Consider the following 110,437-nt stretch of genomic DNA (forward strand, 5'->3'; position numbering starts at 1 on the left):
CACTGGCAGGCCCAGCAGCAGGAACGACAACGCCGCCGCGCTGTAGGCCAGGGTGTCGGTGCCGTGCAGCACCAGCACCCCGTCATGGCCATCGCGCTCCACCGCCTCGACGATGGCGTCGCGCATGGCCAGCCAGTTGGCCTGCTGCATGTTGGCGCTGTCGATCAGCGGGTCGAGCTCACGCAGCGACCAGGCCAGGCCTGGCGCGTCGGCCTGCGAGGCCAGGTATTCGCGCATCCGCGCCTCGAAGCCGCTGGCCGGGGCCAGGCCTTCAGGGGTTTGCAGCATGCCGATGGTGCCACCGGTGTAGAGGACGAGAAGATTCTTGACTGCACGCATGGAAAGCTTCCGTAGCGATGAGCGGAGAAGAGAGCCGCCCCGGACGGGGCGGCTGGGCAGGAGAGGATATCAGCGCTGCGGCTGGGCCTGGGCGGCGGCTTTGTCAGCGGCTGTGTCAGCTTGTGGGTTGGCTGGCCAGGCGTTGCGGTCCAGGTCCAGGTCGGCGAACTTGCTGGAATCGAACACCGGTTGCTCGATGCCTGCACGGCGTTGGTCGTCGTAGTCGCGCATCACCCGCAGGCCGGTCTTGAACAGCAGGGCCAGGGCGATCAGGTTGACGAACGCCAGGCAGGTCATGGTGATGTCGGCGAAGGCGAACACGGTGGACAGGTTCTGTACCGAACCCCAGATCACCAGTGCCAGCACCAGGCCACGGAACACCATCAGCACGACGCGGTTGCGGCTGAGGAACTGCAGGCTGTTCTCGCCCAGGTAGTAGTTGTAGAGGATGCAAGTGAAGACGAACAGCGACAGCGCGACGCTGACGAACAGGCGGCCCCAGTCACCGACCACGGCGGCCAGCGAGTTCTGGGTCAGGACGATGCCGTCACCTTCGAAGCCAGGCGTGTAGAAGCCCGACAGCAGGATCAGCAGCGCGGTGCAGGTGCAGATCACGAAGGTGTCGAGGAATACGCTGAAGGCCTGGACCACGCCCTGGGCACCCGGGTGCTTCACGGCGGCCACGGCGGCGACGTTCGGCGCGCTGCCCAAGCCTGCTTCGTTGGCGAACACGCCACGCTTCACGCCCATGACGATGGCGCTGCCGAGCAGGCCGCCGAACGCCGGGTCGAGGCCGAAGGCGCTCTTGAAGATGGTTTCCAGCATGGCTGGCACGTGTTCGATCTGGGTGCCGATCACGTACAGAGTCACACCGATGTAGGCCAGGGTCTTGACCGGGACCAGCAGGTCGGACACCGCCGCGATGCGCTTGATGCCGCCGATGAAGGTGATGGCCAGCAGTACGGCGAGGACGATACCGGTGGTGCCTGGATCGAAGCCGAAGGCGTTCTGCAGCGAGTGGGTCATGGTGTACGACTGCACGCCGATGAAGGCGAAGCCGTAGGTGACCAGCAGCAGGATCGAGAACACGATCGCCATGCTCTTGAGCTTCAGGCCGTGCAGGATGTAGTAGGCCGGGCCGCCGCGGTACAGGCCGTCGCCATCGGCGCGCTTGTAGACCTGGGCCAGGGTACATTCGAAGAAGCTGCTGGCCATGCCCACCAGCGCGGTGACCCACATCCAGAACACGGCGCCTGGGCCACCGAGGGTCACGGCAATGCCGACACCGGCGATGTTACCCGCGCCGACACGGCCTGCCAGGCTCAGCATCAGGGCCTGGAACGAGCTCAGTTGGCCTGCCTGGCCGCGAAGGGACTCCTTGAAAACACCGAACATGTGGCCGAAATGACGGAACTGGACGAACCGAGAGCGGATGGTGAAATAACCGCCGAGTCCGACGATCAGCACGATGAGAAGTTTCCCCGAAAGGAAATCGTTGAGTGCTTCGAGCATTGGAAAATGACCTCGATTCTTATTGTTCGCGTGGAAAGAGCAGCGGGCGACAGGGACGCACCGCTTTCATTGGCGCGCATGGTTGGCCATGACAACTGCGGTTACAATTTCGCGGGTTGCTCTGATTTGATGCGACCTGATGCTAGAATGGCGTCACTCGCATCATCTGGACCCTTCTCATGGGCGATCATTTCTCTATCAACCTGAAATTGGCCTGCAGCCATTACCGCTCTATTTCCGAGGTTTGCCGGCAGCTGTCGATCAACCGCGCGCAGTTCAACAAGTACCTGAGCGGCCAGAGCCGTCCGACGGCTTACAACCTCAAGCGCATCGGCGACTTCTTTGGCGTGGAGGACTACGAACTGGGCCTGCCGCCGGAACAGTTCGCCCGCCTGATCGGTGCACGCACGCTGTCGGCCCAGGCCGAGCCGCAGAACGACCCGATCAGCGAGCTGTTCAAGCCGTTGCATGCCCAGGCGGGCAACCTGTCGCGTTATTGCGGCTACTACTTCGAATACTCCAACTGCATGTCGGTGCCAGGTTCGATCCTCGTGTCGCTGGTGCACCTGTGGGAGGAGCGTGGCAGTTTCCTGTTCGAGCGCCTGGAGCGCCAGGAGCGCTCCACGGCCACCGACCCGCATGCCGAAGTCCGGTGTCGCTACCTCGGTGCAGCCTTCCAGCTACAGGACCGCATGTTCCTCATCGACTACGAGTCGCTGACCTTCAACGAAATGAGCCAGACCATCCTCATCCCGAGCTTCAAGAGCCGCATTACCCGCCTCAACGGCCTGAAGAACGGCGTCTCCAGCGGCGACCGGCGCAACCCGGCCTGTACCCGCGTGGTCTGGGAGTACCTGGGGGAAGAGGTCAACCGCATCAATGCCTATCGCCAGGTCAAGCTGTATCGCCCGGACGACCCGCGTATCGATGACGACGTACGAGAGCGACTGAGTGTCGGGCCGCTCAAGAACGGACTGTTCGAAATCGAGTGACCCGCTATTGCGACGATCGAGCGATAACAGCTATTCAGTAAGGCTGTGGTTGGACTTCCCCGAGAGGAACCCGCAAAATGTCCGCTTCTTTCCCTCAACCTGTTCGGATCTGCTGACTCTATGCGTATGCGCCTGATGCTGTTGGGTGGTGGCAATGCCCTCGGGCAAGCGCTGATTCGTCTCGGAGCCGAAGAGGACATCGGGTTCCTGGCGCCACGCCCGCCGGAGAATGGCTGGACGCCGGCCAGCCTCACGCAGTTGCTCGATGACCATCGCCCCGACGTGGTGGTCAACCTGGCTTATTACTTCGACTGGTTCCAGGCCGAGTCGGTCAGCGAGCAGCGCCTGGCGTTGCAAGAGCGGGCCGTGGAGCGCTTGGCCGAGTTGTGCCAGCACCACCAGATCATCCTCGTGCAGCCTTCCAGCTATCGCGTGTTCGACGGTTCGCGGGCCACGGCCTACAGCGAGAAGGACGAGCCGGTACCGCTGGGGCTGCGTGGCCAGGCTCTGTGGCGTATCGAGCAAAGTGTGCGGGCAGCATGCCCACAGCACGTGCTGTTGCGCTTCGGCTGGGTGCTGGACGAAAGCATCGACGGTGCGCTCGGGCGCTTCCTCACCCGCGCCGAACAACCCCAGGAGCTGCTGCTGGCGGACGATCGGCGTGGCAACCCCACGCCAGTGGACGACGCCGCCCGGGTGATCCTCTCGGTGCTCAAGCAGCTCGATTGCGACGCGCCGCTGTGGGGCACCTACCACTACGCCGGCAACGAAGCGACCACGCCGCTGGCCTTGGGCCAGGCAATCCTCACCGAGGCGGCGCAATGGCAGAAGCTGGCCGTGCAGGCGCCCACGCCCCAGGCCCATGCTGCGCGTCCGGATGCCGCCGAGGAGCCGCAGAACGCCGTGTTGGCCTGCAAGAAGATCCTTCATACCTTCGGTATCAAGCCCCGTGCCTGGCGCGCCGGCTTGCCGCCTCTACTGGACCGATTCTACCGAAATGGCTGATGCTCCCATCCTGATCACCGGCGGTGCCGGCTTCATTGGCTCCCACCTGTGCGATGCGTTGTTGGCCAAAGGCTATGCCGTGCGGGTACTGGACGACCTGTCTACCGGCAAGCGCACCAACCTGCAGCTCGAGCATCCCGCCCTGGAGTTGATCGAAGGCGATGTCGCTGATGCCGCCTTGGTCAACCGTGCCGTCGAGGGTTGCCGGGCCGTGGTGCACCTGGCTGCGGTCGCGTCGGTGCAAGCGTCGGTCGAAGACCCGGTGCGTACCCACCAGAGCAACTTCATCGGCACACTCAATGTCTGCGAGGCCATGCGCCTCAATGGTGTGCGCCGCGTGCTGTTCGCCTCCAGCGCGGCGGTGTACGGCAATAATGGCGAGGGCCAGTCGATCGTCGAGGACACCCCCAAGGCACCGCTGACGCCCTACGCCGTGGACAAGCTGGCCAGCGAGCAATACCTGGACTTCTACCGTCGCCAGCATGGGCTGGAGCCGGTGGTGTTCCGCTTCTTCAATATCTTTGGGCCACGACAGGATCCGTCCTCGCCCTATTCGGGTGTGATCAGCATCTTCTGCGAGCGTGCCACCCAAGGCCAGCCGATCACGGTGTTTGGTGATGGCGAGCAGACCCGCGATTTCCTCTATGTGGGCGATTTGGTCCAGGTGATGGTCCAGGCGCTGGAGCTGGTGCAGGTGGAGGAGGGGGCGGTGAATATCGGCTTGAACCAGGCCACGTCGTTGAACCAACTGCTGACGGCCCTGGCGAAGGTCATTGGTGGCTTGCCGCCGATCAGCCATGGCCCGGCGCGTTCGGGCGATATCCGCCATTCACGGGCGGACAACACGCGTTTGCTGGCGCGGTTCGAATTCCCCCGGCCCACTTCGATGGTCGAAGGCCTGGCGAAGTTGTTGGGCAAAGCCTGACTTCCCAGGTAGCGCGCTGACCCTGTAGGAGCGGGCTTGTCCCGCGATTGGGTCGGACCCGATATCACCGGCGTCTGGCAAGGGCTTCGCCCTTGATCGCGGGGCAAGTCGGACCGCCGCACCGCCGCTCCTACAAGGCCTGCGAGCCGTGCGTAAAGCTGCGGTAGGGCTGGATGGCGACCGCGGCCGCCATCGCGCAAGGCATCAGAACTTGTAGCCCAGGCCCACCATGTAGACCCACGGGTCCACGTCCACATCGACCTTGGTCTTGCTGTAGCCCAGTGCGGTCGGGCCATCGACGGTAGCCTTGGTGTCGATGTCGATGTACCAGACCGAGGCGTTGACCAGCAGGTTGTCGGTCAGCATGTAGTCCATGCCCAGTTGCGCGGCCAGGCCGACCGAGTCTTGCAGCTTCAGGTTGCTGAAGCCCTGCTGCTTGCGTGCGCCGCTGAGGTCTTCGTCGAAGAAGGTGGTGTAGTTGATGCCGACACCCGCGTAGGGCTGGAACTTCGACGAGGGTGCCATCGGGTAGTACTGCAGCGACAGGGTCGGCGGCAGTTGCTTGATGTCGGCCAGCTTGCCGTCCAGGCCGCCGCCCAGGCCCTTGACGGCCACGGTATGGTTGAACGGCGTGGCGGCCAGCAGTTCGACGCCGATGTGGTCGGTGAGCATGTAGGCGAAGGTCAGGCCCAGCTGGGTGTCGCTGTCCAGGGTCGCCTTGGTGCCCGACACCTTGGTGCCGTCGAACTTCAGGTCGCTGCTGTCTTCGTTCGGCGCAACGGTGATGGCGCCGGCGCGCATGATGATGTCACCGGCCTGGTGGGCGTGGGCAACAGGGGCTGCGAGCGCCAAGGCAATAAGCGAGGCGCCGAGCAAGGACTTGTTCATGGAAGCTCCCAAAGGACGTAAGTAATCGAGTAGTCCAATGGTAAGGAGCCAGTCGAACGCAACTTTTGATTCAGCTCAACGAAGCCGTGTCACAAAGCGGAAACAGTTCTCACTGCAGCTCATAAGCGTAGATTTTCTCCGCTTCCATCTGGTAACCGGCCTCGGCCAGTTCGCTGCGGGTGGCTTTGACCTGCATGCGGCCTTCGATCCAGTAGGGCTGGTAGAGGTCTTCGAGGCGCACGCCCATCTCGCTGACGATATGCACGATCTGGTTCGACGGCGGTGGTGGTACGTGGATGCAGGCGCCGTAGTAGGGTACCAGCAGGAATTCGGTGGTGCGGCCTTCCTCGCTGACCTCCAACGGCACGATGTAGCCGGGCAGCTTGACCTGTTGGCCATCCAGCGCCTTGACCACCGGTGCGTCGGGCGCCTGCTGACGCGCGGCGGGGGCGGCTTCGGCCAGTGCACTGCCCAGTTGCGAAAGGTCGTGCAGCGGTGCCTGTTGCACCGGCACCACCGGTGCGCCTTCGGGAATCAGGGCGGGCCAGTCCAGGGTGCGGGGTTCGGCGGCCAGCAGGGGCAAGGCCAGTGACAGCAGCGACAAAAGCAGCAGGGCCTGCAGAACCCCCATTCTGCTCGGCCGCCATCGCCGGCAAGCCGGCGCCCTTCGGGTCTGCCCGGCATCGGTGGGAGCCGGCTTGCCGGCGATGGCGGTAACGGGGGACATGAATAGGAACATGCAGGTTGCTCAAAGGTGAATGGACAAACCATCGGCCAGCGACTGCCGATAGGCACGCCAGGCCGGCACGCTGCCCATGAGCAGCGCGGCGCCGAGAATGATGGCCAGCAGCGTCCACTCATGGGCGCTGGGCCAGGCCAGTGGCAGGTAGAGGCCATAGTTGGCCTGGACGTAACCTTGGGCTAGGGCGATGCCGCCGTACAGCAAGCCGAGCCCGGCTGCGATGCCGGCCACGGCCAAGGCCAACGCCTCCAGCACCAGGAGCCCGGCGATATGCCAAGGCCGTGCGCCCACCGAGCGCAGGATGGCCATCTCCCGGCGACGCTCGTTGAGGCTGGTGAGGATCGCCGTGAGCATGCCGATCAGCCCGGTCAGGACCACGAACAGCGACACCACGAACAACGCCTGTTCGGCGGTCCCCATCAGGCTCCAGAGCTCCTGCAGGGCGACGCCGGGGAGGATCGCCAGCAACGGTTCGCTGCGGAACTCGTTGATTTCCCGTTGCAGGCTGAAGGTGGCGATCTTGCTGTTCAGCCCGAGCATGAAGGCGGTGATGGCGGCCGGCTGCAGGTCCATCGCCCGCGCCTGTTCAGCACTGATACGCCCGGCGCCACGGGCTGGCACGCCGTTGTGCCAGTCGACATGGATCGCCTCCATGCCCGCTAGGCTGATGTGCAGGGTGCGGTCCACCGGCGTGCCGGTGCGCGCGAGGATCCCGACCACGGTGAACGGCTTGTCATCGTGCTTGACCAGGCTGATGGCCGCCACGCCATGGGCCAGCACCAGCCGGTCGCCCAGCTTGTAGTGCAGCGCGTCGGCCACCTCGGCGCCGAGCACCACCTCGAACGGGTCGTCGGCGAATGCACGGCCCTGGTTGAGGGTCAGGTGTTGCCGGCGGCCGAACTGGTAATGGCTGAAATATTCGCCGGTGGTGCCCATCACCCGGTAGCCACGATGGGAGTCGCCCAGCGAAATCGGGATGGCCCATTTCACCCGCGGGTCCTTGGCGTAGTGCTCGAAGCTGTCCCAGCGGATGTTGTTGGTGGCATTGCCGATACGGAACACCGAATACAACAGCAGGTTCACCGAGCCCGAGCGGGCGCCGACGATCAGGTCGGTGCCGCTGATGGTGCTGGCGAAGCTGGCACGGGCCTCGGTGCGCACGCGTTCCACGGCCAGCAACAGGCACACGGACAGGGCGATGGCGAAGGCGGTCAGGAACGCAGTGAAGCGACGGTTGGCCAGGCTGGCCAAGGCAAGTCGGAGCAGGTACATCAGGCCTCCCGGGGCTTGACCGCGCGATTGAGCTCGGCCAGGGACAGGTGACGGTCGAACAGCGGCGCCAGGCTCTGGTCGTGGCTGACGAACAATAGGCTGGCGCCGGCTGCCCGGCATTCGTCGAACAGCAGGCCGATGAACGCTTCGCGGGTATCGGCGTCGAGCGCGGAGGTTGGCTCGTCGGCGATCACCAGCTCTGGTTGGCCGATCAAGGCCCGGGCCGCCGCAACACGCTGCTGCTGGCCGATCGACAGGCTGTCGGCGCGGCGGGCGAGCAGGGCTGGGTCATCCAGGCCCAGGTGGGCGAGTAGTCGGGCGGCCGCCTGATCGACGCTGCCATGACGCTGCTGGGCGCGTTCGGCGCGGCTACGTGAAAAGCGGCAGGGCAGCTCGACGTTCTCCCGCACCGAGAGAAACGGCAGCAGGTTGAACTGTTGGAAGATATAGCCGGTGTGATCGACCCGGAAGCGGTCCCGGGCGCCTTGTCCGAGAGCGGCAAGGTCCTGGCCGAGCAGGCGGATGCTGCCTTGCCCCGGCTTGTTCACCCCGCCCAGCAGGCCCAGCAGAGTGGTCTTGCCACTGCCGCTGGGGCCCTTGAGAAACAGCGCTTCGCCAGCCTCCAGGCGAAACGCGGGGATATCCAGCAATGGCGGCTGGCCGGGCCAGGCGAATACCAGCCCCTGCAGATCGATCAACGGCTGGCTCATTCAGAAGGCGACCAACGGCTTGCCGGGCGTGGCTTGCAGGCCTTTCTGGCCGTTCGGGCCGATAACCTGCACAGTGATTTTCTGAGTAGCCGGGAAAGCCTTGAACAGCGGCGTCAGGTCGACCTGGGTGAGCTTGGCCGGTGTGGCACAGGTCAGCTGGTAGTGGGCATTGATGTCGGCGTGACCGTGCTCGTGGTCGTGTTCATCGCTATGCGCATCGTCGTGCCCGGCCTCGCCGAACAGCGGGCTGTCGAGCTCCTGGGCGTCCTCCTTGCAGCCGGCGGCCTGGGCTAGGGCGAACAGCTGCAGGGGTTGCTCCAGCTGCTGGCGTGTGGCGGCGACCTTGGCCTTGTCGGCATCGCTGCCGGGGGCGTGTTCGAAACCGACCAGGTTCATCGCAGGGCTGTCCAGCGCCAGTTCCAGGGTGTTGCCGTCGAGCACGACATCGAGCTTGGCCGCACCGTGTTCATGGGCGGCGAGGGTGCCGTGGGCGTGGTCATGGTCGTGATCGTCATGGGGCTGGGCCTGGGCCATGGCCAAAGGCAGCAGGGCGAAGGGCAGGGCGAGGAACAGGCGGCGCATGGAACACTCCTGGGCGGATGGATACGAAGTTCGTAATGTTATAACAACTTTTCTTGCGCTCGCCAGCGGCCTGGTGCAGGTTTCATGTAGCGGTGTCGGCAGGGGTGGCCCATCGCGGGACGAGCCCGCTCCTACAGGGGGATTATGAGAGCATAGCGGCCAATGATTTCGGACTTGAGGGTGACAAGGTGAGAATTCGCGGACAGATCGGTGATTGGCCGGTGGACCTGACCATCGAGTTGGAGCCTGCGGAGTGGGCACAGCTAGGGCGTCAGTTGGATGTGCCAGCAGTGGCCGAAGCGGCTGCAGCGACGGCCGACGCCACGCCGCGCCAGGACGATGGGCAATGGCTGGCGGCGCGCGAACTGTTGCGCCAGGCCGGGCAGGTCAGTGGGCCGGAACTGCTGGAGCGGCTGGAAGGTTTGGCCGGTAGTACGGCGGCGGGCAAGCGGTTGCTGGTGCGCTTGCGGCACAGCAGTGAGGTGAAGGTGGAAAGCGGGGCGCATGCACCGGTGTATCACTGGGTCGGGTGACGTCTACCTGGCCAGCGCTGACATCGTGCTGTAGGAGCGGCCTTGTGCCGCGAAAGGGGCGCGTAGCGGCCCCAGGAATCGGTGCGCTTCTTATACTCAAGACAGTTGCTCCCACCCGTCCTGCGCTGTTTTAGAGACACCGCGGTACCAGTGGGAGCTGGCTTGCCAGCGATTGGGCCGGCAGGGTTCAGAACATCGCCGCCGACAACTTGCGCCGATACACGCTCACTAGCGGATGCTCGTTGCCCAGCAATTCGAACACCTGCAGCAAGGCCTTCTGCGGCAAGCCGTTCTCGTAGCCACGGTTACGCTGGAACAGCTTGAGCAACCCGTCCAGCGCTGCCTCGTACTGTTGGCGCGCCAGTTGCTGGATGCACAACTGGTAGGTGGCTTCGTCGTCCTGCGGGTTCTGCGCCAGGCGGCTCTTGAGCTCGGCGGCCTCCGGCAGGCTGGCGGCCTGGCGCAGGAAGGTCAGCTGGGCCTTGGCGCCTGCCAGGGCAGCCTTGTGTTCGTCGGTCTTGACTGCGTCGAGCACCACTTCGGCTTCACCCAGCTCACCCCGTTCTGCCAGGCAGCGTGCGTAGTAGATCAGCGCCTCGGCGTTGCTGTTGTCTTCGCCGAGCAGCGCCTGGAGCATGGCCTCGGCTTCTGCGAAGCGGCTCTCGGCGAACAGTGCCTTGGCCTGCTCCAGCGGTGCGGCTGCAGGTGGCGCGGGCATTTGCACATGGGGCTCGAGCATGGCGCGGATAGCCGACTCGGGCTGGGCACCGGCGAAACCGTCGACCGGTTGGCCGTCCTTGAACAGCACCACCGTCGGCAGGCTGCGGATGCCGAACTGGGCGACGATCTGTTGTTCAACGTCGCAGTTGATCTTGGCCAGCAGCAATTCGCCCTGGTAGCCCTCGGCGATCTTGGCCAGCAGCGGCATCAGCGCCTTGCACGGCGCGCACCATTCGGCCCAGAAGTCGACCAGCACCGGCTTGTGGAAGGAATTTTCGATGACCAGTTGCTGGAAGTTGGCATCGGTGGCATCGAAGATGTACGGCAGATCTTTACTAGGAGCTTGGCTCATCGCGACTCTCGCAAACCCGTGAATGGCACCACTATAAAGGCTCGCGGCTGGCGTGGTACAGGCTGACCCGGCGGAATTCGTGCGGCTCGGCCAGGTCCGGCAGGGTCAGGGCCTCGAGCACGCCGAGCTGGCGATAGCGTGGGTGATTGAAGTCGCGCACCCGCGAGTCGGCCACCAAGGCCTGGCGGCCGCGGCCCAGGAACGCGTCGAGCAACGGCAGGTTGGCGCGGTCATAGAGCACATCGGCAACCAGGATCAGGTCGAAACGGTCCTCTTCGGCGAAGAAGTCATTGCTGTAGCCAAGCGTCACGCCGTTGAGCGCGGCGTTGGCCCGGCAGGCATCCAGGGCCAGCGGGTCCAGGTCGCAGGCTACCACTTCCAGAGCGCCTGCACGCGCCGCGGCTATCCCGGCGATGCCGGAGCCTGCGCCGAAGTCCAGCACGCGCTTGCCCCGAACCCATTCAGGGTGTTCGGCCAGGTAGCGGGCCATCGCCAGGCCGCTGGCCCAGCAGAAGCTCCAGTAGGGCGGTTCGTCGAGGATGCGGCGGGTCTCCTCGGGGCTGAATGCGCGGTCCATGTTCTGCGCATCGATCAGCCAGAGCCTGAGTTCGCATTCGGGTAGGTCACTGACGACCAGGCGCGCTTCGCCGATCAGGCCGCTGAGGGCCTGTTGCAGGGGCAGCGGGGGCATCTATGGCGCCTTCTCGAAGCGCAGCGGGCCGGTGGCCTGGTTGATGGCCTGGGCGATACGCAGCGGCGGCAGGTGCAGGATCAGCTGGCCGGAACGGCTGGCGCGGCCGCGCAGCTCGACGCGGGCACCGGCCGGGAAGGCCTCGGGGTTGAAGCGTAGGCGATAGGGCAGGGCCTGGCCGGTACCGGTGAGATTGTCGCTGGCCAGCAGACGTTGCGGGCGGCCGCGCTCATCGATGACCAGCAGGGCCAGCTCCACTTCGGCGCCGGCCGGTACTTCCAGCAAGGTGCCGCTCACTTCGCGCTGGTAGGCAGGTAGTGGGCCAAGCTCCTTTGGCTTCTTGACGGCCTTGGCAGGCGGTACTGCAGAAGTTTGCTCGGGCTTCGGTCGGTCGCTGCCGCAGGCGGCGAGCAGGCTGGCGAGGCACAGCACGACGAGCGCTCGGTAGTGCATGGGGTAGTCCTTCACAGGCAGAATTGCATGGATGGTAAACCCTTTGGCTTGTCTTGCCAGTGGGATGCGCTACCATGGCCCTCCCTTTTTTTGTTGCCTGCCACCATGCACTGTCCCTTTTGCGGTGCCAACGACACCAAGGTCATCGACTCGCGCCTGGTCGCCGAGGGTGAACAGGTGCGTCGCCGCCGTGAATGCGTCGCCTGCGGCGAGCGCTTCACCACCTTCGAGACCGCCGAGCTGGTCCTGCCACGGCTGATCAAGCAGGACGGCACGCGCCAGCCTTTCGACGAAGAAAAACTCCGTGCCGGCATGCAGCGCGCGTTGGAAAAGCGTCCGGTCAGCGTCGAGCGCCTGGAAGCGGCGCTGGCGCATATCAAGCACAAGCTGCGCGCCACCGGCGAGCGCGAGGTCAAGTCGCTGGTGGTCGGCGAGCTGGTGATGGCCGAGCTGCGCAAGCTCGACGAAGTCGCCTATATCCGCTTTGCATCGGTCTACCGGCGTTTCCAGGACCTCGACGAGTTCCGCGAAGAAATCGACCGCCTGGCCCGTGAACCTGCCAAGGAATGACCATGCCGAGCCACGCAGCCATCCTCGACGCCCACTACATGGCGCGCGCCCTGGAGCTCGCCCGCAAGGGCCTGTTCAGCACCCACCCCAACCCGCGCGTGGGCTGCGTGATCGTGCGCGACGGCGAGGTGGTGGGCGAAGGCTGGCATGTGCGTGCCGGTGAGCCCCATGCCGAAGTCCACGCCCTGCGCCAGGCTGGCGAGCGCGCACGCGGCGCCTGCGCCTACGTGACGCTCGAGCCGTGCAGCCACCATGGCCGCACGCCGCCCTGTGCCGAGGCGTTGGTCGAGGCCGGCGTGGCCCGGGTGGTGGCGGCTATGCAGGACCCTAACCCGCAGGTAGCCGGCCAGGGCCTGCGACGCCTGGCCGAGGCCGGTGTCGAGGTCAGCAGCGGCGTGCTCGAGGCCGAGGCCCGCGCCCTCAACCCGGGCTTTCTCAAGCGCATGGAGCATGGCCTGCCGTTCGTGCGCGCCAAGCTCGCCATGAGCCTGGATGGCCGCACCGCCATGGCCAGTGGCGAGAGCCAGTGGATCACCGGCCCTGCCGCCCGCGCTGCGGTGCAGCGCCTGCGTGCTCGTTCCAGTGTGGTGCTGACCAGCGCCGAAAGCGTGCTGGCCGACAACGCCCGCATGACCGTGCGGGGTGCCGAACTGGGGCTGGACGCCGAAACCACGGCCCTGGCCTTGGCCCGGCCGCCCCTGCGCGTGCTGGTCGACGGCCGCCTGCGCCTGCCGCTGGACGCGCCTTTCTTCCAGGCCGGCCCCGCACTGGTGGTGACCGCCCGCGCAGACGACCCGCGTTACGCCCAGGCCGGCCATGAGCTGCTGTGCTTGCCCGGTGAGGCCGGCCGTGTCGACCTGCCTGGCCTGCTGCAGGCCCTGGCCACCCGCGGTGTCAACGAGGTCCTGCTGGAAGCCGGCGCGGGCTTGGTCGGCGCTTTCGCACGCCTGGGCCTGGTCGATGAGTTCCAGCTCTTCGTCGCCGGCACATTCCTCGGCAGCACCGCCCGCCCGCTGCTGGACTGGCCGCTGGCGCAGATGAACGAGGCGCCGCGCCTGAAGATCACCGAGGTGCGCGCAGTCGGCGATGACTGGCGGATCACGGCCATCCCCTTGCCGGCCTCCGGCGTATAATGCCCGGCTTGCCACGCGCAGCCCTGTTCCCGAGGAGGACACCATGTTCACCGGCATCATCGAATCCATCGGCACCATCCGCAGCCTGACCCCCAAGGGCGGTGACGTGCGCGTCTACGTAGAAACCGGCAAGCTCGACCTGGGCGACGTCAAGCTGGGCGACAGCATCGCCGTCAACGGCGTCTGCCTGACTGCCGTGGAGCTGCCCGGCGACGGCTTCTGGGCCGACGTCAGCGTCGAGACCCTCAAGCGCACCGCCATGGTCGACCTCAAGAGCGGCAGCCGGGTCAATCTGGAAAAGGCCCTGACCCCTACCACCCGTCTGGGCGGCCACCTGGTCAGTGGCCATGTCGACGGCGTCGGCGAGATCATTTCGCGCAGCGATAACGCGCGCGCCATCCAGTTCCGTGTGCGTGCGCCCAAGGAGCTGGCCAAGTACATCGCCCACAAAGGGTCGATCACCGTCGATGGCACCAGCCTCACGGTCAATGAGGTCGATGGCGCCGAGTTCGAGCTGACCATCGTCCCGCACACCCTGTCCGAAACCATCATGGCCGACTACCGCGCAGGTCGTCGGGTCAACCTCGAGGTCGACTTGCTGGCCCGTTACCTGGAGCGTCTGCTGCTGGGCGACAAGGCCGCCGAGTCGAGCAAGGGCAGTGGCATCACCGAAAGCTTCCTGGCCGCCAACGGCTACCTGAAATCCTGATTGAGAAGGGGGTGCCGAGTGGCGCTCAACAGCATCGAAGAGCTGGTGGAAGACATCCGCCAGGGCAAAATGGTCATTCTCATGGACGACGAAGACCGTGAGAACGAAGGCGACATCATCATGGCTGCCGAGTGCTGCCAGGCCGAGCACATCAACTTCATGGCCAAGCACGCCCGCGGCCTGATCTGCATGCCGATGACCCGCGAGCGCTGCGAAACGCTCAAGCTGCCGCTGATGGCGCCACGCAACGGGTCGGGCTTCGGCACCAAGTTCACCGTGTCGATCGAGGCCGCCGAGGGTGTCACCACCGGCATTTCCGCCGCCGACCGCGCGCGCACCGTGCAGGTGGCGGCCGCCCGTGATGCCAAGGCCGACGACATCGTCAGCCCCGGCCACATCTTCCCGCTGATGGCCCAGGCCGGCGGTACCCTGGCGCGTGCCGGGCACACCGAAGCGGCTTGCGACCTGGCGCGCATGGCCGGTTTCGAGCCCAGCGGCGTGATCTGCGAAGTGATGAACGACGACGGCACCATGGCCCGTCGTCCGGAGCTGGAGGCCTTCGCCGCCGAGCACGGCCTGAAGATCGGCACCATCGCCGACCTGATCCACTACCGGATGATCCACGAGCGCACTGTGCAGCGTATCGCCGAACAGCCGCTGGACAGCGAGCTGGGCCAGTTCAACCTGGTCACCTACCGTGACGCGGTGGAAGGCGATGTGCACATGGCCCTGACTCTCGGTGACATCCGCGCCGAAGAGCCGACCCTGGTGCGCGTGCACAACATGGACCCGCTGCGCGACCTGCTACTGGTCAAACAGCCGGGCCGCTGGAGCCTGCGCGCGGCGATGAGCGCCGTGGCCGAGGCCGGCAGCGGCGTGGTGCTGCTGCTGGGGCACCCGCTCGATGGCGACGTGCTGCTGGCACACATCCGCGAAAGTGCCGGCGATGCGCAGCCCAAGGCGCCGACCACCTACAGCACTGTCGGTGCCGGTTCGCAGATCCTGCGTGACCTGGGCGTGCGCAAGATGCGCCTGATGAGCTCGCCGATGAAGTTCAACGCGATATCCGGATTCGATCTGGAAGTTGTAGAATACGTGCCCTCCGAGTGACACAGGCGTAACTGTCGTCCTGCCGCTCGTGTCCAAACCCTCCCGCAGGCCGCGTGTGCGCGGCCTCGCTCTTTAAGATGAGAACACCGGAATGACCCTGAAGACCATCGAAGGTACCTTCATCGCCCCCAAAGGTCGCTATGCTTTGGTGGTTGGCCGCTTCAACAGCTTCGTCGTCGAAAGCCTGGTGAGCGGTGCCGTTGATGCCCTGGTACGCCATGGCGTCAGCGAAAGCGACATCACCATCATCCGTGCCCCGGGTGCCTTCGAAATCCCGCTGGTTGCACAGAAAGTCGCCCAGCAAGGTGAATATGACGCGATCGTCGCCCTGGGTGCGGTGATCCGTGGCGGTACCCCGCACTTCGAATACGTGGCGGGCGAGTGCACCAAGGGCCTGGCCCAGGTGTCCATGGAGTTCGGTGTTCCGGTGGCCTTCGGCGTCCTGACCGTCGACTCCATCGAGCAGGCCATCGAGCGTTCTGGCACCAAGGCCGGCAACAAAGGTGCCGAAGCTGCCCTGTCCGCCCTGGAAATGGTCAGCCTGCTGGCGCAGTTGGAGGCCAAGTGATTAGCGACGAAAGCGATCGTTTCAACCCGCGCGAGCCACGCGCGGCGGATGCAGGCAAGCCCTCCAAGAGCGCCAAGCGCCGTGAAGCCCGCAAGCTCGCGACCCAGGCTCTCTACCAGTGGCACATGGCCCAGCATTCGCTGAACGAGATCGAGGCTCAGTTCCGGGTCGACAACGATTTCTCCGATATCGATGGCGCCTATTTCCGCGAGATCCTGCATGGGGTCCCGGCGATCAAGGGCGAAATCGACAAGGCCCTGGCCCCATGCCTGGACCTGCCGCTGGAGGAGCTCGACCCGGTCGAGCTCGCGGTGCTGCGCCTGTCCACCTGGGAGTTCATCAAGCGCGTCGACGTACCATACCGCGTGGTGATCAACGAAGGTGTCGAGCTGGCCAAGGTCTTCGGTGCCACCGATGGCCACAAGTTCGTCAACGGTGTGCTGGACAAGCTCGCGCCGACTCTGCGCGACGCGGAAGTCAAGGCGGCCAAGCGCTGATCGTGGCGCCGACCGATCATGGGTGAGTTCGAGCTGATCCGTCATTACTTCGCCGCCGCGGCCTGCGCGCAGGGCGGTGAAGGTGTGGTCCTCGGCATCGGTGACGACTGCGCCCTGCTGCAGCTGCCTGCTGGCGAGCAGTTGGCGGTATCCACCGACACCCTGGTCGAAGGCGTGCATTTCCCCGCCGCCTGCGACCCCCTGTTGCTCGGCCAGCGCTCGTTGGCCGTGGCGGTCAGCGACCTTGCGGCCATGGGCGCCGACCCCATCGGCTTCACCCTCGCCCTGACCCTGCCCCAGGTCGGTGCCGACTGGCTCCGGCTGTATGCCGATGGCCTGAACCGCATGGCCTTGCGCTGCGGTGTCAGCCTGATCGGTGGCGACACCACCCGCGGCCCCCTGGCCATCACCGTGACCGTGTTCGGCAAGGCGCCTGCAGGGCAGGCCCTGCGCCGCAGCGGTGCTCGGCCGGGCGACTTGCTGTGTGTGGGCGGTTGCCTGGGTAGCGCGGCCGGGGCCTTGCCACTGGTACTGGGTGAGCGCACGGCGCCGGCCGAAGTTGCCGAACCGCTCTTGGCCCAGTATTGGTCGCCCATGCCCCAGCTCGCCCTGGGCCAGCTGTTGCGTGGCCGAGCCACGGCGGCACTGGATATTTCCGACGGGCTGCTGGCTGACTGCGGGCATATCGCCAAGGCTTCCGGGGTCGCGCTTGAAGTGGATGCCGAGCGGGTTCCGGTCTCATCTGCCCTGCAGGCCTTCCTCGGCCATGAGGCGGCCTTGCATGCCGCGCTCACCGGTGGCGACGACTACGTGTTGGCGTTCACCCTGCCAGAAGCGCAACTTTCATCCCTGCCTGAACCTGGCGTCATCCATGTCATCGGCCGCGTGCTCGAAGGGCAGGGTGTCACGCTGCGCGACGGGCAGGGCCAGGACATCACCCCGGCGCAACGGGGTTATCAACATTTTAGGGAGACACCGTGACCGACCACCCCAACCAGGTGCCTGCGGAGTTCGTTCCGCCTTCGGTCTGGCGCAACCCCTGGCACTTCATCGCCTTCGGCTTCGGCTCCGGTACCTTGCCCAAGGCGCCTGGCACCTGGGGCTCGCTGGTGGCGCTGCCGTTCGTTCCGCTCTGGCAGATGCTGCCGGACTGGGGCTACTGGCTGCTGCTGGGCATCACCATGCTGTTCGGCTTCTGGCTGTGCGGCAAGGTCGCCAATGACCTACGTGTGCATGACCACGAAGGCATCGTCTGGGACGAGATGGTCGGCATGTGGATCACCCTGTGGCTGGTGCCGGAGGGTTGGCAGTGGTTGCTGGCAGGGTTCCTGATGTTCCGCTTCTTCGACATCCTCAAGCCCTGGCCGATCCGTTGGATCGACCGCCATGTGCATGGCGGCGTCGGGATCATGCTCGACGATATCCTGGCCGGTGTGTTCGCCTGGCTGGGCATGCAGGTATTGGTGTGGGTGGTTGCCTGACGTAGGTGGCGGGCCAATCGCGGGACAAGCCCGCTCCCACAAGATCAGTGTGGGCGCGTACGTCTGAGGACTGGCGCGGTCCCTGTGGGAGCGGGCTTGCCCCGCGATGAGGCGGGCGCGCTCGAAGCCCAACCATCAAACTTTTCGATCTTAAGCGGCGATATTCAGCCTGCGCATGGGTAGCAACCTGCTGATACAATCGGGCAATTGGAATTGCTTACTTTTTTAGGAGCACAACGTGCCCGTCGTCTTTGTCGCCGCCTCGAAACTCCCGACTCCTTTCGCGATCTTCACCATGCATGGCTTTCTCGATGAAGCCACAGGCCGTGAGCATGTGGTGCTCAGCCTGGGTGATATCGCCGATGGCGAGCCGGTGTTGGGGCGCCTGCATTCCGAGTGCCTGACTGGCGACGCGCTGTTCAGCCAGCGCTGCGACTGCGGCTCGCAACTGGAGGCCGCATTGCAGGCCATTGCCCGGGAAGGCCGGGGTGTGCTGCTGTACCTGCGCCAGGAAGGCCGTGGCATCGGTCTGTTGAACAAAATCCGCGCCTATGAGCTTCAGGACGGCGGTGCCGACACCGTCGAGGCCAACGAGCGCCTGGGCTTTGCCGCCGACCAACGCGACTACGCCATGTGCCAGCCCATGCTCGAGCACCTGGGCGTCGGCTCGCTGCGCCTGATGACCAATAACCCGCGCAAGGTCAAGGCATTGACCGACATGGGCATCAAGGTCGCTGAGCGCGTGCCTCTGCACACCGGCCACAACCCGCATAACCGTCACTACCTGGCCACCAAAGCCGGCAAGCTTGGCCACATGATGGGCAACGAGCACCAGGGCGAGCCGCAGGCGTGACCCGCAGCCAGGTGAAGCGGCGCCTGGCGCTGGCGTGGTGGCAATACCTGGCGGTAGGCCTGGTGCCACTGCCGGTGATGGCCTGGGCCTTTGGTGGCGGCGATGCCCTTGTCCCAGTCCTGGCCATGCCGCTGTTCATTGCCGGCGCTGCCTCGATGTTCCTCAGCCTGCCGCGTTTCGGCGCCTACAAGCACGCCCTGATCGCCACTTCGAAGGCCCTTGGCTCGCCCGAGGAGCCCCAGGCGTGGATCGAGCTGGCCGAAGTGCGACGCATGGCCATGTTGTTCGCCTGCTTTCCTGCGTGGGTCGCGGCACTTTCGGTACTGGTCGGCCTGGAGGCGGTGCCACAGATCCTCCTGGCACTGTCCACCGCAGTGCTGCTCTACCTGTACCGCATTCCCCGCCAGCTGGGCTGATGCGCATTCTTTTCTGCCTGCTGGCCCTGTTGGCCTTCGGCGCCAAGGCCGAGGGTGTTCCGCGGGTGGTCAGCCTGGCCCCTTCGATGACCGAGATCATGCTCGAGCTGCACGCCGACGACCTGCTGGTAGGTGTGCTCGACGGTGGTCAGCGGCCGGCGTCGCTGCAAGGCCTGCCTTCGGTAGGGCGGTACAGCCAGCTCGACATGGAGCGCCTGCTCAGCCTTGCACCCGACCTGCTGCTGTTGTGGCCCGACAGCGTGGCGCCGGCGCAGCGCGACCAGCTCAGGCGCCTGGGCATCCCGACCTTCGTTGGCGAGCCCAAGGATATCGACCAGTTGATCGGGCAGATCGAAGCCATCGGCCAGCGGGTAGGGCGTGCCGAACGAGGCCGGCAATACGCGGCCGCCTTGCGTGAACGGCTGCAGGGGTTGCGCCAGCAGTACCGGCGGCAACAGCCGTTGCGCGTGTTCTACCAAGTGTGGGACCGGCCGTTGTACACCCTTGGCGGGCAGCAGATCGTCAGCGATGCGCTGAGTGTTTGTGGTGCGCGCAATGTTTTCGCCGACCTCACCCAGCCTGCACCTCAGGTGAGCGTGGAATCCGTGCTGTTGCGCGACCCGCAGGTGATCCTCGCCGGCGACAAGGCCCAGCTGGCCAGTTGGAAGGCCTGGCGCACCCTCGACGCGGTGGCCAATGATCGCTTGCTGGTGGTGCCGGACAAGGGGCTGGAGCGCCCCAGTGGCCAGATGATCGAGGCCACGGCGCGCCTGTGCGCGCTGCTGGCGGCTAGAGCGCCGGCGTCCAGGTGACGCTCAGCAGCCAGGTGCGGCCTTCTTCGCGGTAGCCGTAGTTGGTGCCCTGATAGTTGTAGTGGGTGCGGCTGTAGTGTTTGTCCAGCAGGTTATCCAGCTTCAGATCGAGCTTCAGCTCACGGCTTGCCGCCCAGCTTCCACGCAGGCCCAAGGTGCCATAGCCGGCAATTGGGTCGGTATTGGCTTCATCGTTGTAACTGCTGCTGGCCGCTTGCCAGGTGGCGCCAACGGCGAAACGGTCGAACTGACGGTCGAGATCCAGGCTCAAGGTACGCCGCGCCCGGCGAGACAGGGTATGACCGTTCTCGCGGTTGCGCGGGTCGGTCACGGAGAGGCCTAATTGAGAGGTCCAGCCTGCCCATTCTCGCGTCAATGCCAACTCTAGACCGTTGATGCGGGCGGAACTGATGTTATCGGGCCGCTGGCGGACAGGGTCGTAGCTGATCGCATCGCGTAGGTCAGTACGATACAGGGACGCTTCCATCCTCGTGTTGCTCGTCAGTTGGCTGCGCCATTGCAGTTCGTAACTTTTCGAATGCTCGGGGCGAAGGTCAGGGTTTCCGTGTTTCACGTCATAGAGATCATTGAACGTAGGGGCATGGAACCCTTCGCTGTAGGAAACCAGCACATCGTTAGATGGATTCAGCGGGATAGTGAGGCTGGCATTCCAAGTGGTTTGGTCGCCATATTGCTGGTTGCGGTCCTGGCGGATACCCAGTTCACTTGAGAAGGCATCGCCTGTGAAGCGGTATTGGGCGAAGGCGGCACGGTTCCAGCGGCTATCCTCACTGAAGTTTGCTGTGCCGTGGAATCGGTCTTGATACCAGTCGCCGCCCAGTATCAGCTGATTATGCTCATTCAACACGAAGTCGTTTTGCCAGGTGACCTGGTCTCGATAGGTGTTATAGATAAAACGCTCGTCGCTGAGTTTGTCGCGGGTATCATCACGGTTTTCGCTGTGCCCCAGCTCCAACCTGGAATGCCAGGCGTCGCTGAGCTGGGCATCGAAATAGGTGCCAAAGCTACTGACGCTGAAATCCGTATATGGCTGCTGCGGGTAGCTCAGCCTGGTCGTTTCATCAAAACGACCATAGGGGTTGTCGTATTCGTGCCTGCCATGGCTATCAAGCACATTCACCCCCGCCTCGAACCGCTCGTCGAACGTATGGCTCAGGCTCAGGTTGAACGACTTGTTGCGGTAGGCATCGTGATCGCCGTCACTGGCGAACGAGGGCCCGGTCGAGTCGATGCCGGCGGTTTCGTCCAGGCTGGCGCCCAGGTTGAAGCGGGTCGCCTCGCTGCCGCCGGAAAGCCCCAGGCCGCGCTGGAACGTCTGGTTGCTGCCCGCCGCCAGGCGCAGGCGTGGCTGCAGGCCTGGGCCACTGCCACGGCGGGTGAAGATCTGGATGACACCGCCAATGGCATCGCTGCCATAAATGGCCGAACGCGAGCCACGCAGCACCTCGACCCGCTCGATCTGGTCGATGTCGAGAAACTGCAGCCCGCTGTCGCCGGAGGTGGCGTTGGCGATGCGCACGCCGTCGACCAGTACCAGGGTCTGGGCGGCTTTGGTACCGCGGATGAAAATCCCCGGCAGGCTGCCTCGGCCACCGGTAGGCGCCACTTGCACGCCCGGTACTCGGCTCAGCAGATCGGTGACGTTGGAAGGCTGCAGGCGATCGATGTCCGTACGGGTGAACACCGTGTTTGCGGCACTGGTGGCGCTGCGTGATTCGACCTGGCGGCTGGCGCTGACCAGTACGTCGGGGAGCTTGAGGGCGTCGTCGCGGTCCGGTTCGGCCGCCAGCAGCGGGAGAGGGAGGCAGAGCAGAGCAAGGGCAGGGGGTTTCATTGACGGTTCCATGTAGCGAGAGCCCTCGATCGCGGCACAAGGCCGCTCCTACAGGGACCGCACGATCCTGTAGGAGCGGCCTCGTGCCGCGATGGGCCGCAAAGCGGCCCCAGGGATTACAGGCCGAGCTTGGCCATGCGGGCTTTCACCGAAGCCTCGATCCCAGCTGCATCCAGGCCACATTCAGCCAGCATCTGCGCCGGCTTGGCATGCTCGACATAAATATCCGGCAGCCCAAGGTGCAGCATTGGCTTGAGCACCGCCTCGCGAGCCAGGAACTCACTGACCGCAGCGCCGGCGCCACCCATGATGGCGTTCTCTTCGACGGTCACCAGCAGCTCATGGTTGGCCGCCAGTTCCAGCACCAGGGACTCGTCCAGTGGCTTGACGAAACGCATGTCGACCACGGTGGCGTTGATCTGCTCTGCCACCTTCATCGCCTCGGCCAGTTGTACGCCGAACACCAGCAGGGCGACCTTCTCGCCCTTGCGGCGCACCACACCCTTGCCAATCACCAGCGGTTCCAGGTCGCCGCTGATCGGCGCGTTGGGGCCGGTACCGCGGGGGTAGCGCACCGCCGCCGGGCCGTTGTACAGGTGGCCGGTGGTGAGCATCTTGCGCAGCTCGTTCTCGTCGCTGGGGGTCATCACCAGCATGCCCGGGATGCAGCGCAGGTACGACAGGTCGAAGCTGCCCGCGTGGGTCGGGCCGTCCTCGCCCACCAGGCCTGCACGGTCGATGGCGAACAGCACATCGAGGTTCTGCACCGCCACGTCGTGGATCAGCTGGTCGTAGGCACGCTGAAGGAAGGTCGAGTAGATGGCGACCACCGGCTTGGCGCCTTCGCAAGCCATGCCTGCGGCCAGGGTGACCGCGTGCTGCTCGGCGATGGCCACGTCGAAGTAGCGCTCGGGATAGCGTTCGCTGAAGGCCACCAGGTCCGAGCCTTCCTTCATCGCCGGGGTGATGCCCACCAGGCGGTTGTCGGCGGCGGCCATGTCGCACAGCCACTGGCCGAACACCGCCGAATACTTCGGCCCACTGACCTTCTTCGGCGCGGCGGGCTTGTCGACGGGCTCGAGCTTGGTGATGGCGTGGTAGCCGATCGGGTCCAGCTCGGCCGGGGCGAAGCCCTTGCCCTTCTTGGTGATCACGTGCAGGAACTGCGGGCCCTTGAGGTCGCGCATGTTGCGCAGCGTGGCGATCAGGGTCGGCAGGTCGTGGCCGTCGATAGGGCCGATGTAGTTCCAGCCCAGTTCCTCGAACAGGGTGCCCGGTACCAGCATGCCCTTGGCGTATTCCTCGGTGCGGCGGGCGATTTCCCAGGCGCCCGGCAGGCGCGACAGAACCTTCTTGCTGCCTTCGCGCATGCTTGCGTAGGTGCGGCTGGAAAGGATCTTGGCCAGGTAGTTGGACAAGCCACCGACATTGCGCGAGATCGACATGTCGTTGTCGTTGAGGATCACCAGCATGTCGGCATCGACTTCCTGGGCGTGGTTCAGCGCCTCGAAGGCCATGCCGGCGGTCAGGGCACCGTCGCCGATCACCGCGATGGACTTGCGCGGGTCGTTCTGCAGGCGGGCGGCGATGGCCATGCCCAGGGCAGCGCTGATCGAGGTGCTGGAGTGGCCGACGCCGAAGGTGTCGTACTCGCTTTCCACGCGGCGTGGGAAGGCGGCGATGCCGTCCTTCTGGCGCAGGCTGAGCATGCGGTTGCGCCGGCCGGTGAGGATCTTGTGCGGGTAGGCCTGGTGACCGACGTCCCACACCAGGCGGTCGTCCGGTGTGTCGAAGACGTAGTGCAGGGCGATCGTCAGCTCGATGACGCCCAGGCCGGCGCCGAAATGCCCACCGGTCTGACCAACGGTATAGAGCAACTCCTGGCGCAGCTCGTCGGCCAGGGTCTCCAGGTCGGCTTCAGCCAGCCGGCGCAGGCCGGCAGGCGTGTCAGCGCGGTCCAGCAATGGCGTGACCGGGCGTTCGCGGGGGATCTCTTGAAACGTCGTGGGCATCAGGCGAGTCGTTATAGATATGAAGACGCGGCAGTTTACCCCATTGTGGGAAAAGCTGCCCATTCAGACACAGGTTGCAGGCCCTGTGTGGGAGCGGGTGAACCCGCTCCCACAGGGGTCGGCGTCAGGGTTTAATGGCGACGCTCGACGATATAGCGAGCCAGTGCGCGCAAGGGTTCTGCGCTGTCGCCAAAGCCTTCGAGTGCACCCAGGGCCTGGTCGCGCAATTCCAGTGCATAGGCCTTGGCAGCCTCCAGACCCAGCAGGGCCGGGTAGGTGGGCTTGTCGCGGGCGATATCGGCGCCCTGGCGCTTGCCCAGGGTGGCGGTGTCGCTCTCTACATCGAGGATGTCGTCCTGCACCTGGAACGCCAGGCCAATGGCCTGGGCGTAGGTCTGCAGGGCGTCCAGCTGCGCCTGGTTGGCGCGGGCGCTGGCCAGGGCGCCAAGGCGCACGCTGGCTTCGATCAGAGCGCCGGTCTTGTGCCGGTGCATGTATTCCAGGGCCTGCTGGCCGAGCTTAAGGCCCACCGACCCCAGGTCGATGGCCTGGCCGCCGACCATACCGGCCGGGCCGGCAGCCTGGGCCAGGGCCTGGACCATCTGCAGGCGAACGGTATCGGCCTGGGGGCTGAGCAGGGGGTCGAGCAGGGCACTGAAGGCCAGGCTTTGCAGGCCGTCGCCTGCGAGGATGGCGCAGGCTTCGTCGAAGGCCTTATGGGTAGTCGGCTGGCCACGGCGCAGGTCGTCGTCGTCCATGGCAGGCAGGTCGTCATGCACCAGCGAGTAGGCATGGATCAGCTCGACGGCACAGGCTGCCCCGTTGGCCTGTTCGGCTGGGACGCCGAAGGCTTCGCAGGCGGCATAGGCCAGCAATGGCCGTACACGCTTGCCACCGTTCATCACGCTGTAGCGCATGGCCGCATAGAGCCGCTCGAGCTCCTTGGACGGAGCTACGAATAGCGGCTCCAGGGCCGCATCGACGCGTGCCTGGCAGCTTGCCTGGTACTGGCCGATCATGCTTCGGGCTCCGCGTCGAACGGCTGGGCCGCCAGCTCGCCGTCGCGCTCGAGCAGGATCTGCACCTTCTGCTCGGCCTGGGCCAGGGCGCCTTGGCAATCGCGGGTCAGGGCAATGCCTTGTTCGAAGGCGGCCAGCGACTCTTCCAGCGACAATTCGCCGTTCTCCAGGCGCTCGACCAAGGCTTGCAGGTCGGCGAGGGATTGCTCGAAATCGATGGAGGCTTTTTTGCGGGCCATGGCGACTGTCTCGGTGGCTTTCAGAACGGCGCGACACTAGCAGAGCGGGGCAAGGGGAGCAAACTTCCCGGGCCAACTGGCGCCAATCGTGGGCCGCTGCGCGGCCCTTTCGCGGCACAAGGCCGCTCAGGGCAGCGCAAACGATGTGGCCGGCGCGGTCCTGTAGCGGCCTTGTGCCGCGAAAGGGCTGCGAAGCAGCCCCGACGAGCCTTCAGGCGTTCGCTGTTTCCAGCATCATTGCCTGGCGGTACTGCGCCAGTTCCTCGATGGTCAGCACCGGCAAGTTGTATTGCCGCGCATACACCGCCACCTCCTCGCCACGGGCCATGCTGCCGTCCGGGTTCATCAACTCGCACAGCACCGCCGCCGGCCGCAGACCCGCCAGGCGCGCCAGGTCGACCGACCCTTCGGTATGGCCTCGGCGGGCCAGCACGCCGCCGTCACGCGCACGCAGCGGGAACACGTGCCCAGGGCTGACGATATGGCGTTGCTCGGCGGTCGAGCGCAGGGCCGCCTCGATGGTGGTGATCCGGTCCCGGGCGGACACGCCGGTGGTGACGCCCTCGGCGGCCTCGATGCTGACGGTAAAGCCGGTGCCATGGCGGGCCTCGTTGTTCCGCACCATGGGAGCCAACTGCAGGTCATCGACGGTGGCCTCGTCCAGGCACAGGCAGACAATGCCGCTGCAGTCGCGGATCATCATGGCCATGGTCTGCAACGAAATGTTCTCGGCAGCGGCGATGATGTCCGCTTCGTCCTCGCGGTCGTCATCGTCGAGCAGCAGCACGGGGCGCCCGGCCTGGAAGGCGGCGATGGCAGCGGTGACGTTGGGGAATTTGGGGTGGTGCATGGTGGACATGAAACGCTCCTCGTAATTGATCGATGAACGTCTCGGGGCGAACAAAACGCGCGCGCAGGAGCACCGGATGGCCCCCGCCTGACGCCTTCTTTCATCCGGACTATGACCGTCGGCCCTGGAATCTCACCAGGTCTGCTGACCCCCGGCATGGCCGGGGCGCTCGCGGGCTCATCTTTCGATTTACCGCCGGTGGGGACTTTCACCCCGCCCTGAAGACCACGCAAGCATACAGCACTGTGCCACCCCACTGGCAAGCGACCGGCCTACGACCTTCGGCGGTATGATGGTCGCCAAGGCTTTTTCGGAACGACACCATGGACATTCTCGAAGTCGCCGGTGGCAAGCCGGTCAAGTTGTGGACCGACGGTGTACCCGTGGAAGACGATGCCCGCCGGCAGCTGTTGAACACCGCGCGCATGCCATTCATCTTCAAGCACCTGGCGGTGATGCCAGACGTCCACCTGGGCAAGGGGTCGACCATCGGCAGTGTGATCCCCACGGTCGGCGCGATCATCCCGGCGGCCGTGGGCGTGGACATTGGTTGCGGCATGATCGCCGCGCGTACTTCGCTGCATGCCCGCGACCTGCCGGACAACCTGCATGGCCTGCGCAGCGCCATCGAGCAGGCCGTGCCCCACGGCAAGACCTTCGGCCGCCACGATCAGGGCGCCTGGGGCCAGGTACCGGCCCAGGCAGACCAGGTGTGGAGAGGGCTGGCCGTGCGCTTCAAGACGATCACCGACAAGTACCCGCGCCTGGAGAAGACCAACAACCGCCATCACCTGGGCACCCTGGGCGGCGGCAACCACTTCATCGAGGTGTGCCTGGATGAAGCCGAGCGGGTGTGGTTCATGTTGCACAGCGGCTCGCGCGGGGTGGGCAATGCCATCGGCAACCTGTTCATCGAGCTGGCCCAGGCGGACTTGCGCCAGCACCTGGCCAACCTGCCGGACAAGGACCTGGCCTACTTCGAGGAAGGCAGCCGGCACTTCGCCGACTACGTCGAAGCGGTGGAATGGGCCCAGGATTTCGCCCGGCATAACCGCGAGCTGATGATGCAGGCGGTGGTCGGTGCCGTGCGCAGGGTGCTGGGCCGGCCTTTCGACGCCAGCCTCGAAGCGGTCAACTGCCACCACAACTATGTACAGCGCGAGCGGCACTTCGGTCGCGAGGTGCTGGTGACCCGCAAGGGCGCGGTATCGGCGCAGAAGGGGCAACTGGGCATCATTCCGGGCTCAATGGGTGCCAGGAGCTTCATCGTGCGTGGGCTGGGGAACGAAGAATCGTTCTGTTCGTGCAGCCATGGCGCCGGCAGGGTGATGAGCCGGACCAAGGCCAAGAGCCGCTTCACTCTCGAGGACCAGCGGCGCGCCACCGCCCATGTGGAGTGCCGCAAGGACAAGGATGTGATCGACGAGATCCCCATGGCCTACAAGGACATCGATGCGGTGATGCAGGCCCAGCGTGAGCTGGTGGAAGTGGTGCACACCTTGCGTCAGGTGGTGTGCGTCAAGGGGTGAAGAAGCAGGGGCCTTTAGGAGATAGCCCACTGAACAATTGGCTAGTGCTGTGTCTGTGGAAGCGGGCTTGTCCCGCGATCAAGGGCGAAGCCCTTGCCATACAGCCCGGGGCAAGTCTGACCGCCGCACCGCCGCTCCCACAGAGAGAAGGGCGTGTGGTCAGAGGCCGGGCATCGGCACGAACCCAGGCAACTGCTGGATCCTGTCCATCCAGCGGGTGATATGGGTATAGGGCGACAGGTCGACACCCCCTTCAGGTGCCAATGCGACATAGGGGAATACCGCGCAATCGGCGATGGTCGGCCGCGACAGGGCCAGCCAGTCGTGCGTGGCCAGGTGTGCGTCCAGCAAGGGCAGGATGCGCGCCGCTCTCTTCAGGGTGTCGGCCTTGTCGATGGCATAGCCGAACTTGTCCACAAGGCGTGCGGCAGCGGGGCCGTTCTGGATCTCGTTGGCCGCGGTGGACAGCCACTGCATGATTTCGGCCTGCAGGTGCGGCTCCACCGGCCACCAGGCTGCTCCGCCATAAGTGCCGGCCAGGTATACCAGGATCGCCTGGGAGTCGCGCAGCACCCGCTGCCCATCCACCAGGATCGGCACTTCGCCCCAGGGGTTGAGATCGATCAGCGGGGCGCGCTTGTGTTCGCCACCGAGAAAGTCCACGGGAATGATCTCCAGGTCCAGGTTCGCCAGATGGGCGAACAGGCGGACCTTGTAGCAGTTGCCGGACAGTTCCAGATCGTAGAGCTTCATGACGTTTCCTTGTTATTGGGCCAGTAGCTGGTTGAATTCCAGGACGTTGCCGTCGGGGTCGCGAATGAACAATGCAACGCGTCGCGGCCCGATGCGGTGCGGCCCTTCGGTGATGGTGATGCCTTGTTGCTGCAACCAGCCCTGCAGGGCCTCCAGGTCTTCCACGATGAAGGCCGGGTGGGTCATGCCGGGCAGTTTGATCGGCGCATCCAGCAATACGTTATGGGCGCGGGGCTGGCGGGCGCCATTGAAGATCAGGTTGATGCGCACGCCACTGGGCGTGAGCATCTCGTTGGCTTCGAAATCGCTGAACCGCGCGCTTTCGACGAACCCCAGCGCCTCGTAGAACGCCAGGGCACGGCTGCGATCGCTGACGCGGATGCCGATGTGATCATAGGCGAGGATCGGCGAGGGGCTTGTTGCGGCGTTGGCGCTCATGATGGAAACCACACACGTTTTCAAAGAGGCCCAGTGTGGCCATTGGCGGGCGTTTCACCAATGCCTGTAAGCTGACAACACTATTGCACTTGTTGCACAGACGAGAGCCGACGATGGACCGATTGAAAGCCATGGCCACCCTGGTGCGTATTGTCGACAGCGGCAGCCTCAGTGCCGCGGCAAATGCCTCGGGCCAATCCACCGCCTCGGTGGTGCGCACCCTGGCAGCGCTGGAAAAACACCTGGGCACGCGCCTGCTCAATCGCAATACCCGGCACCTGGCATTGACCGACGAGGGCGCCGAATTCCTGGCCTGGAGCCGTCGCATACTCGCCGAGTTCGACGAGGTCGAGCACGGCTTCGATGCACGGCGCAAAAGCCCTGGCGGGCTGTTGCGCATCACTGCGCCGGTGGAGTTCGGGCGCCGCTACGTCGCGCCTTTGGTCAACGAATTCCTGGCCCTGCATCCGGCCATCCAGGTGGAGCTGACGTTGCTCGACCGCCTGGTGGACCTGCTCGACGAAGGTGTCGAGCTGGCCATCCGTATCGGCCAACTACCGGACTCTTCATTGGTCGCAACGCCCCTGGGCCACACGCGCCTGGTGCGCTGCGCGAGCCCCGAGTATCTGCAGCGCAACGGCATGCCGCAGCAGCCGTCGGACCTGCTGGCACACGCCTGCATCGGCTTCGCGCCCCAGGGCAGGCAATGGCAATTCCAGGAACAGGGCACTGTCGTCACTCGGCCCGTTACTGCACGCATGACGACCAATCAGATCCAGGTGGCCAGCCTCGCCTGCCAGCAAGGCGTCGGCATTGGCCAGTTGCTGCATTACCAGGTCGCCAGTGAACTGGCCGATGGCCGGCTGGTGCGGGTGCTGCAGGCGTTCGAGCTGGCTGATCTGCCGATCCAGATGGTCTACCCGCACTCACGCCTGCTTTCGGCGCGGGTACGGCAATTCATCGACTGGGCCTCGCCGCGGCTGAGTGCGGTGATTCCCGATCCGGCCGTGTAGGAAACAAGCAGGCATTAAAAAGCCGGCTTGTGGCCGGCTTCTCGGGGACGGTCTTGGCTAATTTTTGGTAAGCCGCAACCGCCTTAAACGGTATGGCCACTAGGGGCCTGATAAAGATGGCGGACGGCTGTGTGAGGCGTCGCCAGGCCCTCTGGAGCGCGGCCTGAGCCGGTCGGGGCAAAATGTGCCGCGTAGCATACTAGGGCCGGCGCGGGTTGCCCAGCAAAAAATGGCACAGGGTATGTCAGCCTGGCCGGTGCAGGCTGACGCATGACCAATGGAATACCCAACCGAGGATCTGCAGGCCCTGGGTTCGGCGTTGCTTGGGGGTATAGCGCTCGATAGGCCCTTGGCCGTGCAGGTAGAGGTTGCCCTGGCGGTCCTGGGTCAGGCGATCGACGCGCAAGCGGCCGTTATGAAGCAGCACGTAGGTTTCATCCTCGACGACCCAGGTCAGGCTGCGGTCGATGACCAGGACTGCATCCGTGGGAATGGTCGAAGGCGCAGCCGATGGCGGCATGGAAACACAGGCGGCATGTTCCAGGTTGACGCCCAGGGCTTGCAGTGCCTGTTCGGAAAACGGCAAGTACTGGTTCGCGTCGGGCTGGAGTTGCCCGTCCTGCAGCACATGGAAGGGAATGCGCAGCAGGCGCCCTTCGCGGATGGACGGGCGGGTCACGTCGTCATGTGAAGCGCACTGGCGCGGAAGTGGGTTTGCATGTTTCGGCCCTTCGCCGCTAAGCAGCCAGCGCCGCTGTACACAGAACAGGGCGGCGATTTCGTCCAGGCGGGCCAGGGGAACGCCGCGGCTGAACCAGTTGTTCACATGCTGGGGCGTTACACCACGCTGGGCAGCGAAGTCCGAAGGGGTCAGGTGGCACTCCAGGAGGAGGGCTCTTAGGCGGTCACCGGAGGTAGTCATGTGGCCGAGTCTAGCGGGGTGGTTCATGCCTTGGAATGAACGCGTTGTTTATGGGTTTTGTAGGAAAGTGGGTGTAAAGAAGGATCTTCCTTAGGGGGCTGTAAGAGTGGGTAAGTTTGAGCGTGCTATCGCCGCCAATGCCCATCGATCAAATTCCAGCCAAAAAAAAAGCCCTGCCGAAGCAGGGCTTTCTTCAGTCCGGTATCAGCCTTTGTAGGCAGCAACCGACTTGGTGATCGCGGCGCGGGCGGCGTCGGCGCCTTCCCAGCCTTCGATCTTGACCCACTTGCCCTTCTCCAGATCCTTGTAGTTCTCGAAGAAGTGCTCGATCTGCTGGATCAGCAGGGCCGGCAGGTCGGTGTATTCCTTCACGTCGACATACAGCTGCGACAGCTTGTCGTGAGGCACCGCGACAACCTTGGCGTCGCCGCCGCCGTCGTCGGTCATGTTCAGGATACCGACCGGACGGGCACGGATGACCGAGCCCGGGGCCACTGGGTAAGGGGTCACGACCAGCACGTCCAGTGGGTCACCGTCGTCGGCCAGGGTGTTCGGGATGTAGCCGTAGTTGGCTGGGTAGAACATCGGGGTGGCCATGAAACGGTCGACGAACAGGGCGTCGCTGTCCTTGTCGATCTCGTACTTGATCGGCGCGTGGTTGGCCGGGATCTCGATGGCGACGTAGATGTCGTTCGGCAGGTCCTTGCCCGCCGGAATCTTGCTGTAGCTCATTGGGCAGTGCCCCCGTGTTTGACCAAAAAGTGGCGGCGATTATAGGCACATTCCTACCGGGCATGCCACGCCCGGCCGGATGTGCGGGCCCGTCAGGCGTGGGTTTCGCGGTACAGCGGGTGCTCGGCCTGCAACTGTTCCAGGCGCGCCAGCGGGTCTTGACGGTAGAACAGGGACAGTTGTCGATAGACCTTGGGATAAGCCTGTTGTAGCAGGTCGGGGGCGCTGAAGAAGTACTCGCTGGTGACAGCGAAGAATTCCGCGGGGTTTTCCGCGGCGTAGGGGTCGATGGCGGTCTCGGCGTCGGGGTCGGCGTCCAGCTGCCGGTTCATGTCATCGAAGGCTTGCTGCATGGCATCGGCCCACTCTTGCACAGGCATGCCCTTGTGCAGCGGCGGCAGGCCGTTGGCGTCGCCGTTGAGCATGTCGAGCTTGTGGGCCAGCTCATGGATCACCAGGTTGTAGGCTTCCCAGCCACCGCTGGCCAGCACGCCGGGCCAGGCCAGGATCACCGGGCCCTGTTGCCAGGCCTCGCCGCTGTGCTCGGCGTCCCAGGTGTGCTCCACACCGCTGGCGTCGCGATGGCGCTGGGGGCTGAGGAAGTCGTCGGGGTAGAGGATGATCTCGTGAAAGCCCTGGTACCAGTCCAGATCACCCAGGTGCAGCAGCGGCAGCTGGGCCTGGGCGGCGAGGAACAGGCGCTGTTCGTCGTCCAGCTCGACGCCGTGCAGGGCCGTCAGGTGCTTGTCGTGCAGGAACAACACGCAGGCTTCGCGCAGCCTGCGGTCTTCCTCGTCACTGATGCCGTCGAGCAGCGGCAGGCGCTCGCGCACGGCCTGCCACAGCTGTGGGGCAACCGGGTAGCGGGCCAGGGTGCGCCGGCGTCGCCAGGCGCGCAGCGACCACATGCTGTTTAGTGGGCCTTGGCTGCGCGGCCCAGGCGGCCACGCAGCAGGCCGAGGATCATCGGCACCAGCGACAGGATGATGATCCCGACCACCATCAACGACAGGTGCTGCTTGATGAACGGCACATTGCCGAAGAAGTAGCCCAGGGTCACCAGGCCGCCCACCCACAAGAGCGAGCCGGCCACGCTGAAGGCCAGGAAGCGCGGGTAGTGCATGTGCGCGATGCCGGCGACGAACGGTGCGAAGGTACGCAGGATCGGCAGGAAGCGCGCCATGGTCACGGTCTTGCCGCCATGGCGTTCGTAGAAGTCGTGGGTACGCTGCAGGTAGTCGCGGCGGAAGATCTTCGAGTTCGGGTTGCGGAACAGGCGCTCGCCGGTGGTGCGGCCAATGACGTAATTGGTGCTGTCACCCATGATCGCCGCGGCCATCAACAGGCCAGCGAGCAGAACCGGGTCCATGCCGCCACCAGCGGCCACCGCGCCGGCAATGAACAACAGCGAATCGCCGGGCAGGAAGGGCATGACCACCAGGCCGGTCTCGCAGAAGATCACCGCGAAGAGGATCGCGTAGATCCAGGGGCCGTAATTGGTGACCAGCAGATCGAGGTAGGCATCGAGATGCAGGATAAGGTCCAGCGGGTTGAATTCCATGTACAACACCTGTGTTCTGACCCGCGACTACGGGCGCACGATGACGGACTGTGCCAAGGGCGTAGGTTTGGTTACCTGCGGGTGGGTAAATTTTCACACATGACAGGAGGGGGCATTATACGGCGATGTCAGGAATGTGCCCGGAGAGTTTGTAGCGGCGGGTTTCGGCATGGCATGCCCTGCTCGTGTAGGAGCGGCCTTGCGCCGCGATCGGGCGCGAAGCGGCCGTAGATTCTGCCACCCCGTTGTGCCAGGTAGCCCGCGATTACCAATTTTACGGCCGCTTCGCGCCCGATACGCGGCCCAAGGCCGCTCCTACACGGGTGTCAGTCCTGGGGGATGGGCAATATGTAGTTCTCGAACTCGGTGTCCTTGCGAAAACCGATCGACTCGTAGGTCTTGCGTGCCACGTCGTTGTTGCTGCTGGTGGAGACACGCATGCGCACGGCGTTGGTGTCCTTGGCCATCTTCTTGGCTTCGCGCATCAGGTGGTCGGCCACCAGCATGCGCCGGGAGTCTTCGGCCACATAGATATCGTTGAGAATCCACACGCGCTTGAGCGACAGCGAGGAGAAGCTCGGGTAGAGCTGGCAGAAGCCGAGGATGCGGCTGTCATCGTCGTCCGGCAGGGCCAGGTAGATCACCGACTCCTCGCGCTTGAGGCGTTTTTCCAGGAAACTGCGCGAGCTGTCCGGGTAGGGCAGCTGCCCGTAGAACTCGCGGTATTTCACGAACAAAGGGGTCAGCAGATCGAGGTGTTCCAGGGTTGCCTTGATGATGCGCATGTGCGGCCCTCAGAGTCCATTTGGGGAAACAGCGGATTGCCACGGCGTTGCCTGCATGCTGCACAAAGCCGGCGTGAAGCGCAATCCGCCTGGTGTTACAGGTTTCTTACCCGTCCCCGAGCAGGAAATTGCCGCGTTTGCCGGGTGCGCCGTCCGTCTCGATGCTGTGCACCTCGGCCTCGTCCTTGAGGTTCACCCCGGAAAGCTGCCGACGGCAGGCCTCGCGCATCAGGTACAGCAGGCGGTGGGCGGCCATGCCGTAGCTCAGGCCCTCCAGGCGCACGTTGGAGATGCAGTTGCGGTAGGCGTCGGTCAGGCCGACCTTGGGGCCATAGGTGAAGTACAGGCCCAGGCTGTCGGGCGAACTCAGGCCCGGGCGCTCGCCAATCAACATCACTGTCATGCGCGCGCCGAGCAGTTCGCCCACCTCATCGCCCACCGCCACTCGGCCTTGCTCCACCAACACCACCGGTGCGCTGGTCCAGCCGTCTGCAGCGGCCTGCTCTTCGAAGCGGGCCAGGAAGGGCAGGGTATGGCGATGCACAGCCAAGGCTGACAGGCCGTCGGCGACCACGATCGCCACATCGACGCCGCCTGGGTTGGCCTGGGCATGCTCGCGCAGGCGCTGGGCCGATGCATCGTCCAGGCGCCGGCCCAGGTCGGGGCGTTGCAGATATTGGTTGCGATCGCTGGCGGCGCTGTGCAGCAGCAGGCTTTCCCGGCCACGGTCGGCCAGTTGCTGGCGCAGGCCGGCGTGGTCGAATGGCAGGTGCACGGCATCGCGGGCCTGGGCGTGGGCGAACTGGAAGTCCAGCTGGGCGCCGGTCGGCAAGCTGATGCCGGTGCGACCCAGGGCGATGCGCGCTGGTGTCAGGTTGCGCAGGGCCAGCCAGGGGTTTTCAGGCGTGGTGGTCGGTCGGTCCATGGTCATCCCTATGCAAGCTGCGCCAGGGCCTGGCGGAAGGCTGGCGGCAAGTTGTCGCCGAAGCGTACCCGGCCATCGGCCTGGGTGAAGATGCCGGTGCGCTCGAGCCAGGCCTCGAATTCCGGCCCGGGCTTGAGGCCCAGGGTCTGGCGTGCATAGAGCGCGTCGTGGAACGAGGTGGTCTGGTAGTTGAGCATGATGTCGTCCGAGCCCGGGATGCCCATGATGAAGTTGATCCCGGCCACGCCCAGCAAGGTCAGCAGGGTGTCCATGTCGTCCTGGTCGGCCTCGGCATGGTTGGTGTAGCAGATGTCGCAGCCCATGGGCACGCCCAGCAACTTGCCACAGAAGTGGTCCTCCAGGCCTGCACGAATGATCTGCTTGCCGTTGTACAGGTACTCGGGGCCAATGAAACCGACCACGGTGTTGACCAGGAACGGGTTGAAATGGCGGGCCACGGCATAGGCGCGGGTTTCGCAGGTCTGTTGGTCGACGCCATGGTGGGCGTTGGCCGACAGCGCGCTGCCCTGGCCGGTCTCGAAGTACATGAGGTTCTGGCCGACGGTGCCGCGCTTGAGCGACAGCCCCGCCTCGTAGCCTTCCTGCAGCACGTTGAGGTTGATGCCGAAGCCGGCATTGGCCGCCTCGGTTCCGGCGATGGACTGGAACACCAGGTCCAGTGGCACGCCGCGGTTGATCGCTTCGATCGAGGTGGTGACGTGGGTGAGCACGCACGCCTGGGTCGGGATCTGGTAGCGCTGGATGATGGCATCGAGCATCTCCAGCAGGGCGCAGATCGAGGCGATGCTGTCGGTGGCCGGGTTGATGCCGATCATGGCATCGCCATTGCCGTAGAGCAGGCCGTCGAGGATGCTGGCGGCGATGCCGGCTGGCTCATCGGTGGGGTGGTTGGGCTGCAGGCGGGTCGACAGGCGCCCGCGCAAGCCCATGGTGCCACGGAACCGGGTGACCACGCGGATTTTCTGCGCGGCCAGCACCAGGTCCTGCACGCGCATGATCTTCGACACCGCCGCGGCCATTTCCGGCGTCAGGCCCTTGGCCAGGGCGCGCAAGCTGTCTTCGTTGGCCTGTTCGCTCAGCAACCAGTCGCGCAGCCCTCCGACGGTCAGGTGGCTGACCGGGGCGAATGCCTGGGCGTCGTGGGTGTCGATGATCAGCCGGGTGACTTCATCGCTTTCGTAGGGGATCAGCGCCTCGTTCAGGAAGTGCTTGAGCGGGATATCGGCCAGCGCCATCTGCGCGGCGACCCGCTCGCCGTCGTTGCTGGCCGCGACACCGGCCAGGAAGTCGCCCGAACGTGCCGGGCTGGCCTTGGCCATGACCTCCTTGAGGCTGTCGAAGCGGTAGACCTGGTTGCCTACCGTGTGTACGAAACTTGCCATACAGAATCTCCAGAGCGCCGCGGGCTTGCCCGCGGCGTAAGTCGGCGATCAGTGCAGGGCCTCTTCGGCCTTCTGGATCGCGGCGAATTCCTCTTCCGGCGTCCCCGCCACCAGGTGATGACGGCTGTAGAAAGCAAAGTAGGCAATTAATACCCCATAGATCACCGCAGCGCCAATCACCACGCGAGGATCGACCAGGAAGCCGGCGACCACGGCCACGCAGGCCAGCACCAGGGCCAGGCCCGAGGTGAAGATGCCGCCTGGCGTGCGATAGGGGCGCTCCATCTTGGGGCGACGGATGCGCAGGGTGATGTGCGCGGCCATCATCAGCACGTAGGAGAGGGTGGCACCGAACACGGCGACCAGGATCAGCAGGTCACCCTGGCCGGTCAGCGACAGGGCGAAGCCGATGATCCCGGGGATCACCAGAGCCAGCACCGGGGCCTTGCTCTTGTTGGTTTCCGAGAGCTTGCGCGGCAGGTAGCCGGCACGGGACAGCGCAAAGATCTGCCGCGAATAGGCATAGATGATCGAGAAGAAGCTGGCGATCAGGCCGGCCAGGCCCACCAGGTTGACGAAACTGCCCATCCAGGTGGAGCCGCCGTAGGCCTTGGCCAGCGCCTCGACCAGCGGGTTGCCCGAGGCCTTCAGGGCTTCGGAGCCCGCACCACCAGGGCCGACCACCAGGATCAGCAGGGCGAAGGCCACCAGCACCAGCATGGCGCCGATCAGGCCGCGCGGCAGGTCGCGGCGCGGGTTCTTGGTTTCCTCGGCGGCCAGGGGCACACCTTCGACGGCCAGGAAGAACCAGATGGCGTAGGGGATCGCCGCCCAGATACCGACATAGCCGAACGGCAGGAAGCTGCTGGCGCCGGCGGCGTCGGTCTGGGCGATGTCGAACAGGTTGGCTGCATCGAAATGGGGCACCATGGCCACCAGGAACACGGCCAGGGCGATGGCGGCGATGGCGGTGATGATGAACATCAGCTTGAGCGCTTCACCGACGCCGAAGATGTGGATGCCGATGAACACGATGTAGAAGGCCAGGTAGACCATCCAGCCGCCGATGCCGAACAACGACTGGCAGTAGGCGCCGATGAAGGTGGCGATGGCCGCGGGCGCGATGGCGTACTCGATGAGGATCGCCGTGCCGGTGAGAAACCCGCCCCAGGGCCCGAAGGCGCTGCGGGCGAAGCCGTAGCCACCGCCGGCGGTCGGGATCATCGACGACAGTTCGGCCAGGGAGAAGCACATGCACAGGTACATGGTGGCCATCAGCAGGGTGGCCAGGAACATACCGCCCCAGCCGCCCTGGGCCAGGCCGAAGTTCCAGCCGGCATAGTCGCCGGAGATGACGTAGGCCACGCCCAGGCCCACCAGCAGGACCCAGCCGGCGGCGCCTTTCTTCAGTTGTCGGTGTTGGAAATAGTCCGCGTCGACTTTTTCGAAGTCAACGGAGGAGCTTGCCGGCGCGCTGCCGGAATGATCGCTTGGCATGGTGTTCACCTTTTTTCTTCTTGATGACCGGCGGGGCAGTCTGTGGTGATCGGTTTTGCATGAAGTGGGCCAGATGGAGCGGGGCCGCTGCGCGGCCCATCGCGGCACAAGGCCGTTCCTACAGGGAACGTGCTGCCACCTGTAGGAACGGGCTGGCCCCGCGATGCCCGTTTAGAAGAAGCCCAACGGATTGATGTCGTAGCTCACCAGCAGGTTCTTGGTCTGCTGGTAGTGGTCGAGCATCATCTTGTGCGTCTCGCGGCCCACGCCGGATTTCTTGTAGCCCCCGAACGCGGCATGGGCCGGGTACAGGTGGTAGCAGTTGGTCCATACGCGGCCGGCCTTGATGCCGCGGCCCATGCGGTAGGCGCGGTTGATGTCACGGGTCCAGACGCCTGCGCCGAGGCCGAACTCGGTGTCGTTGGCGATGGCCAGGGCCTCGGCCTCGTCCTTGAAGGTGGTGACGCTGACCACCGGGCCGAAGATCTCCTCCTGGAACACGCGCATGCGGTTGTTGCCCTTGAGCAGGGTCGGCTGGATGTAATAGCCGGTGGCCAGGCTGCCTTCGAGTTTCTCCACCTTGCCCCCGGTCAGCAGCTCGGCGCCTTCTTTCTGGGCGATCTCCAGGTAGGAGAGGATTTTCTCGAACTGTTGTTGCGAGGCCTGGGCGCCGACCATGGTGTCGGTGTCCAGCGGGTCGCCGCGCTTGATCTGCAGGACCTTTTTCATCACCACCTGCATGAATTCGTCGTAGATCGACTCCTGCACCAACGCACGCGATGGGCAGGTGCATACCTCGCCTTGGTTGAAGAACGCCAGCACCATGCCCTCGGCGGCCTTGTCGATGAAGGCCGGCTCGGCCTGCATGATGTCCTCGAAGTACACGTTCGGCGACTTGCCGCCCAGCTCCACGGTAGACGGGATGATGTTCTCGGCGGCGCATTTCATGATGTGCGAGCCCACCGGCGTGGAGCCGGTGAAGGCGATCTTGGCGATGCGCTTGCTGGTGGCCAGGGCCTCGCCGGCCTCGCGGCCGAAGCCTTGCACCACGTTGAGCACGCCCTTGGGCAGCAGGTCGCCGATCAGCTCGAGCAGCACGGTGATGCCCAGCGGGGTCTGCTCGGCAGGCTTGAGCACCACGCAGTTGCCGGCGGCCAGGGCCGGGGCCAGCTTCCAGGCGGCCATCAACAGCGGGAAGTTCCACGGGATGATCTGCCCGACCACGCCCAGCGGCTCGTGGATGTGGTAGGCCACGGTGCTTTCGTTGATCTCGGCGGCGCCGCCTTCCTGGGCGCGGATGCAGCCGGCGAAGTAGCGGAAGTGGTCCACGGCCAGGGGGATGTCGGCGTTGAGGGTTTCACGGATCGGCTTGCCGTTGTCCCAGGTCTCGGTGATGGCCAGGATTTCCAGGTTCTGTTCGATGCGGTCGGCGATGCGCAGCAGCACATTCGAGCGGTCTTGCACCGAGGTGCGGCCCCAGGCATCGGCGGCGGCGTGGGCGGCGTCGAGGGCCTTGTCGATGTCCTCGGCGGTGGAACGGGGGAATTCGGCGATCGGCTGGCCGTTCACCGGCGAGGTGTTGGTGAAGTATTCACCCTTGACCGGAGGAACGAACTCACCGCCGATGTAGTTGCCGTAGCGGCTCTTGAAGGTGATTTTCGCGCCTTCGGTACCCGGATGTGCGTAACGCATGATGTGTCTCCTGGCTATTGTGTTTGTTGCGGAGTTCAAAAGCGTAGAGCAAAGGTCGGGCCAGTGCTGTCGAGCCCTTGATAATCAAGGGGTTGGCCGGTTGATGATGAGCGGCGCGATGGTCTGTGTGACAACTGTGGCACGCGCTGCGTGACAGTTTGTACCGTTCCTGGTACAGCCCATGACTCGTCGGTCAGCGCGCCATTGCAAAGCCTTGATGGGTGGAGGATGCTGGCGGGACGCTCTATCTGCGGAGAACAAGAACGATGCAGAGCAACGCCTTCAGCCGCCATGCCCACCAGGTCCTCACGGTTGCCCGTGGCCAGGCCAGCGGGCCCGGCAGCGACCCGTCGATCGCCCGCTCCTGGCTGCGCTGCCTGGAGGACTACCACCTGGACCCGGCGCTGGCCCAGGCGCCTGTCGTGCTGGAGCACGGCCGCCTGCTGGAAAGCCGTGAGCGTCTGCGCCAGGTATTGCAGATCGCCGATACCGAAATGAACAGCCTGCATCAGCAGCTTTCCGGCGCTGGTCATGCGGTATTGCTGACCGATGCCCGCGGGGTGATCCTCAATTGCGTCACCGCCCCTACCGAGCGGCGTATCTTCGAGCGTGCCGGGTTGTGGCTGGGCGCCGACTGGAGCGAGGCCAGCGAAGGCACCAACGGCATCGGCACCTGCCTGGTCGAGCGCCAAGCCCTGACCATTCACCAGGGCGAGCACTTTCGCGGCCGGCATACTGGCCTGACCTGCTCGGCGAGCCCGGTGTTCGACCCGCACGGCGAGCTGCTGGCGGTGCTTGATGTGTCTTCGGCGCGCCCGGATGTCTCGCGTCAGAGCCAGTTCCATACCATGGCGCTGGTCAACCTCTCGGCGAAGATGATCGAGAGCTGCTATTTCCTGCGTCATTTCGAAGGCCAATGGCTGCTGCGCTTCCATCTGCAGGCCGAATCGGTCGGGCTGTTCAGCGAGGGGCTGGTGGCGTTCGATGGCAATGGGCGGATCTGCGCGGTCAACCAGAGCGCACTGAACCTGCTGGGCACCATTCGCGGAGGGATGCTCGGCAAGCCGGTGGAGATGTTCTTCGCCTGCAGCCATGACGAGCTGTTCAGCCGCGCCACGCCCCAGGGCAGCACGGCCTGGCCGCTGCATACCCGCGATGGGCGCCAGGTATACGCCAGCCTGCGCGGGCAGGGGCGTACCTCGGCCTGGTCGGTGCCGGCCAGCCTGCCTGAAGCCCGGCGCGAGGCGCCTGTGGGCATCTGTCTGGTCGACCCCGCGTTGGCGCTGGATCTGCAGCGCGCTGTGCGTGTGTTCGAACGTGACGTGCCCTTGCTGCTGCAGGGCGAGACGGGGTGCGGCAAGGAGGCGTTCGCCCAGGCCGTGCACCAGGCCAGCCAGCGCCGGCGCAAACCGTTCGTGGCCATCAACTGTGCATCGATTCCCGAGAGCCTGATCGAGAGCGAGCTGTTCGGCTATCGCGGCGGCACCTTCACCGGAGCGCGCAAGGAAGGCATGCGTGGCAAGCTGCTGCAGGCCGATGGCGGCACCTTGTTGCTCGATGAAATCGGTGACATGCCGCTGGCCTTGCAGACACGCCTGTTACGGGTGTTGGAGGAGCGCCAGGTTGTGCCGATCGGTGGCGAACCCCAGGCGGTGGATGTCCGGATCATCAGCGCGACCCACCGCAACCTGTTGGAACGGGTGCAGGAAGGCAGTTTCCGCGAAGACCTGTACTACCGCCTCAATGGTCTGGAAATCGCCTTGCCGGCGCTGCGCGAGCGCAGCGACAAGGCACAGTTGCTGGACTTCCTGCTGGCGCAGGAAACGGGCGGCCAGCCGCTGGACATCGAGCCTGCGGCACGCCAGGCGCTGTTGGCGTTCACCTGGCCAGGCAACGTTCGGCAGATGCGCAATGTGCTCAAGACGCTGGTGGCGCTGTGCGAAGACAACCGCATTGCCTATGCCGACCTGCCTGCAATCGTCGGGACGTCCATGGGGCCTGCTGGCGCCATCGCGGGACAAGCCCGCTCCCACAACGACCCTGCTGGCGCAATCGCGGGGCAAGCCCGCTCCCACAATGACCCTGCGACGCTCGAAGGCGCCGAGCGGGCCGCGTTGCTGGCGGTGCTCGAAGAAAAGCGTTGGCACATGACCCATGCCGCTGAGCATCTGGGCATCAGCCGCAATACCTTGTATCGAAAACTGCGCAAACACGGCCTCGCCAGGGCCAGTTGAGCGAAACACCATGTGCGATTTTTCTCACCGTGGGCTACCCTGCGTCCACGTTTTGCGAGGTCGACCATGCACATTCACATTCTCGGTATCTGCGGCACTTTCATGGGGTCTCTGGCAGTGCTGGCCAAGGAGCTGGGCCATCGGGTCACCGGTTCCGACGCCAATGTCTATCCACCCATGAGCACCCAGCTGGAGGCCCAGGGCATCCAGCTGACCCAGGGTTATGACCCGGCCCAATTGGAGCCGGCGCCCGATCTGGTGGTGATCGGCAACGCCATGTCCCGGGGCAACCCGGCGGTGGAGTACGTGCTGAACAAGGGCCTGCCCTATGTCTCCGGCCCACAGTGGCTGGCGGACCACGTGTTGCAGGGGCGCTGGGTACTGGCCGTCGCCGGAACCCACGGCAAGACCACTACCAGCAGCATGTTGGCCTGGGTCCTGGAGCACGCAGGCATGAGCCCGGGCTTCCTGATTGGCGGCGTGCCACAGAACTTCTCCGTGTCGGCTCGCCTGGGCGGTACGCCGTTCTTCGTGGTCGAGGCCGACGAATACGACAGTGCCTTCTTCGACAAACGCTCCAAGTTCGTCCACTACCACCCACGCACGGCGATTCTCAACAACCTCGAGTTCGATCATGCGGACATCTTCCCCGACCTGGCCTCCATCGAGCGGCAGTTCCATCACCTGGTGCGAACCATCCCCAGCGAAGGCCTGGTCATCCACCCCACCACCGAACAGGCCCTGGAGCGGGTGATCGGCATGGGGTGCTGGACACCGGTGCAGACCACCGGCGAAGGCGGCCAGTGGCAGGCCCGGTTGCTCAGCGCCGATGGCTCGCACTTCGAAGTGCTGTTCGACGGTGCGGTACAGGGCGTGGTCGAATGGGCGCTGACTGGCCAGCACAACGTGGCCAATGCCCTGGCAACCCTGGCGGCAGCTCGCCATGTGGGCGTGGCTCCGGCCATGGCCATCGAGGGCCTGAGCGCGTTCAAGAGCGTCAAGCGGCGCATGGAAAAAGTGGCCGAAGTCCAGGGCGTCACCATTTATGACGACTTCGCCCACCACCCGACGGCCATTGCCACCACCCTCGATGGCCTGCGCAAGCGTGTCGGCGAGGCGCCGGTCATCGCTGTCATCGAACCGCGTTCCAACTCCATGAAACTTGGCGCCCACCGCGATGGCTTGCCAGACAGCGTCGACGATGCCGACCAGGTGATCTGGTACGCACCGGCCAACCTTGGCTGGGACTTGGCGGCCACGGCGGCGCAATGCAAGGTACCGGCCGTGGTGGCCGACAGCCTCGAAGCGATCATCGAGCGGGTCAAGGGCCAGGCCCGCCCAGGCACCCATGTGGTGATCATGAGCAATGGCGGCTTTGGCGGCCTGCACGGCAAGCTGGCCGAGGCCTTGAAGTGAGCGGGCCGGAGCGCATTACCCTGGCCATGACCGGCGCCTCCGGGGCGCAGTATGGCCTGCGCCTGCTCGACTGCCTGGTGCGTGAGGACCGCGAAGTGCATTTCCTCATCTCCAAGGCGGCGCAACTGGTGATGGCCACCGAGACCGACGTGGTGCTGCCGGCCAAGCCCCTGGCGATGCAGGCATTCCTGACCGAATACACCGGTGCCGCCGACGGGCAGATCCGCGTGTATGGCAAGGAAGACTGGATGGCGCCGGTAGCCTCGGGTTCCGGCGCGCCCGCGGCCATGGTGGTGGTGCCCTGTTCCACTGGCACCTTGTCGGCCATTGCCACTGGGGCGTGCAACAACCTGATCGAACGTGCCGCGGATGTGGTCTTGAAGGAACGACGCCAGTTGATCCTAGTGCCGCGCGAGGCGCCGCTGTCGACCATTCACCTGGAGAACATGCTCAAGCTGTCGCAGATGGGCGCTGTGATCCTGCCAGCGGCGCCGGGGTTCTATCACCAGCCGCAGACCATCGACGACCTCGTCGATTTCGTGGTGGCGCGTATCCTCAACCTGCTGAGCATCCCGCAGGACATGTTGCCGCGCTGGGGTGAGCATCACTTTGGGGGCGACGATTGAGGTGTTCGCTGGCGGGACTGTTGGTGCTGGCCCTGCTCGGTGGCTGCGCGACCGTGCGAACGCTGGATGCCAATAAGCCGGGCGCGCCGGTGGTGTATGCCGGGACGCGGCTGGACCTGTATGCGATGAACGGGGGATGCTGCCCCGAGGATCGTTTCGGGGCCAAGGCGCCGGCGTATCCTGGGCTCGACCTGCCGGGCAGCGCGTTGCTCGATACGTTGTTGTTGCCGTTGTCGTTGTTGACGGCCTTGGGGGTTGGGTTTCAGGCTACCGGCGGGCTATGAAGCCCTGGGGCTGCCTTGCAGCCCTTTCGCGGCACAAGGCCGTTCCTACAGGTGCAGGCGGTCTTCTGTAATTAAATGGACTCGCCCTCGCCAGCTCTATTTCTTGCCCAGCTTGCGCAGCTCGTCGGATTCGACGATCCGCACCCCATCCTCCTCCTCCAGCGCCAGGCGCCACAGCGCCCGGGCCAGGGTGCAAGCCTCGATGCCCCGGTACTTGCCAGGTATCAAGCGGGAGAACGGTGCCGCCAGACGCTCACCCATCCGCGGCTCCAGGCGTTCGCCGAGCAGCAGCGAAGGCCGGACGATGGTCAGCTGCGGCCAGTCCTGGGCCTTGAGCGCTTCTTCCATTTCACCCTTGACCCGGTTGTAGAAGATCGACGACTTGGGGTCGGCCCCCAGGGCGCTGACCACCAGCAAGTGGCGGGCGCCCATTTCCCGGGCGCGCTTGCTGAACGCCACGACCATGTCCAGGTCGACGGCGCGGAAGGCGGTTTCCGACCCTGCCTGCTTGAGTGTGGTGCCCAGGCAGCAGAAGGCGATATCGACGCGGCCGGCCAGTTGCGGGAGAAACACGGCCGGGTCGCCCACGGGGTTTTCCAGGTGCGGATGCTCGGCCAGGGGCCGGCGGGTAGGGGCCAGCACCCGGCTGATGGTGGGTTCGTTGAGCAGCCGGTCGAGCAGGTGTTCACCCGTCAGGCCTGTTGCTCCGGCAAGTAATACATGCTGAGGCGTCAAGTACATGATGTCTCTCCCTTGTTACACACAGCTTAGTGGGTGGCAGGTGATTTTTCCTGTTCATCCACCGATGGCTGGGCTTCATTGCGCAAGGCTTCCTCGGCCTGCTGCCGGCGCAGGCGCTGCCAGTGCGCAAGCACCGACGGTGGCGCCCAGAGCTGCGGCTCGGAGGCTTCGAAGCCTTCTCTCCTTTCTCGTTCGGCAACACTGGCGCGAGCCAGTTCGAACGCTTGTTTCAGGTCGTCGGTCTGGTTCAGGGCCTCGGCGAACAGGGCGTCGCCGAAGTAGGTGAAGTCAGCTTCTTCCGAGCAGCCGAAGGACACCCGGTCTGGGCGGGCCGCGGTCATGATCAGGGTGCGTTCGTCCTTGAGCGGGCTGATGTAGCCACCGGAATAGCAGGCCGAAATGACAATGACCTTGTCACGGTCCTTGAGCGGGGCCAGGGCGCTGGCCAGCTCGTCCGCGGCGAGGTCGGCCAGTTGCAGGCGCGGCTGGTCGAGTACCAGGTGGTGGTCCTGGCTGCCATGGCTGGTGAGGTAGATGAACACCAGGTCCTCGGGGCCGCTGCGCTCGGCCAGGGTGCGGGCGGCGCGGGTGAGGTTCTCGCGGGTGGCCATGGGGCGATCGGCCATGTGGTCGCGATGATTGACCAGGGTTACCTGGCCATGGGCGCCGAAGCGGACCTTGAGCATGTTGCTGACATAGTCGGCCTCGCGCAGGAATACGCTTTGCTGGCCATCACCTGCCACCACCAGGCTGTACAACTCGATGGGCGCCTGGCTGGGCGGCACCGCCGCCAATGCCTTGTCCAGCAGCCGGCCCTGGTTGAGCAGGGCCAGGTCAAGCGGGTCGGGAAGCAGGCGGCCCTTGGCATCGCGCACACGTACGCCATTGACCCAATGCCCCTTGGTCACCTTGCCGTTGGGCTGTATCAGCCGGCCTTCGCCGTGGTAGGCATCGTTCTCGAAGGCTCCGATGTACTGGCTGCCATCGGCCAGCTGCAGACGGCCCTGGCCATGGAAGCGCCATTCGCGGAAACCGCCCCGGTAGCGGCTGCCGTCGCTGCCGAGCATTTCGCCTTGGCCGTCCAGGGAGCCATCCTTGAAATCGCCGATCCATACATCGCCTTCGGCATTTTCGTAGCGGCCTCGACCTTCCAGGCGATTGTCCTTGAACTCGCCGATGTACTGCTCGCCGTCGACGCTGTCGTAGGTGCCGCTGCCTTGCAGTTGGCCGTCGATGAAGCGGCCGCTGAACTGGTTGCCGTTGGCATCGCTGCGCACACCGGCGCCGTTGGGCTTGCCCTTGGCGAACAGGCCTTGGTAGCGGCTGCCGTCGGCCAGTTCGAGCTCACCAGCGCCTTCGTACAGGTCGTCCTTGAACTGGCCGCGGTAGGTCTGGTCGTTCTGCTTGAGGGTACCTTCGCCGTCGCGCCGGCCATGCTTGAAAGTGCCGGCATAGTGGCTGCCTGGGGTGGTCAGCTCGCCCAGGCCGTGGAACAGGCCCTCGGCGAACTGGCCGCGATAGACCTCGCCGTTGCTACCATGCCACTCGCCCTGGCCATGCCATTGGCCGTTCTGGAAGGTGCCGGCATACCAGCTGCCGTTGGGGTAGTCGATGCGCCCCTCGCCCTGCAGCAGGCCATCCACCACCTCGCCCCGGTAGCGTCCGCCGTCAGGCAGGCGGGCGTCCGGTGGTGACAAGGGTTCGCCTTCGCCGCAGGCAGCGAGCAACAGGGTCAGGGTCAGGGGCAGCAGGGCACGCATGGCAGGTTCCGGGCAAACGATGCGTCGAGTATGCCGCAGAAGCGTAAGCGGAGACAGCCGGGTAGGCTGCGCTGGTTCAGACGAGACACAGTGAAAGGGGTTCGGCGATGTAGGCGGGTTTCTCCTCGCCTTCGATCTCCAGGGTGGCGGTGACCTTGAGCAGCCATTGCCCCGGCTTCTTCTCGGTGGCTTCGGCCAGCTCCACGCTCAGCCGCACCCGGCTGTCGACCTTCACCGGCTGGATGAAGCGCACGCTGTCCAGCCCATAGTTGAGCGCCATCTTCAGGCCTTCGGGCAATACGAGGATGTCCTCCATCAGCTTGGGAATCAGCGATAGCGTGAGGAAGCCATGGGCTATGGTGCTGCCGAACGGCGTCTTTGCCGCTTTCTCGGGGTCCACGTGGATGAACTGGAAATCCCCGGTGGCTTCGGCGAACTGGTTGATGCGCAGCTGGTCGATCTTCAGCCATTCGGATCGCCCCAATGGTTTGCCGACATAATGCGGTAACGCGCTCACAGGTACATAGGGCATCAGGACTCTCCAGGTTGTCTTGCGCGTCGGTAGGCTGGATCTGGTACGAAAGTGCAAGATCAGCACGCTATGGCAATACAGTCAAGTTGTCATCTTTTCGCCGCAAATCGCCTTATAGACGCCCCGGAGCCGTGCTTATAATGGCCGCACTGCCCGGAGGAGATCCTTATGCTGTTGCGTGGTTTGACCTGGCTGGTGCTGTTTCAGCTGCTGGGTACGGCGATCAATCACCTGTTCCTGCCCATCCTGCCTGGGCCGATCATCGGCCTGCTCTTGCTGCTGGTGACGCTGATGATCCGGGGCGAGGTCGGCAAGCCCTTGAACGAGGCGTCCAGCAGCCTGCTGCGCTACCTGCCGCTGTTGCTGGTGCCGCCAGCGGTGGGGGTGATGGTCTACGCCAAGGATATCGCCGCCGATTTCTGGGCCATCGCCGGTGCGCTGCTGATCTCGTGCCTGGTGACCCTGGTCTTCGTCGGTGTGCTGATGCAAAAGCTCATCCACCGCCAGGGCAAGCGCAAGGAGCAGGCATGATATTCGACTGGCAAGGCGCGCTGGACGCCGTCATCCACCACCCCCTGTTCGGCATCGGCATTACCCTGGGTGCCTACCAACTGGTGCTGGCCGCCTACGAGAAGACCCGCTGGATCTTCCTGCAGCCGGTGCTGGTGTCGATGTTGCTGGTCATCGGTGTGCTGGTGACCTGCGGCATCGATTATGTCGAATACCGCAGGAGCACGGAAATCATGGCCACTCTCCTGGGCCCCGCCACCGTGGCCCTGGCCGTGCCGCTGTACCTGAACCTGCGGCGTATCCGCCAGCTGTTCTGGCCGACATTTACTACGCTGGTAATCGGAGGCCTGTTCGCCACCTTGGCGTGTTTGTTGCTGGGTTGGTGGTTCGGTGCCGAGCACATGATCCTGATGACCATGGCGCCGAAGTCGGTGACTTCGCCCATCGCCATGCTGGTGGCCGAGCAAATCGGCGGCGTGGCGGCGTTGGCGGCGGTGTTCGTGTTGATCACCGGGGTGATCGGCGCGATCTTCGGCCCGGCGTTGCTGACCCGCTTTGGTGTGCACAGCCCCGAGGCCCGTGGCATGTCCCTGGGCGTGACCGCTCATGCGGTGGGCACTTCGGTGGCCTTGCAGGAAAGTGACGAATGCGGCGCCTTCGCCGCGCTGGCAATGAGCCTGATGGGTGTGGCCACGGCGGTGTTCCTGCCGCTGGCGGTCAGCCTGGTGGCTTGAGGAGAAACGATGACGCTACCGCTGTTTCCCCTGGATACCGTGCTGTTTCCCGGTTGCCTGCTCGACCTGCAGATCTTCGAGGCGCGCTACCTGGACATGATCGGCCGTTGCATGAAGCAGGGCGGCGGGTTCGGCGTGGTGTGCATCCTCGAAGGCGAACAGGTCGGCAAGGCGCCGCCGGTGGTCGCCTCGGTCGGCTGCGAGGCGCTGATCCGTGACTTCGTGCAGCAGGATAACGGCCTGCTCGGTATCCGTGTCGAGGGCGTGCGGCGTTTTCGCGTGGAACAGACCGAAGTGCAGAAGGACCAGCTGATGGTCGGTGAGGTGCAGTGGCTGCCGGAGCTGGCGGACAGTGCCCTGTCCGAGCGGGACGATGACCTGCTGGCCTTGCTCCAGGCCCTTGGCGAGCACCCCATGGTGGCAGCACTGGACATGCCACGCGCGGTGGATGGCTGCCAGTCCCTGGCCAACCAGCTGGGCTACCTCTTGCCGTTCATGGAAGAGGACAAGCTCGACCTGCTGGCAATCGACTCACCACAGCTGCGGCTCGAGGCGATCCAGGACCTGCTGGAGCGAATCCAGGGCGAGTTGTTCGCCTGATCGGGCGGGTGCTGTGGGAGATCACCCAGCCCTTTGGGCTGCGCTGTCGCGCAGAGAACAAGTGTCTAGCGCCGCCTTCTTCTGTAGGAGCGGGCTTGTCCCGCGATTGGGCCGGCCCAGCCGCCGCGGCTGTATGGCAAGGGCTTCGCCCTTGATCGCGGGACAAGCCCGCTCCTACAGGCCTTGTCAGATCAATGAGTTATGCGTTGTTCTATGAGAGCCGGCTTGCCGGCGATAGGGCCGGTGCGCCATTCATCAGTACTGATAGCGCAGCAGCGCCTGGGGCAGAGCATACAAGGCAAAGAACGCCAGCAGCGCCACGCACGCCGGCAGCACCAGCCACCACACCCGCAACGGCAGGGCATCGAGCGGTGTGCGATATTGCGCCAGCGTCAGGCTGACGGCACACACGCAGCAGGCCAGCAGGGCGCCGGCCATGATGTCCGTCGGCCAATGGGCACCGAGGTAGACCCGCGACAGCGCGATCGCCAGGGCCGGCAAGCACCCCAGCATTACCCAGGTCAGACGCATGCGTGGCGGCTGGCCCCGCCCGGCCAGCACGGCCAGCACCAAGAAGAACGCGAAGGATGCCGAGCTGTGGCCGCTAGGCATGCTGTAGCTGGTCAGCGGGTCGGTCAGCACCTCCGGGCGGGCGCGGGCGAACAGCCATTTCAAGGTGCCGTTGGCGAGCGCCGTGCCCATCAGGGCGCCGCCGGCGAACAGCGCGTGGCGCCATTGCCTGGCCAGCAGCAGAAGGCCTGTGAGCAGGGCGCCGAGGCATAGCTGGGTGCGGAAATCGCCCAAACGGGTGATCACCACCACCAGGCCATCGATGGCCTCGCTGCGATGCTCCTGGACCAGCGTCATCACGCCCTGGTCGAATTCATGCAGGTACGGCCAGCCGATGAACACCGCCGCCAGGGCCAGGAAGCTCAGGCCCGCGATCAGGCGGGTACCGTGGCGTTGGTCGCGAATGCTGCTGTGCAGGCTCAAGCCGATCAACACGGCCAGGGTGCCCGCGATGATGCCGGCATCGAGCCAGAAACCGTCCGGCAGCGGCAGGCGCATGGCTGCGCCCGTCGCCCAGCCGGGCAGCAGGTAGGCCACCGACCAGCCGGCGCCGGCCACCAGGCTCACCGCGATGAAGCGCGGCAAGGGCATGTCGAACATGCCCGCCACCATGGGCAGCATCGGCCGCAGCGGGCCGATGAAGCGGCCCACCAGCAAGCTGGCGATGCCGTAGCGGTGGAAATAGGCCTCGGCGCTGGCGATCCACTCCGGGTGATGGCGCAGCAGGGGCAGGCGCCGGATGTTCTGGTGGAACTTCTTGCCCAGGCCGTAGGAGATGGCATCGCCCAGCAGGCCTCCGGCAAATCCCAGCAGCAAGGTCTCGCCGAGGCTGAAGGCTCCGCTGCCGGCCAGCACGGCCACGGCGAACAACAGGACGGTGCCCGGCACGACGATGCCGGCGATGGCCAGGCATTCCACGCAGGCCACCAGGAAAATTGCCAGGCCAAGCCACTGCGGGTTGGCGCTGAGCCAGCCGGTCAGGCTGTCGAGCCATTGGCCCATGAGTCAGCTTCCTTGTTCCAGGATAAAGAAATCACGCCCTTCGACTTGGCCCCGGCGCAGCGGGTTCCTCGTGCAGAAGCGGGCGAACTCGGCATCGACGAAGCGGTACGGCAAATGTTCGTCACGGCCGTGGGGGATGCCCAGGCGGGTGGTCTGGATCACCCGCGGTACGGTAATCGCGCAGTCTTCGACATACAGGCGCTCGGGGTCGAAGCGCTTGGCGTCCCAGTTCGGTACCTTCAGGCCCAGGGCCCGGCACAGCAGGGTCTGGCCGGCGCACAGGCGCTCGGTTGGGCGTAGGTTGCCGCTGGCGTCAGGGTTGTTCAGTTGCATCTGTGCCAGGCTGTTGGCATCGGAAATGGCATCCACCCACGGGTAGGCGGACTTGATCAGCACGGCATTGCCCGGGCCATGGGCGCTGAAGTTCAGCGAGTCGCCACCGCGGGCGTAATACATGTAGATGTGGCCGCCATCGAGGAACAGCGCCTTGCGCTTTTCCGTATAACCGAGAGAGGCATGGCTGCCTTTGTCGGTGAGGTAGTAAGCCTCGGTCTCGATGATCCGTGCCGCGAGCCAGAGATCGCCATGGCGATGGCGGATCACCTTGCCCAGCAGTTCGCGGGCTACGGTCTGGGCGTCGCGGTCGAAGAAACTGTCGGGCAGGGCTCGGGCCGGGCAGGGGGCGGGTGCTTGCATGCTGGCGGTTCGCGGTCTGTGAAGCGCGAATGATAGCAATTAATGACTTAATCGAGGCTGAACGTGAGGCGGGGTATGGAGGTGATTGGCTCGGGAAATCTGGCGACTATGGGATCGTGAACCCCAGCCGACCAAGAGATTTTCGACCATCCGCCACCCGCCGCTGGGCGTACCGGAGCGTGCCAGTTATAATCAGCCGATTTCCCCTTCGCCAAGACACCGAGCCCATGACTGAGTCCGTTCTTGACTACATGACCCGCCTGGGTCGCGCCGCCCGTGAGGCCTCGCGGGTGATCGGCCGTGCCAGCACCGCGCAGAAGAACCGCGCCCTGCAGGCCGCCGCAGACGCTCTGGACGCCGCCCGCGCCGAGCTGACCGCAGCCAATGAACAGGACCTGGCCGCCGGCCGTGCCAACGGCCTGGAGCCGGCCTTGCTCGACCGTCTGGCCCTGACCCCGGCGCGCATCGACGGCATGATCACCGGCCTGCGCCAAGTGGCCGGCCTGCCGGACCCGGTGGGCGCCATCCGCGACATGAGCTACCGCCCGTCGGGCATTCAGGTCGGCAAGATGCGTGTGCCGCTCGGGGTGATCGGGATCATCTACGAGTCGCGCCCGAACGTGACCATCGATGCCGCCAGCCTGTGCCTGAAGTCCGGCAACGCCACCATCCTGCGTGGCGGCTCCGAGGCCATCCACTCCAACCGCGCCATTGCCGCCTGTATCCAGCGTGGCCTGGCCGAGGCCGGCCTGCCGGCGGCGGTGGTGCAGGTGGTCGAGACCACCGACCGCGCAGCCGTGGGTGCGCTGATCAGCATGCCGGAATTCGTCGACGTCATCGTTCCGCGCGGTGGTCGCGGCTTGATCGAGCGCATCAGCCGCGATGCCCGTGTCCCGGTGATCAAACACCTGGACGGTATCTGCCATATATTCGTCGACCAGCACGCCGAGCTGGACAAGGCCTGGCGCGTTGCCTTCAACGCCAAGACCTACCGCTACGGCATCTGTGGCGCCATGGAGACCCTGCTGGTGGACGCCAGCGTCGCCGAAGCCTTCCTGCCGGAAATGGCCCGCCGCTTCCAGGAAAAAGGCGTCGAGCTGCGCGGTTGCGAGCGCACCCGGGCGATCATCGAGGCCAAGGCGGCCAGCGAAGACGACTGGCACACCGAATACCTCGACGCGATTCTGTCGATCCGCGTCGTCGATGGCCTGGAGCAGGCCATCGAGCACATCAACCACTACGGCTCGCACCACACCGACTCGATCATCACCGAGCACCAGGGCCAAGCCCGGCGTTTCATGACCGAGGTCGACTCGGCGTCGGTCATGCTCAACACCCCGACCTGCTTCGCCGATGGCTTCGAATATGGCCTGGGCGCGGAAATCGGTATTTCCACCGACAAGCTGCACGCCCGCGGCCCGGTGGGCCTGGAAGGCCTGACCTGCGAGAAGTACGTGGTGATCGGCGACGGCCAGCTGCGCGGCCAGGAGTCCTGCTGAGTTGAGCAAGGCCCAGGCAGTCCGGCGCGTCGGCATTCTAGGCGGCACCTTCGACCCCGTGCACATCGGCCACCTGCGCAGCGCGCTGGAAGTGGCCGAGTTCATGGGGCTCGACGAGCTGCGCCTGTTGCCCAACGCCCGGCCGCCGCACCGCGACACTCCGCAGGTGGCGGCTGAAGACCGCCTGGCCATGGTGCGCAGCGCCGTGGAGGGCGTCGAGCGCCTGAGCGTGGATGCACGCGAGCTGGCGCGCGACAAGCCGTCGTACACCATCGATACCCTCGAGTCGATCCGCGCCGAGCTGGGCGCCGACGACCAGTTGTTCCTGGTGCTGGGTTGGGACGCATTCTGCGGCCTGCCCGGCTGGCATCGCTGGGAAGAGCTGCTGCAACACTGTCACATCCTGGTGCTGCAACGCCCGGATGCCGATGTCGAACCCACTGACGAGCTGCGCAACCTGCTGGCGGCGCGCTCGGAGAGCGATCCCACCGCCATGTCCGGCCCGGCGGGGCACATTTCGTTCGTCTGGCAGACACCGCTCGCGGTGTCCGCCACGCAGATCCGACAGCTGCTGGCCAGCGGCAAGTCGGTACGGTTCCTGGTGCCGGACGCAGTACTGGCCTATATCGAGGCGCACGACCTGTACCGTGCGTCGCACTGATGGCGCCTACGGGCGCCTCATTCATGAATTGAACGAGTTTCTTATGAGCAAGCAGAAAATCAACGGCGAAGAATTGGTCAACCTGGCCAAATCGGCCCTGGAAGACGTCAAGGCCCAGGACATCCAGGTCATCGATGTACGTGAAAAGCACAGCCTGACCGACTACATGATCATTGCCACCGGTACCTCCAACCGGCAGATCAATGCCATGGCCGAGAAGGTCCGTGAGATCGTCAAGCAGCAGGGCGTGCAGCCCCTGGGCGAGGAAGGCAAAGGTGACAGCGACTGGGTGCTGCTGGACCTCAACGACGTCATCGTGCACATGATGACCGCCGCCGCGCGCCAGTTCTACGACCTCGAGCGCCTGTGGCTGGGTGCCGAGCAGAGCCGCTCCGCCGATGGCAAGCACCACAGCCCGGAGAACGCTCACAGCTACTCCGAAAACCTCAAGGATCGGGGCTGAGGGCACGCTGTGCGCCTGCGTCTGATCGCGGTCGGCTCGCGCATGCCCCGCTGGGTCGAGGAAGGTTGGCATGAGTATGCCAAGCGCCTGCCCCCGGAGCTGTCGCTCGAGCTGGTGGAAATCCCGCTGAACACCCGTGGCAAGAATGCCGACGTCGCCCGCCTGATCCGCCAGGAGGGCGAAGCCATGCTGGCCAAGGTGCAGCCGGGTGAACGCATCGTCACTCTCGAGGTCCATGGCAAGCCCTGGAGCACCGAGCAGCTGGCGACCGAGCTGGACCGCTGGCGCCTGGATGCGCGGACGGTCAACCTGATGGTAGGTGGCCCGGAAGGGCTGGCGCCGGAAGTCTGTGCCCGCAGTGAGCAGCGTTGGTCGCTGTCGCCGTTGACCTTGCCGCACCCGTTGGTAAGGATACTGATCGGCGAGCAGATCTACCGCGCCTGGACCGTGCTGTCCGGGCACCCCTACCACAAATGAGCCTGTAAGCCCGCCCGATGTCGCAGCCGATTCGTCTGAAGGACCACGAGAAAGACGCCCGCCTGGTGCGCAACCGCGTCGTGGTCGGCGCAGTGGCGGTCGTGCTGCTGGTGTGCGTGCTGATCGCCCGGCTGTACTACCTGCAGGTCATCCAGTACGACTATCACTCCACGCTGTCGGAGAACAACCGGGTGCATGTGCAGCCGATCCCGCCGACCCGCGGGCTGATCTTCGACCGCAACGGCGTGATCATCGCCGACAACCGCCCCAGCTTCAGCCTGACCATGACCCGCGAGCGCGCCGGCGACTGGCACCAGGTGCTCGACACCATCGTCGAAGTGCTGGGGCTGACCCCGGATGACCGTGCCCTGTTCGAGAAACGCATGAAGCAGGGGCGTAGGCCGTTCGAGCCGGTGCCGATCCTGTTCGAGCTGAGCGAGGAGCAGATCGCCCGCATTGCCGTGAACCAGTTCCGCCTGCCGGGCGTGGATGTGGCCGCGCAGCTGGTGCGCCATTACCCACAGGGCGCGCATTTTGCCCATTCGGTGGGGTATGTCGGGCGGATCAACGAAAAAGAGCTCAAGACCCTCGACCCGGTCAACTACAGCGGCACCCACCATATTGGCAAGACTGGTATCGAACGGTTCTACGAAGCCGAACTGCATGGCCAGGTGGGCTACGAGGAAGTCGAGACCAACGCCCGGGGCCGGGTGCTTCGGGTGCTCAAACGCACCGACCCGATCCCGGGCAAGGACATTGTCCTGAGCCTGGACATCAAGTTGCAGGAAGCGGCCGAACAGGCCCTGGGCGGGCGCCGTGGCGCGCTGGTCGCGCTCGATCCGCGTACCGGCGAGGTGCTGGCCATGGTCAGCCAGCCGAGCTTCGACCCCAACCTGTTCGTCACCGGCATCAGCTTCAAGGCCTACGCCGAACTGCGCGACTCGATCGACCGGCCGCTGTTCAACCGCGTACTGCGCGGCCTGTACCCGCCGGGCTCGACCATCAAGCCGGCAGTGGCCATCGCCGGCCTGGACAGTGGCGTGGTGACCGCCAGCAGCCGTGTATTCGATCCGGGCTACTACCAGTTGCCCAACTATGACCACAAGTACCGCAACTGGAACCGCAGCGGCGACGGCTGGGTCGACCTGGACACCGCGATCATGCGGTCCAACGACACCTACTTCTACGACCTTGCCCACAAGATGGGCATCGATCGGCTGTCCAGCTACATGAACAAGTTCGGCATCGGCCAGAAGGTCTCCCTCGACATGTTCGAGGAGTCGGCCGGCCTGATGCCATCGCGCGAGTGGAAGCGTGCCACCCGCCGCCAGGCCTGGTTCCCCGGCGAGACGCTGATCCTCGGCATCGGCCAAGGTTACATGCAGGCCACCCCCCTGCAGTTGGCCCAGGCCACCGCGCTGATCGCCAACAAGGGCAAGTGGAACCGCCCGCACCTGGCCAAGACCATCGAAGGCAAGCCGCCCGTGGACGAAAACCCCATGGCGGACATCGTCCTGCGCGACAGATCTGACTGGGCCAAGGTCACCCACGGCATGGAGCAGGTGATGCACGGCGCCCGCGGTACCGCGCGCAAGGCCGCCCTCGGTGCCCAGTACCGCATTGCCGGCAAGAGCGGTACCGCCCAGGTGGTGGCGATCAAGCAAGGCGAGAAGTATGACCGCAACAAGCTCCAGGAGCGCCACCGCGACCACGCCCTGTTCGTTGCCTTCGCCCCGGCCGAAGACCCGAAGATCGTGGTCTCGGTGATGGTCGAGAACGGTGAGTCCGGCTCCGGTGTCGCAGCACCGGTGGTCCGCCAGGTGATGGACGCCTGGCTGCTCGACGAGAACGGCCGCCTCAAACCCGAATTCGCTCCTGCCACCGTCGTCCAGGAATCGGCCCCGTGAAGAACAATTTCGATCGCATGCTCTCCAGCGAGGACGTGATGCGGCGACGCGCGAGCTTTCTGCAGCGCATCCACATCGACGGCCCCCTGCTGGTCATCCTGCTGACCCTGGCGGCCGGCAGTCTGTTCGTCCTCTATTCGGCCAGCGGCAAGAACTGGGACCTGCTGATGAAGCAGGCCAGCTCGTTCGGCCTGGGCCTGGTGTCGATGTTCGTCATCGCTCAGCTCGAGCCGCGCTTCATGGCCCGTTGGGTGCCCCTGGCCTATGTGGTCGGGGTGCTGCTGCTGGTAGTGGTGGACGTCATGGGCCACAACGCCATGGGCGCCACGCGCTGGATCAACATCCCCGGGGTGATCCGCTTCCAGCCCTCGGAATTTCTCAAGATCATCATGCCGGCGACCATCGCCTGGTACCTGTCCAAGCGCACCTTGCCGCCGGACCTCAAGCACGTGGCGATCAGCCTGGTGCTGATCGGCGTGCCGTTCATCCTGATCGTGCGCCAGCCTGACCTGGGTACGGCGTTGCTGATCCTGGCCTCGGGCGCGTTCGTGCTGTTCATGGGCGGCCTGCGCTGGCGCTGGATCCTCAGCGTGATCGCCGCCGCGGTGCCGGTGGCGGTGGCCATGTGGTTCTTCGTGATGCACGACTACCAGAAACAGCGAGTGCTGACCTTCCTGGACCCGGAGAGCGACCCGCTGGGCACTGGCTGGAACATCATCCAGTCCAAGGCGGCGATCGGTTCGGGTGGGGTGTTCGGCAAGGGCTGGCTGCTCGGTACCCAGTCGCACCTGGATTTTCTTCCGGAAAGCCATACTGACTTCATCATCGCCGTGCTCGGCGAAGAGTTCGGCCTGGTCGGCATCTGCCTGCTGCTGCTGATCTACCTGCTGCTGATCGGCCGCGGCCTGGTGATCACAGCCCAGGCCCAGACCCTGTTCGGCAAGCTGCTGGCAGGCAGCCTGACCATGACCTTCTTTGTATATGTGTTCGTCAATATCGGTATGGTCAGCGGCCTTCTGCCCGTGGTGGGCGTGCCGCTGCCCTTCATCAGCTATGGCGGAACTTCGTTGGTGACGCTGCTGTCAGCGTTTGGCGTTTTGATGTCGATCCATACGCACCGCAAATGGATTGCACAGGTTTGAATAAGGTGAAGAATTTCATGCAAGCAGTGCGTGGCTGGGCTGCCCGTTGTGCGCCCTGGATAGGCGCGATGGGCTTGCTCGGCGCAGTCCAGCAGGCCCATGCCGGTGATTACGAGCGCTCCCCCCAGGTGGCCGAGTTCGTCGGCGAGATGACCCGCGACTACGGCTTCGCCCCAGAGCAGCTGATGGGCGTGTTCCGCGAAGTGCAGCGCAAGCAGTCGATCCTCGACGCTATTTCGCGCCCGGCCGAGCGCGTCAAGCCCTGGAAGGACTACCGGCCGATGTTCATCACCGATGCGCGTATCGCCCGTGGCGTGGACTTCTGGCGCCAGCACGAGGCGACCCTGGCCCGCGCCGAGCAGGAGTACGGTGTGCCGGCGCAGGTCATCGTCTCGATCATCGGTGTGGAAACCTTCTTCGGTCGCAATACCGGCAACTTCCGTGTGATCGACGCCTTGTCCACCCTGGGTTTCGATTACCCGCCGCGCGCCGAGTTCTTCCGCAAGGAGTTGCGTGAATTCCTTCTGCTGGCCCGTGAAGAACAGCTCGACCCGCTCACCCTCAAGGGGTCGTACGCCGGCGCGATGGGCCTGCCGCAGTTCATGCCGAGCAGCTTTCGCAGCTACGCCGTGGATTTCGACGGCGACGGCCACATCAATATCTGGAACAACCCGGATGATGCCATCGGCAGCGTCGCCAGCTATTTCAAGCGCCACGGTTGGGTGGCCGGCGAGCCTGTGGTCAGTCGCGCGTTGGTGGTCGGCGAGCGCGCCGACGAGGGCCTGACCACGGGTATCGAGCCGGTCAAGACCGTCGGAGAGTTGCGAGCCCTGGGCTGGTCGAGTCATGATGCGCTGCGCGATGATCTGCCAGTCACGGCCTTCCGGCTCGAAGGCGAGCAGGGCCCGGAATATTGGATGGGCCTGAAAAACTTCTACGCGATCACGCGTTACAACCGCAGCGTGATGTACGCCATGGCGGTGCATCAGCTTTCGGAACAGCTGGTTCAAGCACGGGGCGTCAAGTAATGCGCGTAATTCTCTCCACCCATTCCCTCAAGCTGCTGGGCTGCGTCGCCCTCGGCCTGGCTGTGGCCAGCTGTTCTTCCAACCGCACCACGACGCCCAAGCAAGGCGGCAATGTCGTGCGCGCCCAGCCCGGGCTGGACATCAACCGGGCCCACAAGGACGGCGCTCCCTGGTGGGACGTGGATGTGAACAAGATCCCCGACGCCACGCCGACCGTGCACACCGGCGCCTACAAGGCCAACCCCTACACGGTGCTGGGCAAGACCTACTACCCGATGCAAGACTCGCGCAACTACCGTGCCGAAGGTACCGCGTCGTGGTACGGCACCAAGTTCCATGGCCAGAACACCGCCAACGGCGAGCTCTACGACCTCTATGGCATGAGTGCGGCGCACAAGACCCTGCCGCTGCCGGCCTACGTACGGGTGACCAACCTGGCCAATGGTCGCAGCGTGATCCTGCGGGTCAACGACCGTGGCCCGTTCTACTCCGACCGTATCATCGACCTGTCCTACGCTGCGGCGAAGAAGCTCGGCTATGCCGAAATCGGCACCGCCCGCGTGCGCGTCGAGGGGATCGACCCGCAGCAGTGGTGGGCCGAGCGTGGCCGGCCGGCGCCCATGGTGCTCAAGCAGCCCCAGGTGGCCCAGACCCAGGCCATCCCGGCCAATACCGGCAAGGTCGAGCAATGGACGCCGCCGCCCCAGCAGCATGCGGCGCCGGTGGTGCCGGTGCAGGTGGGCGGCAACAATGTACCGGCCAACAACGGCGGCAGCTTCCTGCAGGTCGGGGCCTTCGCCAACCCGGATGCTGCCGAGTTGCTGCGTGCCAAGCTCAGCACCATGGTCAGCGCGCCGGTGTTCATCAGCTCCATCGTGCGTAACCAGCAGACCCTGCATCGCGTGCGCCTGGGGCCGATCAACAGCCAAGGCGAGATCCAGCAGGCCCAGGACAGCATTCGCCTGGCCAACCTGGGGCAGGCGAAGCTGGTCACGGCTGATTGATCCACGGCTTTTTGTGTAGGAGCGGCCTTGTGCCGCGAAAGGGCCGCAAAGCGGCCCCGGATTTCGGCGTCACCGCACTATGAAAGGGGCCGCTGCGCAGCCCTTTCGCGGCACAAGCCCGCTCCTACAGGTTGTGCACCGGCAACGAGGGTGCGCAGCCAAACGGTCGGTTTTGTCATGAATTGCCGGCCCTGGCCATGTACAATGTCGGTTTTTGCCCGCAGCGACATAACGCCGCATTTTGCGGGCCCGGCCGATGGCCTTAAAAACTAGCCTGACTGGCGCCGGGCACACGATGTGGCCCGCGAAACATCAGACCATTAGCGATTTTCGAGAGACGGATGAACATCACCAACCTTGCCAAACGACTTTGCCTGCCCGTTCTGCTGATGATCACGCCCGCTGCCTTCGCGGCGGAGCAGATGATGCCATCGCCACCACAGCTGGCTGCCAAGTCCTATGTACTCATGGATGCGTCCAGCGGCAACGTGCTGGTCGAGAACAACGGTGACGAGCGCCTGCCGCCGGCCAGCCTGACCAAGCTGATGACCGCCTATATCGCCACCCTGGACATCCGCCGTGGCCAGATCGGCGAGAACGACCCGGTCACCGTCAGCGAAAACGCCTGGCGCACCGGTGGTTCGCGCATGTTCATCAAGGTCGGCTCGCAGGTCAGCGTCAGCGACCTGCTGCACGGCATCATCATCCAGTCGGGCAACGACGCCTCGGTGGCCCTGGCCGAACACATCGCCGGCAGCGAAGACGCCTTCGCCGACATGATGAACAAGACTGCCGCCGACCTGGGCATGTCCAACAGCCACTTCATGAACCCAACCGGCCTGCCGCACCCGGAGCATTACTCCTCGGCCCACGACATGGCCGTGCTGGCACGCGCGATCATCGACGAAGACCCGGCCCACTACGCCATCTACTCGCAGAAGGAATTCTTCTGGAACAATATCAAGCAGCCCAACCGCAACCTGCTGCTGTGGCGTGACAAGACCGTCGATGGCCTGAAGACTGGCCACACCGACGAAGCCGGCTACTGCATGGTGGCGTCGGCCGTTCGTGACGGCCAGCGCCTGATCGCCGTGGTGTTCGGCACCAACAGCGAGCAGTCCCGCGCTGCCGAGACCCAGAAGCTGCTGACCTACGGTTTCCGCTTCTTCGAAACCCAGACTTTCTACCAGAAAGGCACCGAGCTGACCCAGGCTCCGGTCTGGAAGGGCGCCACCAGCCAGGTGAAGGCGGGCCTTGCCAATGACCTGACCCTGACTATGCCTAAAGGCCAATTGAAGCGCCTCCAGGCTTCGATGACCATGAACCCGCAGCTCACCGCACCGATTGCCAAAGGTGACGTGATCGGCAAAGTGGAAGTCAAACTGGACGAGAAAGTGGTTCACAGCGCCGACCTCATCGCCCTCGACGGCGTCGAGGAAGGTGGTTTCTTCCGCCGTATGTGGGATAGCATCCGTCTGTTCTTCTACGGGTTGTTCAACTGATACGTGACCTGCATGCCCCCGCGTATCCTGCGGGGGCATTGTTGTTGCCACGGCTTACGAGGCCGTTTCCGCCATGAGCGAACCTGACGTCAAGTCGCACAAGATCGAATTCCCCTGCGACGATTACCCGATCAAGGTAATCGGCGATACCGTGGTCGGTTTCAAGGACACCGTGATCGAGATCCTGAGCAAATATGCCAAGGTCGACCTGTCCACCCTGGCCGAGCGCCAGAGCAAGGAAGGCAAGTACACCACGGTACAGCTGCACATCGTTGCCGAAAGCGAGAACCAGCTGCACGATATCAACAGCGCCCTGCGCGCGACCGGCATCGTGAAAATGGTGCTCTGATGCCGCACTGCCTCGGCTTTCGCGATCTCGGCCTGCAGCCCTATGAACCGGTGCTGGAAGCCATGCGTCGCTTCACCGAGCAGCGTAGCCCGGACAGCCAGGACGAAGTCTGGCTGGTCGAGCATCCAGCGGTCTTCACCCAGGGCCAGGCCGGCAAGGCCGAGCACCTGCTGGTGCCGGGCGATATCCCGGTGGTGCAGACCGACCGCGGCGGCCAGGTGACCTACCATGGCCCTGGGCAACTGGTGGCGTACTTGCTGCTGGACGTTCGTCGCCTCGGCTTTGGCGTGCGCGAGCTGGTCAGCCGTATCGAGCAGACGTTGATCGACCTGCTGGCCAGTTACGGTGTCCAGGCCATGGCCAAGCCCGATGCGCCGGGTGTCTACGTCGAGGGGGCGAAGATCGCCTCCCTCGGCCTTCGAATCCGCAACGGTCGTTCCTTCCACGGCCTTGCTCTGAACGTGGACATGGACCTTGCGCCATTCCGCCGAATCAACCCCTGTGGGTATGCGGGGCTGGCCATGACCCAGCTGCGAGACCTGGCAGGCCCGATCGAACTCTCCGAGGTCAGGACAAGGCTGCGCGGACAGCTGGTCACGCACCTCGACTATGCTGAGCAGACGACCCTCACGGGCGGAATCGACTGAATATGACAACAACTGTGCAAGAAACCGTGCCAACCCCGGAAGCTACCGCGCGCCCTGCGCCGAAGAAGGTCGAGGCGGGCGTCAAGCTGCGCGGCGCCGACAAGGTCGCGCGTATCCCGGTCAAGATCATCCCCACCGAAGAGCTGCCGAAGAAGCCTGACTGGATCCGCGTGCGCATCCCGGTTTCCCCGGAAGTCGACCGGATCAAGCAATTGCTGCGCAAGCACAAGCTGCACAGCGTCTGCGAGGAAGCCTCCTGCCCGAACCTGGGCGAGTGCTTCTCCGGCGGCACCGCAACCTTCATGATCATGGGCGATATCTGCACCCGTCGCTGCCCGTTCTGCGACGTCGGCCATGGCCGGCCGAAGCCGTTGGACGTCGATGAGCCGAAGAACCTGGCCATCGCGATTGCCGACCTGCGCCTGAAGTACGTGGTGATCACTTCGGTGGACCGTGACGACCTGCGCGACGGCGGCGCCCAGCACTTCGCCGATTGCATCCGGGAGATTCGTGCGCTGTCGCCAGGCGTGCAGCTGGAAACCCTGGTGCCGGATTACCGCGGGCGGATGGACGTTGCACTGGAGATCACCGCGCAAACCCCGCCGGATGTGTTCAACCACAACCTGGAGACCGTACCGCGCCTGTACAAGGCCGCGCGCCCGGGTTCGGACTACGACTGGTCGCTGGACCTGCTGCAGAAGTTCAAGCAGATGGTGCCGCACGTGCCGACCAAGTCCGGCCTGATGCTGGGCCTTGGCGAAACGGACGAGGAGGTCATCGAGGTGATGCAGCGCATGCGCGAGCACGACATCGACATGCTGACCCTGGGCCAGTACCTGCAGCCTTCGCGCAACCACCTGCCGGTGCAACGTTTCGTGCACCCGGACACCTTCGCCTGGTTCGCCGAGGAAGGCTACAAGATGGGCTTCAAGAACGTCGCTTCCGGCCCGTTGGTACGTTCTTCGTACCACGCCGACCAGCAAGCCCACGAAGCCAAGATCAAGCTCTGAGCCGGGCGGTGTGACCCATGCCGATGCGCGCCGGAAGGCGCCATCGGCATTTTTGTTTGCAGAAAGGTATTCCCCCTGCACTGGGGCCTGGTCATACGTGATCGTGCCGGCCTCGTACCTGCTAGGAGTTGCTCGATGAATTGCCCCGAATCCCTCGACATGCACTTGGCAACCGCCATACCGGCCAATGCCTGCTTCGCCATCGTCGCCCCGGCCGGCCCGGCCCGGCTGGATGCGGAGAAAGCCCACCGCTGGTTCACCAGCCGGGGCATGCAATGCCGGCTGTATCCTGGGGTCAGCCAGGCGCAAGGCTACCTCGCCGGCAGCGACCAGCAACGCCTCGATGACCTGCACGCAGCGTTCGCCGACCCGGATATCGACGCCATCCTGTGCATGCGCGGGGGCTACGGCAGTATGCGCCTGCTCGACCGGCTCGACTTCGACCTGATCCGCCGCCACCCCAAACCGCTGGTTGGCTACAGCGACATCACCGCCTTGCACACCGCGCTCAACCGCCACGCCGGGCTCATCACCTTCCACGGCGCGATGCTCAATGCCGACCTGTTGGGCGAGAAGCGGGAGCCGACCGTACCGTCACTGCTCAGCCAGCTCAGGGGTGAGTTGGGCGAAGGTGACGTGTTACGCCATCCTGATGCCTATCCGCTGACCTGTGTGCAGCCTGGCGTGGCGAGCGGTCGCTTGCTGGGCGGCAACCTGTCGCTGCTCTGCGCCACCCTGGGGACGCCTGCCGAGATCGACAGCCAGGGCAGCATCCTGTTCATCGAAGACGTAAACGAGCCGTTGTACCGGGTCGATCGGTTGCTGACCCAGTTGCGCCTGGCAGGCAAGCTGGACGGGGTGCGAGGCGTGTTGGTGGGCGATTTTGCCGGGATCACCGTGCCGGCGATGGTGCCGTTGCTCGAGGATATCTTCGGGCCGCTTGGCGTACCGGTATTGGCGGGGTGGCGCAGTGGGCACTGCGACCCGAACCTGTGCCTGCCGCTGGGGGCCAGGGTGCGGTTGGACAGTGAGGAGCAGGTATTGGTACTGGAGCAGGGGCTGTTCAAGGCTTGAGGTGGTTGGGGCTGCTTTGCAGCCCTTTCGCGGTACAAGGCCGCTCCAACAGAGCCCTGAGCGGCCTTGTGCCGCGAAAGGGCCGCGAAGCGGCCCCCGGGGCATCACTGCCGACGCAGGCTGTCGAGCAGCTTGTGCGTCGGATACCCATCGGCCGGCCACCCCAGCCCTTGCTGAGCATTGCGAATGGCCTTGCGGGTATTGGCGCCGATGATGCCGTCGGCATTGCCTGCCTCGTGGCCGCGGGCATTGAGCAGGTCTTGCAGCTCGATGCGCTCGCTGCGGCTTAGCGGCAGGTCGTCCTTGGGCCAGCCGCCAGCGATGAAGCCCCAGCCGGAGAAACGATCCCCCAGCAGGCTGACCGCCAGGGCGTAGGACGACGAATTGTTGTACTTCAGGATCGCCCGGAAGTTGTCCAGCACCAGGAACGCCGGGCCGCGTGCGCCCGCAGGTAGGAGCAGGGCGGCCGAGAGCTGGTTGCTGCCCGCAGGCAGTTGGGTACCGGTCGGCAGCGTCACGCCCAGCTGCAGCCATTCGCTGACGGTCTTGCGCTGGGCCCCATCGGCCAACCAGTAGTCGAAACCTGCAGGCACCTGTACCTCGAAGCCCCAGGGTTGGCCCTTCTGCCAGCCCGAGCTCTGCAGGTAGTGGGCGGTGGAGGCCAGGGCATCAGCAGTGCTGTTCCAGATGTCGCGGCGACCGTCGCCGTCGAAGTCCACGGCGTGGGTGTTGTAAGTGGTGGGGATGAACTGAGTCTGGCCCATGGCTCCGGCCCAGGAGCCGCGCATGGCCTCGGGCTGGATGTCGCCGTTCTGCAGGATCTGCAGGGCGGCGATCAGCTGGTCCTGGGCGAAGGTCGGGCGACGGCCTTCATAGGCCAGGGTGGCCAGGGAACGAATCACCGACTTGCTGCCCTGGAACTGGCCGAAATTGCTTTCCATGCCCCAGACCGACACCAGGACCTGGCGATCCACACCATAGCGTTGCTCGATTTGCGACAGCAGCTCGGCGTGTTGTGCCAGCAGCTTCTTGCCGTTGCGCACGCGCAGTGGCGACAGGGCGCCGTCGAGGTACTCCCATACCGGGCGGGCGAATTCAGGTTGGCTGCGGTCGGCCTTGATCACGTCCATGTCGGGCGTGACGCCGAGGAACGCGCGGTCGAACGTGCTAGGGCTGATGCCGGCCTGCAGGGCCTGTTGACGGAAGCCCGCCTGCCATTGGGCGAAGGTCTGCAGGGGCTGGATTTCGCTGCTGGTATCCGGTGTGGTGCCTGGCAGTGTCACGTTTGCAGTGGGCTGGGCAGGTGCCAGCGGCAGGGCGTCGGCGGCGGTGGGTTTCTCCGCGCAAGCAACGAGCAGGATGAAGCTGGAGGCTGCGATCAGCTGGCGTGGGTGCCAGCGCAGGGACAGACGAAAGGGCATGCACAGATCCAGAATTGCGGTTCAGGTGCCGACCATATCATGACTGGGGCCTTCCTGCCTTCATGCGGCCAAAAAGCAAGAAGCCTCCCAATCTCTCGATTGGAAGGCTTCGCGGCGGTAGCTGCCTTTGCCCTTGCTCGGTCGTTCCTGGCGGCAGCGGAACAGTGGCTGGGCGACGATGGACTTGGCCTTGTTAGGGCCGTGCTTTTTCGGCTTCTTGCTCATGGCGATTACCCCGGTTGGGTGGATGTCGGGGCGCACTGTAAGGCTGGGGTGGGGCAGGGGCCAATTGATTGTGTTTATGGAAACACGATCGATGGGCTGCTCCCCCTGTAGGAGCGGGCTTGCCCCGCGATCGGCTGCGTAGCGGCCGTAAAACCAGCCACCCCCGATATACCAGGTAGGCCGAAGTTCTTCCTGATTGCGGCTGCTACGCAGCCGATCGCGGGGCAAGCCCGCTCCTACAGGGGGCAGTGAGCAACCTTATTCGGGTGGCAAGGCCAGACGCTGGCCCGCCATCAGCAGCGACAAGCGCGCCAGGCTGGTCCAGGGCGACCCTTCGGCCTGGCCCTTGATCTGCGCATCGATGCGCTGGGCATCCTGGAGCAGCTGGGCCCAACGCTGCGCGGAAAGCCGCTGCAAGGCTTTGCTGACCAAGGGCCGGCGCTTGTCCCACACCGGCGGCCGTGCCTGGCTGAAGGCCTTGTCCAGCGGCACGCCCTGGCTGAACTGTTGGGCGAGCCCTGCCAGCAGGCGCAGCTCCCGGGCCAGGGCCCAGAGGATCACCGGCGGCTCGACCCCCTCGCCACGCAGGCCTTCGAGCATGCGCAGGGCGTGGCCGGCCTCACCGTTGAGGATTGCATCGACCAGGCCGAAGACGTCGAAGCGTGCGCTGTCGGCGACGGCCGCCTGGACGGTTTCGACCGTGATCTGGTTGCTTTCGGCCAGCAGCTTGAGCTTCTCGATTTCCTGGGCGGCGGCCAGCAGGTTGCCCTCGACCCGCGCAGCGATCAGGTCGACCGCATCGCGCTGTGCGGACAGCCCGGCCTGGGCCAGGCGCTGGTTGATCCACTGCGGCAGTTGCTGGGCGTCCACCGGCCAGATCTGGATGAACTGGCAGTGCTGGCCTTCAATCAGCGCCTTGCCCCATTTGGTCTTCTGCGCACTGCCGTCGAGCTTGGGCAGGCTGATCAGCAGCAAGGTGTCCTCGGCGGGGTTGGCGCAATACTCCATGAGCGCGGCGGCGCCTTTGTCGCCCGGCTTGCCGGATGGCAAGCGCAGTTCCAGCAGGCGGCGTTGGGCGAACAATGACAGGCTGGCACCGGCCTGGAGCAGGGTGCCCCAGTCGAAGTTGGCGTCGGCACTGAACACCTGGCGTTCGTCGAAGCCTTGCTGGCGTGCGGCGCTGCGAATGGCGTCGGCCGCTTCCTGGCACAGCAGCGGGTCATCGCCGCTGACCACGTAAACGGGAGCCAGGGCACCTTGCAGGTGTTTGTTGAGTTGGGCGGGGGCGAGCTTCATGGGGTATGGGGGCACCCTGAGGTGCCCCTTCGGCCTCGTGTCAGTTGGCCGGTACTTCCATCGGGGACTGCTGCGGCGTTTCGTCCTGCTGGCGACGGGCCGCCTCCAGGGCGTCGGCTTCGGCCTTGGCGCGGGCCTCGGCTTCACGTTGCAGTTCGTCCAGGTGGGACGGGGTCAGCATCTGCAGGCGCACCATCATGGCCTGGACCAGGTCGCGGCGCATTTCTTCACGGGCCTGGTTGGCTTCCTGATCGGAGCCGGTGATGTTGTCACCGTCATGTACGTAGATCTTGCGGACCTCGACCTTGTCGCTGAGCAGCGGAATGTCGTTCAGCCCCAGCATGCTGTAGCTGAGCACGGTGGTGAGTTCGTATTCGACCGAGCGGTTGCCGCCGCTGTAGGTGGCCGCGCGCTGGGTCTGCTTCTCGTCGGTCAGCACCAGGCGATAGGGCGCGCCGGCGTGGACGTTGACGCCGTTGCGGTCCAGGGTCTCGCGCAGTTCGGTCACGGTCTCGCCGTAGGCGTTGCGTGCGCGCAGGTCCATTTCCTTGATGGTCAGCTCGGTGGTGCCGGTGCCGCGCAGCTGGAAACCACAGGCGCTGAGCACGACGGCCAGGCCCATTACCAGCAGATTGCGTTTGATCATGTTGTAGCTCCCTTGTGGGCCTGTTCCGCCCACCCGCGCCGTGTGCGGGTGGGCGTTGCCATCAGTTGGCGACGATGTTGACCAGCTTGCCCGGCACGACGATGACCTTGCGGATGGTCAGGCCATCGATGAAGCGCAGGACGTTTTCGTTGCTGCGAGCGGCGGCTTCGATCTCTTCACGGCTGGCGCCGGCGGGCATTTCAACCTGGCCGCGCAGCTTGCCGTTGACCTGGACCACCAGGGTGATGCTGTCCTGCACCAGGGCGCTTTCGTCGACGCTCGGCCAGGTGGCATCGATCACCGCCTGGTCGTGGCCCAGGTGCTGCCACAGCGCATGGCTGATGTGCGGGGTGATCGGGGCCAGCAACAGGGTCACGGCCTCCAGGCCTTCCTGCAGCAGGGCACGGTCCTGTTCGGTGGCTTGCGGGGCTTTTTCCAGCACGTTCATCACGGTCATCACCTGGGCGATGGCGGTGTTGAACTTGTGGAACTGGCCCACGTCGGTGCTGGCCTGCTTGATCGCGGCATGGATGGCGCGGCGGATGGTCTTCTGCGCGTCGTCCAGCGAAGCGACATCCAGCTTGCCCGGCAGGCCTTGGGCAACATGGGACTGGGCCAGGCGCCAGACACGGCGCAGGAAGCGGCTGGCACCCTCGACGCCGGAGTCGGACCATTCCAGGCTCATGTCGGGCGGCGAGGCGAACATCATGAACAGGCGGCAGGTGTCGGCGCCGTAGGCGTCGATCATGGCCTGCGGGTCGACGCCGTTGTTCTTGGACTTGGACATCTTCTCGGTGCCACCGATTTCCACCGGCAGGCCGTCGGTCTTCAGGCGGGCGCCGATGATCTTGGCCTTGGCGTCACGCTCGACCTCGACGTCGGCTGGGTTGAACCAGTCCTTGCCGCCGTTGCTGGCGGTGCGGTAGTAGGTCTCGGCGACGACCATGCCCTGGGTGAGCAGGTTCTTGAACGGCTCGTTGGAGGTGACCAGACCCTCGTCGCGCATCAGCTTGTGGAAGAAGCGCGCGTACAGCAGGTGCAGGATGGCGTGCTCGATACCGCCGATGTACTGGTCCACCGGCAGCCAGTGGTTGGCCGCCTTCGGGTCGACCATGCCGCCTTCGTAGTTCGGCGAAGCGTAGCGGGCGAAGTACCAGGACGACTCGACGAAGGTGTCCATGGTGTCGGTTTCACGCTTGGCCGCAGCGCCGCATTTCGGGCAGGTGCATTCGTAGAATTCGGGCATGCGCGCCAGGGGCGAGCCGGCGCCGTCCGGCACCACATCCTCGGGCAATTTGACCGGCAGCTGGTCTTCCGGCACCGGCACGTCGCCGCAGGACGGGCAGTGGATGATCGGGATCGGGCAACCCCAGTAGCGCTGGCGGCTGATGCCCCAGTCGCGCAGGCGGAACTGGGTGCGCGACTTGCCCAGTTCCTTGCGGATCAGGGCGGCTTCGATGGCATCGAAGGCGCCCTGGAAGTCCAGGCCGTCGAATTCGCCGGAGTTGATCAGCTGGCCATGCTCGCCGTAGGCGGCCTGCCACTCGCTGCCGACCTCGTCGCCAGCGCTGGTGCGTACCACTGCCTTGACCGGCAGGTTGTACTTGTGGGCGAACTCGAAGTCGCGCTCGTCATGGGCCGGGACTGCCATCACGGCGCCATCGCCGTAGTGCATCAACACGTAGTTGGCGACCCAGACCGGCAGCTTCTCGCCGGTCAGCGGGTGCTGCACGAACAGGGAAGTGGGCATGCCCTTCTTCTCCTGGGTGGCCATGTCGGCCTCGGCGACGCTGCCGCTCTTGCATTCGTCGATGAACGCCTGCAGCGCCGGGTTGCCCTGGGCAGCCTGGGTGGCCAGCGGATGCTCGGCGGCGACCGCGACGTAGGTCGCACCCATCAGGGTGTCCGGGCGGGTGGTGAAGACCTTCAGGGCGCCTTCGTGGCCGATGCTCGCCTGGTCGTAGGGGAACTGCACTTCCATGCCGCGCGACTTGCCGATCCAGTTGCGCTGCATGGTCTTGACCTGCTCAGGCCAGCCCGGCAGCTCGTCGAGGCTTTCCAGCAGCTCGTCGGCGTAGTCGGTGATGCGGAAGTAGTACATCGGGATTTCGCGCTTCTCGATCAGCGCGCCCGAACGCCAGCCACGGCCATCGATGACCTGCTCGTTGGCCAGGACGGTCTGGTCGACCGGGTCCCAGTTGACGGTGCCGTTCTTGCGGTAGATGACACCCTTCTCGAACAGGCGGGTGAACAGCCATTGCTCCCAGCGGTAGTAGTCCGGCTTGCAGGTGGTGACTTCACGGGACCAGTCGATGGCCAGGCCCAGGCTCTTGAGCTGGGACTTCATGTAGTCGATGTTTTCGTAGGTCCACTTGGCCGGGGCGACGTTGTTCTTCATCGCGGCGTTTTCCGCCGGCATGCCGAAGGCATCCCAACCCATCGGCTGGAGCACGTTCTTGCCTTGCATGCGCTGGTAGCGGGCGATCACGTCGCCGATGGTGTAGTTGCGCACGTGACCCATGTGTAGCTTGCCGCTCGGGTACGGGAACATCGACAGGCAGTAGTAGGTGTCCTTGCCTGGCTGTTCGGTGACAGCGAACGATTGTTGCTCGTCCCAGAAGGTCTGGGCGGCGGCTTCTATTTCACGGGGCGTGTATTGTTCGTGCATGGCTACTTTGTGCTGAGAGAGGTAGGGACCCTGTTTTCCGCAGCGGAACCTCGCTGCGTCCGGCACTCCGGTGTCGGTAGAGTGAACGCCGTAGCATACATGAGCGTCGCGTATCGTGGGAAACCCTGAATGCGGCCCACGGGCCGTTGGTCGCGGCATCCGGCTGCTTTTTGCAGTGACGCTAAGCTCATTTGTGGGGGAGATATTCTTATCTTCAATGAGGTGAACGGATGGGAGAGTCGCAGCTACCCGCAATCAAACCGGAGCTATACGAACGCTTGATCGACCGCCTGGGCCTGGCTCTGGAAGTGGCCAGGACCTCCGTACGATTACGCGACGAGATGCCAGCCGAACTGGAACTGCGTGGCCTGAGCCATGCCGAGTTCGAAGTGATCAAGGCCTACCTGGAAACCCTCCCGGAAGGTCGCTTTGCCAGTACCGGTGCCTACCCGCCACCGGAGCCGACTTCGGCGAAGATCGTCTGGCTCAAGGACAAGAAACGCCCTGCCATCACGGCAAGATCCCGGACGCTGCCCCGCTAGCCGTTCTGGGTTCCAGGCGCAGACCGTCGTGCGCCGGTTCTTTCTTACAACTGCTCATGATCGGCGTCGGACACACACTTGTTGCCCGGCGTCGATCCTCTTAGGCTGCACGCCTTCATGGGAGGTCTGTGCATGCCGCTTCGCTACTTCATCAAACAATGGTTGCTGCCGCCTGGCGTGCTGTTCCTGCTGCTGCTGGCCGCCTGGTGGCTGCGCACGCGACGCCCGCGGCTGGCGGCGGCCTGCTTCGCCCTGGGCCTGGGCGGCCTATGGCTGATGAGCCTGCCGCTGGTGGTGGAGCAGGCTGCCCGGCAACTGGAAACCGAAGCGCCGCTGCCGCCGGCGCAATGGCCGGCCCTGGCCGAGCGTGCCGATGCCATCGTCGTGCTGGGCGCTGGCCGTGAGCGCGGCGACCCGGCTTGGGGCGGGCAGGACCAGCCGACTGGCACGGCCTTGGAGCGCATGCGCTATGCCGCGCAGCTGGCCAAGGCCTCGGGGTTGCCGCTGGCGATCAGTGGCGGGCTGCACTACGGGACGCCGCCGAGCGAGGCGCAATTGATGGCTGACCGATTGCAGGCGGACTTCGGCGTTGCCGTGCGCTGGAAGGAGGAGGCCAGCCGCACCACCTGGGAGAATGCCCAGTTCAGTGCGCGGCTGCTGCAGCCCCAGGGTATTCGCCGGGTGGTGCTGGTGACCCAGGCCTGGCACATGACGCGTGCGCGGTGGAGCTTCGAGCGGGCGGGGTTCGAGGTGGTGACGGCACCGGTGGGGTTCCTCGGTGGCGACCATGCCCAGCCGTTCGCCGGGTTGCTGCCCGATAGCCGGGCGGTTTGGCGCAGTGGGCAGTTGCTCAACGAGGCGGTGGGGTTGGTGGGGTATCGGTTGTTTTATTGATGCTTTCTGCTGCTGGACCGGCCTCATCGCGGGACGAGCCCGCTTGTGTCTTCGCAAGAGGTAAGGTGTTAGGTGAGAGGGGTGGACGGCAAGCTGCTAGCTCGCGGTGCCATGAGCACGGGTAGGAGCCGAGCTGCCGTCCACTCTTCTCGCTCTGGCTCAAGCTCGAACAGTTGACTGAGTCCGACCTCGAACAACAAGCGTGAGCCAGGCCAGAGCGACCTCTCATCTTCAAGACTAGAGGCTTTACTCATGTCTGCCTATGCCGGAATCGATGTTTCCAAAAATACCTTGCAAGTGGCCCTGTATCCCGAGGCCTCCGAGCTTTGCGTGACCAATGATGCTGCAGGGCTCGAAGTTATCGCCCAACATTTCAAAGCCCATGCGGTCGAGCGTGTGCTGGTCGAAGCTACCGGCGGTTACGAAAAGCTGTCGATCCGGTTGCTGGCCAAGGCCGGTTTGAAAGTGCAGCGAATCAATCCTGCCCGGGCACGTCAATTCGCCCTAGCCATGGGCAAGCGAGCCAAGACTGACCCTATCGATGCACGGATGCTAGCCTTATTTGCCTCCGCCTTGGAGGACAAGCATTTCGTTGTACCTGACGAGGCTCGCGAGCACCTGACCGAACTGGTCAATCAGCGCGATAGCTGGTCCAGCAACGCGATGACAATCGTCGCCGCATCAAGCAGGCCTCGCTGCCTGTTGTGCTGGAGCACTATAAAACGCTCGAATCGACATTACGCGTCTTGATCAAGGCATGCGATGAACAGATCGCTGAGCAGAGTCGCCGTGTCGATGCAGACCTATTCGAACGCTTGAGCGAGATCAAGGGTGTGGGCAACGTCACCATTGCCAGTCTGTTCTGCTATCTGCCGGAACTGGGTGATCTGAACCGTGCGCAAGTAGCTGCCCTGGCGGGTGTGGCGCCCTACAACAACGACAGTGGGACCAAAAACGGAAAGCGCCATGTCTACGGCGGCCGGGCGAAACTGCGTCGTGCGGCCTACATGTGCACCTTGGTGATGGCACGCGTGAATCCAGATTTTAAAGCGCGATGGGCCCGGCTGCGCGCGAGCGGTAAGCCAGCAAAAGTAGCGCTGGTGGCATGCATGCGCGTGCTGCTGGTGAGGCTCAATGCCATGGTGCGTGATGGAACGCCATGGCGTGATCAGCCTGTCTGAAGGCACATCGGGTAGGCAGACTGGTGTCTGCCTACCGCTGATACGTGCATTGGTCGGGTGGAAGTGAAAGACAGTTGGCTCCTACAGGTACGCACAAACCTCAAGGGCTGTGGAGATCCTGTGGGAGCGGGCTTGTCCCGCGATGAGGCCGGGGCAGGAAAACTTAGACTGTCCTGGCGACACGCCCCGCCATCAGCGCCCAGCCCAGCAACAGGGCACAGACGATAGCCAGCGGCCACGAGCGCCATTGCAGGTAGGGGGTCAGCTGTTGCATCGGCACCACTTCCCCATAGAGGACCGCCTGCTGGAATTGCGGAATCTGCGCGGTGATCCTGCCGAACGGGTCGATCAGCGCGGTCACGCCGTTGTTGGTGGCGCGGATCATCCAGCGGCCTGCTTCCAGGGCACGCATCTGGGCCATCTGCAGGTGTTGCAGCGGGCCGATCGAGGTGCCGAACCAGGTGTCGTTGCTGATGGTCAGCAATAGGTCGCTGCGTGCGGCCAAGCCCGCGGCGAACTCCGGGTACACCACTTCGTAGCAGATGAATGGCGCAACCTGGTAGCCCTTGGCCTGCAGCAGCGGCTGGTCCGACGGGCCACGGGCGAAGTCCGACATGGGCAGGTTGAAGAACTCGATCAGCCCACGGAGCATGTCCTGCAGCGGCACGTATTCGCCGAACGGCACCAGTTTCTGCTTGAGGTAGGTGCCATCGCCTTCGCCGGTCACGGTGATGCCGTTGTAGTAGCGGCGTTGGTGGTGCACCACTTCACGTACCGGCACGCCGGTGATCAGCGCCGAATGGCGGTCGGCGGCAAAGCGCCCCATCACATCGATGTAGCCCTGGGCCTGGTCCTTGAGCACCGGCACGGCGGTTTCCGGCCACACCAGCAGGTCCACGGGCTTGGAGGTGAAACTCATGTCGCGGTACAGCGTCAGTTGTGCGTCGATGTGCGCAGGGTCCCATTTCAGGTCCTGTTCGACGTTGCCCTGCAGGGCCGCGACCTTCAGCGGGTCGCCAGAAGGTTTGGTCCAGGCGTGGCCCTTCAGGGCCATGCCGATCCCCCAAGGCGCCACGAGCAGTACCAGGCCCGCCGCCAGGAACGATGGGCGGGCACGGAGGCGATGCAGGTTGCACAGCAGCGCCGCGCTCAATGCCAGGACAAAGGAAACCAGCCATACGCCCCCAAGTGGTGCCAGGCCTGCGAGTGGGCCGTCGAGCTGGCTGTAGCCAGCGTACAACCAGGGAAAACCGGTCAGGAACCAGCCGCGGAAGGCCTCTTGCAGCAGCCACAGGGCCGCGAAGCACAGGGCGTCGGCCAGCGGCGCCTCGTTGCGCCGCAGCCAGCGGGCCCACAGCCAGGCGGGCAGGGCGAAGAACCAGGCGAGGGCGGCGAAAAACGCCAGCAGCAAGGCGATAGCCAGCAGCGGCGAGGCGCCGCCGTAGGTGTTCATGCTGACGTAGATCCACCAGGTGCCAGCACCGTACAGGCCGAAACCGAACCACCAGCCGCGCCACATGGCCTGGCGTGGGCTGAGCTCACGCAGGCCGAGGTAGAGCATAGCGATCGACAGCAGCGCCAGCGGCCAGATGTCGAACGGCGCCAGGGCCAGGAGGGTCGATGCGCCAGCCGCCAGGGCCAGCAGGTTACCGGGCCAGCCGGGGCGGGTGATCCAACGCATGTTTGTCCTTAACGGGTGATCGGGGTCAGGCGCAGCAAGTGTATCCGCCGGCTGTCGGCATTGAGAATACGGAACTTGTAGGTGCCGATCTCGGTGGTCTCGTTGCGCTTGGGCAGGTGGCCGAAGGCACTCATCACCAGGCCGCCGACGGTGTCGAATTCGTCGTCGGAGAACTCGCAGTCGAAGAACTCGTTGAAGTTCTCGATCGGTGTCAGGGCCTTGATCAGGAAGTCACCGCTGGGCAGTGGCTTGATGTAGCTGTCTTCCTCGACATCGTGTTCGTCCTCGATGTCGCCGACGATTTGCTCCAGCACGTCCTCGATGGTCACCAGGCCGGCCACGCCGCCGTATTCATCGATGACCACGGCCATGTGGTTGTGGTTGGCGCGGAACTCGCGCAGCAGCACGTTCAGGCGCTTGGACTCCGGCACGAAGGTGGCGGGGCGCAGCAGGTCCTTGATGTTGAAGCTGTCACCGTTCTCCTTGAGGATCAACGGCAGCAGGTCCTTGGCCAGGAGGATCCCGAGCACATCGTCATGGCTCTCGCCGATCACCGGGTAGCGCGAGTGCGCGGCGTCGATCACCGCCGGCAGGAATTCGCGTGGCGACTGGCTGGCCTTGATGCTGATCATCTGCGAGCGCGGCACCATGATGTCGCGCACCTGCAGGTCGGCGACCTGGATGGCGCCTTCGACGATGGTCAGCGCTTCGCTGTCTAGCAGCTTGTTCTGATGGGCTTCGCGCAGCAGCTCGAGGAGCTCCTGGCGGTTTTTCGGCTCATGGACAAAAGCCTGGGTCAGTTTACCCAGCCAGGACTTCTGCCCATTGCTCGATCGGTCTTCGCTCATGGCGGTTACTCGTGATCCTTTGTCGCGGGAGGCGTGATTTCGTCATCGGCGTACGGGTCGGGATGACCCAGTTCCGCCAGCAAGGTTCGTTCCAGGGCTTCCATTTCCTCGGCTTCGTCATCTTCGATGTGGTCGTAGCCGAGCAGGTGCAGGCAGCCGTGGATGACTAGGTGCGCCCAGTGCGCCTCGAGGGCCTTGCCCTGTTCGGCAGCTTCGCGCTCGACCACCGGCACGCAGATGACCAGGTCGCCCAGCAGCGGGATATCGAGCAGCTCGTCGGGGACATCGGCCGGGAACGACAGCACGTTGGTCGCGTAGTCCTTGTGCCGGTAGGTGTGGTTGAGCGCGCGGCCTTCGGCCTCGTCGACCAGGCGAATGGTCATTTCCGAGTCGGCACTGCGCTGGCGCAGGGCCAGCTCGCACCAGCGGCGGAAGGCGGCGTCATCAGGGGCAGCGGCATCCGTGGCCCGTTGCAGGTCGAGTTCAAGCATCTTGGGCGGGTGCCTCGGGCTTGGCCTGGCGGGCGTCGAAGCGGTCGTAGGCTTCGACGATGCGTTGCACCAAGGGGTGGCGAACCACGTCCTTGGGCTGGAAGTGGGTGAAGCTGATGCCCGGCACGTCCTTGAGCACCTCAATCACATGGGCCAGGCCCGACTTGGTGCCACGTGGCAGGTCGACCTGGGTGATGTCGCCGGTGATCACCGCGGTCGAGCCGAAGCCGATGCGGGTGAGGAACATCTTCATCTGCTCGAGGGTGGTGTTCTGGCTTTCGTCGAGGATGATGAAGCTGTTGTTCAGGGTGCGGCCGCGCATGTAGGCCAGCGGAGCGATCTCGATCACCTGGCGTTCGATCAGCTTGGCCACATGTTCGAAGCCGAGCATCTCGTAGAGGGCGTCGTACAGCGGGCGCAGGTACGGGTCGATCTTCTGGGCCAGGTCGCCAGGCAGGAAGCCGAGCTTCTCGCCCGCCTCGACGGCCGGGCGTACCAGCAGGATGCGGCGCACCTGCTCGCGCTCCAGGGCATCCACGGCGCAGGCCACGGCCAGGTACGTCTTGCCGGTACCGGCGGGGCCGATGCCGAAGTTGATGTCGTTGGCCAGGATTTCCTTCACGTAGCGCTGCTGGTTGACACCGCGCGGGCGGATGTTGCCCTTGCGCGTACGCAGCGAGACGCTGACTTCATTGACGGCCGGGTTGTCGAGGGTCTCGACGGTCGACTCCTGCAGGTACAGGTGGACGGTTTCCGGTGACAGCTCGGAGGCCTTGGCTTCGCGATAGAGGCGGCGCAGCAACTGTTCGGCAGCCGAGGTGGTCTTGGGCTCGCCGATCAGTTCGAACTGATTGCCACGGTTGCGGATTTCGATGGCCAGGCGCTGTTCGATCAGGCGCAGGTGCTCGTCGAACTGGCCGCACAGGTTGGCGAAGCGGTGGGCCTCGAAGGGCTCGAGGATGAAGCGATGGGGTTGTATGGGTGCGTTCAAGGTCGTTTTTAGCCGCTCGACGGCAATGGATGTGAACTCAAGAATAACCCTTGAAGGGCGGTGGCGAAAGCACTGAAACGATCAAGGGACAGGTATCTGGTGCCGCATTCGCGGGTAAACCCGCTCCCACGAGGTTAACCGCCATTCGGTGGGAGCGGGTTCATCCGCGAAAAGGCCAGTCACCGATCATCATTGAACCAACGAGCCGACCAACGAATGCGGCTTGGCCTCTTCGATCCGTACATCCACCAACTGGCCGATCAACGCAGGATTGTCGCAGTGGAAGTTGACGATTCGATTATTCTCGGTACGCCCCTGCAGTTTGCCCGGGTCGCGCTTGGAGAAGTCGGTGACCAGGATGCGCTGGATGCTGCCGACCATGCGTCGGCTGATCTCGAACCCCTGCTGGTCGATGCGGTGCTGCAGCCGTTGCAGGCGCTGTTTCTTCACCTCTTCGGGGGTGTCGTCCGCCAGCTCCGCCGCCGGGGTGCCCGGGCGGGCGCTGTAGACGAACGAGAAGGAGAAGTCGAAGCCGACCTCCGCCACCAGCTTCATGGTCTGCTCGAAGTCTTTTTCGGTCTCGCCGGGGAAGCCGACGATGAAGTCCGAACTGATGCAGATGTCCGGTACCGCGGCCTTGAGCTTGCGCAGCTTGGACTTGTATTCAAGGATCGTGTGGTTGCGCTTCATGGCCGCCAGCACGCGGTCGGAGCCGGCCTGCACCGGCAGGTGCAGGTGCTTGACCAACTGCGGAACCTCGGCATGGGCCTGGATCAGGCTGTCGGAGAACTCCAGCGGGTGCGAGGTGGTGTAGCGGATCCGCTCGATACCGTCCACCGCTGCCACGACGCGGATCAGTTCGGCCAGGTCGGCCAGGCGCCCGTCGTGGGTCAGGCCGCGGTAGCCGTTGACGTTCTGGCCCAGCAGTGTGATCTCACGCACGCCGTTCTCGGCCAGGTGGATCACCTCCGCCAGGACGTCATCGAACGGCCGGCTGACTTCGGTACCGCGGGTGTAGGGCACCACGCAGAAGGTGCAGTACTTGCTGCAGCCCTCCATGACCGAGACGAACGCGGTCGGCCCGTCGATGCGGGGCTCGGGGAGGTGGTCGAACTTCTCGATCTCCGGGAACGACACGTCGACCTGCGGCAGGCGGGTGCTACGGGCGGCGTCGATCATCTCGGGCAGGCGGTGCAGGGTCTGCGGGCCGAACACCACGTCGACATAGGGCGCACGCTTGCGCAGCGCCTCGCCTTCCTGGCTGGCGACGCAGCCGCCGACGGCGATGACCATGTCCGGGTTGCGGTCCTTCAGGGCGCGCCAGCGACCGAGCTTGGAGTACACCTGGTCCTGGGCCTTTTCGCGGATCGAGCAGGTGTTGAGCAGGATGACGTCGGCATCATCGGGATGCTCGGTCACCTCCAGGGCCTGGTATTCGCCCAGCAGGTCGACCATGCGCGAGCTGTCATACTCGTTCATCTGGCAACCGTGGGTTTCAATGTAGAGCTTCTTGGCCATGGCGAATCATCTGCTGCGGGTGCTGAAAGGGCCGCACATTATAGAGACCGGGGCGGGTGCTTAACAGGCCAGGCGGTCTGCTATGATGCCGGCCTTTTCCTATCTTTATGTCGTTTCTTTCGATCATGAGCAAACGCGAACCCGCTATCTACAAAGTGATCTTCCTGAACCAGGGCCAGGTTTTCGAGATGTACGCCAAGCAGATCTACCAGAGCGACCTGTGGGGGTTCCTGGAGATCGAGGAATTCGTCTTCGGCGAGCGCTCCCAGGTGGTAGTCGACCCCAGCGAAGAGAAGCTCAAGGCGCAGTTCGAAGGCGTGGTGCGCAGCTTCGTGCCGATGCATTCGATCGTGCGTATCGATGAGGTGGAGCGCCTGGGTACCGCGAAGATCAGCGAGGCCAAGGGGGGCGGCAACGTGATGCCATTCCCGATGCCGATGCCGGAGAAGTAGGCGGCCCGTCAGGGCAGGGGAGAGAACGGCGTACGCCCTTCGGCGTTCTGCAGTTCCAGCAGGTATTTGCGGAAGATCTGGCCAAGCACCTGGGTGGCATGCTCGAGTTCGTCGCGGGGCATCTGCTCGGTGACTTCGTCGGCCATGTCCAGGGCGTCTTCATCGCCATTGACCGCGGCCATCTTCAGCAGGATATAGGCCTGCACATTGTTGGCCGGGACCCCTTCGCCATGGAAGAACATAGCGCCCAGGCGGTATTGAGCCTGGGCCTGGCCTTGCAGCGAGGCCTTCTCGAACCAGTTGACGGCTTTTTTCAGGTCCTTGGGGGCCTGGGTGCCACTGTAGTAGAACTCGCCCAGTTCATACTGTGCCTGGGCATCCCCCGATTCTGCCGTCCGCTCGCAGGCCTTCAGGGCATTCTCCAGGTCCTCTGGCTGGGTATTGAGGGTGCAGCGTCCCGTCGCTGGAATGAGCAACGAGTTGCCGCCCTCCGCCAGGGCCAGCAGGGGCTGAAGAAGCAGCAGGCAGCCCAGGGTAAGGGCTCGGCCGGTGCGGTTCATGGGGATCGACTTACCTCTGCAAAGCTGCGGCCAATGTCTCTGGTGGCACATTATGGGATAAGCAGCGCCTACCTTACAAAGTTTTACTCGATTTTCTGTATAGGTGAAGCTTGGTCATCCAGAGGTTGGGGGTGTGACAGTCGTCACAAAGCCGGCGTGAACCGGCCCCTTCGCGGGTGAACCCGCTCCCACAGCGTTGATGATGGGCTTGTGGGAGCGTGGTTGCCCGTGAATGTGCCCGTGTGGGCAACCTTTATTTCAGGGCTGCGAAGGCGCGTTCGGCCGCATCCAGGGTGATCTTCAGCTCGGCATCGCCATGGGCGATGGAGGTGAAGCCGGCCTCGAACGCGCTCGGCGCCAGGTACACGCCGCCCTCGAGCATCAGATGGAAGAAGCGCTTGAAGCGTTCGACATCGCTGGCCATCACGTCGTCGAAGGTGACGATGTCGTCGGCGCCGCTGAAATACAGGCCGAACATGGCGCCCGCCTGGGTGGTGACGAACGGAACGCCAGCGGCATCGGCGCGCTGCTGCAGGCCGTCGAGCATGCGGCTGGTGTAGGCGGTCACTTCATCGTGGAAGCCCGGGCGGCTGATCAGCTTGAGCGTGGTCAGGCCCGCGGCCATGGCCAGCGGGTTACCCGACAGGGTACCGGCCTGGTAGACCGGGCCAAGCGGGGCGATGCGTTCCATGATCTCGCGCTTGCCGCCGAAGCAGCCGACCGGCATGCCGCCACCGACGATCTTGCCGAAGGTCGACAGGTCCGGCTTGATGCCGTAATGGCCCTGGGCGCCACCGAGGGACACGCGGAAACCGGTCATCACTTCATCGAAGATCAGCACCACGCCGTGCTTGTCGCACTGTTCGCGCAGGCCCTCGAGGAAGCCTGGCGCCGGCGGTACGCAGTTCATGTTGCCGGCCACCGGCTCGACGATGATGCAGGCTACCGTCTGGCCGACCTCCGACAGGGTTTTCTCCACCGCCGCGATGTCGTTGAACGGCAGGGTCAGGGTGTGCTTGGCGAAGTCCGCCGGCACGCCGGCGGAGCTCGGCACGCCCTGGGTCAGCAGGCCGGAGCCGGCCTTGACCAGCAGGCTGTCGGAGTGGCCGTGGTAGCAGCCTTCGAACTTGATGATCGCATCGCGGCCGGTGTAGCCACGGGCCAGGCGGATGGCGCTCATGGTCGCCTCGGTACCGGAGCTGACCATGCGCACCATTTCCATGGACGGCACGATCGAGCAGACCAGGTCGGCCATCTCGGTTTCCATGGCGGTCGGGGCGCCGTAGGACAGCCCGTGCTCCAGCTGCTTGCGCACCGACGCAAGAACGTCCGGGTGGCTATGGCCGAGGATCATCGGCCCCCAGGAGCCGACGTAGTCGACGTAGCGCTTGTCGTCTTCATCGATGACATAGGCGCCTTCGGCATGCTTGAAGAACAGCGGGGTGCCGCCGACGCTGCGGAAGGCACGCACGGGCGAGTTCACGCCGCCGGGGATGTGCTTCTGGGCTTGGGCGAACAGGGATTCGGAACGGGACATGGGATTTCTCTCGAATCAGGAGACGAACAGGGCATTGAAGGCGCGGGCGCGGCGGGTGACTTCCTGCGCGCTGTCGGCACCGAACAGGCCATGGATCACCGCCAGCAGGTCGGCGCCTTGGGCGACCAGCGGGGCGGCGTTGTCGAGGGTGATGCCGCCGATCACGGCGATCGGCAGTTGCACGCGGGCGCGGGCTTGGCCCAGCAGGGCGAGGTCGGCGGCCGGTGCACCGGGTTTGGTCACGGAGTTGAAGAAGCGGCCGAAGGCCACGTAGCTGGCGCCTTCGGCGACAGCCTGCTCGGCCAGTTCGAGCTGGGCGTGGCAGGTGGAGCCGATGATGGCGTCACGGCCGAGCAGGGCGCGGGCCGGGGTCAGGGGGCCATCGGTCTGGCCCAGGTGTACGCCGACGCCCAGGTGTGCAGCCAGCTCGGCGTCATCATTGATGACCAGCTGGGTAGCGTAGCGCTCGCAGAGCTTCGCCAACGCTTCGGCTTCGCGCAGGCGGCGGGCTGCGTCATCGCTCTTGTCGCGGTACTGCAGCAGGCACACGCCGCCGTCCAGGGCCGCCTCGACATGGGACAGGAAGCGACCGGCGAGCAGCTGGCTGTCGGTGATCGCGTACAGACCGCGTAACTTCATCGCAAGACCTCGTGGATCAGGAGCAGAAATCCAAGGGCAGCCGGCGTGGGACGAACTGCCCCTTGCCCAACTGCTCGGCATCGCGCAGGGTGCGCCAGGTGTAGTCCAGTGCACTGCGCACGGCGCTTTCCAGGTGTTCGCCTAGGGCCAGGCGACCGGCCAGGGCGCTGGCCAGCGTACAACCCGAGCCATGGTAGCTGCCCGGCAGACGCTCGCAGGTCCAGGTGTGCTGCTGGCCGTCGCGGCTATAGAGGCGGTTGTGAATCTGTGCTTCGTCGCCGTGGCCGCCGGTAATCAGCAGATGCTTGCAGAACGGCAAAAGTTTCTCGGCGCATTCGTCCGCGGTGCCTTCGGGCAGCTCGGCGAGGATGCGGGCTTCGGGCAGGTTCGGCGTGGCGATCAGGGCCAGCGGCAGCAGGCGCTCACGCAGCGCGTAGCCGACTTCGTCCTTGCCCAGGCGGCCACCGCCACCGGCCCGCAGGACCGGGTCGCAGACCAGCGGCAGGTGTGGGTGGGCGGCGAGCAGTTCGGCGACGGTATCGACCATTTCGATCGAGCCGAGCATGCCGAGCTTGACCGCTGCCACCGTGGAGTCGGCCAGCACGGCATTGGCCTGGGCCAGGACCCACTCGCGGTCGAGCACACGGAAGTCGGAAACGTTGACGGTATCCTGCACGGTCAGGGCGGTCACGGCAGGTGCGGCGTGACAGCCTTGGGCGATCAGGGCTTCGATATCTGCCTGCAGGCCGGCACCGCCACTGGGGTCGTGGCCGGAGAGACAGAGGACAACGGGGCGGGAGCTGTAGGTATTCATGGTCGGCGAGCTTACCACCAAACCTGTTGGGGCGAAGCGCCCTGCGCGGGGCTTTTGTTGATCAAGTGGTCAGAAAATCTCGTGGCTATTGTCTGAAAGTATTGAGATAGAGCTGTTTCTCCATGTCGTGAGGTGGCTAGTGGAGTGCGCGGAAGGCTATGCTAGAGTGCTCGGATAACTCGATAAACGGGCGCTGCCGGAAACCGTCGTCTCAAAGGGAAGGGAGGCCACCACGACGCGACCGGACACGCCATGCTGGGGCTGTATGCGCTATTTGCTGATAATGCTGCTGGGCTGCGTGCCCCTGTTCGCCGGAGCGGTCGATTTCGACAATTCCACCCGCCATCTTCCCTTGGGCAAGGCCATGCAGGTTTTCGAGGACCGTGATGGCAGCGCCAGCATCGTCCAGGTCAGCTCGCCGGCCTTCGCCCACCGTTTCCGCCAGCATCATGAGGCGGTGCTCAATGCCGGTTATTCCACCTCGGTGTTCTGGCTGAAGATCGACCTGCGCAACACCAGCCCTGAGTCCGCCACGCCCCGCCAATGGCTGCTGGAATTGGCGTACCCTCCGCTGGACCACCTGGACCTCTACCTGCCCGATGACCAGGGCGGCTATCGTCTGGTGCGGCGAACCGGCGATGCCTGGCCCTATGCCAGCCGGCAGATCCGACAGAACAACTACCTGTTCGAACTCCCGCTGCGACCAGGCCAGGCGATCACGGCCTACCTGCGTCTGCAGAGCCAGGGCTCGGTGCAGGCACCGGTCGCGTTGTGGTCACTCGAGGCCTACCTGGAAGACCAGCCTACGCGCCTTTATGTGCTGGGCATGATCTACGGCGTGCTGCTGGTGATGCTGGTGTACAACCTGTTCATCTACCTGGGCGTGCGTGACGTCAGCTACCTGTACTACATCTGCTATATCGCCTCGTTCGGGCTGTACCAGGTGTCGGTCAATGGCGCGGGTGTAGCCTATTTCTGGCCGGACAGCCCTTGGTGGGCCAATGCTGCCACCCCCTTGTTCATCGGGGCCGCAGGGTTGTTCGGTTGCCAGTTCGCGCGGCATTTCCTGCAGCTTGGGCGGCTCAGCCGTGGCCTGGACTGGCTGCTGCTGGCGCTGATGGCAGGTGGTGCATTGGTCATGGCGCTGGCGGTGACCACCCCTTACGGCATTGCCCTGCGCATGGCCACGTTGCTGGCGCTGCTGTTCACCGTGAGCATCTTTGCCGCAGGGCTGTACGCCTGGTGGCGAGGGGTGCGGGTCGCACGTTGGTTCATCATCGCCTGGACGGCCTTTCTTGTGGGCGGGCTGGTCAATACCCTGATGGTGCTGGGCTACCTGCCGAACATGTTCCTGACCATGTATGCTAGCCAACTGGGTTCGGCGTTGGAGGTGGCGCTGCTGTCGCTGGCCCTGGCCGATCGCATCAACAGCCTGCGTGAACAGCAGGCCCAGGCCTTGCGCGAAACGGGGCGTGCCCTGGAGCAGCTGAACCAGCAGCTGGCCCGCAGCAATCAGCTGAAGGATGAATTCCTCGCCACCGTGACCCATGAGCTGCGCACCCCGATGAACGGTGTGATCGGCTCGTTGGAACTGATGCACACCCTGCCCATGGGCGCCGAGCATGCCCAGTACCACCGCACGGCCACTGGGTCCGCGCAGGACATGATGGCCATGGTCGACGATATCCTCGTGCTCACCGAGTTGCAGGCCGGCCGCCTGCGCGCCCACGCGGCGCCGTTCAGCCTGCGCAGGCAGCTTCACGAGTTGCGTGCCGGTTTTGCCGGGCGAGCCCTGGGCAAGGGGCTGTACCTGAGCCTGGACATCCCGGCCGACCTGCCCGACGACCTGGTAGGGGATGCGGCCAAGCTGCAGCGTTGCCTTTCCAGCCTGGTGGACAACGGCCTGAAGTTCACCCACCAGGGGGGCGTGATGATCCAGGTGCGAGGCCGTTGGCTGGCACCGGACAGCCTGGCGGTGAGCTTCACGGTCATTGACAGCGGCATCGGCTTCGATGACCTGGACCAAGCCATCCTCTACCAGCGCTTCTTCCAGGTCGATGGTTCCATGACCCGTCGTTATGGCGGCCTGGGCATCGGTTTGTCGATCTGTCGACAACTGGGCGAGCTGATCGGCGCTCGCCTGGTGCATGAGTCGAGCCGGGGCTTGGGCAGCCGCTTCGAACTGACGCTGAACCTGGCGGTGGCCCAGGCGCAACGGCCTCCCAACCAGGCGGCAGGGGGTTAGGGTGTCCCTCCGGGCGTCGAGTCAGGCGTTTTTGCCACTTTGACTCACGGGGAAGGAGTGCTTCACTGGGGCTTTCAGGCATGAGCGGATCCAGGGAGCCCCCGATGAACCTGCACCAGTTCGCTGAAACCCACGAAGTCACCAACCAGCCGCCGTCGCTCGATGGCGCCAACCTGTACCGCCTCGACCTGCCGCTGCAGGAATGGTCCCGGTACTTCGGAGCCGGCTGGGCCGAGTCGCGGATCGACGCCTATGGTGCCCTGGCCGGTGGCCCCCTGATGGCGGCGGGGTTCCTGGCCAACGCCCACAAGCCCGAATTCAGCAGCCATGACCGTTATGGCCATCGCATCGATCTGGTGGAATTCCACCCGGCGTATCACGAGCTGATGCGTACGGCAGTCGAGCATGGCCTACCCTCCTTGCCCTGGGCCGAGCCCCGCCCGGGCGCCCACGTGGCACGGGCGTCGATGACCTACCTGCACAGCCAGGCGGAGGCCGGCACCGGCTGCCCGTTGACCATGACCTTCGCCGCGGTGCCTGCCCTGCGTCTGCAACCGGAGTTGGCTGAGTACTGGTTGCCCAAGGTGCTCGCACGTGAATACGACCCGCGCAACATCGGTGACCGGCACAAGGCTGGCGTGACCCTCGGAATGGCCATGACCGAGAAGCAGGGGGGCACCGATGTGCGCGCGAATACCACCCGGGCTTACCCGGTCGGTACCCCCGGGCCTGGCCAGGCCTACGAGCTGGTCGGTCACAAGTGGTTCTGTTCGGCGCCGATGTGCGACGCGTTTCTCACCCTGGCCCAGACCGACAAGGGGTTGAGTTGTTTCCTGTTGCCGCGCCACCGCCCGGACGACAGCCGCAACCAGTTCTATATCCAGCGCTTGAAGAACAAACTTGGCAACTGCTCGAACGCGTCCAGCGAGGTGGAGTTCCGTGGCGCCCTGGCCTGGATGATCGGCGAGGAGGGGCGGGGCGTGCCGACCATCATCGAGATGGTGGCCATGACCCGTTTCGATTGCATGGTCGGCTCCAGTGCCCTGATGCGCCAGGCCCTGACCCAGGCGGCGCATCACTGTGCCCATCGCAAGGTCGGCGGCCGGGTGCTGAACGAACAGCCCTTGATGCAGAACGTGCTGGCCGACCTGGCCCTGGAAAGCGAGGCGGCGTTGGCCCTGAGCCTGCGCATGGGTCAGGCCCTGGACCAACTGGACGACCCGCAGCAGGCGCATTTCGCCCGCCTGGTCACCGCCGTGGGCAAGTACTGGATCTGCAAGCGTGCGCCGGCCATGATCAACGAGGCCGCCGAGTGCATGGGCGGTGCGGGTTATGTGGAGGACAGCATCCTGCCGCGGCTGTACCGCGAGGCGCCGGTGAACTCCACCTGGGAGGGATCGGGCAACGTGCAATGCCTGGATGTGCTGCGTGCGTTGTCCAAGGAGCCAGGCGTGATCGATGCGCTGTTCGCCGAGCTCGGCGATGGCCACGGCGACCCGCGCCTGGCGGCGCATATCGGCAACCTCAAGGGTGCGTTCAGCGACACCAGCGATATCCAATACCGCGCCCGGCAGTTGACCGAGGACATCGCCGTGGCGCTGCAGGCCAAGCTGTTGCTGGAGGCTGGCAATGCGACGGTCAGCGATGCCTTCATCGACAGCCGCCTGGGGGCGGGAGGGCGTGTATATGGCGCCTTGCCCCGGGGCATTGACGTCGCGGCACTGGTGGCGCGGGCGACGCCCGCCTGGCAAGGCTGAATGCGATAGGGCCGTAATAGACAGCCGGGGATGTAATTGCCATGGAAGGCAGGCAAGATAAACGCCATGCATGCCAAAAGACAGGAAGCCCAGCGTGAGCCAAGCGTTTGTAGTCGTTGATACCCCCGAACAGGCCGTCGATCGTCTGGCGGCCTTGCATGAGCAGGCCACCGGCGCCCTCAGCCAGGCCCTCAAGCGCTACCTCAAGGACCGCACCGAGCCGGATGACGACCAGCGCGCGCTGTTCCGCTATCCGGCCCTGCGCCTGACCTACTACAGCCATGGCGAAGTCGCCGCGACCACCCGGGCGTACGCCAAGGTGCAGGTGGCCGGCACCTACAGCGTCACCATCACCCAGCCAGCGGCATTTCGCGGTTACCTGCTCGAACAGTTGCGGCCCCTGATGCATGACTACACCGTGACATTGGAGGTCGGCGTCAGCGAGCAGAACATCCCGTACCCCTATGTGGTCGACCAGGGCGATGAACTGGCCGGCAGCGGTATCACCGCCGCAGAACTGGCCCGCGTGTTCCCCAGTACCGACCTGTCGGCGGCCACCGACAACATCGCCGATGGCCTGTACGACTGGGGCAACGCCGAAACGCTGCCCCTGGCCCTGTTCGATGCCGCCCGGGTGGATTTCTCGCTGCGGCGCCTGGTGCACTACACCGGTAGCGACTGGCATCACGTACAGCCATGGATCCTGCTGACCAACTACCACCGCTATGTCGACCAGTTCATCGCCCACGGCCTGGAGCAGCTGCAGCAGGATCCACGGTTCGTGCGCATGGTCCTGCCCGGCAATGTGATCATCGAAAAAGGCATGGACGAAGGCGTCGCCCAGGCCCTGGTGGCCGGCGTGGTCTGGCACCGCTACCAGATGCCGGCCTACCACCTGATCGCCGATGACGGCGACGGCATCACCTTGGTGAACATCGGTGTCGGCCCGTCCAACGCCAAGAACATCACCGATCACCTGGCCGTACTGCGCCCGCACTGCTGGCTGATGATCGGCCACTGCGGTGGCCTGCGCCAGTCGCAGACCATCGGCGACTACGTACTGGCCCATGCCTACATGCGCCGCGATGGCATCCTCGACCGGGTAGTACCACCGAACATCCCGATCCCGGCCCTGGCCGAAGTGCAGCTGGCCCTGCAGGAGGCGGCGGCGCAGGTGACCGGCGAGCGTGGCGAGCAGCTCAAGAAGCGCCTGCGCACCGGCACCGTGCTGACCTACGACGACCGAAACTGGGAGCTGCGCTGGGCCCAGGAGCGTCCGCTGATCAACCTGTCGCGTGCCGTGGCGGTGGACATGGAAAGCGGCACCATCGCCGCCCAGGGCTATCGCCTGCGGGTACCGTACGGCACCTTGCTGTGCGTATCGGACAAACCGCTGCACAGCGAGATCAAGCTGCCGGGCTCGGCCAATGCGTTCTACAACCGCGCGGTCAGCCAGCACCTGAAGATCGGCATCGCCGCCCTCGACCTGCTGCGCACCGAGCTCAACTCGTTGCACTCGCGTAAACTACGCAGCTTCGATGAGCCGCCGTTCCGCTGAGGATCCATGTCCCTGCCTCCCCGTTCCAAGCCGCGCCGCCCTTCGGCGCGGCCAGCCGGCCCGCGTCGCCAGCCCAAGGCGCCGCCGGCCGAGCCCCGCCTGATCCTGTTCAACAAGCCATTCGACGTGCTGACCCAGTTCAGCGATGGCGAGGGGCGTGCGACGCTCAAGGACTACATCGATATCCCTGGCATCTACCCGGCCGGCCGTCTGGACCGCGACAGCGAAGGGCTGTTGCTGCTGACCAACGATGGCCGCTTGCAGGCACGTATCGCCGACCCCAAGCACAAACTGCCCAAGACCTATTGGGTACAGGTGGAGGGTGAGCCGAGCGAGGCGCAGTTGCAGCGCTTGCGCGACGGAGTCGAGCTCAATGACGGGCCGACACTGCCGGCTGAGGCGCGTTTGCTCGAAGAGCCCGCCCTGTGGCCACGCAACCCGCCGGTGCGGTTTCGCAAGAGCGTGCCGACCCATTGGCTGGAGCTGGTGATACGCGAGGGGCGCAATCGCCAGGTACGGCGCATGACGGCGGCAGTGGGGTTGCCGACCTTGCGCCTGGTGCGGGTGCGCATTGGCGACTGGGCGCTGGATGGGCTGGAGCAGGGGTGCTGGCGGGAAGTGCCACCCAGGCTTTGAGGGGTAGGGCCCCATCGCCGGCAAACCCGCTCCTACCTGCCCTGTGCCATTTTCAGTGTGGGAGATTCTATGGTGCTGGACAAGCTCAAATTGAAGTCGGTTGGTTTAATACTTCTCAGCCATGCAAATACAGCCCAGGCTCCGCTTACTTCGTGGGAGCTGGCGGAGCCTGCGATGGGTCGCAAAGCGGCCCCTTGAGTCTGGAGGGCTCCACCGTTTGAAGGCTTGGGGCTGCTTTGCAGCCCATCGCAGGCTGTCGCCAGCTCCCACCGAGATTGCGCCGCTTTCAGACTTGCGAAATCCCTGTGGGAGATCACCCAGCCCTTTGGGCTGCGCTGTCGCGCAGAGAACAAGTGGCTAGCGCCGCCTTCTTCTGTAGGAGTGGCGGTGCGGCGGTCCGACTTGTCCCGCGATTGGGCCGGCCCAGCCGCCGCGGCTGTATGGCAAGGGCTTCGCCCTTGATCGCGGGACAAGCCCGCTCCTACAGGCCTTGTCAAATCAATGAGTTATGCGTTGTTCTATGAGAGCCGGCTTGCCGGCGATAGGGCCTGAGGCGCTACACCCCTTCGAGAAACCCCACCACCACGCTCTTGATGATGAACGCGAGCACGCCCAGGCCCAGCACGAAGAACAGGATCAGCGTGCCGAAGCGGCCTGCCTTGGATTTCTTCGCCAGGTCCCAGACGATGAAGCCCATGAAACCGATCAACACGGTGACGAGGATGATCATCATCCATTCTTCGAATACGGCGGGATCCATCAATATTCTCCAGGCAGGCTGAGCGTTCGAGTATACGCCGAGTGATCAGCGAAGGTGGGTCAGCGGCAGCTCGGTACTGGCCAGCACCTGGTTGAGCACGAAGCTCGAGCGCACGCTGGTGACGCCCTCGATGCGGGTCAGGCTGCCGAGCAGCAGTTTCTGGTAGTGGTCCATGTCCGGCACCACGACCTTGAGCTGGTAGTCAGCGTCCATCCCGGTGACCAGGCTGCATTCGAGTACTTGGGGCAGGCTGCGGATGGCCGCCTCGAAGGTCTCGAAGCGTTCGGGGGTATGGCGGTCCATGCCGATCAGCACATAGGCGGTCAGGCTCAGGCCGAGCTTCTTGCGGTCCAGCAAGGCCACCTGGCGCGAGATGTAGCCGTCGTCTTCCAACTGCTTGACCCGCCGCGAGCAAGGGGAAGGGGACAGGCCGATGCGTTCGGCCAGTTCCTGGTTGGAAATGCGGGCGTCGCGCTGCAATTCGGCGAGGATGCTCAGGTCGTAGCGGTCAAGCTTGCTCATGGATAGGGCCTTTTCTGTCTGGATTGCTGCGAATTATCGATCCGGGGTTAAAAATTGCGCAAGTGCTATTTATCAGAGCAATCTTCGCAATCCTCTGCTGCGCCGAATCCGTATCTTTATCAACAGAATCACTGCCCGGACAACAGTCCACGGCGCCGGCCTCAGGAAGGCCGTCGCGGCCAGCCATCCAACAGGATCCGCCAGGCCCCCGGGCTACACACCGTCCAGAAGACGGCGTGAGGTGAGCCGGTGTCACAAGCGCCGAGCACGGACGACAATTCCCAAAGGGAGGCCGATGGTCTCCCTTTTTTCATGCCTGGATTTTCATCCGACTGCCTGCGGGCGCGGTAGACTGCTGGCAGATCCAGCGGTTTTCGAGAGGGCATCATGACGTCGCGCATTCGGCAATTGGCCGGTATTGGTCTGCTGGGGTTGGGTATCAGCCTGGGCACGTTGGCCCAGGAGTCCGGCCCGCAGGACCCCAATGGCGGCGCCATGGGCACCTCGCCACTGAATTCGCGAGACGAAGTGCGCCAGACCCAGCCGCCTCGCCAGGGTTACTACCAGGATATTCCTCGGCGTGGTGGCCATTGGGACGCGGGCGGGCCCGGGCAGCGCCCGGGCGGCGATTGGGCCGGGCGCCCCGATGGCCATGGTGATGGCTGGGGGCCGGGGCCGCAGTACCGGCCGGGGCACAGGGTCGACCGATTCGCAGACCGCTACTGGAAGGTGCCCTACCAGGGGCAGGACTATTTCTATTCCGGCGGGTATTGGTACAGGCCCAACGGTGGCGGCTATATCGTGGTGACGCCACCCTACGGCGTGCGGGTGGGTTACCTGCCCAGCTATGCACGGGAGGTCTGGGTCGGGGACTCGCTGTTCTTCCTGGTGGCCGACAGCTATTACCAATACCTGGGCGGCGACCAGGGCTACGTAGTGGTCAACCCACCCAACGTCCTACCGCCACCGGGGCCGGCATTGGGCACCGGCTACGATGTGGTCGCCCACCCATTGTCCGGGCAGACACCCGCGCAACAGGACCAAGACCGTTACCAGTGCCATCGCTGGGCCGTGCAGCAATCGGGGTTCGACCCGGCATCGGCATCTGCCGCCCCGCCGGTGCATGTGGCGGATGCCTATCACCGGGCCCTGGGGGCATGCCTGAGCGATCGGGGCTACAGTGTGAACTGAAACGCCTGCTACACCGGGTCGGCGTGCACCATCACGTCCGCCTGTGGATAACGCTGGCGGATCGCCTCGGAGGCCTTCACGCACAGCGCGTGGGCGTCATGCAGAGCCAGCTCGCCTGGCAGCTCCAGGTGCAACTGGACGAACCAGCGGTTACCCGAGACCCGTGTACGCAAGTCGTGTGCACCCCTTACCCCAGGGATGGCGCACACCAGCTCGAGCATGCGCTCGCCGATGTCGGCCGGCAGTTCCTTGTCCATCAGGATCGCCGTGCTTTCGCGCGCGATCTGCACCGCACTCCACAAGATATAGGCGGCGATGCCCAGGCCGAACAAGGCATCGAGCTGCGGCCAGCCGAAGCGGGCCAGCACCAGGGCCAGCAGGATGCTGCCGTTGAGCAGCAGGTCAGAGCGATAGTGCAGCGAGTCGGCGCGCACCGCCGTGGAGCCGGTGGCGTGGATCACCTTGCGCTGGAAGGCCAGCAGGGCCAGGGTCAGCACCAGCGACAACACCATCACGGCGATACCGGCGGCGGTGTCGCCCAAGGGCTGTGGCGTTTTCAGCCGCTCGACCGCCTGCACGCCGATCAACACCGCGCTGACGCCGATGAACAGCGCCTGGGCCATACCGGCCAGTGCTTCGGCTTTACCGTGGCCGAAGCGGTGGTCGTCATCGGCCGGGCGCAAGGCGTAATGCACCGCGAGCAGGTTGAGGAAGGAAGCGACCGCATCGAGCGCCGAGTCGGTCAGGCCGGCCAGTAAGCTGACCGAACCGCTCAGCCACCAGGCCACGGCCTTGCTCAGTACCAACAGGCTGGCCACGGCCAGGGAGGCGCGGGTGGCCAGGCGCAGCAGGCGTTGGTGTTCGGCGCTGGAAGTCATGCCGGGCAGGTGTTCCCGTCGATCAGGCGGCCGGGGCCAGGCCGTAGGCGGCCAGTTGCTCGACGCTGCCACGGTGCTGGATCAGCCGTGGGTCGTTAAGCGGCAGGCGCTGGCCCAGTTCGCTTTCAAGGATGGCCTGCAGCTTGGCGTTGTCGACCTGGCCATCGGCCTTGATGGCGGGCTTGAGCTTGGCCGGGTCGACATGTGCGGTGGTGCCGCCCGGGTAGTAGATGGCCCCGGTGGCGAAGTCGACGCCAAAGGCGATCAGCCCCGGGATGACATAGAAGAGGATACCGATGGCGTCCAGGGCGGCGACCACCGGGTCGATCTTGCCTTCGATCTGGCCGCGGCGGTCCGGGTAGAAAAGGGTGCCGCAGGCGGTGAGTTGGGCCAGCAACGTGGCGATGAGGGCGCCACCGATGATGCGGGAGTGGATGCGCATGTGAATCTCCGAAACGGTAACCCGAAGGAGCAGGCCAAACGCCAGCTCCTGTTGTTCAGACCATGATAAGCCAGGCGTGGTTCGCCGTTATACTCGGACCTCTGTTCGAGGACCACCATGATTTCATTACCAATCGATGCCGTATTGCCCGCCTTGCGCCAGGCCCTGGCCGAGCGCGACGAGGCCGTGCTCGAAGCACCGCCCGGCGCCGGCAAGACCACCCGCGTACCCCTGGCCCTGCTCGATGAGCCGTGGTTGGCCGGGCAGACCATCCTGATGCTCGAGCCCCGTCGCCTGGCCGCCCGCGCAGCCGCCGAACGCCTGGCCAGCGAGCTGGGGGAGAAGGTCGGCGAAACCGTGGGCTATCGTATTCGCCTGGACAGCAAGGTCGGCCCCACGACACGTATCGAAGTGGTCACCGAAGGTATCCTCACCCGCCGCTTGCAGGCCGACCCTGCGCTGGAGGGCGTAGGGCTGGTGATCTTCGACGAGTTCCACGAGCGCAGTCTCGACGCCGACCTTGCCCTGGCCCTGAGTCTCAACGGTCGGGAACTGCTGCGTGACGAGCCGCCGCTGAAGATCCTGCTGATGTCCGCGACCCTGGAGGGCGAACGCCTTTCGCGCTTGCTCGACGATGCGCCGATCGTCAGCAGCGAAGGGCGCATGCATCCGGTGGACATCCGCTGGAGCCGCCCGTTCCAGCCGGGCGAGTTCGTCGAGCCACGGGTGGTCGACTGCGTGCTCCAGGCCTTGGCGGAGCAGCCCGGCAGCTTGTTGGTGTTCCTGCCTGGCCAGGCCGAGATCCGCCGCGTACACCAGGCGTTGCAGGAAACGCTGGGCGAACGCCCCGACATCCTGCTTTGCCCGTTGCATGGCGAGCTGGACCTCAACGCCCAGCGCGCGGCCATCGATCCCGCTCCCCAGGGGCTGCGCAAGGTCGTGCTGGCCACCAACATCGCCGAGACCAGCCTGACCATCGACGGCGTGCGCGTGGTGATCGACGCAGGGCTGGCGCGGGTGCCGCGTTTCGACCCGGGCAGCGGCATGACCCGCCTGGACACCCAGCGCATCTCCCGCGCCAGCGCCACCCAGCGCGCCGGCCGTGCCGGGCGCCTGGAGCCGGGCGTCTGCTATCGGTTATGGTCCGAGGCCCAGCACGACCAGCTGGCGGCCCACGGCAGCGCCGAGATCCTGCAGGCCGACCTGGCCGGGCTGGCCTTGCAGCTGGCGCGCTGGGGCGTGACGGCGGACCAGCTGCGTTGGCTCGACCCGCCACCCGCTGCCGCCCTGGCTCAGGCCCAGGACCTGTTGGCACGCCTGAAAGCCTACAAGCCCGGCAGCCGGGAAAGCCTCAGCGAACATGGCCTGGCCATGGCCGAGCTGCCAGCTCACCCGCGTATCGCCCATTTGTTGCTGCGCGGCCAGGACCTGGGCTTGGCGCAGATGGCCTGTGACGTAGCGGCGCTGCTGGGAGAGCGGGATATCCAGCGTGGTGGCGGCGCCGACTTGCACAGCCGCCTGGCCTTGGTCAGCGGGGAAAGCAAGGCGGCCCGGGGCGGGCAGGGCGGTGTGCAGCGTGCGCGACAGTTGGCCAGGCAGTACCGAGGCTTGCTCCGCGGCAAGGCTGGGGCCTCGGTTGCCGACCCGGAGCACCCACGCTGGTTGGGTGCGTTGCTGGCCTTGGCCTACCCGGACCGCATCGCCCAGCAGCGTCGCGAAGGCGGGGCCGAATATCGCCTGGCCAACGGCCGCGCCGCGCTGTTCGCCGAGGTCGATGCGCTGATGAAATGTCCCTGGCTGGTCATCGCCGACCTGGGCAGCCGTCAGGGCCAGCGGGAAGAGCGGATCTACCTGGCGACCGAATTCGACCCGACGTTGCTCGAGGATGTGCTCGCCGAGCAGGTCGAGCGGGTCGATATTCTGGAGTGGGACGAGCGCGAGCAGGTCCTGCGTGCCGAGCGTCAGGCCAAGGTCGGCGAGCTGGTGCTAAGCCGTGAGCCGTTGCCCGGCCTGGACGATGAGGCGCGAGCCAAGGCGTTGCTCGGGCTGGTGCGGCGCAAGGGCCTCAACCTGCTGACCTGGACGCCGGAGCTGCGCCAGTGGCAGGCGCGGGTGGCGCTGCTGCGGCAGCTGGATCTGGAGGCTAGCGGTGAAAGCCAATGGCCGGACCTGTCCGACGAAGCACTGCTCGCCAGCCTGGAGGATTGGTTGCAGCCCTACCTGGGCAAGGTCTCGCGCCTGAGCCACTTCGCCCAGCTGGACCTGGCATCGATGCTGCGCAACCTGCTGCCCTGGCCATTGCCGCAGCGCCTGGACGAATGGGCGCCGGCGCACCTGACCGTGCCCTCCGGCTCGAACATTCGCCTGGACTACAGCGAAACCCCGCCGATCCTCGCCGTGCGCCTGCAGGAGCTGTTCGGCTTGGCCGATACACCGCGCATCGCCCAGGGCCGCCAGCAGGTGAAATTGCACCTGTTGTCACCGGCACGGCGACCGGTGCAGGTTACCCAGGACCTGGCCAACTTCTGGCGCACGACCTATTCGGAGGTGAAGAAAGACCTCAAGGGGCGCTATCCCAAGCACTACTGGCCAGATGACCCGCTGGTGGCCGAGGCCACCGCGCGGGCCAAGCCCAGGGGCACCTGACATAGCGGGCCAGGTCAGCCCACGCGTTCGATCAGGAATTCGTGGGCCACGCCTTCTTCGACATTCAGGTGGTAATAGGCACCTCGGTCGCGGTGGGGCGTGTCCGCGATGGCCTTGACCTGATGCCCTCGGTGATCGCGCCAGCGGCAGTGCAGGCCCTTCTCGGTCCAATTCACTGGTTCCAGCTTCCAGAAGTCGGTGACATCGGCGACTTCGTATAGCCCTAGGTAGCCGTTGCGACTGATGCCCAGCTTCTGGTTCGCTCGCCAACCCGTACCGGTTATGACGACGTGGTAGCGGCCTTCGGCACGGGAGTGGAACGCGAAATGGAACACCGGAGACACCTTGTTCCCACCCGCTTGTAGCCAGTCATCCTCGGGGCTCAAGCCCCAGTGGAACTTGTCGTCGCTGCGGCTTAGCCGCAACGGGACCGGCCGCCCATCGACCAGCATATAGATTCGTCCCTGGAATGCCTCGAGTGTCTCGCTGATCGCCAGGGGTGGATTGACGTCTGTCATGGAAGTCTCCTTGTCCATTCAAGGGCAGCTGCGGTGCTGCCCGTCGACCGAGTCTGCGAGCCGGTACCGGTGAATGGAGGCGGGAAACAGTACGTCGGGCGGGGCGGCTCACGCGCCGGCTTCGCCCTCCAGCAGCATGAACAGGCGGTACAGCACCACGCTGCTGAACAGCTGCAGGAAGCCGCTGAGGCTGTCCAGCGCCAGTTGCACGCCCGGCTGCGGCTCGGGGAAGGCCATCAGCAGCAGGCCGTCGAGCAGCCACAGCGGTGCCAGTACGGCGAGCATGCAGATCAGGATGCGCATGAAGTGCCCGGTGGTCATCCGGGCGCTCTCGCGCATGGCCTGTACCACCGGCAGGCCACGCAGCACCAGCAGGTACTCGGCGAACACCAGGTTGATCATGATCCACACGCCCGGGAAGATGAACAGCGCCAGGCCCGCCATGATCAGCAGCGAGCTGATGAGGATCAGCAGGGCCAGGGCCGGCCACAGCTGCACGGCGCGGGCGAACAGGTTGCGCTTGGCGATGTCCTGGCCGTTGCTGCGGGTGTCCATGTAAAGAATCAGGGCGGCGCTGTACAGCGGGTAGAACAACAGGCTGACCAACATGCCGTAGGCCGGGGAGGCCTCATCGCCCAGCTGGCGGTACAGCAATTGGGTGCACAGGGCTTCGGCCGCGACCAAGGGCAGGCACAGCTGAATGATGTTCACCAGGTGGCGGCGGAAGAAGTACAGGGAGTCGCGCAGGACGCTCAGCGGATTCATCGGGTCTATATCGCATGGCAGAAAAAGCAGGGCGTAACTTTAGCCCAGTCCGCCGCTCGCTGAAAAAAGTTTCACCCTTTGGCTGATTGATTCCGTCGCCCGCGACCCCCATCTTTGACGCTATCCGATGTTCGCCCTGTGCACGAGGTAGCCAATGAATACTGAAGAGCAAACCCTGATCGATGGCCTGTTCGGCCGCATCAAGCAAGCCGAGGATGCCGGCCAGGCCCGCGATGCCCAGGCGCAGTCTCGCATCGAGGAACACCTGCGCCAGCAGCCGGCAGCGCCGTATTACATGGCCCAGGCGATCCTGGTCCAGGAGGCTGCTATCAAGCGTCTGGACGAGCAGAACAAGCAGCTCGAGGCCGAACTCAAGCAGGCCCGGGCGCAAGCTGAGGCGAGCCGCAGTGGCAGTGGTGGCGGGGGCTTCCTGTCGGGGCTGTTCGGTGGCGGTGCGCGCGAGGCCGCGCCGGCGCCCCAACCCCAGCGCCCGGCCGCGCCGGTGGCCTCCGGTGGTGGCTGGCGCGAGCCGTCGGCGCCAGGTTTCGGTCAACGCCAGCAGCCTGCCTTCAATGCCGCGCCGGCGCGCAGTGGCGCCAGCAGCTTCCTGGGCGGTGCCATGCAGACGGCCGCCGGTGTGGCCGGTGGCGTGCTGCTGGCACAAGGCATCAGCAGCTTGTTCAACCATGGCGCCCAGCCCGAGGAAGTGGTCGAGGTGATCAAGGAAGAACCGGCGCCGGCCAGCGACAACGGCGGCTGGACCGACCAGGGTAGCCAACCCCAGGTGGCCGACAACGGTGACTACGGCTACGACCAGGGCTTTGCGGACAGCGACTACGGCAGCGATGGCGGTGGCTTCTTCTCCGACGACGACACCTTCGTCTGACGCCTCTGGCATACTGGCGCGCATTGGGGGCTGCTGCCGTGCAGCCCCGTTCACGCAGCCAGAGAGGTCAGGGTGAAGAAGATCGCGTTGTTCGCCGATGTGCAGAACCTCTACTACACCGTGCGCCAGGTGCATGGCTGCCACTTCGACTACGCCGCGCTCTGGGCCGATGTCAGTCGCCAGGGGCAGATCGTCGAGGCGGTGGCCTATGCCATCGACCGCGGTGACAGCAAGCAGCAACAGTTCCAGCAGATCCTGCGCAACCTGGGCTTCGAGGTGCGGCTCAAGCCGTTCATCCAGCGCAGCGATGGCTCGGCCAAGGGGGATTGGGACGTGGGTATCACCCTGGATGTCATCGATGCCGCCAGCCGGGTCGACCAGGTGGTGCTGGCCTCCGGCGATGGCGACTTTGATTTACTGATGGAGCGGGCCAACCAGCGTCATGGCGTCGAGACGGTGGTCTATGGGGTGCCTGGGCTTACCGCGCTGTCGTTGATTCGCGCGGCCAGCCGGTACGTGCCGATCGAGGGGCAGCTTTTGCTGCGCCATTGAGCCCACATGGCCAGCGTCGTACCTGTAGGAGCGGGCTTGTCCCGCGATAGGCCAGCACAGGCAATTAAATTCAGGCCTTCCTACCGTTGCCCTCTAGCTGCCCAAGCGGCACCCGCCGCTCCACGGCGCTGGACAGAATGATCGAGGTCTTGCTGAAGCCCAGCTGCGACACTTGGTTGATCAATGCCTCCAGCTCATTCATCGACCCCACGGCTGCCTGCATGATCACGCAGGGGTCGCCCGTCACCCGATGGCATTCGGTGAGCTGCGGGATCCGCGTCAGCGCGTTGTAGGCCTGCTGGTTGCCGTGGCTGGCCAGGCGCAGTTCGATCACGCACTGGATCGGCAGGCCGATCTTCTCCAGGTCGACCTTGGCGGTGTACCCGGTGATTACCCCGCTGGCCTCCAGCTTGGCCACCCGCTCGGCCACCGCCGGCGCGGACAGATTCACCTGGCGAGCCAGTTGCGCGTAGGTGGCTCGGCCGTTTTCCAGCAGGGCGGCGAGCAGCATGCGGTCGTACTTGTCCATGATCGTTCCTGTCTGCCTTGCAATCCACGGCCAAGCCCTCGCATAACCGTTCATTGCAAAGTGTATTGGTCATTTAAAGCTGTTTTGTAACTTAAGTTTGCGCGAGGCCCTTTCTAAACTAAGTCACCCGTAAACGGATTTCGAGTGTTTTCCCATGCCTGCTTCCCGTCCTGCCCCGTTGTTGCTCATCGGCGCCTTTCTGGCCCTCTATTTGGTCTGGGGTTCCACCTACCTGTTCATTCGTATCGGCGTCGAGTCCTGGCCGCCGATGCTCATGGCCGGGGTGCGTTTCGTCATCGCCGGCAGCCTGTTGTATGGCTTCCTGCGCTGGCGTGGCGTACCTGCCCCGACCTGGCCCCAGTGGCGTGCGGCCGGGGCGATCGGTTTTCTGCTGCTCAGCTGCGGCAATGGCGGTGTGACCCTGGCCGAGCATGCCGGCGTGGCATCGGGCGTCGCGGCACTGGCGGTGGCGACGGTGCCGCTGTTCACCCTGGTGTTCGGCTTGCTGTTCGGGCATCGCAATTCGCGTCTGGAGTGGGCGGGTATCGTGCTCGGCCTGGTCGGCATCGGCATGCTCAACCTGGGCTCGAACCTGCAGGCCAGCCCCATGGGGGCGGCGTTGATCCTGTTCGCCGCAGCCGCCTGGGCCTTTGGCTCGGTGTGGAGCAAGAGCCTGCCATTGCCCCAAGGCGCCATGGCCAGTGCCGCCGAAATGCTGGTCGGTGGGGCTGCGCTGTTGATCGGCAGCGCGGTCAGCGGTGAGCGCCTGGTGCAGATGCCGACCCCGGCGGGCTGGGGCGCGCTGGCGTACCTGGTGTTCTTCGGTTCGATCCTGGCGTTCAGCTCCTACATGTACCTGCTCAAGCACGTGCGCCCGGCGGCGGCCACCAGCTATGCGTACGTCAACCCGGCGGTGGCGGTGCTGCTGGGGATCGTCTTCGCCGGCGAGCGGATCGGCGCCGAGGAATGCGTGGCGATGGCGGTGATCATCGGGGCTGTGGTGCTGATCGGCCTGCCGCAGTGGCGCAAGGCTCCCGAGCCGCCGGCACCGTTGAAGGGCGAAATGTGCAAGTAAGATGGGGCGTTGCGGTAAACTGCCGCCTTCGCTGAACCCCCCTGACGGTATCTCCATGAATTTCGCCAAACTCGGCCTGATCGAACCCTTGTTGCGCACCCTGCAGCAGCTGGACTACACCACGCCTACCCCGGTCCAGGCCCAGGCCATCCCCGCCGTGCTGGCCGGCCGCGACCTGATGGCCGCGGCCCAGACCGGCACCGGCAAGACCGCCGGTTTCGCTTTGCCGGTACTGCAGCGCCTGGCCCTGGAAGGGGAAAAGGTGCAGAGCAATTCGATTCGTGCCTTGGTGCTGGTGCCGACCCGTGAACTGGCCGAGCAGGTTCATGCCAATGTCCGCGAGTACGCCGAAAACCTGCCGGTGAGCACCTACGCAGTGTACGGCGGGGTCAGCCTCAACCCGCAAATGATGCGCCTGCGTCGGGGCGTCGATCTGCTGGTGGCCACTCCCGGCCGCTTGCTTGACCTGTTCCGCCAGAACGCGGTCAAGTTCGGCCAGGTGCAGGTCCTGGTGCTCGACGAGGCCGACCGCATGCTCGACCTGGGCTTCGCCGAGGAGCTGCAGGCGGTGTATGCCGCCTTGCCGCGCAAGCGCCAGACGCTGCTGTTCTCCGCGACCTTCTCCGACCAGATCCGCATGCTCGCGGGCCTGGCCTTGAACGACCCGCTGAGCATCGAGGTCAGCCCGCGCAACACCACCGCCAGCACCGTGAAACAGTGGCTGGTGCCGGTGGACAAGAAGCGCAAGGCCGACCTGTTCTGCCATTTGCTGCGCAAGCAGCGCTGGAAGCAGGTGCTGGTATTCGCCAAGACACGCAACGGTGTGGATCAATTGGTGGAGCGGCTGCTGGGCGAGGGCGTCAACGCCGACGGTATCCATGGCGATCGCCCGCAGGCCACCCGCCAGCGCGCTCTGGACAGCTTCAAGGCGCGCGAGATCCAGGTGCTGGTGGCCACCGATGTCGCCGCTCGGGGCCTGGATATCGACGACTTGCCATTAGTGGTCAACCTCGATCTGCCGATCGTGGCCGAAGACTACGTGCACCGGATCGGCCGTACCGGTCGGGCGGGCAACAAGGGCGAGGCGATCTCACTGGTGTGTGCGGATGAAGTACAGCTGCTGGCGGCGATCGAGACGCTGATTCGCCAGACGCTGCCGCGCCATGAAGAGCCAGACTTCATTCCCGATCACCGGGTGCCGCTGACCGATGCCAATGGCCAGGTGCTGAAGAAGCCGAAGAAACCCAAGAAACCGAAGGAGAGCAGTGCCAAGCGTGGGTTGGGGCGCTGGATGGACAGTGCCGAGGCGAGTTTTTCGGAGCCTGCGGTCAAGCCGGTGCGCAAGGTGCCGAGTTTCAACAGCGGGCCGCGCAAGCGTAAGCCTTGAGATTTTGGGGCCGCTCTGCGGCCCAATCGCGGGACAAGCCCGCTCCTACAGGGTCTTTGTAGGAGCGGGCTTGTCCCGCGATTGGGCTGCAAGGCAGCCCCACTATCAGCGACGCCGCTCCAGCCACGCCACGGCCGCCTTGCCCGCTCGCAACCCGCTGGCAAAGCAGGCGGTCAGCAGGTAGCCGCCGGTCGGCGCCTCCCAATCCAGCATTTCCCCCGCGCAAAATACGCCAGGCATCTGCTTGAGCATCAAGCCTTCATCCATCCCTTCGAAACGTACGCCACCGGCGCTGCTGATCGCCTCGTCCAATGGCCGCGTGCGCACCAGTTCGATCGGCAGGGCCTTGATCGCCTTGGCCAGCGAGGCGGGGTCGGCGAAGGTCGCCTGGTCGGTCAGCTCACGCAGCAGTGCCGCCTTGACCCCGTCGATCCCCAACTGACCCTGCAGGTGCTTGGCCATGGAACGGGACCCGCGTGGCTTGGCCAGGGCCTGGGCGACTTTATCCACAGGCCGGTCCGGCAGCAGGTCGAGCAGCAACGTGGCCCGGCCGTCGCGATCGATGGCCTCACGCACCGCAGCGGACCATGCATAGACCAGGCTGCCTTCGATGCCCTGGGCGGTGAGGATGAATTCACCCTTGCGCGGCGTACTGCCCGGTACGCTCAGGGCGATGTTCTTCAGGGGCGCGCCCGCGAACTTGTCCTTGAGTAACTCGCTCCATCCTTCCACTTCGAAGCCGCAGTTGCTCGGCCGTAGCGGCGAGATATCCACACCCCGTTCGGCCAGCAATGGCTGCCAGCTGCCATCGGAACCCAGGCGCGCCCAGCTGCCGCCCCCGAGCGCCAGCACCACGGCATCGGCGTGCAGGCGCAGTTCGCCCTGTGGATAAGCGATCCGCAAGGTGCCGTCATCATTCCAGCCCAGCCAGCGGTGGCGGGTGTGGATAACCACACCGCTGTCGCGCAGGCGCTTGAGCCAGGCGCGTAGCAGCGGCGCGGCTTTCATGTCGCGGGGGAACACCCGCCCGGACGTCCCGACGAAGGTCTCGATGCCCAGGCCGTGGATCCACTGGCGCAAGGCGTCGGCATCCAGGTCGCCAAGCAGGGCATCGATTTCGTCGCGACGCTCGGCGTAGCGCGCAACGAAGGCTGGGTAAGGTTCGGAATGGGTGATGTTCATGCCGCCCACGCCGGCCAGCAGGAACTTGCGGCCCACCGACGGCATGGCATCGAACACCTGCACGGCCATGCCGGCGCCTGCCAGTGCCTCGGCGGCCATCAGGCCGGCGGGGCCGCCACCAATGACGGCGACCAGGGGAGGGGAGGCAGGGCGTTGGCTGGGCATGGAGGTTTTCAGGCTGTGGAAAAGAGCCGGCATTCTACCCCAGCCAGGCCCGGGGAAACACTGCACAAAAAATAACCAGAGCTTTGTACATCAGGCAGTTAAAGGCCTGTAGCGGCTTTCTCGCAGGTTATCCACAGGCGGTTCCACAGTCATTGTGAACAACCGAGCACCCGCGCCGCGCTGTGGTGAAGGATGCCATGACGTTTGGCCAAGGCTTGGCGATCCTTGCTGTAGCCACCCCCGATCACCCCGGCCACGGGGATGTCGCGGCCAAGGCAATGGCGCATGACCTGCTCGTCGCGGGCGGCCAGGCCAGCGTCGGTCAGCTGCAGGTACCCTAGGGCGTCGTCCTTGTGCACGTCCACGCCGGCGTCGTAGAGCACCAGGTCAGGCTGGTACAGCGGCAGCAGGTAGTTCAGGGCGTCGTCCACCACCTTCAGGTAGGCGTTGTCGCCCATGCCCCGGGGCAGGGGAATGGCCCAATCGCTCTGGGCCTTGCGTGCGGGGAAGTTCTGCTCGCAGTGCAGCGACACGGTGATGGCCTCGGGCGTGTCGTGGAGGATGCGTGCGGTGCCGTCGCCCTGATGGACGTCGCAGTCGAAGATCAGCACCCGGTGCACGCGACCCGCTTCCAATAGGTAGCGGCTGATCACCGCCAGGTCGTTGAAGATGCAGAACCCGGCCGGGTGATCGTAATGAGCGTGGTGGGTGCCGCCGGCCAGGTGGCAGGCGATGCCCTGTTCCAAGGCCATCTCGGCGGTCAGCAGCGAACCGCCCACGGCACGTACGGTGCGCCGCGCCAACGCCTCGCTCCAGGGCAGGCCGAGGCGGCGTTGATCTTCGCGGGACAGCTCGCCGCTCATGTAGCGCTCGATGTAGCCACGGTCATGGGCCAGGGCGAGGATGTCGTTGGGGCAGATCTGCGGACGCAAAAGCTCGGTGTCCAAGGCCAGGCCGCTGTCGACCAGGTGGTCGCGCAGCAGGCGGAACTTGTCCATGGGGAAACGGTGTTCGGGTGGGAACTCCGGGCTGTAGTCGTCGTGGTAGATCAGCGGCAACGGCATGGTGGTTTCGCGTCGAGGGGCAAGCGCTGATCTTGCCAGCAGTGACGAGGCGATGCCACCGAGGCCTCTATTGCTCGGTGGTGGCCAGTACCCGCTGCCAGTCGGGCGCGTTCAGGCGGCCGAGGATACGTGCCTTGCCATCGCTGCCCACCGAGACGAACAGCGCGCTGGCGTAACCGCTTTCCCGTTCACCGCCCGGTACGTGCAAGGTGCGCTGGAAGTGGTCGATGCACCCGTTGTGGGTCACCAACACCAGGTTATGGCCTGGGCGTTTGTGGGCTATGGCTTCTTCGGAAAAGCCACTGTCGCAGTTTTCCAGCCAGCTCGCGGTGGGTATGGCCTGGCCGAGAATGAAATGGGCGGTCTGCCGGGTGCGCAGCTTGGGGCTGCTGTAGAGGTCGGCGCTGTTCAGGCCGAGGCTCTTCAGGCCTTGGCCGACCCGGCTTGCGGCCTGGCTGCCGGCCATGGTGATGCCGGTGGGGTCATCCAGGCAGGGGCCTGGGGCGCTGTCGCAGCGTTCGGCATGGCGGATCATGACGATTACCGCGCCCTCTGCCCAATCCTGCAGCAGGCCGCTGTCGCTCAGCTGTTGTTCGGTGGCAAGGTCCACGATGTGTGCCCTCGTCGATAGCCAGGTGGTCAGCGCGGCCAGCACCAGGCAGGCGGCTGCAACCAGCGCCTTGCAGGAAAGCTGGCGTCGCTTGGGCGGTATGTGAACGGCGGGGTTTTCCAGGGTATTGCTCGACTGCATGCTGCACTCCGTGGCCGATGACGCGGGCAGGCCGCGATCTGTGCGGGCATTGTGCGAAGTGTGCTGTCGGGGCGTGGTGAAGCGGGCGTGAAAATTACATTCACGAACCCGGGGCTGGGTGAAGGCCCGGCCTGCGCCTACGCTGTAGAATGCATGACTGCGAATTCGGAGCGGCTTTGATGACTCCCATCCTCGAGCTGGAAAGCGCACGCCTGATCCTGCGCCAGTGGCAGGACGACGACCTGCGCGAGTTCGCCGCGCTCTGCGCCGACCCTCAGGTGATGCGCTACTTCCCGGCGCCGATGACGCGCCTGGAGGCGGCAGCGCTGATCGGGCGCATCCGTGGGCATTTCAATGAGTACGGCTTCGGGCTGTGGGCACTGGAGCGCAAGGACAGCGGTGCGTTCATCGGCATGACCGGCCTGCTCAATGTCAATTTCGATGCCCCCTTCGCCCCGGCCGTGGAGATCGGCTGGCGGCTGGCCCGGCGCCATTGGGGGCTTGGCTTCGCCAGCGAGGCGGCCTGGACCTGCCTGCGTTGTGCTTTCGCCCAATTGCGCCTGGACGAGGTGGTGTCGTTCACTGCCGAGGGCAACCTGCCGTCGCAGAAGGTCATGCAGGCCATCGGCATGGTCCAGGACCTCGCCGGTAGTTTCGAACACCCCCGCCTGGCTGTCGGCCACCCCTTGCGCCCCCACGTGCTGTACCGCATCGACCGGGCACGCTGGCAAGAAACCCTGCGTGGCTGAATGGCAGCTTATGCAGGGCGTCAATGACAAACCCTGTATCATTTGCTGCATAACTGCGCCGTAGAGCCGTGATGCCTTGCTAGGAGAACCCCATGAGCCATGTATTGGACGACCTGGTCGACCTGTTGAGCCTTGAATCCATCGAAGAGAACCTGTTCCGTGGGCGCAGCCAGGACCTGGGTTTCCGCCAACTGTACGGCGGCCAGGTGTTGGGCCAGTCGCTGTCGGCCGCGAGCCAGACGGTCGAGGAGGCGCGCCATGTGCACTCGCTGCACGGCTACTTCCTGCGCCCAGGCGATGCCAGCATGCCGGTGGTGTACTCGGTGGACCGCGTGCGTGACGGTGGCAGCTTCAGCACCCGGCGGGTGACGGCGATCCAGAAGGGCCATGCCATCTTCACCTGCAGCGCGTCGTTCCAGTACGACGAGGGCGGCTTCGAGCACCAGGTGCAGATGCCTGACGTGGTCGGCCCGGAAAACCTGCCCACCGAGGTCGAACTGGCCAGCGCCATGGCCGAGCAGTTGCCCGAGCGCATTCGTGACAAGGTGCTGTGCGCCAAGCCGATCGAGATCCGCCCGGTCACCGAGCGCGACCCGTTCAATCCCAAGCCGGGCGAGCCAATCAAGTACGCCTGGTTCCGCGCCGACGGCAAGCTGCCGGACATGCCGGCCCTGCACAAGTACCTGCTGGCCTACGCCTCGGATTTCGGCCTGTTGACCACCTCGCTGCTGCCCCATGGCAAGTCGGTGTGGCAGAAGGACATGCAGATCGCCAGCCTCGACCACGCGTTGTGGTTCCATCGCGACCTGCGCGCCGATGAGTGGCTGCTGTATGCCACCGACAGCCCCTGGGCTGGCAACGCGCGCGGGTTCAACCGCGGCAGCATCTTCAACCGCGCCGGCCAACTGGTGGCATCGTCGTGCCAGGAAGGCCTGATCCGCCATCGCGAGGACTGGGCGTGAGCCTTGGCGCCGTTCGTCATTGGGTGTTCGACATGGACGGCACCCTGACGGTGGCCGTGCATGATTTCGCCGCCATCCGCGAGGCCTTGGGCATTCCACCGGAGCACGACATCCTCACCCACCTGGCGGCCTTGCCGGTGGAGGAGGCGGCCGCCAAGCACGCCTGGCTGCTGGAGCATGAACGGGACCTGGCGATCGCCTCGCGCCCGGCGGCTGGCGCCGTCGAGCTGGTGCGTGAACTGGCCGGGCGCGGCTGCCAGCTGGGGATCCTCACCCGTAACGCCCGGGAGCTGGCCCATGTGACGCTGGAGGCCATCGGCCTGGCGGACTGCTTCCCGGTCGAGCATATCCTCGGCCGCGACGAAGCCGCGCCCAAACCCAACCCCGACGGCCTGCTGAAGATCGCCGGCGCCTGGGGCGTGTCACCGAGCGAGCTGGTGATGGTCGGTGACTACCGTTTCGACCTGGATTGCGGCCGCGCCGCTGGCGCGCGCACGGTCTTGGTCAACCTGCCGGAAAACCCCTGGCCGGAGCTTGCCGACTGGCATGCCGCGGATTGCCATGCGCTGCGGGGGTTGCTGAGCTGACCGCCATGCAGCCACAGGCTAAGCTGCACTGCAGTTTTCGACTTACCGAGGAGACCCAGCCATGAGCAGCAAAGCGATCTACGTCCTACCCGGTGGCGGTTATGACAAAGTCCAGGTCGGCACCTGCGAGGCGCCCGCGCCCCAGGCTGGCGAGATCACCGTGCGCCTGCACGCAAGCTCCCTCAACTACCATGACTTCGCGGTGGTCAGCGGCATGTGGGGCCCGAGTGAGCGGCGCATCCCCATGGCCGACGGTGCGGGTGAGGTGGTTGCCGTGGGCCCGGGCGTCAGCGAATTCAAGGTCGGGGATTCGGTGGTGAGCACGTTCTTCCCGGGCTGGCTCGACGGCCAGGCGAACGTGGAAGGTTTCGCCAGCGTGCCAGGTGATGGCATCGATGGCTATGCCCGCGAGCAGGTCACCGCCCGCGCCACCGCCTTCACCCTGGCGCCCCAGGGCTACAGCCATGCCGAGGCAGCGACCCTGACCACCGCCGGCCTGACCGCCTGGCGTGCGCTGATGAGCGACGACCACCTCAAGCCAGGCGATACGGTACTGGTGCAGGGCACCGGCGGGGTGTCGATCTTCGCCCTGCAGTTCGCCAAGCTGGCCGGCGCCACGGTGATCGCCACCTCCTCCAGCGATGCCAAGCTCGAGCGCCTCAAGGCGCTGGGCGCCGACCACCTGATCAACTACCGCAGCACCCCGGCGTGGGGCGAAAAAGTGCGCGAGCTCACCGGCAACCGTGGCGTGGACCACGTGATCGAGGTGGGTGGCCCGGCGACCCTGGAGCAATCGATGATCGCTGCACGTATCGGCGGGCATGTCTCGCTGATTGGCATCCTCACCGGCGTTGCCGGGCAACTGCCGCTGGTCCAGGCGCTGGTCAGGCAGATTCGCCTGCAGGGTGTGCTGGTAGGCAGCCGCGCCCAGCAGCAGGCGATGATCCGCGCGATCGATGCCAATGGCCTGCGGCCGGTGGTCGACAAGCACTTCGAGCTCGAGCAGATCGTCGAGGCCTTCCGCTACCAGGAAAGCAATCGCCATTTCGGCAAGATCTGCCTGACCTATTGAGGCAGCCAAATGGGGGCTGCTGCGCAGCCCTTTCGCGGCACAAGGCCGCTCCTACAGGACGCGCGTCCCCCCCTGTAGGAGCGGCCTTGTGCCGCGAAAAGGGCGCGTAGCGCCCTCGGTCCCATTCCGCTGGAACGCCCGTCCCAGAGCACCCCTAGTGGCCATTTGATAAATGTGACCCGCCTGGCAAAGCCGTGTCGCGATCGAACAGTTGCGAGACGTTTTCGAGTATTTTGCCCTCGCCCACCCCGGCTTAAAGTGGACCCCGCATTTTGTCGGTGCATCGCCCTGAGCGTGAGAAGGTCAACAACAGAGCGTGAGTGGTGTACCTGGTTACCGTTCTTTCAAAGGAGAAGCTTTTCGCCTACGTCTGCCCGTCTTTCCTTGTGTCAGCAAAAAGAGAACAAGACCAATGAACACCGTGGGATCTGATGGCAACCTTGCACAAGGTTTCAAGCCACGTCATGTAACGATGTTGTCCATCGCGGGCATCATCGGCGCCGGACTTTTCGTAGGTTCCGGGCACGCCATCGCGGCGGCCGGGCCAGCTACCATTCTTTCTTACTTCGTGGCCGGGACCCTGGTGGTACTGGTCATGCGCATGCTCGGTGAGATGGCCGTCGCCCATCCCGACACCGGCTCCTTCTCCACCTACGCTGAACAAGCCATCGGCCGCTGGGCCGGCTACACCATCGGATGGTTGTACTGGTGGTTCTGGGTATTGGTGATCCCTATCGAAGCCTTGGCCGCAGGCCACGTGCTCAACGCCTGGTTCCCCCAGGTGGACAGCTGGATCTTCGCTCTGCTCTCGGTCGTGCTGCTCGCGGGCACCAACCTGTTCAGCGTGGCCAAGTACGGCGAATTCGAATTCTGGTTCGCGATCCTCAAGGTCACGGCGATCCTCGGCTTCATCGGCCTGGGCTTCGCGGCCCTGATGGGCTGGCTGCCGAACCGCGAGGTCAGCGGCCTGAGCACCCTGATGGCCGAGCATGGCGGCTTCACGCCCAAAGGCTGGTCTGCCGTGGTCGGCGCCTTCATCACGGTGATGTTCAGCTTCATCGGCACCGAAGCGGTGACCATCGCCGCAGCCGAGTCCAGCGACCCGTCGCGCAACATCGCCAAGGCCACCCGTTCGGTGATCTGGCGTATCAGCACGTTCTATATCCTGTCGATCTTCGTGATCATCTCCATCGTGCCGTGGAACGACCCGCAACTGGCAGTGGTTGGCTCCTACCAGCGCGCCCTGGAAATCATGAACATCCCCAACGCCGCGTTCATGGTCGACCTGGTGGTGCTGGTGGCCGTGACCAGCTGCATGAACTCGTCGATCTACATCGCCTCGCGGATGATGTACTCCCTCGCCAAGCGCGGCGACGCCCCGGCCGTCCTGAACCACACCAACAAAGCCGGCGTACCCTACGCCGCCGTGTTCGGCAGCACCCTGATCGGTGCGGGCATCGCCATCCTCAACTACTTCGCGCCCAAGGGCGTGTTCGAGTTCCTGCTGGCAAGCTCCGGTGCCATTGCCTTGCTGGTGTACATGGCCATCGCCATTTCCCAGCTGCGCATGCGCCGCCGCCTGGAGCGCGAAAGCACTGAGCTGAAGTTCCGTATGTGGTTGTTCCCGTACCTGACCTGGGCGGTGATCATCTTCATCGCTGGCGCCTTGGGGGTGATGATGTTCACCGAGGAGCATCGTGCGGAGGTGACTTCGACCCTGGGCTTGGCGTTGGTGATTTCCTTCCTGGGGATCATCACCAGCCGTGGGCAGGCGCGGGCGGCGGCGATGGCTCGCTCGGTGGGCTGACAGTCGGTCGATTCTGGGTAAAGGAAAAGGCATCTGGTGACAGGTGCCTTTTTTCGTTTTGGGCGAGGTGTTTCGGTGTGAGGCACTCGGGGGTTATCTGTCGCAACTGTGGCAACGACCTGGTAGTGGGCACTGGTGCGGCAGCGGTCTACAGAGTGGCTCCTTGCGAAAGGGGGATTGTATGCTTTGAAGGAGATCATACAGCCCTGAAGCATTGCACCTGTGGCAAGACCACGCTTCGCCTTCCAGGAACCGATTAGAGGCCTGTTATGACCGATGACAGCAACGATGACCGTCCACTCTACCAAGCGGCCTGCCATTGCGGGACTGTCCGCTTTTCTGTACGCCTGACCGATGGTTTGCGTACCGCGCGCAGGTGTAACTGCTCGCTCTGCCGTATGCGTGGTGCTGTAGCGGTATCGGCCAATCTGAACGACCTCACGGTCACCCAGGGGGAAGAGGCGCTCACCCTCTATCAGTTCAACACACGTGAAGCAAAGCATTACTTTTGCTCAAAGTGCGGTATCTACACGTTCCACCAACGCCGTTCTGCGCCGGACCAATACGGCGTCAACGTGGCGTGTATCGAGGGAATGAGCCCGTTCGACTTCCCGGAAGTGCCCGTCAATGAGGGCCGGAGTCATCCCAAAGACCGCGTAGGGGGCGGCTCAGGCATTGCCGGGTGGCTGCGTTACACGCGCCATCCTGAGTGACTTGATGGCCCCGAAAGGTCACTCACAACAGGGCCTGCGACGGCGCAAGTTTTCGGATGTGTTTTCGCCCCAGCGGACGATACTTCTTTATACGCAGGCGTGTTCCTGGTGCGCACGCGGCTAGGAGGTGTCCGATGGACAAACTGACAATCGTGGGTGCCGGGCTGGTCGGCGAGGCGGCAGCGCAAATCATCGCTCGGGATGAGTTATGCCGTGAGCTGGTGTTGATGGACGTTCAGGGTGAGCTGGCGCAGGGTAAGGCGCTGGATGTGTGGCAGGCTGCTGTAGAGTCCGGGTCTGATACCCGTGTCTACGGCGGGGCCAAAGCCGAGATGCTGAATGGCTCCGAACTGGTGGTCATCACTGCAGGCGTTCCGCGCAAGCCAGGCCAGTCGCGTCAGGATGTGCTGAGTACCAACTTGCCCATCCTCGACAGCATCATGGCCGATATCCAACAGCATGCACCTACGGCAACGGTGTTGGTGGTGTCCAACCCAGTCGACGTGCTCACCTACCGCGCCTGGAGTATCAGCGGCCTGGGTCGCGACAAGGTGTTCGGGCAGGCCGGCGTGTTGGACACTGCCCGCATGAAGTGTTTCATCGCCGAGCAAACCGGGTTTTCTGCCCGGGACATCACGGCGCTGGTGTTGGGCGGGCATGGTGACAGCATGGTGCCGCTGATGCGCTACTGCCAGATCGGCTCGGTGCCGTTGTCGCACTTCTTGAGCAATGAGCAGATCGAGCAAATTGTCGAGCGTACGCGTAAAGGCGGTGGTGAGATCCTCGGCCTGAAGAAACTGGGCAGCGCCTGCGATGCGCCGGGTGTGGCCATTGCCCAGATGGTCGATGCGATCGCCAATGGACGAAACCGCATTTTACCGGCGGTGGCCATTTTGCAGGGCGAATACGGGCGTCACGACATCGCCATGGGCGTGCCTTGTGTATTGGCAGAGCAGGGACTGGCGCGGGTGATCGAGTTGCCGCTGGCTGTGCAGGAGCAGGCGATGTTTGACCACTCTGCAGATCAGGTGGCGCGGGATATTGCTGAGATGAAGGCGTTGTGAGCAGGGTAGGGG

General features: G+C 64.9%; 114 protein-coding genes, 1 pseudogene and 1 riboswitch (2 of these 116 only partly in view). Of the genes and pseudogenes, 59 read left to right on the plus strand and 56 right to left on the minus strand.

Annotated elements, in window-relative coordinates; translation table 11 throughout:
* On the minus strand, nt 1-339 hold the beginning of the coding sequence (locus tag K8374_RS02270; RefSeq protein WP_224457770.1) for an asparaginase. It extends 651 nt beyond the left edge of the window; only the first 339 of its 990 coding nucleotides appear in the window; its start codon is at nt 337-339; the stop codon falls past the left edge of the window.
* A 69-nt stretch (nt 340-408) separates the two neighbouring features.
* Complete coding sequence (locus K8374_RS02275; protein ID WP_224457771.1) at nt 409-1,851, minus strand: alanine/glycine:cation symporter family protein; 1,443 nt, start codon at nt 1,849-1,851, stop codon at nt 409-411.
* Between the two features lie 179 nt (nt 1,852-2,030).
* Between K8374_RS02275 and K8374_RS02280 the strand changes: the two genes are divergently transcribed.
* From K8374_RS02280 to K8374_RS02290, 3 genes are all read left to right on the plus strand, one after another.
* Entirely contained in the window at nt 2,031-2,843 is an 813-nt protein-coding gene (locus K8374_RS02280) for a helix-turn-helix domain-containing protein (protein WP_224457772.1), read from the plus strand.
* 120 nt (nt 2,844-2,963) lie between these two features.
* Nucleotides 2,964-3,848, plus strand: a complete 885-nt coding sequence (locus tag K8374_RS02285) for a sugar nucleotide-binding protein (RefSeq protein ID WP_084857362.1) — start codon at nt 2,964-2,966, stop codon at nt 3,846-3,848.
* Nucleotides 3,841-4,773, plus strand: a complete 933-nt coding sequence (locus tag K8374_RS02290; protein ID WP_224457773.1) for an NAD-dependent epimerase/dehydratase family protein — start codon at nt 3,841-3,843, stop codon at nt 4,771-4,773. The genes K8374_RS02285 and K8374_RS02290 overlap by 8 nt, the downstream gene beginning before the upstream one ends.
* A 204-nt stretch (nt 4,774-4,977) precedes the next feature.
* Here K8374_RS02290 and K8374_RS02295 read toward each other — a convergent pair whose 3' ends face one another.
* The 5 genes from K8374_RS02295 to K8374_RS02315 all read right to left on the minus strand — a co-directional run bounded on the left by K8374_RS02295 (nt 4,978) and on the right by K8374_RS02315 (nt 8,967).
* Entirely contained in the window at nt 4,978-5,661 is a 684-nt protein-coding gene (locus tag K8374_RS02295; RefSeq protein ID WP_196145418.1) for an OmpW/AlkL family protein, read from the minus strand.
* Nucleotides 5,662-5,770: 109 nt separating this feature from the next.
* On the minus strand, nt 5,771-6,292 hold the full coding sequence (locus K8374_RS02300; protein WP_224459251.1) for a DUF3299 domain-containing protein: 522 nt from the start codon (nt 6,290-6,292) through the stop codon (nt 5,771-5,773).
* A 117-nt stretch (nt 6,293-6,409) separates the two neighbouring features.
* Entirely contained in the window at nt 6,410-7,675 is a 1,266-nt protein-coding gene (locus K8374_RS02305; protein ID WP_224457774.1) for an ABC transporter permease, read from the minus strand.
* On the minus strand, nt 7,675-8,385 hold the full coding sequence (locus K8374_RS02310) for an ABC transporter ATP-binding protein (RefSeq protein WP_224457775.1): 711 nt from the start codon (nt 8,383-8,385) through the stop codon (nt 7,675-7,677). Before K8374_RS02310 ends, K8374_RS02305 begins: the two co-directional genes overlap by 1 nt.
* A complete protein-coding gene (locus K8374_RS02315; protein WP_224457776.1) occupies nt 8,386-8,967 on the minus strand; it encodes a DUF2796 domain-containing protein in 582 nt (193 codons plus the stop codon).
* Nucleotides 8,968-9,155: 188 nt separating this feature from the next.
* Here K8374_RS02315 and K8374_RS02320 point away from each other — a divergent pair, with 188 nt between their 5' ends.
* A complete protein-coding gene (locus K8374_RS02320; protein ID WP_224457777.1) occupies nt 9,156-9,500 on the plus strand; it encodes a hypothetical protein in 345 nt (114 codons plus the stop codon).
* 187 nt (nt 9,501-9,687) lie between these two features.
* Here the strand turns inward: K8374_RS02320 and trxA are convergent, their stop codons facing one another.
* The 3 genes from trxA to K8374_RS02335 are packed head-to-tail and all read right to left on the minus strand — an operon-like array spanning nt 9,688 to nt 11,716.
* Nucleotides 9,688-10,572, minus strand: a complete 885-nt coding sequence (gene trxA / locus K8374_RS02325; protein WP_224457778.1) for a thioredoxin — start codon at nt 10,570-10,572, stop codon at nt 9,688-9,690.
* A gap of 31 nt (nt 10,573-10,603) precedes the next feature.
* Nucleotides 10,604-11,263 carry a class I SAM-dependent methyltransferase gene (locus K8374_RS02330; RefSeq protein WP_224457779.1) on the minus strand — a complete coding sequence of 220 codons (660 nt, stop codon included), beginning with the start codon at nt 11,261-11,263 and terminating at the stop codon, nt 10,604-10,606.
* Nucleotides 11,264-11,716, minus strand: a complete 453-nt coding sequence (locus tag K8374_RS02335; RefSeq protein WP_224457780.1) for a YbaY family lipoprotein — start codon at nt 11,714-11,716, stop codon at nt 11,264-11,266.
* A 105-nt stretch (nt 11,717-11,821) separates the two neighbouring features.
* Here K8374_RS02335 and nrdR point away from each other — a divergent pair, with 105 nt between their 5' ends.
* From nrdR to K8374_RS02390, 11 genes are all read left to right on the plus strand, one after another.
* Nucleotides 11,822-12,286 carry a transcriptional regulator NrdR gene (gene nrdR / locus K8374_RS02340; RefSeq protein ID WP_043210325.1) on the plus strand — a complete coding sequence of 155 codons (465 nt, stop codon included), beginning with the start codon at nt 11,822-11,824 and terminating at the stop codon, nt 12,284-12,286.
* 2 nt (nt 12,287-12,288) lie between these two features.
* Entirely contained in the window at nt 12,289-13,419 is a 1,131-nt protein-coding gene (gene ribD / locus K8374_RS02345; RefSeq protein WP_224457781.1) for a bifunctional diaminohydroxyphosphoribosylaminopyrimidine deaminase/5-amino-6-(5-phosphoribosylamino)uracil reductase RibD, read from the plus strand.
* A gap of 43 nt (nt 13,420-13,462) precedes the next feature.
* Nucleotides 13,463-14,128: a riboflavin synthase gene (locus tag K8374_RS02350; RefSeq protein ID WP_070093931.1), complete on the plus strand. Its 666-nt coding sequence runs from the start codon at nt 13,463-13,465 to the stop codon at nt 14,126-14,128.
* Between the two features lie 18 nt (nt 14,129-14,146).
* Entirely contained in the window at nt 14,147-15,238 is a 1,092-nt protein-coding gene (gene ribBA, locus K8374_RS02355; protein WP_084857384.1) for a bifunctional 3,4-dihydroxy-2-butanone-4-phosphate synthase/GTP cyclohydrolase II, read from the plus strand.
* A 91-nt stretch (nt 15,239-15,329) separates the two neighbouring features.
* On the plus strand, nt 15,330-15,806 hold the full coding sequence (gene ribE, locus K8374_RS02360) for a 6,7-dimethyl-8-ribityllumazine synthase (protein WP_043210219.1): 477 nt from the start codon (nt 15,330-15,332) through the stop codon (nt 15,804-15,806).
* Nucleotides 15,803-16,303, plus strand: a complete 501-nt coding sequence (gene nusB, locus K8374_RS02365) for a transcription antitermination factor NusB (protein WP_196145428.1) — start codon at nt 15,803-15,805, stop codon at nt 16,301-16,303. The genes ribE and nusB overlap by 4 nt, the downstream gene beginning before the upstream one ends.
* A gap of 18 nt (nt 16,304-16,321) precedes the next feature.
* Nucleotides 16,322-17,284, plus strand: a complete 963-nt coding sequence (gene thiL, locus K8374_RS02370) for a thiamine-phosphate kinase (protein ID WP_224457782.1) — start codon at nt 16,322-16,324, stop codon at nt 17,282-17,284.
* Complete coding sequence (locus K8374_RS02375) at nt 17,281-17,784, plus strand: phosphatidylglycerophosphatase A (RefSeq protein WP_084857390.1); 504 nt, start codon at nt 17,281-17,283, stop codon at nt 17,782-17,784. The genes thiL and K8374_RS02375 overlap by 4 nt, the downstream gene beginning before the upstream one ends.
* Nucleotides 17,785-18,022: 238 nt before the next feature.
* Nucleotides 18,023-18,637: a GTP cyclohydrolase II gene (ribA, locus tag K8374_RS02380; RefSeq protein ID WP_084857392.1), complete on the plus strand. Its 615-nt coding sequence runs from the start codon at nt 18,023-18,025 to the stop codon at nt 18,635-18,637.
* Nucleotides 18,634-19,053, plus strand: coding sequence for an MFS transporter (locus K8374_RS02385; RefSeq protein ID WP_224457783.1), 420 nt, complete (start codon nt 18,634-18,636; stop codon nt 19,051-19,053). Before ribA ends, K8374_RS02385 begins: the two co-directional genes overlap by 4 nt.
* The gene (locus K8374_RS02390) at nt 19,053-19,865 is read left to right on the plus strand and encodes a cobalamin-binding protein (protein WP_224457784.1); all 813 of its coding nucleotides are present in this window, start codon (nt 19,053-19,055) and stop codon (nt 19,863-19,865) included. The genes K8374_RS02385 and K8374_RS02390 overlap by 1 nt, the downstream gene beginning before the upstream one ends.
* Here the strand turns inward: K8374_RS02390 and K8374_RS02395 are convergent.
* From K8374_RS02395 to ribB, 5 genes are all read right to left on the minus strand, one after another.
* The gene (locus tag K8374_RS02395) at nt 19,843-21,720 is read right to left on the minus strand and encodes a TonB-dependent receptor plug domain-containing protein (protein WP_224457785.1); all 1,878 of its coding nucleotides are present in this window, start codon (nt 21,718-21,720) and stop codon (nt 19,843-19,845) included. The genes K8374_RS02390 and K8374_RS02395 overlap by 23 nt on opposite strands.
* A gap of 116 nt (nt 21,721-21,836) precedes the next feature.
* On the minus strand, nt 21,837-23,732 hold the full coding sequence (gene dxs, locus K8374_RS02400; RefSeq protein ID WP_224457786.1) for a 1-deoxy-D-xylulose-5-phosphate synthase: 1,896 nt from the start codon (nt 23,730-23,732) through the stop codon (nt 21,837-21,839).
* 131 nt (nt 23,733-23,863) lie between these two features.
* Complete coding sequence (ispA, locus tag K8374_RS02405; protein WP_224457787.1) at nt 23,864-24,751, minus strand: (2E,6E)-farnesyl diphosphate synthase; 888 nt, start codon at nt 24,749-24,751, stop codon at nt 23,864-23,866.
* Nucleotides 24,748-24,990 carry an exodeoxyribonuclease VII small subunit gene (locus tag K8374_RS02410; protein ID WP_011531978.1) on the minus strand — a complete coding sequence of 81 codons (243 nt, stop codon included), beginning with the start codon at nt 24,988-24,990 and terminating at the stop codon, nt 24,748-24,750. Before K8374_RS02410 ends, ispA begins: the two co-directional genes overlap by 4 nt.
* Before the next feature lie 211 nt (nt 24,991-25,201).
* The gene (gene ribB / locus K8374_RS02415) at nt 25,202-25,849 is read right to left on the minus strand and encodes a 3,4-dihydroxy-2-butanone-4-phosphate synthase (protein ID WP_224457788.1); all 648 of its coding nucleotides are present in this window, start codon (nt 25,847-25,849) and stop codon (nt 25,202-25,204) included.
* 79 nt (nt 25,850-25,928) lie between these two features.
* Nucleotides 25,929-26,070: riboswitch (FMN riboswitch) on the minus strand.
* A 93-nt stretch (nt 26,071-26,163) separates the two neighbouring features.
* Here ribB and K8374_RS02420 point away from each other — a divergent pair.
* The gene (locus K8374_RS02420; protein ID WP_224457789.1) at nt 26,164-27,369 is read left to right on the plus strand and encodes an RtcB family protein; all 1,206 of its coding nucleotides are present in this window, start codon (nt 26,164-26,166) and stop codon (nt 27,367-27,369) included.
* A 159-nt stretch (nt 27,370-27,528) separates the two neighbouring features.
* Here K8374_RS02420 and K8374_RS02425 read toward each other — a convergent pair whose 3' ends face one another.
* Nucleotides 27,529-28,122 carry a glutathione S-transferase family protein gene (locus tag K8374_RS02425; RefSeq protein WP_224457790.1) on the minus strand — a complete coding sequence of 198 codons (594 nt, stop codon included), beginning with the start codon at nt 28,120-28,122 and terminating at the stop codon, nt 27,529-27,531.
* Between the two features lie 12 nt (nt 28,123-28,134).
* On the minus strand, nt 28,135-28,560 hold the full coding sequence (locus K8374_RS02430) for a VOC family protein (RefSeq protein ID WP_224457791.1): 426 nt from the start codon (nt 28,558-28,560) through the stop codon (nt 28,135-28,137).
* A gap of 113 nt (nt 28,561-28,673) precedes the next feature.
* On the opposite strand from K8374_RS02430, the gene K8374_RS02435 reads away from it, so the two are divergent.
* A complete protein-coding gene (locus K8374_RS02435) occupies nt 28,674-29,573 on the plus strand; it encodes a LysR family transcriptional regulator (protein WP_224457792.1) in 900 nt (299 codons plus the stop codon).
* Between the two features lie 244 nt (nt 29,574-29,817).
* Here K8374_RS02435 and K8374_RS02440 read toward each other — a convergent pair whose 3' ends face one another.
* The 9 genes from K8374_RS02440 to K8374_RS02480 all read right to left on the minus strand — a co-directional run bounded on the left by K8374_RS02440 (nt 29,818) and on the right by K8374_RS02480 (nt 39,090).
* Complete coding sequence (locus tag K8374_RS02440; RefSeq protein ID WP_224457793.1) at nt 29,818-30,495, minus strand: transcriptional regulator; 678 nt, start codon at nt 30,493-30,495, stop codon at nt 29,818-29,820.
* A 204-nt stretch (nt 30,496-30,699) separates the two neighbouring features.
* On the minus strand, nt 30,700-31,227 hold the full coding sequence (ppa, locus tag K8374_RS02445; protein WP_084857414.1) for an inorganic diphosphatase: 528 nt from the start codon (nt 31,225-31,227) through the stop codon (nt 30,700-30,702).
* Nucleotides 31,228-31,319: 92 nt separating this feature from the next.
* Complete coding sequence (locus tag K8374_RS02450) at nt 31,320-32,135, minus strand: zinc-dependent peptidase (RefSeq protein WP_224457794.1); 816 nt, start codon at nt 32,133-32,135, stop codon at nt 31,320-31,322.
* Nucleotides 32,136-32,140: 5 nt separating this feature from the next.
* Nucleotides 32,141-32,788 carry a DedA family protein gene (locus tag K8374_RS02455; RefSeq protein ID WP_084857419.1) on the minus strand — a complete coding sequence of 216 codons (648 nt, stop codon included), beginning with the start codon at nt 32,786-32,788 and terminating at the stop codon, nt 32,141-32,143.
* A 326-nt stretch (nt 32,789-33,114) separates the two neighbouring features.
* Nucleotides 33,115-33,573, minus strand: a complete 459-nt coding sequence (locus K8374_RS02460) for a GNAT family N-acetyltransferase (protein ID WP_224457795.1) — start codon at nt 33,571-33,573, stop codon at nt 33,115-33,117.
* 106 nt (nt 33,574-33,679) lie between these two features.
* Nucleotides 33,680-34,498 (minus strand): ethanolamine ammonia-lyase subunit EutC, encoded by an 819-nt coding sequence (gene eutC / locus K8374_RS02465; RefSeq protein WP_224457796.1) that lies wholly within the window; start codon nt 34,496-34,498, stop codon nt 33,680-33,682.
* Nucleotides 34,499-34,506: 8 nt separating this feature from the next.
* Entirely contained in the window at nt 34,507-35,901 is a 1,395-nt protein-coding gene (locus K8374_RS02470; RefSeq protein ID WP_224457797.1) for an ethanolamine ammonia-lyase subunit EutB, read from the minus strand.
* Nucleotides 35,902-35,949: 48 nt separating this feature from the next.
* Complete coding sequence (eat, locus tag K8374_RS02475) at nt 35,950-37,398, minus strand: ethanolamine permease (protein ID WP_224457798.1); 1,449 nt, start codon at nt 37,396-37,398, stop codon at nt 35,950-35,952.
* Between the two features lie 171 nt (nt 37,399-37,569).
* Entirely contained in the window at nt 37,570-39,090 is a 1,521-nt protein-coding gene (locus K8374_RS02480) for an aldehyde dehydrogenase family protein (RefSeq protein ID WP_224457799.1), read from the minus strand.
* A 266-nt stretch (nt 39,091-39,356) separates the two neighbouring features.
* Between K8374_RS02480 and K8374_RS02485 the strand changes: the two genes are divergently transcribed.
* The 4 genes from K8374_RS02485 to K8374_RS02500 all read left to right on the plus strand — a co-directional run bounded on the left by K8374_RS02485 (nt 39,357) and on the right by K8374_RS02500 (nt 43,650).
* Complete coding sequence (locus tag K8374_RS02485; RefSeq protein ID WP_224457800.1) at nt 39,357-41,324, plus strand: sigma-54-dependent Fis family transcriptional regulator; 1,968 nt, start codon at nt 39,357-39,359, stop codon at nt 41,322-41,324.
* Between the two features lie 66 nt (nt 41,325-41,390).
* Nucleotides 41,391-42,740 carry a UDP-N-acetylmuramate:L-alanyl-gamma-D-glutamyl-meso-diaminopimelate ligase gene (gene mpl, locus K8374_RS02490; protein WP_224457801.1) on the plus strand — a complete coding sequence of 450 codons (1,350 nt, stop codon included), beginning with the start codon at nt 41,391-41,393 and terminating at the stop codon, nt 42,738-42,740.
* Nucleotides 42,737-43,366: a flavin prenyltransferase UbiX gene (ubiX, locus tag K8374_RS02495; protein ID WP_224457802.1), complete on the plus strand. Its 630-nt coding sequence runs from the start codon at nt 42,737-42,739 to the stop codon at nt 43,364-43,366. Before mpl ends, ubiX begins: the two co-directional genes overlap by 4 nt.
* Complete coding sequence (locus K8374_RS02500; protein WP_224457803.1) at nt 43,363-43,650, plus strand: YceK/YidQ family lipoprotein; 288 nt, start codon at nt 43,363-43,365, stop codon at nt 43,648-43,650. The genes ubiX and K8374_RS02500 overlap by 4 nt, the downstream gene beginning before the upstream one ends.
* 96 nt (nt 43,651-43,746) lie before the next feature.
* Here the strand turns inward: K8374_RS02500 and K8374_RS02505 are convergent, their stop codons facing one another.
* From K8374_RS02505 to K8374_RS02515, 3 genes are all read right to left on the minus strand, one after another.
* Nucleotides 43,747-44,391 (minus strand): oxidoreductase, encoded by a 645-nt coding sequence (locus K8374_RS02505; RefSeq protein ID WP_224457804.1) that lies wholly within the window; start codon nt 44,389-44,391, stop codon nt 43,747-43,749.
* A 26-nt stretch (nt 44,392-44,417) separates the two neighbouring features.
* Nucleotides 44,418-46,151, minus strand: a complete 1,734-nt coding sequence (locus tag K8374_RS02510; protein ID WP_224457805.1) for a C13 family peptidase — start codon at nt 46,149-46,151, stop codon at nt 44,418-44,420.
* Between the two features lie 76 nt (nt 46,152-46,227).
* Complete coding sequence (locus K8374_RS02515; RefSeq protein ID WP_224457806.1) at nt 46,228-46,683, minus strand: MaoC family dehydratase; 456 nt, start codon at nt 46,681-46,683, stop codon at nt 46,228-46,230.
* 168 nt (nt 46,684-46,851) lie between these two features.
* Between K8374_RS02515 and K8374_RS02520 the strand changes: the two genes are divergently transcribed.
* Genes K8374_RS02520 through K8374_RS02530 form a run of 3 tightly spaced genes read left to right on the plus strand, consistent with a single transcriptional unit; the run spans nt 46,852 to nt 48,527 of the window.
* Nucleotides 46,852-47,214, plus strand: coding sequence for a CidA/LrgA family protein (locus K8374_RS02520; RefSeq protein WP_084855562.1), 363 nt, complete (start codon nt 46,852-46,854; stop codon nt 47,212-47,214).
* On the plus strand, nt 47,211-47,927 hold the full coding sequence (locus tag K8374_RS02525; RefSeq protein ID WP_224457807.1) for an LrgB family protein: 717 nt from the start codon (nt 47,211-47,213) through the stop codon (nt 47,925-47,927). The genes K8374_RS02520 and K8374_RS02525 overlap by 4 nt, the downstream gene beginning before the upstream one ends.
* A gap of 9 nt (nt 47,928-47,936) precedes the next feature.
* A complete protein-coding gene (locus tag K8374_RS02530) occupies nt 47,937-48,527 on the plus strand; it encodes an LON peptidase substrate-binding domain-containing protein (protein ID WP_224457808.1) in 591 nt (196 codons plus the stop codon).
* Between the two features lie 255 nt (nt 48,528-48,782).
* Here K8374_RS02530 and K8374_RS02535 read toward each other — a convergent pair whose 3' ends face one another.
* Nucleotides 48,783-50,099, minus strand: coding sequence for a bifunctional DedA family/phosphatase PAP2 family protein (locus tag K8374_RS02535; protein WP_224457809.1), 1,317 nt, complete (start codon nt 50,097-50,099; stop codon nt 48,783-48,785).
* A gap of 3 nt (nt 50,100-50,102) precedes the next feature.
* Nucleotides 50,103-50,795 (minus strand): DNA-3-methyladenine glycosylase, encoded by a 693-nt coding sequence (locus K8374_RS02540; RefSeq protein WP_224457810.1) that lies wholly within the window; start codon nt 50,793-50,795, stop codon nt 50,103-50,105.
* Nucleotides 50,796-51,022: 227 nt separating this feature from the next.
* Here K8374_RS02540 and K8374_RS02545 point away from each other — a divergent pair, with 227 nt between their 5' ends.
* From K8374_RS02545 to K8374_RS02605, 13 genes are all read left to right on the plus strand, one after another.
* Nucleotides 51,023-52,294, plus strand: a complete 1,272-nt coding sequence (locus K8374_RS02545; protein WP_224457811.1) for a glutamate-5-semialdehyde dehydrogenase — start codon at nt 51,023-51,025, stop codon at nt 52,292-52,294.
* A 1-nt stretch (nt 52,295) separates the two neighbouring features.
* Nucleotides 52,296-52,955, plus strand: coding sequence for a nicotinate-nucleotide adenylyltransferase (nadD, locus tag K8374_RS02550; protein ID WP_084855556.1), 660 nt, complete (start codon nt 52,296-52,298; stop codon nt 52,953-52,955).
* Between the two features lie 43 nt (nt 52,956-52,998).
* On the plus strand, nt 52,999-53,418 hold the full coding sequence (rsfS, locus tag K8374_RS02555; RefSeq protein ID WP_084855555.1) for a ribosome silencing factor: 420 nt from the start codon (nt 52,999-53,001) through the stop codon (nt 53,416-53,418).
* Between the two features lie 9 nt (nt 53,419-53,427).
* Nucleotides 53,428-53,895, plus strand: a complete 468-nt coding sequence (rlmH, locus tag K8374_RS02560) for a 23S rRNA (pseudouridine(1915)-N(3))-methyltransferase RlmH (protein WP_084855554.1) — start codon at nt 53,428-53,430, stop codon at nt 53,893-53,895.
* A gap of 17 nt (nt 53,896-53,912) precedes the next feature.
* Nucleotides 53,913-55,802 carry a penicillin-binding protein 2 gene (mrdA, locus tag K8374_RS02565; RefSeq protein ID WP_224457812.1) on the plus strand — a complete coding sequence of 630 codons (1,890 nt, stop codon included), beginning with the start codon at nt 53,913-53,915 and terminating at the stop codon, nt 55,800-55,802.
* 38 nt (nt 55,803-55,840) lie between these two features.
* A complete protein-coding gene (gene rodA, locus K8374_RS02570) occupies nt 55,841-56,944 on the plus strand; it encodes a rod shape-determining protein RodA (RefSeq protein ID WP_224459253.1) in 1,104 nt (367 codons plus the stop codon).
* A 17-nt stretch (nt 56,945-56,961) separates the two neighbouring features.
* The gene (gene mltB / locus K8374_RS02575) at nt 56,962-57,972 is read left to right on the plus strand and encodes a lytic murein transglycosylase B (RefSeq protein WP_224457813.1); all 1,011 of its coding nucleotides are present in this window, start codon (nt 56,962-56,964) and stop codon (nt 57,970-57,972) included.
* Nucleotides 57,972-58,976 carry a septal ring lytic transglycosylase RlpA family protein gene (locus K8374_RS02580; protein WP_224457814.1) on the plus strand — a complete coding sequence of 335 codons (1,005 nt, stop codon included), beginning with the start codon at nt 57,972-57,974 and terminating at the stop codon, nt 58,974-58,976. Before mltB ends, K8374_RS02580 begins: the two co-directional genes overlap by 1 nt.
* A gap of 341 nt (nt 58,977-59,317) precedes the next feature.
* Nucleotides 59,318-60,478, plus strand: coding sequence for a D-alanyl-D-alanine carboxypeptidase family protein (locus K8374_RS02585; protein ID WP_084855550.1), 1,161 nt, complete (start codon nt 59,318-59,320; stop codon nt 60,476-60,478).
* Between the two features lie 73 nt (nt 60,479-60,551).
* Nucleotides 60,552-60,827 carry a DUF493 domain-containing protein gene (locus K8374_RS02590; RefSeq protein WP_043211184.1) on the plus strand — a complete coding sequence of 92 codons (276 nt, stop codon included), beginning with the start codon at nt 60,552-60,554 and terminating at the stop codon, nt 60,825-60,827.
* The gene (gene lipB / locus K8374_RS02595) at nt 60,827-61,474 is read left to right on the plus strand and encodes a lipoyl(octanoyl) transferase LipB (RefSeq protein ID WP_224457815.1); all 648 of its coding nucleotides are present in this window, start codon (nt 60,827-60,829) and stop codon (nt 61,472-61,474) included. The genes K8374_RS02590 and lipB overlap by 1 nt, the downstream gene beginning before the upstream one ends.
* A gap of 2 nt (nt 61,475-61,476) precedes the next feature.
* Nucleotides 61,477-62,484, plus strand: coding sequence for a lipoyl synthase (gene lipA, locus K8374_RS02600; protein WP_084855548.1), 1,008 nt, complete (start codon nt 61,477-61,479; stop codon nt 62,482-62,484).
* A gap of 135 nt (nt 62,485-62,619) precedes the next feature.
* The gene (locus tag K8374_RS02605) at nt 62,620-63,558 is read left to right on the plus strand and encodes an LD-carboxypeptidase (protein WP_224457816.1); all 939 of its coding nucleotides are present in this window, start codon (nt 62,620-62,622) and stop codon (nt 63,556-63,558) included.
* Nucleotides 63,559-63,662: 104 nt separating this feature from the next.
* Here K8374_RS02605 and K8374_RS02610 read toward each other — a convergent pair whose 3' ends face one another.
* From K8374_RS02610 to leuS, 5 genes are all read right to left on the minus strand, one after another.
* Nucleotides 63,663-64,979, minus strand: coding sequence for a lytic murein transglycosylase (locus tag K8374_RS02610; RefSeq protein ID WP_196146208.1), 1,317 nt, complete (start codon nt 64,977-64,979; stop codon nt 63,663-63,665).
* Nucleotides 64,980-65,039: 60 nt separating this feature from the next.
* On the minus strand, nt 65,040-65,204 hold the full coding sequence (gene arfA / locus K8374_RS02620; protein ID WP_084855545.1) for an alternative ribosome rescue factor ArfA: 165 nt from the start codon (nt 65,202-65,204) through the stop codon (nt 65,040-65,042).
* 258 nt (nt 65,205-65,462) lie between these two features.
* Entirely contained in the window at nt 65,463-66,500 is a 1,038-nt protein-coding gene (gene holA / locus K8374_RS02625) for a DNA polymerase III subunit delta (protein ID WP_224457817.1), read from the minus strand.
* A gap of 40 nt (nt 66,501-66,540) precedes the next feature.
* Complete coding sequence (lptE, locus tag K8374_RS02630; RefSeq protein ID WP_224457818.1) at nt 66,541-67,146, minus strand: LPS assembly lipoprotein LptE; 606 nt, start codon at nt 67,144-67,146, stop codon at nt 66,541-66,543.
* A 61-nt stretch (nt 67,147-67,207) separates the two neighbouring features.
* Nucleotides 67,208-69,814 carry a leucine--tRNA ligase gene (leuS, locus tag K8374_RS02635; RefSeq protein ID WP_224457819.1) on the minus strand — a complete coding sequence of 869 codons (2,607 nt, stop codon included), beginning with the start codon at nt 69,812-69,814 and terminating at the stop codon, nt 67,208-67,210.
* A gap of 230 nt (nt 69,815-70,044) precedes the next feature.
* Here leuS and K8374_RS02640 point away from each other — a divergent pair, with 230 nt between their 5' ends.
* The 4 genes from K8374_RS02640 (at nt 70,045) to K8374_RS26280 (ending at nt 72,431) form a co-directional block, all read left to right on the plus strand.
* Nucleotides 70,045-70,356 (plus strand): hypothetical protein, encoded by a 312-nt coding sequence (locus K8374_RS02640; protein WP_084855541.1) that lies wholly within the window; start codon nt 70,045-70,047, stop codon nt 70,354-70,356.
* Between the two features lie 132 nt (nt 70,357-70,488).
* Nucleotides 70,489-71,250: a YdcF family protein gene (locus K8374_RS02645; protein ID WP_224457820.1), complete on the plus strand. Its 762-nt coding sequence runs from the start codon at nt 70,489-70,491 to the stop codon at nt 71,248-71,250.
* Nucleotides 71,251-71,502: 252 nt separating this feature from the next.
* The gene (locus K8374_RS26275; RefSeq protein ID WP_318010858.1) at nt 71,503-72,000 is read left to right on the plus strand and encodes an IS110 family transposase; all 498 of its coding nucleotides are present in this window, start codon (nt 71,503-71,505) and stop codon (nt 71,998-72,000) included.
* Entirely contained in the window at nt 71,997-72,431 is a 435-nt protein-coding gene (locus K8374_RS26280) for a transposase (protein WP_318010859.1), read from the plus strand. Before K8374_RS26275 ends, K8374_RS26280 begins: the two co-directional genes overlap by 4 nt.
* 163 nt (nt 72,432-72,594) lie before the next feature.
* Here K8374_RS26280 and lnt read toward each other — a convergent pair whose 3' ends face one another.
* The 5 genes from lnt to miaB form a co-directional block, all read right to left on the minus strand.
* Nucleotides 72,595-74,112 carry an apolipoprotein N-acyltransferase gene (gene lnt, locus K8374_RS02655; protein WP_224457821.1) on the minus strand — a complete coding sequence of 506 codons (1,518 nt, stop codon included), beginning with the start codon at nt 74,110-74,112 and terminating at the stop codon, nt 72,595-72,597.
* Between the two features lie 8 nt (nt 74,113-74,120).
* Nucleotides 74,121-74,960, minus strand: a complete 840-nt coding sequence (locus K8374_RS02660) for an HlyC/CorC family transporter (RefSeq protein ID WP_224457822.1) — start codon at nt 74,958-74,960, stop codon at nt 74,121-74,123.
* Nucleotides 74,961-74,965: 5 nt separating this feature from the next.
* Nucleotides 74,966-75,451, minus strand: a complete 486-nt coding sequence (gene ybeY / locus K8374_RS02665) for an rRNA maturation RNase YbeY (protein WP_224457823.1) — start codon at nt 75,449-75,451, stop codon at nt 74,966-74,968.
* Complete coding sequence (locus K8374_RS02670) at nt 75,444-76,442, minus strand: PhoH family protein (RefSeq protein WP_084855536.1); 999 nt, start codon at nt 76,440-76,442, stop codon at nt 75,444-75,446. Before K8374_RS02670 ends, ybeY begins: the two co-directional genes overlap by 8 nt.
* Nucleotides 76,443-76,631: 189 nt before the next feature.
* Nucleotides 76,632-77,960 carry a tRNA (N6-isopentenyl adenosine(37)-C2)-methylthiotransferase MiaB gene (miaB, locus tag K8374_RS02675; protein WP_224457824.1) on the minus strand — a complete coding sequence of 443 codons (1,329 nt, stop codon included), beginning with the start codon at nt 77,958-77,960 and terminating at the stop codon, nt 76,632-76,634.
* Between the two features lie 125 nt (nt 77,961-78,085).
* Here miaB and K8374_RS02680 point away from each other — a divergent pair, with 125 nt between their 5' ends.
* A complete protein-coding gene (locus tag K8374_RS02680) occupies nt 78,086-78,412 on the plus strand; it encodes a DUF1820 family protein (RefSeq protein ID WP_084855572.1) in 327 nt (108 codons plus the stop codon).
* Nucleotides 78,413-78,420: 8 nt separating this feature from the next.
* Here the strand turns inward: K8374_RS02680 and K8374_RS02685 are convergent, their stop codons facing one another.
* From K8374_RS02685 to K8374_RS02700, 4 genes are all read right to left on the minus strand, one after another.
* Nucleotides 78,421-78,972, minus strand: a complete 552-nt coding sequence (locus tag K8374_RS02685; RefSeq protein ID WP_224457825.1) for a tetratricopeptide repeat protein — start codon at nt 78,970-78,972, stop codon at nt 78,421-78,423.
* A gap of 253 nt (nt 78,973-79,225) precedes the next feature.
* Complete coding sequence (gene hemL / locus K8374_RS02690) at nt 79,226-80,509, minus strand: glutamate-1-semialdehyde 2,1-aminomutase (RefSeq protein WP_224457826.1); 1,284 nt, start codon at nt 80,507-80,509, stop codon at nt 79,226-79,228.
* Between the two features lie 15 nt (nt 80,510-80,524).
* A complete protein-coding gene (thiE, locus tag K8374_RS02695; RefSeq protein ID WP_224457827.1) occupies nt 80,525-81,148 on the minus strand; it encodes a thiamine phosphate synthase in 624 nt (207 codons plus the stop codon).
* Between the two features lie 16 nt (nt 81,149-81,164).
* Nucleotides 81,165-81,962 (minus strand): hydroxymethylpyrimidine/phosphomethylpyrimidine kinase, encoded by a 798-nt coding sequence (locus K8374_RS02700; protein ID WP_224457828.1) that lies wholly within the window; start codon nt 81,960-81,962, stop codon nt 81,165-81,167.
* 265 nt (nt 81,963-82,227) lie between these two features.
* Here K8374_RS02700 and K8374_RS02705 point away from each other — a divergent pair, with 265 nt between their 5' ends.
* From K8374_RS02705 to K8374_RS02720, 4 genes are all read left to right on the plus strand, one after another.
* The gene (locus tag K8374_RS02705; protein WP_224457829.1) at nt 82,228-84,207 is read left to right on the plus strand and encodes a hybrid sensor histidine kinase/response regulator; all 1,980 of its coding nucleotides are present in this window, start codon (nt 82,228-82,230) and stop codon (nt 84,205-84,207) included.
* 104 nt (nt 84,208-84,311) lie between these two features.
* Entirely contained in the window at nt 84,312-85,964 is a 1,653-nt protein-coding gene (locus K8374_RS02710; RefSeq protein WP_224457830.1) for an acyl-CoA dehydrogenase family protein, read from the plus strand.
* Nucleotides 85,965-86,034: 70 nt separating this feature from the next.
* Nucleotides 86,035-87,522: an AMP nucleosidase gene (gene amn, locus K8374_RS02715; RefSeq protein ID WP_224457831.1), complete on the plus strand. Its 1,488-nt coding sequence runs from the start codon at nt 86,035-86,037 to the stop codon at nt 87,520-87,522.
* Nucleotides 87,523-87,528: 6 nt separating this feature from the next.
* Nucleotides 87,529-88,158 carry a pseudouridine synthase gene (locus K8374_RS02720; protein ID WP_224457832.1) on the plus strand — a complete coding sequence of 210 codons (630 nt, stop codon included), beginning with the start codon at nt 87,529-87,531 and terminating at the stop codon, nt 88,156-88,158.
* A 556-nt stretch (nt 88,159-88,714) separates the two neighbouring features.
* Here K8374_RS02720 and K8374_RS02725 read toward each other — a convergent pair.
* Together K8374_RS02725 and K8374_RS02730 are read right to left on the minus strand one after the other, a co-directional pair.
* Nucleotides 88,715-88,918, minus strand: coding sequence for a DUF2788 domain-containing protein (locus K8374_RS02725; protein ID WP_013974331.1), 204 nt, complete (start codon nt 88,916-88,918; stop codon nt 88,715-88,717).
* A gap of 45 nt (nt 88,919-88,963) precedes the next feature.
* Complete coding sequence (locus tag K8374_RS02730) at nt 88,964-89,440, minus strand: Lrp/AsnC family transcriptional regulator (RefSeq protein ID WP_011535815.1); 477 nt, start codon at nt 89,438-89,440, stop codon at nt 88,964-88,966.
* A gap of 387 nt (nt 89,441-89,827) precedes the next feature.
* Here K8374_RS02730 and K8374_RS02735 point away from each other — a divergent pair, with 387 nt between their 5' ends.
* Complete coding sequence (locus tag K8374_RS02735) at nt 89,828-90,631, plus strand: DUF6515 family protein (protein WP_224457833.1); 804 nt, start codon at nt 89,828-89,830, stop codon at nt 90,629-90,631.
* A gap of 8 nt (nt 90,632-90,639) precedes the next feature.
* Here the strand turns inward: K8374_RS02735 and K8374_RS02740 are convergent, their stop codons facing one another.
* Both K8374_RS02740 and K8374_RS02745 read right to left on the minus strand, forming a co-directional pair.
* The gene (locus K8374_RS02740) at nt 90,640-91,509 is read right to left on the minus strand and encodes a cation diffusion facilitator family transporter (RefSeq protein WP_224457834.1); all 870 of its coding nucleotides are present in this window, start codon (nt 91,507-91,509) and stop codon (nt 90,640-90,642) included.
* Between the two features lie 22 nt (nt 91,510-91,531).
* A complete protein-coding gene (locus tag K8374_RS02745) occupies nt 91,532-91,951 on the minus strand; it encodes a polyribonucleotide nucleotidyltransferase (protein ID WP_224457835.1) in 420 nt (139 codons plus the stop codon).
* A gap of 117 nt (nt 91,952-92,068) precedes the next feature.
* On the opposite strand from K8374_RS02745, the gene hrpB reads away from it, so the two are divergent.
* The gene (gene hrpB, locus K8374_RS02750) at nt 92,069-94,597 is read left to right on the plus strand and encodes an ATP-dependent helicase HrpB (protein ID WP_224457836.1); all 2,529 of its coding nucleotides are present in this window, start codon (nt 92,069-92,071) and stop codon (nt 94,595-94,597) included.
* Between the two features lie 14 nt (nt 94,598-94,611).
* Here hrpB and K8374_RS02755 read toward each other — a convergent pair whose 3' ends face one another.
* Both K8374_RS02755 and K8374_RS02760 read right to left on the minus strand, forming a co-directional pair.
* On the minus strand, nt 94,612-95,115 hold the full coding sequence (locus tag K8374_RS02755; protein ID WP_224457837.1) for a hypothetical protein: 504 nt from the start codon (nt 95,113-95,115) through the stop codon (nt 94,612-94,614).
* Between the two features lie 108 nt (nt 95,116-95,223).
* Nucleotides 95,224-95,880 (minus strand): YciC family protein, encoded by a 657-nt coding sequence (locus K8374_RS02760; RefSeq protein ID WP_224457838.1) that lies wholly within the window; start codon nt 95,878-95,880, stop codon nt 95,224-95,226.
* Nucleotides 95,881-96,034: 154 nt separating this feature from the next.
* Between K8374_RS02760 and K8374_RS02765 the strand changes: the two genes are divergently transcribed.
* Together K8374_RS02765 and K8374_RS02770 are read left to right on the plus strand one after the other, a co-directional pair.
* On the plus strand, nt 96,035-96,766 hold the full coding sequence (locus tag K8374_RS02765; RefSeq protein ID WP_224457839.1) for a DUF2076 domain-containing protein: 732 nt from the start codon (nt 96,035-96,037) through the stop codon (nt 96,764-96,766).
* 72 nt (nt 96,767-96,838) lie between these two features.
* Nucleotides 96,839-97,318: an NYN domain-containing protein gene (locus tag K8374_RS02770; protein ID WP_084855519.1), complete on the plus strand. Its 480-nt coding sequence runs from the start codon at nt 96,839-96,841 to the stop codon at nt 97,316-97,318.
* 70 nt (nt 97,319-97,388) lie between these two features.
* Here the strand turns inward: K8374_RS02770 and K8374_RS02775 are convergent, their stop codons facing one another.
* A complete protein-coding gene (locus tag K8374_RS02775; RefSeq protein WP_224457840.1) occupies nt 97,389-97,847 on the minus strand; it encodes an Lrp/AsnC family transcriptional regulator in 459 nt (152 codons plus the stop codon).
* Nucleotides 97,848-98,001: 154 nt separating this feature from the next.
* On the opposite strand from K8374_RS02775, the gene yedA reads away from it, so the two are divergent.
* Both yedA and K8374_RS02785 read left to right on the plus strand, forming a co-directional pair.
* Nucleotides 98,002-98,922: a drug/metabolite exporter YedA gene (yedA, locus tag K8374_RS02780; protein WP_224457841.1), complete on the plus strand. Its 921-nt coding sequence runs from the start codon at nt 98,002-98,004 to the stop codon at nt 98,920-98,922.
* Nucleotides 98,923-98,977: 55 nt separating this feature from the next.
* On the plus strand, nt 98,978-100,309 hold the full coding sequence (locus K8374_RS02785) for a DEAD/DEAH box helicase (RefSeq protein ID WP_084855516.1): 1,332 nt from the start codon (nt 98,978-98,980) through the stop codon (nt 100,307-100,309).
* A gap of 105 nt (nt 100,310-100,414) precedes the next feature.
* On the opposite strand, the gene K8374_RS02790 is transcribed toward K8374_RS02785, so the two are convergent.
* The 3 genes from K8374_RS02790 to K8374_RS02800 all read right to left on the minus strand — a co-directional run bounded on the left by K8374_RS02790 (nt 100,415) and on the right by K8374_RS02800 (nt 103,471).
* Nucleotides 100,415-101,656 (minus strand): TIGR03862 family flavoprotein, encoded by a 1,242-nt coding sequence (locus K8374_RS02790; protein WP_224457842.1) that lies wholly within the window; start codon nt 101,654-101,656, stop codon nt 100,415-100,417.
* 149 nt (nt 101,657-101,805) lie between these two features.
* Nucleotides 101,806-102,720 (minus strand): histone deacetylase, encoded by a 915-nt coding sequence (locus tag K8374_RS02795; protein ID WP_224457843.1) that lies wholly within the window; start codon nt 102,718-102,720, stop codon nt 101,806-101,808.
* A gap of 67 nt (nt 102,721-102,787) precedes the next feature.
* The gene (locus K8374_RS02800) at nt 102,788-103,471 is read right to left on the minus strand and encodes a histidine phosphatase family protein (protein WP_224457844.1); all 684 of its coding nucleotides are present in this window, start codon (nt 103,469-103,471) and stop codon (nt 102,788-102,790) included.
* A 179-nt stretch (nt 103,472-103,650) separates the two neighbouring features.
* On the opposite strand from K8374_RS02800, the gene K8374_RS02805 reads away from it, so the two are divergent.
* From K8374_RS02805 to K8374_RS02835, 7 genes are all read left to right on the plus strand, one after another.
* Nucleotides 103,651-104,220 carry a GNAT family N-acetyltransferase gene (locus K8374_RS02805; protein ID WP_224457845.1) on the plus strand — a complete coding sequence of 190 codons (570 nt, stop codon included), beginning with the start codon at nt 103,651-103,653 and terminating at the stop codon, nt 104,218-104,220.
* Nucleotides 104,221-104,312: 92 nt separating this feature from the next.
* The gene (tesB, locus tag K8374_RS02810; protein WP_224457846.1) at nt 104,313-105,182 is read left to right on the plus strand and encodes an acyl-CoA thioesterase II; all 870 of its coding nucleotides are present in this window, start codon (nt 104,313-104,315) and stop codon (nt 105,180-105,182) included.
* A 32-nt stretch (nt 105,183-105,214) separates the two neighbouring features.
* Nucleotides 105,215-105,769, plus strand: a complete 555-nt coding sequence (locus K8374_RS02815) for an HAD family hydrolase (protein WP_411969627.1) — start codon at nt 105,215-105,217, stop codon at nt 105,767-105,769.
* Nucleotides 105,770-105,830: 61 nt separating this feature from the next.
* Nucleotides 105,831-106,841, plus strand: a complete 1,011-nt coding sequence (locus tag K8374_RS02820) for a zinc-dependent alcohol dehydrogenase family protein (RefSeq protein ID WP_224457848.1) — start codon at nt 105,831-105,833, stop codon at nt 106,839-106,841.
* 412 nt (nt 106,842-107,253) lie between these two features.
* Nucleotides 107,254-108,648, plus strand: a complete 1,395-nt coding sequence (gene gabP, locus K8374_RS02825; protein WP_224457849.1) for a GABA permease — start codon at nt 107,254-107,256, stop codon at nt 108,646-108,648.
* 269 nt (nt 108,649-108,917) lie between these two features.
* A complete protein-coding gene (locus K8374_RS02830; protein ID WP_224457850.1) occupies nt 108,918-109,361 on the plus strand; it encodes a GFA family protein in 444 nt (147 codons plus the stop codon).
* 134 nt (nt 109,362-109,495) lie between these two features.
* Nucleotides 109,496-110,425: a malate dehydrogenase gene (locus K8374_RS02835; protein ID WP_224457851.1), complete on the plus strand. Its 930-nt coding sequence runs from the start codon at nt 109,496-109,498 to the stop codon at nt 110,423-110,425.
* Here K8374_RS02835 and K8374_RS02840 read toward each other — a convergent pair.
* Nucleotides 110,386-110,437: pseudogene (locus tag K8374_RS02840) on the minus strand (hypothetical protein); its annotated part runs 195 nt beyond the window's last position; the annotation flags it as partial. The gene K8374_RS02835 and the pseudogene K8374_RS02840 sit on opposite strands and share 40 nt — an antisense overlap.

The sequence above is a fragment of the Pseudomonas sp. p1(2021b) genome, assembly GCF_020151015.1.
GTDB classification, from domain to species: domain Bacteria; phylum Pseudomonadota; class Gammaproteobacteria; order Pseudomonadales; family Pseudomonadaceae; genus Aquipseudomonas; species Aquipseudomonas putida_K.

Bases quoted from the DNA above. Each gene is read 5' to 3' on its own strand.
- rodA (WP_224459253.1), top strand. From the start codon at position 55,841: ATGCGGCGACGCGCGAGCTTTCTGCAGCGCATCCACATCGACGGCCCC.
- K8374_RS02735 (WP_224457833.1), top strand. From the start codon at position 89,828: ATGACGTCGCGCATTCGGCAATTGGCCGGTATTGGTCTGCTGGGGTTG.
- K8374_RS02660 (WP_224457822.1), bottom strand. From the start codon at position 74,960: ATGAGCGAAGACCGATCGAGCAATGGGCAGAAGTCCTGGCTGGGTAAA.
- K8374_RS02795 (WP_224457843.1), bottom strand. From the start codon at position 102,720: ATGCCGTTGCCGCTGATCTACCACGACGACTACAGCCCGGAGTTCCCA.
- K8374_RS02505 (WP_224457804.1), bottom strand. From the start codon at position 44,391: ATGTACTTGACGCCTCAGCATGTATTACTTGCCGGAGCAACAGGCCTG.
- hrpB (WP_224457836.1), top strand. From the start codon at position 92,069: ATGATTTCATTACCAATCGATGCCGTATTGCCCGCCTTGCGCCAGGCC.
- ybeY (WP_224457823.1), bottom strand. From the start codon at position 75,451: ATGCTTGAACTCGACCTGCAACGGGCCACGGATGCCGCTGCCCCTGAT.
- K8374_RS02685 (WP_224457825.1), bottom strand. From the start codon at position 78,972: ATGAACCGCACCGGCCGAGCCCTTACCCTGGGCTGCCTGCTGCTTCTT.
- mpl (WP_224457801.1), top strand. From the start codon at position 41,391: ATGCACATTCACATTCTCGGTATCTGCGGCACTTTCATGGGGTCTCTG.
- K8374_RS02760 (WP_224457838.1), bottom strand. From the start codon at position 95,880: ATGAATCCGCTGAGCGTCCTGCGCGACTCCCTGTACTTCTTCCGCCGC.
- K8374_RS02300 (WP_224459251.1), bottom strand. From the start codon at position 6,292: ATGGGGGTTCTGCAGGCCCTGCTGCTTTTGTCGCTGCTGTCACTGGCC.
- K8374_RS02705 (WP_224457829.1), top strand. From the start codon at position 82,228: ATGCGCTATTTGCTGATAATGCTGCTGGGCTGCGTGCCCCTGTTCGCC.
- K8374_RS02450 (WP_224457794.1), bottom strand. From the start codon at position 32,135: ATGTGGTCGCTGCGCGCCTGGCGACGCCGGCGCACCCTGGCCCGCTAC.
- K8374_RS02790 (WP_224457842.1), bottom strand. From the start codon at position 101,656: ATGCCCAGCCAACGCCCTGCCTCCCCTCCCCTGGTCGCCGTCATTGGT.
- tesB (WP_224457846.1), top strand. From the start codon at position 104,313: ATGAGCCATGTATTGGACGACCTGGTCGACCTGTTGAGCCTTGAATCC.
- K8374_RS02765 (WP_224457839.1), top strand. From the start codon at position 96,035: ATGAATACTGAAGAGCAAACCCTGATCGATGGCCTGTTCGGCCGCATC.
- K8374_RS02545 (WP_224457811.1), top strand. From the start codon at position 51,023: ATGACTGAGTCCGTTCTTGACTACATGACCCGCCTGGGTCGCGCCGCC.
- K8374_RS02335 (WP_224457780.1), bottom strand. From the start codon at position 11,716: ATGCACTACCGAGCGCTCGTCGTGCTGTGCCTCGCCAGCCTGCTCGCC.
- K8374_RS02315 (WP_224457776.1), bottom strand. From the start codon at position 8,967: ATGCGCCGCCTGTTCCTCGCCCTGCCCTTCGCCCTGCTGCCTTTGGCC.
- holA (WP_224457817.1), bottom strand. From the start codon at position 66,500: ATGAAGCTCGCCCCCGCCCAACTCAACAAACACCTGCAAGGTGCCCTG.
- K8374_RS02455 (WP_084857419.1), bottom strand. From the start codon at position 32,788: ATGGAATTCAACCCGCTGGACCTTATCCTGCATCTCGATGCCTACCTC.
- K8374_RS02425 (WP_224457790.1), bottom strand. From the start codon at position 28,122: ATGAAGCTCTACGATCTGGAACTGTCCGGCAACTGCTACAAGGTCCGC.
- gabP (WP_224457849.1), top strand. From the start codon at position 107,254: ATGAACACCGTGGGATCTGATGGCAACCTTGCACAAGGTTTCAAGCCA.
- eat (WP_224457798.1), bottom strand. From the start codon at position 37,398: ATGCCAAGCGATCATTCCGGCAGCGCGCCGGCAAGCTCCTCCGTTGAC.
- K8374_RS02785 (WP_084855516.1), top strand. From the start codon at position 98,978: ATGAATTTCGCCAAACTCGGCCTGATCGAACCCTTGTTGCGCACCCTG.
- K8374_RS02395 (WP_224457785.1), bottom strand. From the start codon at position 21,720: ATGAAACCCCCTGCCCTTGCTCTGCTCTGCCTCCCTCTCCCGCTGCTG.
- K8374_RS02610 (WP_196146208.1), bottom strand. From the start codon at position 64,979: ATGCCCTTTCGTCTGTCCCTGCGCTGGCACCCACGCCAGCTGATCGCA.
- lptE (WP_224457818.1), bottom strand. From the start codon at position 67,146: ATGATCAAACGCAATCTGCTGGTAATGGGCCTGGCCGTCGTGCTCAGC.
- K8374_RS02460 (WP_224457795.1), bottom strand. From the start codon at position 33,573: ATGCGCATCATCAAGGCAACCCTGGAACACCTCGATCTGCTGACCCCT.
- K8374_RS02725 (WP_013974331.1), bottom strand. From the start codon at position 88,918: ATGGATCCCGCCGTATTCGAAGAATGGATGATGATCATCCTCGTCACC.
- K8374_RS02720 (WP_224457832.1), top strand. From the start codon at position 87,529: ATGTCCCTGCCTCCCCGTTCCAAGCCGCGCCGCCCTTCGGCGCGGCCA.
- miaB (WP_224457824.1), bottom strand. From the start codon at position 77,960: ATGGCCAAGAAGCTCTACATTGAAACCCACGGTTGCCAGATGAACGAG.
- thiL (WP_224457782.1), top strand. From the start codon at position 16,322: ATGGGTGAGTTCGAGCTGATCCGTCATTACTTCGCCGCCGCGGCCTGC.
- nrdR (WP_043210325.1), top strand. From the start codon at position 11,822: ATGCACTGTCCCTTTTGCGGTGCCAACGACACCAAGGTCATCGACTCG.
- arfA (WP_084855545.1), bottom strand. From the start codon at position 65,204: ATGAGCAAGAAGCCGAAAAAGCACGGCCCTAACAAGGCCAAGTCCATC.
- lipA (WP_084855548.1), top strand. From the start codon at position 61,477: ATGACAACAACTGTGCAAGAAACCGTGCCAACCCCGGAAGCTACCGCG.
- mltB (WP_224457813.1), top strand. From the start codon at position 56,962: ATGCAAGCAGTGCGTGGCTGGGCTGCCCGTTGTGCGCCCTGGATAGGC.
- K8374_RS02605 (WP_224457816.1), top strand. From the start codon at position 62,620: ATGAATTGCCCCGAATCCCTCGACATGCACTTGGCAACCGCCATACCG.
- K8374_RS02520 (WP_084855562.1), top strand. From the start codon at position 46,852: ATGCTGTTGCGTGGTTTGACCTGGCTGGTGCTGTTTCAGCTGCTGGGT.
- K8374_RS02740 (WP_224457834.1), bottom strand. From the start codon at position 91,509: ATGACTTCCAGCGCCGAACACCAACGCCTGCTGCGCCTGGCCACCCGC.
- K8374_RS02805 (WP_224457845.1), top strand. From the start codon at position 103,651: ATGACTCCCATCCTCGAGCTGGAAAGCGCACGCCTGATCCTGCGCCAG.
- K8374_RS02835 (WP_224457851.1), top strand. From the start codon at position 109,496: ATGGACAAACTGACAATCGTGGGTGCCGGGCTGGTCGGCGAGGCGGCA.
- K8374_RS02440 (WP_224457793.1), bottom strand. From the start codon at position 30,495: ATGACTACCTCCGGTGACCGCCTAAGAGCCCTCCTCCTGGAGTGCCAC.
- K8374_RS02290 (WP_224457773.1), top strand. From the start codon at position 3,841: ATGGCTGATGCTCCCATCCTGATCACCGGCGGTGCCGGCTTCATTGGC.
- rsfS (WP_084855555.1), top strand. From the start codon at position 52,999: ATGAGCAAGCAGAAAATCAACGGCGAAGAATTGGTCAACCTGGCCAAA.
- K8374_RS02435 (WP_224457792.1), top strand. From the start codon at position 28,674: ATGGACCGATTGAAAGCCATGGCCACCCTGGTGCGTATTGTCGACAGC.
- K8374_RS02470 (WP_224457797.1), bottom strand. From the start codon at position 35,901: ATGGCAAGTTTCGTACACACGGTAGGCAACCAGGTCTACCGCTTCGAC.
- K8374_RS02700 (WP_224457828.1), bottom strand. From the start codon at position 81,962: ATGAATACCTACAGCTCCCGCCCCGTTGTCCTCTGTCTCTCCGGCCAC.
- thiE (WP_224457827.1), bottom strand. From the start codon at position 81,148: ATGAAGTTACGCGGTCTGTACGCGATCACCGACAGCCAGCTGCTCGCC.
- K8374_RS02645 (WP_224457820.1), top strand. From the start codon at position 70,489: ATGCCGCTTCGCTACTTCATCAAACAATGGTTGCTGCCGCCTGGCGTG.
- K8374_RS02525 (WP_224457807.1), top strand. From the start codon at position 47,211: ATGATATTCGACTGGCAAGGCGCGCTGGACGCCGTCATCCACCACCCC.
- K8374_RS02590 (WP_043211184.1), top strand. From the start codon at position 60,552: ATGAGCGAACCTGACGTCAAGTCGCACAAGATCGAATTCCCCTGCGAC.
- K8374_RS02830 (WP_224457850.1), top strand. From the start codon at position 108,918: ATGACCGATGACAGCAACGATGACCGTCCACTCTACCAAGCGGCCTGC.
- amn (WP_224457831.1), top strand. From the start codon at position 86,035: ATGCCAAAAGACAGGAAGCCCAGCGTGAGCCAAGCGTTTGTAGTCGTT.
- K8374_RS26275 (WP_318010858.1), top strand. From the start codon at position 71,503: ATGTCTGCCTATGCCGGAATCGATGTTTCCAAAAATACCTTGCAAGTG.
- K8374_RS02390 (WP_224457784.1), top strand. From the start codon at position 19,053: ATGCGCATTCTTTTCTGCCTGCTGGCCCTGTTGGCCTTCGGCGCCAAG.
- K8374_RS02285 (WP_084857362.1), top strand. From the start codon at position 2,964: ATGCGTATGCGCCTGATGCTGTTGGGTGGTGGCAATGCCCTCGGGCAA.
- K8374_RS02815 (WP_411969627.1), top strand. From the start codon at position 105,215: ATGGACGGCACCCTGACGGTGGCCGTGCATGATTTCGCCGCCATCCGC.
- K8374_RS02755 (WP_224457837.1), bottom strand. From the start codon at position 95,115: ATGACAGACGTCAATCCACCCCTGGCGATCAGCGAGACACTCGAGGCA.
- K8374_RS02580 (WP_224457814.1), top strand. From the start codon at position 57,972: ATGCGCGTAATTCTCTCCACCCATTCCCTCAAGCTGCTGGGCTGCGTC.
- ribB (WP_224457788.1), bottom strand. From the start codon at position 25,849: ATGTCCACCATGCACCACCCCAAATTCCCCAACGTCACCGCTGCCATC.
- K8374_RS02430 (WP_224457791.1), bottom strand. From the start codon at position 28,560: ATGAGCGCCAACGCCGCAACAAGCCCCTCGCCGATCCTCGCCTATGAT.
- K8374_RS02540 (WP_224457810.1), bottom strand. From the start codon at position 50,795: ATGCAAGCACCCGCCCCCTGCCCGGCCCGAGCCCTGCCCGACAGTTTC.
- K8374_RS02730 (WP_011535815.1), bottom strand. From the start codon at position 89,440: ATGAGCAAGCTTGACCGCTACGACCTGAGCATCCTCGCCGAATTGCAG.
- K8374_RS02535 (WP_224457809.1), bottom strand. From the start codon at position 50,099: ATGGGCCAATGGCTCGACAGCCTGACCGGCTGGCTCAGCGCCAACCCG.
- K8374_RS02305 (WP_224457774.1), bottom strand. From the start codon at position 7,675: ATGTACCTGCTCCGACTTGCCTTGGCCAGCCTGGCCAACCGTCGCTTC.
- K8374_RS02800 (WP_224457844.1), bottom strand. From the start codon at position 103,471: ATGCAGTCGAGCAATACCCTGGAAAACCCCGCCGTTCACATACCGCCC.
- ispA (WP_224457787.1), bottom strand. From the start codon at position 24,751: ATGATCGGCCAGTACCAGGCAAGCTGCCAGGCACGCGTCGATGCGGCC.
- K8374_RS02420 (WP_224457789.1), top strand. From the start codon at position 26,164: ATGGACATTCTCGAAGTCGCCGGTGGCAAGCCGGTCAAGTTGTGGACC.
- leuS (WP_224457819.1), bottom strand. From the start codon at position 69,814: ATGCACGAACAATACACGCCCCGTGAAATAGAAGCCGCCGCCCAGACC.
- eutC (WP_224457796.1), bottom strand. From the start codon at position 34,498: ATGGACCGACCGACCACCACGCCTGAAAACCCCTGGCTGGCCCTGCGC.
- K8374_RS02480 (WP_224457799.1), bottom strand. From the start codon at position 39,090: ATGCGTTACGCACATCCGGGTACCGAAGGCGCGAAAATCACCTTCAAG.
- K8374_RS02710 (WP_224457830.1), top strand. From the start codon at position 84,312: ATGAACCTGCACCAGTTCGCTGAAACCCACGAAGTCACCAACCAGCCG.
- K8374_RS02585 (WP_084855550.1), top strand. From the start codon at position 59,318: ATGAACATCACCAACCTTGCCAAACGACTTTGCCTGCCCGTTCTGCTG.
- lnt (WP_224457821.1), bottom strand. From the start codon at position 74,112: ATGCGTTGGATCACCCGCCCCGGCTGGCCCGGTAACCTGCTGGCCCTG.
- ppa (WP_084857414.1), bottom strand. From the start codon at position 31,227: ATGAGCTACAGCAAGATTCCGGCGGGCAAGGACCTGCCGAACGACATC.
- K8374_RS02745 (WP_224457835.1), bottom strand. From the start codon at position 91,951: ATGCGCATCCACTCCCGCATCATCGGTGGCGCCCTCATCGCCACGTTG.
- ribE (WP_043210219.1), top strand. From the start codon at position 15,330: ATGACCCTGAAGACCATCGAAGGTACCTTCATCGCCCCCAAAGGTCGC.
- K8374_RS02510 (WP_224457805.1), bottom strand. From the start codon at position 46,151: ATGCGTGCCCTGCTGCCCCTGACCCTGACCCTGTTGCTCGCTGCCTGC.
- lipB (WP_224457815.1), top strand. From the start codon at position 60,827: ATGCCGCACTGCCTCGGCTTTCGCGATCTCGGCCTGCAGCCCTATGAA.
- dxs (WP_224457786.1), bottom strand. From the start codon at position 23,732: ATGCCCACGACGTTTCAAGAGATCCCCCGCGAACGCCCGGTCACGCCA.
- K8374_RS02820 (WP_224457848.1), top strand. From the start codon at position 105,831: ATGAGCAGCAAAGCGATCTACGTCCTACCCGGTGGCGGTTATGACAAA.
- K8374_RS02530 (WP_224457808.1), top strand. From the start codon at position 47,937: ATGACGCTACCGCTGTTTCCCCTGGATACCGTGCTGTTTCCCGGTTGC.
- K8374_RS02485 (WP_224457800.1), top strand. From the start codon at position 39,357: ATGCAGAGCAACGCCTTCAGCCGCCATGCCCACCAGGTCCTCACGGTT.
- K8374_RS02410 (WP_011531978.1), bottom strand. From the start codon at position 24,990: ATGGCCCGCAAAAAAGCCTCCATCGATTTCGAGCAATCCCTCGCCGAC.
- mrdA (WP_224457812.1), top strand. From the start codon at position 53,913: ATGTCGCAGCCGATTCGTCTGAAGGACCACGAGAAAGACGCCCGCCTG.
- trxA (WP_224457778.1), bottom strand. From the start codon at position 10,572: ATGAGCCAAGCTCCTAGTAAAGATCTGCCGTACATCTTCGATGCCACC.
- K8374_RS02515 (WP_224457806.1), bottom strand. From the start codon at position 46,683: ATGCCCTATGTACCTGTGAGCGCGTTACCGCATTATGTCGGCAAACCA.
- K8374_RS02640 (WP_084855541.1), top strand. From the start codon at position 70,045: ATGGGAGAGTCGCAGCTACCCGCAATCAAACCGGAGCTATACGAACGC.
- K8374_RS02295 (WP_196145418.1), bottom strand. From the start codon at position 5,661: ATGAACAAGTCCTTGCTCGGCGCCTCGCTTATTGCCTTGGCGCTCGCA.
- yedA (WP_224457841.1), top strand. From the start codon at position 98,002: ATGCCTGCTTCCCGTCCTGCCCCGTTGTTGCTCATCGGCGCCTTTCTG.
- K8374_RS02280 (WP_224457772.1), top strand. From the start codon at position 2,031: ATGGGCGATCATTTCTCTATCAACCTGAAATTGGCCTGCAGCCATTAC.
- K8374_RS02310 (WP_224457775.1), bottom strand. From the start codon at position 8,385: ATGAGCCAGCCGTTGATCGATCTGCAGGGGCTGGTATTCGCCTGGCCC.
- K8374_RS02275 (WP_224457771.1), bottom strand. From the start codon at position 1,851: ATGCTCGAAGCACTCAACGATTTCCTTTCGGGGAAACTTCTCATCGTG.
- K8374_RS02350 (WP_070093931.1), top strand. From the start codon at position 13,463: ATGTTCACCGGCATCATCGAATCCATCGGCACCATCCGCAGCCTGACC.
- K8374_RS02680 (WP_084855572.1), top strand. From the start codon at position 78,086: ATGAGCAAACGCGAACCCGCTATCTACAAAGTGATCTTCCTGAACCAG.
- ribD (WP_224457781.1), top strand. From the start codon at position 12,289: ATGCCGAGCCACGCAGCCATCCTCGACGCCCACTACATGGCGCGCGCC.
- hemL (WP_224457826.1), bottom strand. From the start codon at position 80,509: ATGTCCCGTTCCGAATCCCTGTTCGCCCAAGCCCAGAAGCACATCCCC.
- K8374_RS02330 (WP_224457779.1), bottom strand. From the start codon at position 11,263: ATGCCCCCGCTGCCCCTGCAACAGGCCCTCAGCGGCCTGATCGGCGAA.
- K8374_RS02775 (WP_224457840.1), bottom strand. From the start codon at position 97,847: ATGGACAAGTACGACCGCATGCTGCTCGCCGCCCTGCTGGAAAACGGC.